At 61.7% G+C, this 101,686-nt stretch carries 96 protein-coding genes and 2 tRNA genes (1 of these 98 running past the window's edge); 57 read left to right on the top strand and 41 right to left on the bottom strand.

Annotated features, from left to right (window positions below; translation table 11 throughout):
• Positions 1 to 31 precede the first annotated feature (31 nt).
• Both ACB032_RS06600 and ACB032_RS06595 read left to right on the top strand, forming a co-directional pair.
• Positions 32 to 108 (top strand) — tRNA-Met (locus ACB032_RS06600).
• A 96-nt stretch (positions 109 to 204) separates the two neighbouring features.
• Positions 205 to 281: transfer RNA gene (locus tag ACB032_RS06595), tRNA-Met, on the top strand.
• Positions 282 to 307: 26 nt separating this feature from the next.
• Here ACB032_RS06595 and ACB032_RS06590 read toward each other — a convergent pair.
• Positions 308 to 466 (bottom strand): hypothetical protein, encoded by a 159-nt coding sequence (locus tag ACB032_RS06590; protein WP_155396425.1) that lies wholly within the window; start codon positions 464 to 466, stop codon positions 308 to 310.
• Here ACB032_RS06590 and ACB032_RS06585 point away from each other — a divergent pair.
• The gene (locus ACB032_RS06585; RefSeq protein WP_371137601.1) at positions 454 to 1,950 is read left to right on the top strand and encodes a leucyl aminopeptidase family protein; all 1,497 of its coding nucleotides are present in this window, start codon (positions 454 to 456) and stop codon (positions 1,948 to 1,950) included. The two genes, ACB032_RS06590 and ACB032_RS06585, sit on opposite strands and share 13 nt — an antisense overlap.
• Positions 1,951 to 1,958: 8 nt before the next feature.
• Entirely contained in the window at positions 1,959 to 2,639 is a 681-nt protein-coding gene (gene yjjG / locus ACB032_RS06580; protein ID WP_190284249.1) for a pyrimidine 5'-nucleotidase, read from the top strand.
• A gap of 82 nt (positions 2,640 to 2,721) precedes the next feature.
• Here the strand turns inward: yjjG and ACB032_RS06575 are convergent, their stop codons facing one another.
• The 4 genes from ACB032_RS06575 to elyC all read right to left on the bottom strand — a co-directional run bounded on the left by ACB032_RS06575 (position 2,722) and on the right by elyC (position 7,962).
• The gene (locus ACB032_RS06575; RefSeq protein WP_102988848.1) at positions 2,722 to 3,978 is read right to left on the bottom strand and encodes a M20 family metallo-hydrolase; all 1,257 of its coding nucleotides are present in this window, start codon (positions 3,976 to 3,978) and stop codon (positions 2,722 to 2,724) included.
• A gap of 1,203 nt (positions 3,979 to 5,181) precedes the next feature.
• On the bottom strand, positions 5,182 to 6,153 hold the full coding sequence (pfkA, locus tag ACB032_RS06570; RefSeq protein WP_011706225.1) for a 6-phosphofructokinase: 972 nt from the start codon (positions 6,151 to 6,153) through the stop codon (positions 5,182 to 5,184).
• Positions 6,154 to 6,300: 147 nt separating this feature from the next.
• Complete coding sequence (gene tpiA / locus ACB032_RS06565) at positions 6,301 to 7,056, bottom strand: triose-phosphate isomerase (RefSeq protein ID WP_011706224.1); 756 nt, start codon at positions 7,054 to 7,056, stop codon at positions 6,301 to 6,303.
• A 135-nt stretch (positions 7,057 to 7,191) separates the two neighbouring features.
• Positions 7,192 to 7,962, bottom strand: coding sequence for an envelope biogenesis factor ElyC (elyC, locus tag ACB032_RS06560; RefSeq protein ID WP_371137607.1), 771 nt, complete (start codon positions 7,960 to 7,962; stop codon positions 7,192 to 7,194).
• Positions 7,963 to 8,261: 299 nt separating this feature from the next.
• Between elyC and cmoM the strand changes: the two genes are divergently transcribed.
• From cmoM to ACB032_RS06500, 12 genes are all read left to right on the top strand, one after another.
• Positions 8,262 to 9,038 (top strand): tRNA uridine 5-oxyacetic acid(34) methyltransferase CmoM, encoded by a 777-nt coding sequence (gene cmoM / locus ACB032_RS06555; RefSeq protein ID WP_029303111.1) that lies wholly within the window; start codon positions 8,262 to 8,264, stop codon positions 9,036 to 9,038.
• A 77-nt stretch (positions 9,039 to 9,115) separates the two neighbouring features.
• Positions 9,116 to 10,435, top strand: a complete 1,320-nt coding sequence (mukF, locus tag ACB032_RS06550; RefSeq protein ID WP_017410171.1) for a chromosome partition protein MukF — start codon at positions 9,116 to 9,118, stop codon at positions 10,433 to 10,435.
• Positions 10,416 to 11,153, top strand: coding sequence for a chromosome partition protein MukE (gene mukE, locus ACB032_RS06545; RefSeq protein ID WP_011706220.1), 738 nt, complete (start codon positions 10,416 to 10,418; stop codon positions 11,151 to 11,153). Before mukF ends, mukE begins: the two co-directional genes overlap by 20 nt.
• Positions 11,154 to 11,180: 27 nt before the next feature.
• Entirely contained in the window at positions 11,181 to 15,608 is a 4,428-nt protein-coding gene (gene mukB / locus ACB032_RS06540; RefSeq protein ID WP_371137600.1) for a chromosome partition protein MukB, read from the top strand.
• 171 nt (positions 15,609 to 15,779) lie between these two features.
• Complete coding sequence (locus tag ACB032_RS06535; protein WP_017410169.1) at positions 15,780 to 16,178, top strand: septal ring lytic transglycosylase RlpA family protein; 399 nt, start codon at positions 15,780 to 15,782, stop codon at positions 16,176 to 16,178.
• A gap of 149 nt (positions 16,179 to 16,327) precedes the next feature.
• A complete protein-coding gene (locus ACB032_RS06530) occupies positions 16,328 to 16,633 on the top strand; it encodes a putative quinol monooxygenase (protein ID WP_371137599.1) in 306 nt (101 codons plus the stop codon).
• 323 nt (positions 16,634 to 16,956) lie between these two features.
• A complete protein-coding gene (locus ACB032_RS06525) occupies positions 16,957 to 17,451 on the top strand; it encodes a GNAT family N-acetyltransferase (RefSeq protein ID WP_371137598.1) in 495 nt (164 codons plus the stop codon).
• The gene (gene def / locus ACB032_RS06520) at positions 17,439 to 17,936 is read left to right on the top strand and encodes a peptide deformylase (protein ID WP_371137597.1); all 498 of its coding nucleotides are present in this window, start codon (positions 17,439 to 17,441) and stop codon (positions 17,934 to 17,936) included. The genes ACB032_RS06525 and def overlap by 13 nt, the downstream gene beginning before the upstream one ends.
• Before the next feature lie 84 nt (positions 17,937 to 18,020).
• Positions 18,021 to 18,497, top strand: a complete 477-nt coding sequence (locus ACB032_RS06515; protein WP_371137596.1) for a GNAT family N-acetyltransferase — start codon at positions 18,021 to 18,023, stop codon at positions 18,495 to 18,497.
• Between the two features lie 108 nt (positions 18,498 to 18,605).
• A complete protein-coding gene (locus ACB032_RS06510; RefSeq protein WP_371137595.1) occupies positions 18,606 to 19,091 on the top strand; it encodes a GNAT family N-acetyltransferase in 486 nt (161 codons plus the stop codon).
• A gap of 52 nt (positions 19,092 to 19,143) precedes the next feature.
• Positions 19,144 to 19,653, top strand: coding sequence for an N-acetyltransferase family protein (locus ACB032_RS06505; RefSeq protein ID WP_371137594.1), 510 nt, complete (start codon positions 19,144 to 19,146; stop codon positions 19,651 to 19,653).
• A complete protein-coding gene (locus ACB032_RS06500) occupies positions 19,650 to 20,480 on the top strand; it encodes a hypothetical protein (protein ID WP_371137593.1) in 831 nt (276 codons plus the stop codon). Before ACB032_RS06505 ends, ACB032_RS06500 begins: the two co-directional genes overlap by 4 nt.
• A 92-nt stretch (positions 20,481 to 20,572) precedes the next feature.
• On the opposite strand, the gene ACB032_RS06495 is transcribed toward ACB032_RS06500, so the two are convergent.
• On the bottom strand, positions 20,573 to 20,776 hold the full coding sequence (locus tag ACB032_RS06495) for a hypothetical protein (protein ID WP_024946319.1): 204 nt from the start codon (positions 20,774 to 20,776) through the stop codon (positions 20,573 to 20,575).
• A gap of 186 nt (positions 20,777 to 20,962) precedes the next feature.
• On the opposite strand from ACB032_RS06495, the gene ACB032_RS06490 reads away from it, so the two are divergent.
• Positions 20,963 to 21,850 (top strand): PhzF family phenazine biosynthesis protein, encoded by an 888-nt coding sequence (locus ACB032_RS06490; RefSeq protein ID WP_371137592.1) that lies wholly within the window; start codon positions 20,963 to 20,965, stop codon positions 21,848 to 21,850.
• Between the two features lie 75 nt (positions 21,851 to 21,925).
• Here the strand turns inward: ACB032_RS06490 and ACB032_RS06485 are convergent, their stop codons facing one another.
• Positions 21,926 to 23,203, bottom strand: coding sequence for an esterase/lipase family protein (locus ACB032_RS06485; RefSeq protein ID WP_371137591.1), 1,278 nt, complete (start codon positions 23,201 to 23,203; stop codon positions 21,926 to 21,928).
• A 676-nt stretch (positions 23,204 to 23,879) separates the two neighbouring features.
• A complete protein-coding gene (locus ACB032_RS06480; protein WP_043122718.1) occupies positions 23,880 to 24,458 on the bottom strand; it encodes an alkylphosphonate utilization protein in 579 nt (192 codons plus the stop codon).
• 225 nt (positions 24,459 to 24,683) lie between these two features.
• Here ACB032_RS06480 and ACB032_RS06475 point away from each other — a divergent pair, with 225 nt between their 5' ends.
• The 5 genes from ACB032_RS06475 (at position 24,684) to ACB032_RS06455 (ending at position 29,720) form a co-directional block, all read left to right on the top strand.
• Positions 24,684 to 25,913: a methyltransferase gene (locus ACB032_RS06475; protein WP_371137590.1), complete on the top strand. Its 1,230-nt coding sequence runs from the start codon at positions 24,684 to 24,686 to the stop codon at positions 25,911 to 25,913.
• Between the two features lie 316 nt (positions 25,914 to 26,229).
• A complete protein-coding gene (locus ACB032_RS06470) occupies positions 26,230 to 27,678 on the top strand; it encodes a chitinase (protein WP_371137589.1) in 1,449 nt (482 codons plus the stop codon).
• Positions 27,679 to 28,131: 453 nt separating this feature from the next.
• Positions 28,132 to 28,512 (top strand): VOC family protein, encoded by a 381-nt coding sequence (locus tag ACB032_RS06465; protein ID WP_139393719.1) that lies wholly within the window; start codon positions 28,132 to 28,134, stop codon positions 28,510 to 28,512.
• Between the two features lie 136 nt (positions 28,513 to 28,648).
• Positions 28,649 to 29,047 carry a GFA family protein gene (locus tag ACB032_RS06460; RefSeq protein WP_039215002.1) on the top strand — a complete coding sequence of 133 codons (399 nt, stop codon included), beginning with the start codon at positions 28,649 to 28,651 and terminating at the stop codon, positions 29,045 to 29,047.
• Between the two features lie 43 nt (positions 29,048 to 29,090).
• Entirely contained in the window at positions 29,091 to 29,720 is a 630-nt protein-coding gene (locus ACB032_RS06455; RefSeq protein WP_223949862.1) for a histidine phosphatase family protein, read from the top strand.
• Positions 29,721 to 29,773: 53 nt separating this feature from the next.
• Here the strand turns inward: ACB032_RS06455 and ACB032_RS06450 are convergent, their stop codons facing one another.
• The gene (locus ACB032_RS06450; protein WP_043161635.1) at positions 29,774 to 31,069 is read right to left on the bottom strand and encodes a diguanylate cyclase; all 1,296 of its coding nucleotides are present in this window, start codon (positions 31,067 to 31,069) and stop codon (positions 29,774 to 29,776) included.
• A 221-nt stretch (positions 31,070 to 31,290) separates the two neighbouring features.
• On the opposite strand from ACB032_RS06450, the gene ACB032_RS06445 reads away from it, so the two are divergent.
• On the top strand, positions 31,291 to 31,701 hold the full coding sequence (locus ACB032_RS06445) for an SRPBCC family protein (protein WP_011706200.1): 411 nt from the start codon (positions 31,291 to 31,293) through the stop codon (positions 31,699 to 31,701).
• A 95-nt stretch (positions 31,702 to 31,796) separates the two neighbouring features.
• Here ACB032_RS06445 and smrB read toward each other — a convergent pair whose 3' ends face one another.
• A complete protein-coding gene (gene smrB, locus ACB032_RS06440; RefSeq protein ID WP_011706199.1) occupies positions 31,797 to 32,321 on the bottom strand; it encodes an endonuclease SmrB in 525 nt (174 codons plus the stop codon).
• 65 nt (positions 32,322 to 32,386) lie between these two features.
• Here smrB and prmB point away from each other — a divergent pair, with 65 nt between their 5' ends.
• A complete protein-coding gene (gene prmB, locus ACB032_RS06435) occupies positions 32,387 to 33,322 on the top strand; it encodes a 50S ribosomal protein L3 N(5)-glutamine methyltransferase (protein WP_024945276.1) in 936 nt (311 codons plus the stop codon).
• 12 nt (positions 33,323 to 33,334) lie between these two features.
• Positions 33,335 to 34,423 (top strand): chorismate synthase, encoded by a 1,089-nt coding sequence (gene aroC, locus ACB032_RS06430; protein ID WP_371137588.1) that lies wholly within the window; start codon positions 33,335 to 33,337, stop codon positions 34,421 to 34,423.
• Positions 34,424 to 34,523: 100 nt separating this feature from the next.
• Here aroC and ACB032_RS06425 read toward each other — a convergent pair whose 3' ends face one another.
• Positions 34,524 to 35,339 carry a substrate-binding periplasmic protein gene (locus tag ACB032_RS06425; RefSeq protein ID WP_371137587.1) on the bottom strand — a complete coding sequence of 272 codons (816 nt, stop codon included), beginning with the start codon at positions 35,337 to 35,339 and terminating at the stop codon, positions 34,524 to 34,526.
• Between the two features lie 323 nt (positions 35,340 to 35,662).
• Between ACB032_RS06425 and ACB032_RS06420 the strand changes: the two genes are divergently transcribed.
• On the top strand, positions 35,663 to 37,063 hold the full coding sequence (locus ACB032_RS06420; protein ID WP_371137586.1) for a DEAD/DEAH box helicase: 1,401 nt from the start codon (positions 35,663 to 35,665) through the stop codon (positions 37,061 to 37,063).
• Between the two features lie 106 nt (positions 37,064 to 37,169).
• On the opposite strand, the gene ACB032_RS06415 is transcribed toward ACB032_RS06420, so the two are convergent.
• The 4 genes from ACB032_RS06415 to cra form a co-directional block, all read right to left on the bottom strand.
• Positions 37,170 to 37,859, bottom strand: coding sequence for an RES family NAD+ phosphorylase (locus ACB032_RS06415; RefSeq protein WP_371137585.1), 690 nt, complete (start codon positions 37,857 to 37,859; stop codon positions 37,170 to 37,172).
• On the bottom strand, positions 37,859 to 38,263 hold the full coding sequence (locus ACB032_RS06410; protein WP_016350639.1) for an antitoxin Xre-like helix-turn-helix domain-containing protein: 405 nt from the start codon (positions 38,261 to 38,263) through the stop codon (positions 37,859 to 37,861). Before ACB032_RS06410 ends, ACB032_RS06415 begins: the two co-directional genes overlap by 1 nt.
• Positions 38,264 to 38,524: 261 nt before the next feature.
• Positions 38,525 to 39,718, bottom strand: coding sequence for an aromatic amino acid transport family protein (locus ACB032_RS06405; protein ID WP_371137584.1), 1,194 nt, complete (start codon positions 39,716 to 39,718; stop codon positions 38,525 to 38,527).
• A 306-nt stretch (positions 39,719 to 40,024) separates the two neighbouring features.
• Positions 40,025 to 41,011 carry a catabolite repressor/activator gene (gene cra / locus ACB032_RS06400; RefSeq protein ID WP_029300974.1) on the bottom strand — a complete coding sequence of 329 codons (987 nt, stop codon included), beginning with the start codon at positions 41,009 to 41,011 and terminating at the stop codon, positions 40,025 to 40,027.
• Between the two features lie 305 nt (positions 41,012 to 41,316).
• Between cra and fruB the strand changes: the two genes are divergently transcribed.
• The 4 genes from fruB (at position 41,317) to ACB032_RS06380 (ending at position 45,896) form a co-directional block, all read left to right on the top strand.
• The gene (gene fruB / locus ACB032_RS06395) at positions 41,317 to 42,417 is read left to right on the top strand and encodes a fused PTS fructose transporter subunit IIA/HPr protein (RefSeq protein ID WP_371137583.1); all 1,101 of its coding nucleotides are present in this window, start codon (positions 41,317 to 41,319) and stop codon (positions 42,415 to 42,417) included.
• Positions 42,417 to 43,406 carry a 1-phosphofructokinase gene (pfkB, locus tag ACB032_RS06390; RefSeq protein ID WP_371137582.1) on the top strand — a complete coding sequence of 330 codons (990 nt, stop codon included), beginning with the start codon at positions 42,417 to 42,419 and terminating at the stop codon, positions 43,404 to 43,406. The genes fruB and pfkB overlap by 1 nt, the downstream gene beginning before the upstream one ends.
• The gene (locus ACB032_RS06385) at positions 43,403 to 45,139 is read left to right on the top strand and encodes a PTS fructose-like transporter subunit IIB (RefSeq protein ID WP_371137581.1); all 1,737 of its coding nucleotides are present in this window, start codon (positions 43,403 to 43,405) and stop codon (positions 45,137 to 45,139) included. The genes pfkB and ACB032_RS06385 overlap by 4 nt, the downstream gene beginning before the upstream one ends.
• 187 nt (positions 45,140 to 45,326) lie before the next feature.
• A complete protein-coding gene (locus tag ACB032_RS06380; RefSeq protein ID WP_371137580.1) occupies positions 45,327 to 45,896 on the top strand; it encodes a glucose-6-phosphate isomerase family protein in 570 nt (189 codons plus the stop codon).
• Between the two features lie 21 nt (positions 45,897 to 45,917).
• Here the strand turns inward: ACB032_RS06380 and ACB032_RS06375 are convergent, their stop codons facing one another.
• Positions 45,918 to 46,925 carry a LacI family DNA-binding transcriptional regulator gene (locus tag ACB032_RS06375; RefSeq protein ID WP_016350646.1) on the bottom strand — a complete coding sequence of 336 codons (1,008 nt, stop codon included), beginning with the start codon at positions 46,923 to 46,925 and terminating at the stop codon, positions 45,918 to 45,920.
• Positions 46,926 to 47,137: 212 nt separating this feature from the next.
• Between ACB032_RS06375 and ACB032_RS06370 the strand changes: the two genes are divergently transcribed.
• The 6 genes from ACB032_RS06370 (at position 47,138) to ACB032_RS06345 (ending at position 52,753) form a co-directional block, all read left to right on the top strand.
• Positions 47,138 to 48,904: a class I mannose-6-phosphate isomerase gene (locus ACB032_RS06370; protein ID WP_371137579.1), complete on the top strand. Its 1,767-nt coding sequence runs from the start codon at positions 47,138 to 47,140 to the stop codon at positions 48,902 to 48,904.
• 5 nt (positions 48,905 to 48,909) lie between these two features.
• On the top strand, positions 48,910 to 49,341 hold the full coding sequence (locus tag ACB032_RS06365) for a PTS sugar transporter subunit IIA (RefSeq protein ID WP_371137578.1): 432 nt from the start codon (positions 48,910 to 48,912) through the stop codon (positions 49,339 to 49,341).
• Between the two features lie 9 nt (positions 49,342 to 49,350).
• A complete protein-coding gene (locus ACB032_RS06360; protein ID WP_016350649.1) occupies positions 49,351 to 49,845 on the top strand; it encodes a PTS sugar transporter subunit IIB in 495 nt (164 codons plus the stop codon).
• A gap of 12 nt (positions 49,846 to 49,857) precedes the next feature.
• A complete protein-coding gene (locus ACB032_RS06355) occupies positions 49,858 to 50,661 on the top strand; it encodes a PTS mannose/fructose/sorbose/N-acetylgalactosamine transporter subunit IIC (protein WP_371137577.1) in 804 nt (267 codons plus the stop codon).
• Positions 50,661 to 51,509 (top strand): PTS system mannose/fructose/sorbose family transporter subunit IID, encoded by an 849-nt coding sequence (locus tag ACB032_RS06350; RefSeq protein WP_052143503.1) that lies wholly within the window; start codon positions 50,661 to 50,663, stop codon positions 51,507 to 51,509. Before ACB032_RS06355 ends, ACB032_RS06350 begins: the two co-directional genes overlap by 1 nt.
• Positions 51,510 to 51,595: 86 nt before the next feature.
• A complete protein-coding gene (locus ACB032_RS06345; RefSeq protein ID WP_371137576.1) occupies positions 51,596 to 52,753 on the top strand; it encodes an AGE family epimerase/isomerase in 1,158 nt (385 codons plus the stop codon).
• Positions 52,754 to 52,778: 25 nt separating this feature from the next.
• Here the strand turns inward: ACB032_RS06345 and ACB032_RS06340 are convergent, their stop codons facing one another.
• Entirely contained in the window at positions 52,779 to 53,030 is a 252-nt protein-coding gene (locus ACB032_RS06340; protein WP_017410134.1) for a DUF1289 domain-containing protein, read from the bottom strand.
• Between the two features lie 150 nt (positions 53,031 to 53,180).
• On the opposite strand from ACB032_RS06340, the gene mltA reads away from it, so the two are divergent.
• The gene (mltA, locus tag ACB032_RS06335) at positions 53,181 to 54,332 is read left to right on the top strand and encodes a murein transglycosylase A (protein ID WP_011706178.1); all 1,152 of its coding nucleotides are present in this window, start codon (positions 53,181 to 53,183) and stop codon (positions 54,330 to 54,332) included.
• A gap of 119 nt (positions 54,333 to 54,451) precedes the next feature.
• Here mltA and yfaE read toward each other — a convergent pair whose 3' ends face one another.
• The 5 genes from yfaE to ubiG form a co-directional block, all read right to left on the bottom strand.
• The gene (gene yfaE / locus ACB032_RS06330) at positions 54,452 to 54,772 is read right to left on the bottom strand and encodes a class I ribonucleotide reductase maintenance protein YfaE (RefSeq protein WP_206819934.1); all 321 of its coding nucleotides are present in this window, start codon (positions 54,770 to 54,772) and stop codon (positions 54,452 to 54,454) included.
• Positions 54,769 to 55,902, bottom strand: coding sequence for a class Ia ribonucleoside-diphosphate reductase subunit beta (nrdB, locus tag ACB032_RS06325; RefSeq protein ID WP_011706176.1), 1,134 nt, complete (start codon positions 55,900 to 55,902; stop codon positions 54,769 to 54,771). Before nrdB ends, yfaE begins: the two co-directional genes overlap by 4 nt.
• 66 nt (positions 55,903 to 55,968) lie before the next feature.
• Positions 55,969 to 58,236 carry a class 1a ribonucleoside-diphosphate reductase subunit alpha gene (nrdA, locus tag ACB032_RS06320; RefSeq protein WP_371137575.1) on the bottom strand — a complete coding sequence of 756 codons (2,268 nt, stop codon included), beginning with the start codon at positions 58,234 to 58,236 and terminating at the stop codon, positions 55,969 to 55,971.
• A 578-nt stretch (positions 58,237 to 58,814) separates the two neighbouring features.
• Positions 58,815 to 59,501, bottom strand: coding sequence for an HAD family hydrolase (locus tag ACB032_RS06315; protein WP_017410131.1), 687 nt, complete (start codon positions 59,499 to 59,501; stop codon positions 58,815 to 58,817).
• The gene (gene ubiG / locus ACB032_RS06310; RefSeq protein WP_016350657.1) at positions 59,501 to 60,217 is read right to left on the bottom strand and encodes a bifunctional 2-polyprenyl-6-hydroxyphenol methylase/3-demethylubiquinol 3-O-methyltransferase UbiG; all 717 of its coding nucleotides are present in this window, start codon (positions 60,215 to 60,217) and stop codon (positions 59,501 to 59,503) included. Before ubiG ends, ACB032_RS06315 begins: the two co-directional genes overlap by 1 nt.
• 201 nt (positions 60,218 to 60,418) lie before the next feature.
• Between ubiG and gyrA the strand changes: the two genes are divergently transcribed.
• Together gyrA and ACB032_RS06300 are read left to right on the top strand one after the other, a co-directional pair.
• Positions 60,419 to 63,166: a DNA topoisomerase (ATP-hydrolyzing) subunit A gene (gene gyrA, locus ACB032_RS06305; protein ID WP_101149086.1), complete on the top strand. Its 2,748-nt coding sequence runs from the start codon at positions 60,419 to 60,421 to the stop codon at positions 63,164 to 63,166.
• Positions 63,167 to 63,464: 298 nt separating this feature from the next.
• Positions 63,465 to 63,629, top strand: a complete 165-nt coding sequence (locus ACB032_RS06300) for a hypothetical protein (RefSeq protein ID WP_162852175.1) — start codon at positions 63,465 to 63,467, stop codon at positions 63,627 to 63,629.
• 30 nt (positions 63,630 to 63,659) lie between these two features.
• On the opposite strand, the gene ACB032_RS06295 is transcribed toward ACB032_RS06300, so the two are convergent.
• Entirely contained in the window at positions 63,660 to 64,715 is a 1,056-nt protein-coding gene (locus tag ACB032_RS06295; RefSeq protein ID WP_101149087.1) for a PA0069 family radical SAM protein, read from the bottom strand.
• Positions 64,716 to 64,889: 174 nt separating this feature from the next.
• Here ACB032_RS06295 and ACB032_RS06290 point away from each other — a divergent pair, with 174 nt between their 5' ends.
• The 14 genes from ACB032_RS06290 to ACB032_RS06225 all read left to right on the top strand — a co-directional run bounded on the left by ACB032_RS06290 (position 64,890) and on the right by ACB032_RS06225 (position 81,801).
• The gene (locus tag ACB032_RS06290; RefSeq protein ID WP_026080375.1) at positions 64,890 to 65,477 is read left to right on the top strand and encodes a tetratricopeptide repeat protein; all 588 of its coding nucleotides are present in this window, start codon (positions 64,890 to 64,892) and stop codon (positions 65,475 to 65,477) included.
• Positions 65,478 to 65,713: 236 nt separating this feature from the next.
• Positions 65,714 to 67,642, top strand: a complete 1,929-nt coding sequence (thrS, locus tag ACB032_RS06285; RefSeq protein ID WP_039213599.1) for a threonine--tRNA ligase — start codon at positions 65,714 to 65,716, stop codon at positions 67,640 to 67,642.
• Positions 67,643 to 67,663: 21 nt separating this feature from the next.
• On the top strand, positions 67,664 to 68,194 hold the full coding sequence (gene infC, locus ACB032_RS06280) for a translation initiation factor IF-3 (protein WP_208021905.1): 531 nt from the start codon (positions 67,664 to 67,666) through the stop codon (positions 68,192 to 68,194).
• An 86-nt stretch (positions 68,195 to 68,280) separates the two neighbouring features.
• Positions 68,281 to 68,478: a 50S ribosomal protein L35 gene (gene rpmI, locus ACB032_RS06275; protein ID WP_005300673.1), complete on the top strand. Its 198-nt coding sequence runs from the start codon at positions 68,281 to 68,283 to the stop codon at positions 68,476 to 68,478.
• 15 nt (positions 68,479 to 68,493) lie between these two features.
• Positions 68,494 to 68,850 carry a 50S ribosomal protein L20 gene (gene rplT, locus ACB032_RS06270; protein WP_005300683.1) on the top strand — a complete coding sequence of 119 codons (357 nt, stop codon included), beginning with the start codon at positions 68,494 to 68,496 and terminating at the stop codon, positions 68,848 to 68,850.
• A 316-nt stretch (positions 68,851 to 69,166) separates the two neighbouring features.
• Entirely contained in the window at positions 69,167 to 70,150 is a 984-nt protein-coding gene (pheS, locus tag ACB032_RS06265) for a phenylalanine--tRNA ligase subunit alpha (RefSeq protein ID WP_011706167.1), read from the top strand.
• 12 nt (positions 70,151 to 70,162) lie between these two features.
• Complete coding sequence (pheT, locus tag ACB032_RS06260; RefSeq protein ID WP_101149088.1) at positions 70,163 to 72,562, top strand: phenylalanine--tRNA ligase subunit beta; 2,400 nt, start codon at positions 70,163 to 70,165, stop codon at positions 72,560 to 72,562.
• 3 nt (positions 72,563 to 72,565) lie between these two features.
• Entirely contained in the window at positions 72,566 to 72,862 is a 297-nt protein-coding gene (ihfA, locus tag ACB032_RS06255) for an integration host factor subunit alpha (protein ID WP_005300715.1), read from the top strand.
• A 54-nt stretch (positions 72,863 to 72,916) separates the two neighbouring features.
• The gene (locus ACB032_RS06250) at positions 72,917 to 76,876 is read left to right on the top strand and encodes an ATP-binding protein (RefSeq protein ID WP_371137606.1); all 3,960 of its coding nucleotides are present in this window, start codon (positions 72,917 to 72,919) and stop codon (positions 76,874 to 76,876) included.
• A 1-nt stretch (position 76,877) separates the two neighbouring features.
• Positions 76,878 to 78,125, top strand: a complete 1,248-nt coding sequence (locus ACB032_RS06245) for a response regulator (protein WP_219253051.1) — start codon at positions 76,878 to 76,880, stop codon at positions 78,123 to 78,125.
• Between the two features lie 3 nt (positions 78,126 to 78,128).
• Entirely contained in the window at positions 78,129 to 78,728 is a 600-nt protein-coding gene (locus tag ACB032_RS06240; protein WP_166464570.1) for a GNAT family N-acetyltransferase, read from the top strand.
• A gap of 84 nt (positions 78,729 to 78,812) precedes the next feature.
• Positions 78,813 to 79,586: a Sir2 family NAD+-dependent deacetylase gene (cobB, locus tag ACB032_RS06235; RefSeq protein ID WP_270812386.1), complete on the top strand. Its 774-nt coding sequence runs from the start codon at positions 78,813 to 78,815 to the stop codon at positions 79,584 to 79,586.
• A gap of 89 nt (positions 79,587 to 79,675) precedes the next feature.
• The gene (locus tag ACB032_RS06230) at positions 79,676 to 80,152 is read left to right on the top strand and encodes a hypothetical protein (protein WP_043119653.1); all 477 of its coding nucleotides are present in this window, start codon (positions 79,676 to 79,678) and stop codon (positions 80,150 to 80,152) included.
• A complete protein-coding gene (locus ACB032_RS06225) occupies positions 80,152 to 81,801 on the top strand; it encodes a diguanylate cyclase domain-containing protein (RefSeq protein ID WP_371137574.1) in 1,650 nt (549 codons plus the stop codon). The genes ACB032_RS06230 and ACB032_RS06225 overlap by 1 nt, the downstream gene beginning before the upstream one ends.
• A gap of 113 nt (positions 81,802 to 81,914) precedes the next feature.
• On the opposite strand, the gene ACB032_RS06220 is transcribed toward ACB032_RS06225, so the two are convergent.
• The 7 genes from ACB032_RS06220 to ACB032_RS06190 form a co-directional block, all read right to left on the bottom strand.
• Positions 81,915 to 82,919: a substrate-binding domain-containing protein gene (locus ACB032_RS06220; protein WP_371137573.1), complete on the bottom strand. Its 1,005-nt coding sequence runs from the start codon at positions 82,917 to 82,919 to the stop codon at positions 81,915 to 81,917.
• Positions 82,919 to 83,851, bottom strand: a complete 933-nt coding sequence (gene rbsK / locus ACB032_RS06215; RefSeq protein WP_336752886.1) for a ribokinase — start codon at positions 83,849 to 83,851, stop codon at positions 82,919 to 82,921. The genes ACB032_RS06220 and rbsK overlap by 1 nt, the downstream gene beginning before the upstream one ends.
• 106 nt (positions 83,852 to 83,957) lie before the next feature.
• The gene (rbsB, locus tag ACB032_RS06210; protein WP_010634030.1) at positions 83,958 to 84,833 is read right to left on the bottom strand and encodes a ribose ABC transporter substrate-binding protein RbsB; all 876 of its coding nucleotides are present in this window, start codon (positions 84,831 to 84,833) and stop codon (positions 83,958 to 83,960) included.
• 21 nt (positions 84,834 to 84,854) lie between these two features.
• Positions 84,855 to 85,820: a ribose ABC transporter permease gene (gene rbsC, locus ACB032_RS06205; RefSeq protein ID WP_011706157.1), complete on the bottom strand. Its 966-nt coding sequence runs from the start codon at positions 85,818 to 85,820 to the stop codon at positions 84,855 to 84,857.
• A complete protein-coding gene (rbsA, locus tag ACB032_RS06200; RefSeq protein ID WP_371137572.1) occupies positions 85,817 to 87,349 on the bottom strand; it encodes a ribose ABC transporter ATP-binding protein RbsA in 1,533 nt (510 codons plus the stop codon). Before rbsA ends, rbsC begins: the two co-directional genes overlap by 4 nt.
• An 18-nt stretch (positions 87,350 to 87,367) precedes the next feature.
• A complete protein-coding gene (gene rbsD / locus ACB032_RS06195; protein WP_065477537.1) occupies positions 87,368 to 87,787 on the bottom strand; it encodes a D-ribose pyranase in 420 nt (139 codons plus the stop codon).
• Between the two features lie 205 nt (positions 87,788 to 87,992).
• Positions 87,993 to 88,610 (bottom strand): glutathione S-transferase family protein, encoded by a 618-nt coding sequence (locus tag ACB032_RS06190; RefSeq protein WP_371137571.1) that lies wholly within the window; start codon positions 88,608 to 88,610, stop codon positions 87,993 to 87,995.
• A gap of 268 nt (positions 88,611 to 88,878) precedes the next feature.
• Here ACB032_RS06190 and ACB032_RS06185 point away from each other — a divergent pair, with 268 nt between their 5' ends.
• Positions 88,879 to 89,616 carry a hypothetical protein gene (locus ACB032_RS06185; protein ID WP_219281452.1) on the top strand — a complete coding sequence of 246 codons (738 nt, stop codon included), beginning with the start codon at positions 88,879 to 88,881 and terminating at the stop codon, positions 89,614 to 89,616.
• Positions 89,617 to 89,687: 71 nt separating this feature from the next.
• Positions 89,688 to 90,365 (top strand): DUF2987 domain-containing protein, encoded by a 678-nt coding sequence (locus ACB032_RS06180; RefSeq protein WP_371137570.1) that lies wholly within the window; start codon positions 89,688 to 89,690, stop codon positions 90,363 to 90,365.
• Positions 90,366 to 90,449: 84 nt separating this feature from the next.
• Here the strand turns inward: ACB032_RS06180 and ttcA are convergent, their stop codons facing one another.
• From ttcA to ccoN, 11 genes are all read right to left on the bottom strand, one after another.
• On the bottom strand, positions 90,450 to 91,358 hold the full coding sequence (ttcA, locus tag ACB032_RS06175) for a tRNA 2-thiocytidine(32) synthetase TtcA (RefSeq protein ID WP_011706151.1): 909 nt from the start codon (positions 91,356 to 91,358) through the stop codon (positions 90,450 to 90,452).
• A 67-nt stretch (positions 91,359 to 91,425) separates the two neighbouring features.
• Complete coding sequence (gene uspE, locus ACB032_RS06170; protein ID WP_005300766.1) at positions 91,426 to 92,370, bottom strand: universal stress protein UspE; 945 nt, start codon at positions 92,368 to 92,370, stop codon at positions 91,426 to 91,428.
• A 134-nt stretch (positions 92,371 to 92,504) separates the two neighbouring features.
• Positions 92,505 to 93,260, bottom strand: a complete 756-nt coding sequence (locus ACB032_RS06165) for an FNR family transcription factor (RefSeq protein WP_005300768.1) — start codon at positions 93,258 to 93,260, stop codon at positions 92,505 to 92,507.
• 68 nt (positions 93,261 to 93,328) lie between these two features.
• Positions 93,329 to 94,015 carry a sulfite exporter TauE/SafE family protein gene (locus ACB032_RS06160; RefSeq protein ID WP_371137569.1) on the bottom strand — a complete coding sequence of 229 codons (687 nt, stop codon included), beginning with the start codon at positions 94,013 to 94,015 and terminating at the stop codon, positions 93,329 to 93,331.
• Positions 93,999 to 94,190, bottom strand: coding sequence for a cbb3-type cytochrome oxidase assembly protein CcoS (gene ccoS, locus ACB032_RS06155; RefSeq protein ID WP_024945238.1), 192 nt, complete (start codon positions 94,188 to 94,190; stop codon positions 93,999 to 94,001). Before ccoS ends, ACB032_RS06160 begins: the two co-directional genes overlap by 17 nt.
• Before the next feature lie 128 nt (positions 94,191 to 94,318).
• Positions 94,319 to 96,718, bottom strand: coding sequence for a heavy metal translocating P-type ATPase (locus tag ACB032_RS06150; RefSeq protein WP_371137568.1), 2,400 nt, complete (start codon positions 96,716 to 96,718; stop codon positions 94,319 to 94,321).
• Between the two features lie 92 nt (positions 96,719 to 96,810).
• The gene (locus ACB032_RS06145; protein ID WP_011706148.1) at positions 96,811 to 97,299 is read right to left on the bottom strand and encodes a FixH family protein; all 489 of its coding nucleotides are present in this window, start codon (positions 97,297 to 97,299) and stop codon (positions 96,811 to 96,813) included.
• A 118-nt stretch (positions 97,300 to 97,417) separates the two neighbouring features.
• Positions 97,418 to 98,407, bottom strand: a complete 990-nt coding sequence (gene ccoP, locus ACB032_RS06140) for a cytochrome-c oxidase, cbb3-type subunit III (protein WP_024945236.1) — start codon at positions 98,405 to 98,407, stop codon at positions 97,418 to 97,420.
• Complete coding sequence (locus tag ACB032_RS06135) at positions 98,407 to 98,586, bottom strand: CcoQ/FixQ family Cbb3-type cytochrome c oxidase assembly chaperone (protein ID WP_005300779.1); 180 nt, start codon at positions 98,584 to 98,586, stop codon at positions 98,407 to 98,409. Before ACB032_RS06135 ends, ccoP begins: the two co-directional genes overlap by 1 nt.
• Positions 98,587 to 98,598: 12 nt before the next feature.
• Positions 98,599 to 99,213, bottom strand: coding sequence for a cytochrome-c oxidase, cbb3-type subunit II (gene ccoO, locus ACB032_RS06130; protein ID WP_005300783.1), 615 nt, complete (start codon positions 99,211 to 99,213; stop codon positions 98,599 to 98,601).
• Positions 99,214 to 99,229: 16 nt separating this feature from the next.
• A complete protein-coding gene (ccoN, locus tag ACB032_RS06125; RefSeq protein WP_016350679.1) occupies positions 99,230 to 100,654 on the bottom strand; it encodes a cytochrome-c oxidase, cbb3-type subunit I in 1,425 nt (474 codons plus the stop codon).
• 283 nt (positions 100,655 to 100,937) lie between these two features.
• On the opposite strand from ccoN, the gene ACB032_RS06120 reads away from it, so the two are divergent.
• Both ACB032_RS06120 and ACB032_RS06115 read left to right on the top strand, forming a co-directional pair.
• Positions 100,938 to 101,396, top strand: a complete 459-nt coding sequence (locus ACB032_RS06120) for a hypothetical protein (RefSeq protein ID WP_371137567.1) — start codon at positions 100,938 to 100,940, stop codon at positions 101,394 to 101,396.
• A 110-nt stretch (positions 101,397 to 101,506) separates the two neighbouring features.
• Positions 101,507 to 101,686: the start of a GAF domain-containing protein gene (locus ACB032_RS06115; protein ID WP_257702670.1), read on the top strand. Its footprint extends 279 nt past the window's final position; only the first 180 of its 459 coding nucleotides appear in the window; it begins with the start codon at positions 101,507 to 101,509; the stop codon falls past the right edge of the window.

Raw genomic sequence — 101,686 nt, 5'->3', positions numbered from 1 at the left:
TCTGTCTCTTGTGGTGGCAGTACAATTCGGACGCGGGGTGGAGCAGCTCGGTAGCTCGTCGGGCTCATAACCCGAAGGTCGTCGGTTCAAATCCGGCCCCCGCAACCAACTATTTGTATCCATGGCAAGCGCTAGCGCCTGCGGTGGAAACGAAGACAGCAAGGGGCAACTGCTCTGTCTCTTGTGGTGGCAGTACAATTCGGACGCGGGGTGGAGCAGCTCGGTAGCTCGTCGGGCTCATAACCCGAAGGTCGTCGGTTCAAATCCGGCCCCCGCAACCAACTTCCTATCTCTATTACGCTAATCCTCAGCTTGTCATCCAGCCGCCTTCGCGGTTTTTCTGCTTTGTGCCGCCTTCACGCTTGATATTGATTTTCAAGTGCAAATCTGGCTGTGACCCCGCTTTGTTGGGTATCATCACTGGTATCTCTTCATGGATGAGGGCCTTGCCCAATGATGCAACCATTTACCTATCTGCCGCCGCAGATCGACATTCACGACGCCGGCCTCGCTGCCGTCCTCACCAACGGCCTGGCCGCCAATCTGCTGATCTGCGCCGAAGAGCGCCGTGAAAGCCTGCTGGCCCTGCCCGAGTTTACTGCCGTCGGCGCCCAGATCGCGCTGGGGCAGAAAGCACCCTACAGCCTGGTGCTGCACAATACCCTGCAACTGCTGATCTTCCTGCCGGCACACCCGGCGCGCGATCACTCCCTCTACAAGCAGGTGCGCAGCTGGGTTGCGCCGCTGGCCGGGCTCAAGATCGAGCGGTTGGGGCTGCACCTGGAAGGCTTTGACGAGGCCGATACCACGCTGTTGGCCGAACTGGTGCTGGCCACCTTGCTGGCGGCCAACGTGCCGCTGCCCAGTCACAAGCATCGCAGCGAAGATCCCTGGCGCTACCAGCAGATTGCGGTGTCCCCCAATTGCGTGCTGGATCTGGCGCGGATCTATGCCGAGGCGGAAGGCAACGGTCTGGCGCGCCATCTGGCGGTGTCGCCGGCTTCCGATCTGACCGCCCGCAGCTACCGGGAGTGGGTGCGTCAGCTCGCCCAGAGCGAGGGGTGGCAGTGGCATGAATACGATCAGGCCCAACTCGCCGAGCGGGGGGCTGGCGCCTTCATCGCGGTGGCGCGCGGCTCGGAAGACAACCAGGCCGCCATGGTCAAGCTGAGCTACTGTCCGCCCAATGCGGTGCGGCGGCTGGCGCTGGTGGGCAAGGGGATCTGCCACGATTCGGGCGGCTACAACCTCAAGATCTCCGGCAGCATGTATGGCATGCACCTGGACATGGGGGGCAGCGCGGTGGCGCTGGGGACGCTCCACGCCATCAGTCGGGCCAGGTTGCCCTATGAGGTGCACTGCTGGCTTGCCATCGCCGAGAACCACATAGGCCCGCTGGCCTATCGGCCGGGGGAGGTGGTGACTGCCCTCAACGGTACCACCATCGAGGTGGTGGACACCGATGCCGAAGGGCGCATGGTGCTGGCGGATACCCTCTGCATGGCGGTGCAGGACAACCCGGATCTGCTGATCGACTACGCCACCCTGACCGGGGCTTGCAAGCGGGCACTCGGCAGCCGCTACAGCGGCGCCTTCACCAACCGCCCCCAGTGGCTGGGGGAGCTGATCAATCTTGGCCAGCGCAGCGGCGAGCGGATCTGGCCCTTCCCGCTGGATGAGGACTACGACGACAACCTCGATAGCGAGTGGGCCGATCTGTTACAGTGTGCGCCGGGCTCGTCGCCGGATCACATCGATGCGGCCCGCTTCCTCAGCCGCTTCGTCCCCGCCCAGACCCCCTGGCTGCACCTCGATTTGAGCGGTTTTCGCAACAAGGGCGGCAATGGCGTGGTCAGCAGCGAGGTGACCGGATTCGGGGTCAGATTGACACTGGATCTGCTGGCCGGCCCGCTGGGGCGGCGCAATGAATTTGATCAACCAGAACAGTAAGGGATCCCGTGAAAGTACCAAGTTATGACTGGGTGTTGTTCGATCTGGACGAAACACTGCTCGATTTCCCGGTCGCCCAGGCGCTGGAACAGACGCTGCACATTTACGGCGTGACGCCGACCCCGCCCAAGATGGCGGAGTACCATGCTCTCAACCACCGGCTCTGGCAGCAGTACAACTCCGGCGAGATTGATGCCACCCACCTGCAGCAGACCCGCTTCTCCCTGTTTGCCGAACAGGTGGACGTGGCGCCGATGGCGATGAACGATACCTTCCTGCAGCAGATCATCGCCCTGAGCATGCCATTGGAGGGGGTGGTGGAGACCCTGCAGGTGTTGAAGAGCAAGGTGAAGATGGGGATCATCACCAACGGTTTCAGCCTGCCGCAGCGCGGTCGCCTCGACAAGCTGGGCTGGAACGAGTGGTTCGAGCCGCTGGTGATCTCGGACGAGGTACAGGTGACCAAGCCGGCGGCGGCCATTTTCCAGCATGCCCTCGAGTTGATGCAGCGCCCGGATCCGGCGCGGGTGCTGATGGTGGGGGACAACCCCAAGACCGATATCGCCGGCGCCGCGGCGCAGGGGCTGGCAACCTGCTGGTACAACCCGGCTCGCCAGGATGGTCCGTGCGAGGCGACCCACGAGATCCACCACTTCGCCCACCTCTCGGCCATCGTGCTGGGACAGTAGGTGCAACAGACCCCCTTGCCACACAAGGAGTGAAAAAAAACAAGGCAGCCCACGGGCTGCCTTGTTTGTATCCGGCTGTTTGCTAGCGGCCGAGGCGGGTCAGCAGCCAGGACTCCAGCAGTGCCACGCCGGGGGCCAGCACGGCCTCGTCGAAGTCGAACTCCGGGTGATGATGGGGCGCCGCCAGATTGGCCCCCAGGATCAGGTAGGCCGCCTCGCCACCGCTTCGCTGCACCCGCTCGATGAGAAAGCCCGCGTCCTCGCTGGCGCCGAAACGGCGGGTATGGATGGTCTCCAGCTTGAGCGCCTGGGCGAGCGGGATGATCTCTTCGAGCAGGGCCGGACTGTTGTCGATGCCGATGGCTTCACCCTGCTTGCGAATGAGATAGGTGGCGCCCTGCATCATGGCTGCCCCTTCCACCATCTGCTGCACCTGGCTGAACATGTAGTCGTTGAGGGCCGGCGTGGCGCCCCGGGTTTCTCCCTGCAACAGGGCGTGACCCGGGATCACGTTGCGGCCGCTGCCGCCATGGAGCTGGCCCACGTTGATGCGGGTCATGCCATCGCGGTGACGGGCGATGCCGAGCATGGCGGTGGTGGCCATGCAGGCCGCCGCCAGCGCATTGCTGCCAGCGTTGGGCTCAAGCCCCGCGTGGGCGGCACGCCCCATGAATTCCACGTCGAACTTGGTGGAGCAGAGAAACTCGGTGGGATTGACCACCAGCTCGCCGCTGTTGGCATGAATGCCGATGTGCAGCGCCAGCAGGGCATCCACGTCGTCGAGTTGACCACCGGCGGCCAGCGCCTTGCCGCCGCGACAGCCCTCTTCGGCGGGCTGGAAGAACAGCTTGATGCGGCCGTTCAACCGATCGGCGAGGGCGGCGATCCGCTCGGCCAGCACCAGCCCGATGGCGGTATGGCCGTCATGGGCGCAGGCGTGCATCCAGCCGGCGTTGCGCGAGTGCCACCCCTCCTGGCTGGGGGGATGCAGCTCATCCTGGCTCTCTTCGACCTCCACCGCATCGATGTCGAAGCGAAAGGCCAGGGTCGGACCGGGACGGCCGCTGTCCCACAGCCCCATCACGCCCGTTATCTCTTCGATCCTGCCCAGCCAGTCCGGATGGGCACCCTGGCGCAGGGCTCGCTCCTTCTGGGCCTGCACGTCGATGTTGCGGCCCATGATGAGGTTGCTGGCCAGCAGCTTGTCGCCCAGCATGATGGAGAAACCGAGTTCGCTGAGGTGGTGGGCGATGAGGGAGCTGGTACGAAATTCACACCAGGCCGCTTCGGGCAGACGATGAAGATCACGACGCCAATGGCTTAGCGCATCTTGTGTCATGGTAATTCCTGCATGGCGAATCCAGCGGAGATTGTGACGGGCAGGGGGACAAGAGTAAATCCCGCAGATGCAAATGCAACAGGGGGAGCCACTGGCTCCCCCTGTTGACGCGCTACCTCTGGCAGGCAGCTGTAATTATGTTCGCTTGGTCGTACTAATGGCCGTATTTGTCGCTGTTTTCGATGAACCACCAAAAAATGACATTAAGCGGTGAATTAACCAGCGTGGCGATGCCTGTCGTTGCCCATCAGGATCATTGAGTGGGCAACTAACCGCCTCAAAGCTGTGACAGTGACGGCAGAGAGACGGCAACCAGAGTGAAAAACACAGTAAAAACTGCAGTAACCACAAACTCTTTCATATTTTTGTCTCCCTTGGCTGACTGTTGATGGAACCAAGATACCACAATTGTGCGGTAAAACAATAGTAGATTGCACTTATTGGCTTGAATCTATCTAGCACGCGTCGAAAGCTTCATTTTTGCATTTTTAAGCTCATTTTATCGTCTTGATGGTCATGTTATGCGGTGCAGAGACGTGATCTATTGAGTTATTTCAATTAAAACAATGTATTAGTTCATTATGTTGCGATATCAATGAGGGGTTTTATATGAGGCTTTTTGTTTTTTTTTTAAATTATGTCGGCAAAAAAAGACGTTTTTTAGGGGGGAGTGATGACCCCGCTATGGTTTGGGCTGTTGTCAGCGCCATTTTCCGTCTCTAACATGTTTTTGTCGCAGTCGAATGGTTTTTCCCTGTCCTGACGCTACCTTCTGACATGTCTCTTCCCGTCTTTTTGCAAAATCCCCTCTGCTGATGGTGTTCTGTTGGCCCACTTTTCGTCTCTGTTCGGATCTTTTCCAGGCATGTTGGCGGCCCGATGGGGCGCCTGCGGTCGGCAACGCCAAGGTGCAGAGCAAGAAGAGTGTGCAGAGAGGTTGTGCTGTTCTTGGCAGAAGCCGGACTGCAGAGGGCCGTGTACCGCGTTGTTTAAGCCCTTAACCGAAGTAATGTCGGTTGAACCGGTTAACGGCGCAAGGAGCCCCGAAGAAAAGGGTGGGCAGGCGATAAACAGAGGAAGAGCTGCGAGGAGCGCAGGGAGGGTTGCAACGAGATGGCGTCATGGCACCGGGCGTGGCGAGCAGGGCCCAATGAAAAAGCCCTCCAGTGGAGGGCTTTTGTCACAGCAACCTGAAAGCGGAGCTTAGAACAGGGTGGTGGAGAGATCGTAGAGCTCCTGATCGAACGGGCGCTTGAGGTTCTCGATGCAGTCGATGATGTCGTGGTGCACCATCTCGTTGCGCTGGATGCCGACGCAGCGGCCACCGTGGCCGGCCAGCAGCTGCTCAACGGCGTAGGCGCCCATCCGGCTGGACATGATGCGGTCACGCGCGGTGGGGGTACCGCCACGCTGGATGTGGCCCAGGATGGTGGCGCGGGTTTCGCGGCCGGTCAGGGCTTCGATGTCCTTGGCCAGGGCGTTCACGTCGGTGACGTGCTCACAGATGGTGATGATGGCGTGCTTCTTGCCCTTGGCTTCGCCTTCCTTGATCTGTTGCAGCAGCTTGTCCTTGTCGAACGCCACTTCCGGCACGATCACGTACTCGGCACCGCCGGCAACGGCGGCGGACATGGCCAGATCACCGCAGTGACGGCCCATGATCTCGACCACGGAGATGCGATGGTGGGAGCTGCAGGTGTCGCGCAGACGGTCGATGGCGTCTACCACCACGTTCAGCGCGGTATCAAAGCCGATGGTGAAGTCGGTACCGGCGATATCGTTGTCGATGGTGCCCGGCAGGCCGATGCAGGGGAAACCCTCTTCGGTCAGCTTCTTGGCACCCATGTAGGAACCGTCACCACCGATCACCACCAGGGCGTCGATGCCGTGCTTTTTCAGATTTTCGATCGCTTCGGCGCGCACTTTCGGATCTTTGAAGGCGGGGAAACGGGCGGAGCCGAGGAAAGTACCACCACGGTTGACCACGTCGGAGACGCTGTGACGCTCCAGCTTGACGATACGGTCCTGGTGCAGACCGAGGTAGCCATCATAGATGCCGTAGACTTCCAGGCCATGATGCAGACCGGCGCGCACCACGGCGCGGATGGCTGCGTTCATACCCGGTGCGTCACCACCACTGGTCAAAACACCAATACGTTTGATTTGTTTGGTCATGAGTGCCTCTGGATCTGAGTTGTCGAATACGAAATGGTTGAATGAGACAAGCCACTTTTACTATATCGGCTTTCCTATGGGATGCGGCGGCGGCCATAGGAAAAGCGATATGCAGGAGGGGGCAAGCGCCCCCTCCATGGCAGCCGATTACTTGGCCGCGCCAGCGATGATCTGGGAGAAGTCGTCCACTTTCAGGGACGCACCACCTACCAGGCCGCCGTCGATGTCCGGCTGACCGAACAGGTCGGCAGCGGTGGCACCGGTGACGGAACCACCGTACAGGATCTGTACCTTGGCAGCCACGGCAGCGTCGAAGCCGGCCAGGTACTGACGGATGTGAGCGTGAACGGCCTGAGCGATCTCCGGGGTGGCGGTTTTGCCGGTACCGATGGCCCATACCGGCTCGTAAGCCACGACGGCGTTCTCGAAGGAGGCGATACCGCAACGGTCGATCACGGCTTTGAGCTGGGTTTCGACCACGGAGTTGGTGGTGCCGGCTTCGAACTGAGCCAGAGTCTCACCGATGCACAGCACGGGGATCAGGCCGCCTTTCTGGATGGCTTCGTACTTGGCAGCAACCACGTCGTCGGTCTCTGCGTGCAGGGTACGACGCTCGCTGTGGCCGACCAGGGAGTAGGTGCAACCGAAGGCTTTGAGCATGGACGGAGCGTTCTCGCCGGTGAAGGCGCCGGACTCGTGAACGTCGGCGTTCTGGGCACCGTAGGCAATCTTGCTGCCGGCGGTCAGTTGCTCAACCAGACCCAAAAAGATAACCGGCGGGCAGACGGCGACTTGCACAGAAGGATGAGCGGCAGCAGCCGGGGTCAGTCCTTTGATCAGAGCTTCGACGGAAGCTTTGGTGCCGTTCAGTTTCCAGTTACCCATTACCAGGTGCTGTCTCATCTTGTATATCTCCTAGGCATTTGATTGCGCGACATTATATGAATTGAACCGAGCCCAAGATAGCTGACCCGGCGGCAAATGACGTAATTTTTTTTCGCTTTCCTGATCCAAATCAGGAATGAAAGGCTCGATTGCTCAATCGTTAACCTGCCCTCGCAAACGGGCCCACCATACCCCAATCCATTCGTGAATGGCAGCCTCGGAATACATCAGATAGCGCCCTTTTGGCAGGTAGCTGTAGAGGGGCTGGGCCACCTGACTCTGCTTGGCGGTGTAGTCGGTGGGTGCGGGCACGGCGTTCAGTCCCTGACCCTGATAGAGCGCCATGGCCCGCGGTAGATGGGTTGCCGAGCTCACCAGCGCCACCCGTTTGCCCTTGAGATGACGGCTGATACTGACCGCCTCGTCGTGGGTGTCTTTGTTGTTTTCAAACAACGTCATCCGCGAGCGGGGAATGCCGAGGCTCACCGACATGCGGGCGTTGACCTCGGCGTTGGAGAGGGGATCTCCCGATACATAGCCTGAAAAAATCAGCTCCGCTTGCGGATAAGCCAGGGCCAGGCGTACCCCCTCGAGGGTGCGGGCCAGCGCAATATTGTTCTGCCAGGATCGCTCGGGCACCGCCGGATCGCTGACATGGCCGTTACCGAGCACTACTATGGCCTCGATGTCCGGATGCTGGCTTGTCTCGAAGGGGGGAAAGGTCTGCTCCAGCCCGCGGGCCAGCTCGTAGCTCACCGGTCGCATTCCCATCAGGGTGACCAGCAGCAGCGAGAGGGTGGCCAGCAGCTTGCCGGTCTTCTGGAAACGGGTGAACCAGAGCAGCAAGAGCGCCAGCAGCAGCAGGCTGAGGGAGAAGGGGAGCGGCATCAGCAGCTGGCCCAGCCACTTTTTGAGATCAAACAGGGCGTCCACTTGTTATTCCTTATATAACAATGCATTAAAAAATTATTAAGGATTTTGGCGCCCTTGTATAGGCGCCTGTTCCCAAGGCAGCATGGCGCCATCAAGATGCACAGGGTGTGCAGTGACTGCCTGCACAACCCCGAAAAGCGCGAAACGGGGGCAAAGTGGGCGCCAAACGATGTTTTTTCCATCACCTGGGGGAGGGAGCTGCGCCTTGAGTTTTCAGCAAATTCGGGATGTGACAGAATACCCTCTTTTTCGTCAGGCCCGTTTCCCGTGGCCACAGAGTTGAGTTCGTCTTGAAGCAAGATCAGAGTTTTGACGGGCGCGCCGACAAGTTCGCCCGCAACATTTATGACTCCACCAAGGGGCGCATCCGCACCACAGTGGTGTGGAGCGACATCGAAGCCTGCCTGGCCCGTCTTGGCAACCGGCCGCTGCGCATCCTGGATGCGGGGGGCGGCTTTGGCTATTTTGCCCAGAAGCTGGCGGCCATGGGCCATCAGGTGGAGCTGTGCGATCTGTCGGCGGAAATGCTGGCGCTGGCCCGCAGCCAGATCGCCGAGAAGGGGCTGGAAGACAGAATTCGTCTCATCCATTGCCCCATTCAGGATCTTAAAGCACACGTGACCGGCACCTTCGATCTGGTGCTCTGTCACGCGGTGCTGGAGTGGCTCGCCGAGCCGCGCCAGACCTTGCTCGGTCTGTTCCCTTTCGTCAATGCCGGGGGCATACTGTCGCTGCTTTTTTACAACCGTCACGGTCTGCTGTTCCAGAGCCTGGTGGTGGGCAATTTTGACTACGTGCGCCAGGGGCTCAACAAGAAGCGCCAGACTGCGCTGACCCCCACCAATCCCCAGCTGCCGGAGCAGGTCTACGACTGGATTGGCCGGGGCGGGCTCAAGATCATCGGCAAGACCGGGGTGCGGGTGATCCACGACTACATGCGCCACAAGCAGGATCAGCGGGAAAAGTTCGATGATCTGCTGGCCATGGAGCTGCAATATTGCCGGCAGGAGCCGTTTATCTCCCTGGGGCGCTATATCCACGTGATGGCGCAAAAACCTACCGGCTGAGGCCCCCTTTTTTGATGCTACCGGATGTAGCCGCGCGCAAGGCTTTGCGCTCAATACAACAACGAGATGACAACATCATGATGAGTACATCCCGTACCCTGCCCGAAATGGTGGGATGGGTCAGGCAGGAGGGGTTGGCGTTGAACCTGCCTACCGATCGGCTGGCCTTTCTGATTGCAATCAAGACGCTGTCCGAAGATGAATCGGATCTGTCTGAAGCGGCGCTGCACGATGCCTTCGGCTACGTCAGCAACGCCTTCGGCCAGATGGACGAGACCCTCACCGGTCGCGCCAACAACGCCATCAACGATCTCATTCGTCAGCAACTGCTGTCGCGCTTCAACACCGACATGGTGGCGGGGGAGAGCCTCTATCGCCTGTCGCGCCTTGGCATGAGCATCGTCGATTTCTTCATGGATCAGCGCCAGGTTGACTCCATCAAGCTCTCCATCCTGCTCGAACACCTGGCGGCCGAACTCGACACCGCCCGCAAGGCGGCGCTCGAGACCAACACCCGCGAGCAGTGGGATGCCGAGGTGCTGCCACGGCTCACCTTCTCGCTGGAAGAGACGCTGGGCCGCATCGATCTCACCCAGCGCGCCATGGACGAGCAGCAGAATCAGGTCAAAAACGAGATTGCAGCCCTGCTGACCCAGAACTGGGTCGATGCCATTCACAGCTGCGAAAAACTGCTGCACGAGACCGGCCAGACCCTGCGCGAACTGCAAGATACCCTGGACGCCGCCGGCCACCGCCTGCAGGCGGGGCTGCTCAACATTCAGGAAGCGGCGCAGGGGCGCGAGGATCTGTTCCACGTCGAGGAGCTGACCCACGCCCTGCAGGGGCGGCTGGATGTCATCACCAGCTGGGGCCAGCAGTGCATCGAGCTGTGGGCCCGCTATGACAGGCACGTCCACAAGTTCATCCGCAACGCCATCGACATGGACAAGAACCGCGCCTTCAGCCAGCGGCTGCGCGACTCCATCCGCAATTTCGAGCAACACAACTGGTTGCTGCGCGTGGCCGAAGAGCCGCGCCTGCTGGAGCTGCGCGACGAGACGATCGCCATCCATGACGAGGAGGTAACCGGCGAGGTGCCGCTCGAGATGGAGTACATGGAGATGGTGGACATCAACCAGGAGCTGGCCGAGCGCATCGAGCGCTACCTGGCCCGCTACCCGGAGCAGGGCCAGCAACTGGATCTCGCCGACGTGCTGCGCGAATACCTGCTGGACTACCCGGCCCATGCCCATTTCGACGTGGCGCGTCTTCTGATCGACCAGGCCGTGCGCCTGGGCCATGCCAGCGGCGAGCACCAGCTGCATCGTCAGCCCGCATGGAAACCCATTAACCAAGCTGGATCCAAGGTTCAGGCCTATGTCATTGATCAATACTGAATTTCCCTTGCCGCTGCGGCTCGCAGAGGCGATTGCCAACCCCTTGTTTCCGCGCATCGACACCGCCTTGCGCTCCGGCCGCCACATCAGTGCCGACGAGTTCGAACAGCACTCGGCGCTGGTGGAGTACCACCAGGAGCTGGAGATCTTCTACGGCCGCTATCAGGTTGAACTGATCAAGGCGCCGGAAGGTTTCTTCTATCTGCGCCCGCGCCCGAGCGCCGACATCGGCACCACAGTCCTCTCCGAGCTCGACATGCTGGTGGGCAAGGTACTCTGTTACCTCTACCTGAGCCCGGATCGGCTCGCCTCGGAAGGGGTGTTCGCCATGGGCGAACTGCAAGAAGAGGTGCTGAGCCTGGCCGACGAGAAGCAGCTGCTGCGGATGGTCAACAGCCGCTCCGGCGGCACCGATCTCGACAAAAAGAAGCTGCTCGAGAAGATCCGTACCTCCATGCGCCGCCTGCGCCGCCTTGGCATGATCACCGCCCTTGGCAACAGCGACAAATTCCGGGTCAACGAATCGGTGTTCCGCTTTGCCGCCGACGTGCGCTCCGATGAGGATCCGCGCGCCGTCCAGCTGCGGATGATCCAAGAGGGCGAGGCCATCTTCCACGACGACGAGATGCCGAGCAGCGACTCGCTGTTTGAGGATATCGAGGCGGATCTCGATGAAGAGCAGCTTGAACTGGAGGTGGAAGATGACCTGCAGCGTTAAACACAAGGCCCAGATGGAGGCAAAGTCGTGAGAGGCAAATTCAAATCCCTGACCATGGTCAACTGGAACGGCTTCTTCGCCCGCACCTTCGATCTCGACCAGCTGGTCACTACCCTGTCCGGCGGCAACGGCGCAGGCAAGTCCACCACCATGGCGGCCTTTATTGCGGCGCTCATTCCCGACCAGTCGCTGCTTCACTTCCGTAATACCACGGAGGCAGGTTCCTCCAGCGCTTCTCGCGACAAGGGGCTCTACGGCAAGCTGCAGCGCGGCCACTGCTACTCCCTTTTGGAAGTGATGAACAGCCGCGAGCAGCGGATCTGGGTCGGCGTTCACCTGGAGCAGGTGGCCAACCGTGACAACAAGGTCAACATCACCCCGTTCGCGCTGGTGGACGTGCCGGAGCAGTTGCAACCCACCGATCTGCTGCTGGAGAAGCTCGATGACGGCAAAGGGCGGGTACGTGCCTTCGCCGATCTGAAAGGGGCCGCCGCCGAGCTGGGGGCGCTGAAAGTCGCCAAGTTCAATACGGTGACCGACTATCACAACTTCATGTTCGAGTTCGGCATCACCCCGAAGAAGCTGCGTGATCAAAAGGATCGCGGCAAGTTCTATCGCCTGATCGAAGCCTCCCTCTACGGCGGCATCTCTTCCTCTATCAGCCGCTCCTTGCGTGAATACCTGCTGCCGGAGAACTCCGGGGTGCGCAAGGCGTTCCAGGACATGGAGGCGGCCATCTACGAGAACCGCCGTACCCTGGAGGCGATCAAGGAGACGCAAGGTCAGCGGGATCTGTTCAAGAACCTCATTACCGAGACCACCCACTATGTGGCGGCCGACTATGTGCGCAACGCCGCCGAGAAGAACCGTCTCTCCGAGCTGGCCCTCAAGGCGCGCCAGGAGCTGGCAGGCAAGCGTCGCCTGCTGGCCGAGGAGAAGCAGCGCGCCATCTATCTGGCCGACGAGGTGGAGCAGCTCACCAACCGCGAGAAACTGCTGACCGACGAGCTGGAGTCTGCCGCCGAGCACCTGGCCAAGGTGATGGCTGCCGTCAGCTTGCAGAAGAAGATCGAGATGTACCGCGCTGATCTGGCGGAGCTGATGGACAAGCTGGAGCAGCAGCAGGCGATCGTGGAGGAGATCCACGGCCAGCTGCTGGAGGTAGAAGAGCGCAAGGAACTGGCGCAGGCAGAAGTCGACAGTCTCAAGACCCAGCTGGCCGATTACCAGCAGGCGCTGGATATTCAGCAGACCCGCGCCATCCAGTACCGTCAGGCGGTGCAGGCGCTGGAGACTGCCCGCGAGCAGTGCGAGCTGCCGGGGCTCGGCGCCGAACAGGCGAGCGACACCCTGCATCAGTTCCGCAGCGCCGAGCAGAGCCTCACCAGCCGGGTGCTGGGGGCCGAACAGCAGCTGGCGCTGGCCAAGGCGGCGGTGGCCGAGCATGAAGCGGCGCTGGCGCTGCTTTTGAGCATCGCCCCCGAGACAGTGCGCGAGGCCGCCTGGCCCACCGCGCAGGCGCTGCTCAAGCGTCACATCGAAGACAAGGCCCGCATCGCCCAGGGGCAGGGGCTGCGCACCGCGCTGACTCGCCTCGAGAAAGAGAGCGAAAGCCAGCAGACGCTGCTGCGCTTGCGTGACGAGCTGCATCAAGCCTCTGGCCAGCTTATCGCGAGCCAGGACGAGCTGGAGATCTTCCTCGAAGCCCAGCGCACCCGCCAGGAGGAGCTCTCAGAGCTGCAGGCGGAGGTGAACCAGCGCCGCGCCAGCCTCGAGCATCAGGGCACCCAGCTCGGCCGCGATATCGCGGAGCTCACCAAGCTGGCTCCGCGCTGGCTCAAATCCTTTGAAAAACTCGAGCAGTTGCGCGAGCAGAGCGGTCTGCCGCTCGCCACCGCCGAAGAACTTTCTTCCGGCATGCAGAGCGTGCTCGACAAGGAGCGCGAGTTCGAGCAGGAGAGCAACCGCATCGCGGCGCAGAAACAGGCGCTGGAGCTGCAAATTCGCAACCTGCAGCTGGGGGCCGGCGAGGCGGATCCGCGCCTGGCCCGCATCGCCGAGCAGGTGGGGGGCGTGCTGCTCTCCGATGTCTATGACGACATCTCCATCGACGATGCCCCTTACTACTCCGCGCTCTACGGCCCGGCTCGCAGCGCTCTGGTGGTGCTCGACCTGGAAGGTGCCATCGAGCGGCTGAAAAAGCTGGAAGATTGCCCGGAAGATATCTACCTGATTCAGGGCAACCCCGACTCTTTTGACGAGGATCTGGTGGAAGCGGACGAGCTGGGGGACGCCGTGCTGGTGCGCACCAGCAAGCGTCAGGTGCGCTTCTCCCGCTACCCCGAGCTGCCGCTGTTTGGTCGCGCCGCCCGGGAAAAACGGATCGAGCAGCTTGACCTTGAACGCGAGGGCCTCATCGAGGGTTACGCCAAGGCCGCCTTCGAGCAGCAGAAGTACCACCGTCTCTACGGTCACTTCCGCGACTTTATCGGTCAGCATCTGGACATCGCCTTCCGCCCCGATCCCGAAGCCGAAGTGCAGGCCAAACAGGCCGAGCTGCGCGCGCTGCAAGGGGCCATCGGTGAGTGCGACAAGCAGCTGGCCGAGGCCAAAGCGGCCGCCGCCCAGCTGACCCGCCATATCCAGCTGGTGCAGGGCATGCTGCCCTTTGCCCATCTGTTTGCCGAGACAGATCTGGCAGCCCGCCTTGAGGCGGCTCACGCTGACGTTGAAGCCCTGAAACAGGCCGAAGCCTTTATCGCCAAGCACGGCAAGGCGCTGGAAAAACTGGAAACCATGGTGCAGGTGCTGCGTCAGGATCCGCAGGATCTTGCCGCGCTGCAGGCGGCTTACGATGAGGTGAGCGACTTGCTGGCCGAGCAGAAGCGCCGTTGCTACGCCCTCGATCAGCTGGTGGCCCGTCTGCCGCACTTTGCCTATCAGGATGCGCAAGACCTGCTGGGCAAGGCCTCCGAGATGAGCGAGCGGCTCAAAGAGAAGCTGAAAGCGGCCGAGCTGGCGGCCCGCACCGCTGGCGAGCAGCACAAGCAGATTGCCCAGCGCCACACCGAGGCGTTGCAACTGCGTACCGCCCTCAACTCCAGCGTCGAGGCCAAACGCCAGACCCTGACCGAGTTCGAGCAGGAGCTGGCGGCCATGGGGCTGACCCTCTCCGACGACATGGAAGAGAAGGCGCGCGCCCACAAGAAAGAGATTGAAGAGCTGCTGATCCGCACCCGTTCCCGTCGCACCAGCGCCGAGGCCCAGCTGCAGGTCACCAAGCGGGAGATCGAATCCTTGGGCGGTCGTCTCAAGCTCGAAGGCAAGGATTACTACAGCGCCCGTAAATCCCTGGTGGGTCACAAGGCGAGCTGGTCGCGGGTGGTGCGGTTGGCGCGGGAGACCGACGTCGAGAAGCGCCTCAACAAGCGTGAACTGGCGTACCTCGACAGCGACGAGCTGCGCTCCATGTCGGACAAGGCGCTTGGCGCCCTGCGGGTTGCGGTGGCCCATGACGAGGCCCTGCGCGATGCGCTGCGTCTCTCCGAGGGTAATCGCAGCACCGAGCAGAAGGTCGCCTTCTACGTGCAGGTTTACCGTTACCTCAAGGATCGCATCCGCAACGACATTATCCGCTCCGATGATCCGGTCGAAGCGATCGAGGAGATGGAGATCGAGCTGGCCCGCCTGGCTGACGAGCTCAAGCAGCGGGAAACCCACCTGTCGCTCTCCTCTCACGAGGTGGCGGCCAAGATCACCAACATCATCCGCCGCGAGCAGAACCGCATCCGGGTGCTCAACCAGGGCTTGCAGAACATCGCCTTCGGTCTGGTGCGCGGGGTGCGCCTCAACGTCAATATCCGCGAGGCCCACACCCGTCTGCTGACGGCGCTGGCCGATCAGACCGCCATGCACAACGATCTGTTCGCCGACAAGGAGCTCAGCTTCTCCGAGGCGATGGCCAAGCTGTTCCAGCGCCTGAACCCGCAAGTGGAGCAGGGAGATCGCAGCTATCAGGTGATGGGCGACGTGCTGCTCGACTATCGCAACTACCTGGAGCTGGAGATCGAGGTGCAGCGTGGGGCCGATGGCTGGCTGCGTGCCGAGAGCGGCGCGCTCTCCACCGGTGAGGCGATCGGTACCGGTCAGGCCATCCTCTTGATGGTGTTGATCAGTTGGGAGGAGGAGTCCCGCCGTCTGCGCGGCAAGGATATCGCCCCCTGCCGTCTGTTGTTCCTCGACGAAGCGGCCCGTCTGGATGGCAAGTCCATCGCCACCCTGTTCGAGCTGTGCGAGCGGCAGGACATGCAGCTGCTTATCGCGGCGCCCGAGAACATCAGCCCCGAGAAGGGCACCACCTACAAGCTCATCCGCAAGGTGCAGGGCAAGCACGAGCATGTGCATGTGGTGGGGCTGCGCGGCTTTGGCTTCGCCGACGACAAGCTCATCGCCTGACAGAGGCTGACGGACGAGGTATGAAAACGGGAGGCTTGGCCTCCCGTTGTGTTTGGAAACTGTGGCAAAGTAGCGGCGCGGCCATGGCTGGCCGGCACCACGCCGGTTCGCTCATGCCCGCTACCGCTTCATTGGCATCGACAACCCCGCAGGGGAGCAAGGACAAGGCACATGGTTGAAAAGGGGCAATTTTTGCGAAAGGGGCTGCTGCTGTCGCTCACCGTGCTGCTGGCGGCCTGCAGCAGCCGCTATGACGAGAGCCACGGCGGCAGCTGGCGCGGCTATAGCGAGACGGGGCTCGCTTCCTACTACGCCGATCGCTACCACAACAAGCGCACCGCCAGCGGCGAGCCGTATCAGCGCCACGCCAACACCGCCGCCCACATGGAGTTGCCCTTCGGCGCCATGGTACGGGTCACCAACCTCGCCAACGGCAAGAGCGTGGTGGTCAGGGTCAACGACAGGGGCAATTTCCCGCGCGGGCGCATCATCGACCTCTCCAAAGCGGCCTTCAGCGCCATCGGCAATCCTCGCGCCGGGCTTATCAAGGTGAAAATAGAGGCGCTCTAGGCGCCGACTCGTTCAGTGGCTTGAACAGAGTGTCCATCCTGCCCGGCTATATCCCGCCTGGCCGCTCCTCTTACACTGCAGCTCGACGCAAAGGCAGCGCCCGGATCTGGGCCCCTTTGCTTACCCTCGAGAACATGGAGCAGACCGAAATGAATGAACAGAAACGGGTGTCCATCGCCGTGCTGAAAGCCCGCGCCGGCATGAGAGAGGCGCTGCGCCGCGAGCTGCTCAAGCTCATTGCGCCGACGCGGCGCGAGCCGGGCAACCTGGATTACGTGCTGTTTGAATTGCAGGACGAGCCGGGTACCTTCTACATGCGCGAGGCGTTCGTCAATCAGGCAGCGCTGGACAGTCACTGCCAGACGGACTATTTCCAGGTCTTTGCTGCCGAGGCGGAGGCGCTGCTGGCAGAGCCGCTGCGGCTGATTTTTATGAAGGAGGTGAGCCCCCCTTAAACTCATCGGGCTCAAGGTTGGCCCGATTTCTGTTCATGCTCCGACACTCATGCTTCGATGTCGCCCCGGGCGCTATCCCATCCCATCCCATCATGGAGCACCCCTGGTCTGCTTCTCTGTATCCTCTACCGAGAGGTTGAGCGGGGGCTTATTGCTCTTGTCCCGCCTGTTTATGCCTGCCGTCTTTTCATCTCCAGATTGTCCGGTAAGATACCCAAATGAAAATCAAAGTTGGGGTCAAGCGACATGAACGCCATGGCGGGTGGGCGCTCTGACGAGAGGTGGTCATCAGGTCGGCAAGGTGGTTAAGCCGAGGAGAAAGGATGGAGATTGAACGGGCGGGGATAGCGCCAAGTGAGTTTGAACAGTGCTTTGCGGCCGTCAAGGAGGGGATCTTTCCCTATGTCGAGGCGGTCTTTGGCTGGGATGACGAGATGCAGCGTGAGCGGTTGATAAACGAATATGAGCCGTACTGGTTTTCGTGGATCCTGGCAGAGGGGGAGCGAGTCGGCCTGCTCTGCTGCAAGCCATACGACGATTCGCTGCACGTTCATCTGTTGATTATCTTCCCGCAGTATCAGGGGAAGCAGCTTGGCTCGGCCGTCATGGACCGGCTGCATCGCGAAGCGGCATTTGAGGGGAGACATCGGGTGACCCTGTCGAGCTTTAGCGCCAATCAGAGGGCGATAGAATTTTATCGGCGCCTCGGTTATCAGGTGGTAGCGGAAGAGCCGGCGTTCGTCTCCTTGTCCCGGCCGGTGACGAAAGAAGAGTCGTCGTTACTAATGGTTGACGGAGAGCCCTCATGGCAATGCTGAAGATTTTAACGGTTCCTGACCCCCGATTGGGCATCAAGGCCGAGCCGGTTGAGGATATTGCGGCCGTGCAAGGCCTGATTGATGACATGCTGGAGACCCTCTATGCCACCGACAATGGTATTGGTCTGGCGGCCACGCAAGTGGGGCGCCAGGAGGCCATCGTCATCATCGACCTGTCGGAAAAACGGGATCAGCCGCTGGTGTTGATCAATCCGCAAGTGACAAGCGGTACTGACCTTGCGCTTGGGCAAGAGGGGTGTCTGTCCGTGCCGGATTATTATGCCGATGTTGAGCGTTACGGCTCGGTGGTGGTGTCGGCACTGGATCGCCATGGTGTGCCTATCACGGTAAAGAGCTGCGATTTCCTGGCCATCGTGATGCAGCATGAGATCGATCACCTGCAGGGCAAGGTGTTTATCGATTATCTCTCGCCGTTAAAGCGCAAGATGGCGTTGAAGAAGGTGAAAAAACTGCGAGGGCAATGATGTGGATGGTCATGGTCTATGTGATGTCGAAAAGGCCTGCGCTGAATCCTGTTTCTCGAGAGTAATCAAGGCTGAGGCTGATATATGACAGTGCAATTCAAGCATTTTGACGATGTGCTGGCTCCGGATTTTCTGCCGTTGCTCAACGACGCAACGATCAGAAAACACCTGATTGATCACCCACGTTTCGATCTGCAAGGGGTTGGGCGCTGGATGGACGACAAAATGCGGATCAACCAGCAGCCGGGGTGTCGTGTTCGAGCCGTGTTGATTCATGGGCTGCTGGTTGGGTGGTGCGGTATACAACCGGATGAGGATGGCGTCGAGTTGGCCATCGTCATCGGTCAGGCCCACTGGGGGGCCGGTATCGCCATCTTCAGGGAGATGATGTGCTGGGCACGGGAGATGGGGCATACCGAGGTTCGTTTTCATCTGCTGGACAGTCGTCCCGCTTATGCGGCGCTGGCCAGCAAGGCAAGCCGGGTAGAGCAGACGTTTCTCTCAGGGCGGGTGTTCACCACCTATTTTCTGTCGGTTGATAGCTGGTTTGCAGTTTGCTGACGCCATATGTGATTGGTCTGTTTGCCAATGCGCTGAATAACGTGTTTTGACATATCGACACGGCTTGAGCACCTGTCGTTTGGCCACCGCAAAGTGGCAAGGATGGCGATGAATCTTGAATTCAAAAAAATAAACCTGGCGTGTGACTATGGGTTTTGTGTGGCAGCCCGTCGGGACGCTTATGTTTGCAGCTTCCACCGCGACGAGGGATTTGACGAGTTTCTGGCGGGCTATCGGGAGCGGATGGCGACGAGGCTGACCAACCAAGAGTGGCATTATCTGCATGTATGGCAAGGGGGCGAGATAGTGGGGCAGCTGGAGTTTTGCACTGTCTCAGCCGAACCGGAAACCGGCTACATATACCTGATCTATTTGACGCCACAGGCGCGTGGTCAAGGCATGGCCGATCTGCTGCTGCAATATATCGGTCACACCTTGTGGCAGGCTGGCTGCCGGCGAGTGGTGTTGTCGGTCAGCCGTCTCAACCCGCGGGCGTTGCGTTTCTATCGGCGCAGCGGGTGGCAATATCGGGGGCCCAACCCCAAGCATGCCGAGACAGATTTCTATGAATATTGGTTGCCGGATCCGGCGTGATCAGTAGCCGTATTTGAACGGAAAAAACAAAGTCCCATGGAGGGGAAGATACATGGAAGTGAGACAAGTCCGGGTATCGGATGCAGATAACCTACTGGCCCTGATGAACAGACTCGACAATGAAACAACTTTTATGCTCTATGAGCCGGGTGAGCGCACCACGACTGAGGTCGAGCAAGCTCAAATATTGGCCTCGTTTGTCGATGCAAACAACAGAGTCATGCTGGTACTGTCGGAGCATGACGAGATTGCTGGTTTTATTGTCGGCATCGGTCAACCGGCAAATCGCAACAAACATGTACTGTATTGCGTTATCGGTATTCAACTCTCTGCAACTGGACAGGGTTTTGGCAGAAAAATGATGTCTGCGCTGGAGGCGTGGGCCAGGGCGCACGGCTTTACCCGTATGGAGTTGAGCGTCATGTGTCACAATGCCCGGGCTTGTGCGCTATACCGCGCCTGCGGATTCGAGGTGGAAGGGGTCAAACGCAATACGATGAGGGTCGATGGTGCATATGTCGATGAATATGTGATGGCCAAGCTGATTGAGGAGGTGGCATGAGCAAGATGCAGTGGCAGGTTTCTTTGAACGCTGCTCGGTCGTCAAGGCGTGCGTGCAGTGGGGCGTTGCTTGTGCTGGTGTCGCTGCTGAGTTGGCTGCTGACTATGGCGCCAGCTTATGCCGAGGAGTCGCAGCTTGGCGCCGAGTATCGCCCTCTGGTACAGAAGGTGATCGATGCCGCCAAGGCGCGGGATCCACAGGCCCTTGCCCGTCAGTTCAAATACCCCTTCAAGCAGGAGTATCCCATCCCGGTCATCAAGAATCCGTCCGAGATGGTGGCCCGTTTCGACGAGGTGTTTGATGAGGCTCTTTTAAACAGCATCGCCAGCTCCCAGGTCGGGCAGGATTGGCAGGCCATGGGCTGGCGCGGCATCATGCTGGGCAGTGGCGAGGTGTGGCTGGATTTTTATGGCAAGGTGATTGGCATCAATCATCAGACGGCGCAGGCTGCAAAACGCAAGGCCGAGCTTGTCGCCAAACAGAAAAGCGATCTTTGTCCCGGTCTGCGGGAGTACCAGCGCCCCGAGCTGATGTGGCAGACCGAGAAATTTACCATTCGCATCGACGAGTTGCACGATGGCCACTATCGCTATGCCTCCTGGGCCAAGGGCAAGGCGCTCAGCGACAAGCCGGACTTGGTGCTCAGCAATGGCACCGTCAGGGTGGAGGGGACGGGGGGCAACCACACCTATCTATTCACCAGCGGCCCTTACCGCTACGAGTGCGCCGTGACCGTTTTGGGTGAGCGGGGCATGCCGCCGGGCGAGTTGGTGGTCTATCAGAACGAGGTTGCCATCATGCACCAACCGGTGATCAAGGTGCTCTGATATCCCATGATCTGCCCGGAACGTTCAACGCGCGGCCAAGGGCTGCGCTTTTGTTGTCTGCGACAGTCATCTGCAACGGCTGATGGCTTTCGCTAGCCCTGCGGCACTCGTACCCCCTTGTCGAGATAGAGGCTGCTGTAGTGGGCACGGTGGGTGACAAACATCACCTGATGACGGCTGCCATCGGAGAGGATGATGAAATCACCGGCCTGGGCGGGAGTGTGCAGGCTGATTTCATGTTCGGGGGCGGTCAGCTTGTCGACCTCCTCCTTGAAGGTGAGGGTGTAAGAATACATAGGGTGCTCCACAACAAGACCTTATACAGACACGCATCAAACGTAGCTGCTGTGGTCCGGATCTGCGGCGCCCAAGCGGCACCCGCGCACCATTTAATTTACCGGCCGCGGCGGGCTCGCTATCTTATGGAAAACGGTCTGCGGCAAGTGCAGGCCAATCATTTCGGCGACAGTCAGGAGCGAGCCATGACAGAGCGTGAGTGGGAATCCGAGTTGGTGCGCATTGCCGCCTTCTCCACCGGTGCCAAGGGCGGCAATCCGGCCGGGGTCTGGCTGGGGCCGCAGCTGCCCGGTGTCGAAGAGATGCAGCGCATCGCCGCCGAAGTGGGCTTTTCGGAGACCGCGTTCGCCGCGCCCTTGCCCACGCCCGCAACGCCGGTGGATGAGCAGGCTGGCCCGCGGCAGTGGCGAGTTCGCTATTTCTCTCCTGCCGCCGAGGTGCCGTTTTGTGGGCACGCCACCATTGCCCTCGGGGTGGCGCTGGCCCGCCGGGTTGGCGCCGGCGAGTATCAACTGCAACTCAATCAGGCCACCATCTCGGTATCGAGCTGGCTGGATGGGGAAGGGGAGTGGCAGGCGGCGCTGCAATCGCCCCCCACCCACAGCAAACCAGCCCCGGCCAAACTGGTGAGCGCCGCGCTGGCGCTGTTTGGTTATACCCAGGCAGATCTGGATCCCCGCATTCCACCGGCCCTCATTCATGGCGGCGCCGATCATCTGGTGCTGGCGCTCAACAGTCGCGCCGCCCTGGCGGCCATGCACTACCAGATGGCCGAGGGGCGGATCCTGATGCAGCAAGAGGGGCTGGTGACCATCTTGCTGGCGTATGCCGCCCGCGAGCAGCTGTTTCATACCCGCAACCCCTTTGCCTATGGCGGCGTGTATGAAGATCCCGCCACCGGCGCCGCCACTGCGGCCTTTGCCGGTTACCTGCGGGATCTGCACTGGCCTCACGGCGGCATCATCGATCTCTTTCAAGGGGAGGATATGGGGATGGCGTCGCACCTGCATGCCGAGATCCCCCCCGAACCCGGCAGCTCAATCCGGGTATTTGGCCGCGCCCGCCTGATGTGATCACCAGACAATGAAAAAACCGCCAGCTGGCGGTTTTTACTTTATGTCGAGGCAAACTTAAATGGTCGTTTTGGCCTATTGTGGGTCGTGCTCCCCAGCCGGGCTCTGCTCCTGGCGATCGCTCTGTAGCCAGTGCAGCAGCTGACGAGCCACCTGCGGGCTGCCGAGCAGCGCCATGTGGCTGGTGCGATAGGCAATCATGGTATGGGCGGGGAGAAAGGCCAGCTGGTGGCGCGCCTCGTCATGCAGGCCAAGGGCACTGCGCAGGGGCACCAGACCATCACCAATCAACCGATCTGCCAACACGCTGCGTTTGGCCGCCGTGGTGGCCGCAATGGCAAAACAGCGGACTCCGACGGGCAGGGGCAAGGGGGCGCGAGGATCGGCCAAGGGGGAAGAAGGGGAATTCCGGGCAGGGGATGAGTCCATCACCTTGCCGTGGCGCAGATCCTTGATGCCGACGCTGCGCAACTGCGCCAGCCTGATGAACGGCTCGCTGTAGGCAGTCGCCGGCAGCAGTTGCTCCAGCCAGTGGCCAGCAGATTCGAGCGGTGCGCCATGATGGGGCGTGCCGAGAAACAGCAGGTTTTTAAGGTGAGCCGGCCAGGCATGGGCGGCCAGGTCGGCGCTGTGACAGGCGCTGCGGATCACCAGCCCGCCCATGCTGTAGGCCAGCACGCTGATCTCGCCAAGGCCGCCGGGCCAGTGGGTCGCCAGTTGTTCAAGCTGACGGGCCAGTGCGTGACCGTTCTGCACGATGGAGAGGCCCGAGTTGTAGCGCACATAGATGGGGACGTAACCCAGTGCCTCGGCCAGCATCTCCCCGTGATTGACCGGCGCATCCTGATGCCGGGTCTGCCACTGCAGATCGTTCATGCACAGCCCGTGCACCATCAGCAGCACCCGCCCGCGAGGGGGCAGTGGCGCCGGCAGGGTCTGCCAGCTCAAGGGCTTGCCGAGATAACGCAGGGTCATGGGGGTGGCCAGGGCATTGTGACTCTCGACCAGCTTGTCCCCCATCACGCCATTGAGGGTGGCGAGCAGGGCGGCGCGGCTGGGCGTGTCGGGTATTTGCTGCAAAGGCGGGGCTGGCGGCAGACGGGCAAGCAAGGCATGGATGCCGCTGCCCAGTGCGCTGGCCGCGCCATATATTCCCTTGTAAACCAGCCCGGTGATCCCCGCCGTCTTTCCTTCCTCCCGCCCCTTGAAGCCCATGCCGCTCAATACCGCCTGATGGACGGCTTCGGTGAGCTGTATCGTCGCAGGTAGGACCTGAATGAACAGCCGGGTCAGCTCGCGAATATCCGCAAGATGCCAGGAGGAGGCGGGTTGCGGTGCTGTTGGTTGCGTCATGAAAGCCCCTCTGAAGGTATCGCCGGCCGGCTCCCACCCGGCAGCGGGGCGGCTGTATGACAACCAGCTTGCGCCGTTTGCCCCGAGTTTGCCAGTGACGCGCCGACGGTTCTTGGCGAGAAGGCTAGTGGGTAGCCTCGCTGCCCGGCGGGCATGGCAATCCGCTGGCAGAGACGCTTATGCATCTGATCAGGCAGGGTTGGTGGCTGGAGCAGGAGGTATTGGTACTGGCGAGGGGATGGCAAGCATGGCCACTGGATGGGGTTTACGACTGATATCGCCATAAAAAAACCGCCATCAGGCGGTTTTTTTATGCTGCCGGCCCTTATTTCAGGGCTTTCTTCAGCTTCTTGATCTTGCTCTCGTGCTTGGCAATTTTCTCAAGGCGGGCGGCAATCTTCTGCTTGATCTCTTTCTTGCTGACTTTGGCCATCTGGCGTGCTCCTTTTGCAGTGATGACACTTGCGGTGTTGGGGGTAGGTCAGTCCATGAAACGCCAGTGTGCCACAGGGTTGCTGATGACACCAACTTTTCGCTCAAAATAACGGCAGGCAGTATGCCGGCGTAGAGCCTTGTGTCGCGACGGTTCTAAGCCAGAACAGGGGGGAGGTAGTGTTATCGGCAGGCACAAAAAAAGCGCCCCGCGGGGCGCTCTTGCTAGCAGGGCTGAGGGCGATCAGGCCTTTTTCAGGTAGGCGGCGACCAGCACGATCTGCACGCCGTTGACCTTGCCTTCGATGTGCAGCGGGTTGTTGGTGAGGCGGATGCCCTTCACCAGGGTGCCGCGCTTGGCGGTGAAGCCCGCGCCCTTGACGTCCAGATCCTTGATCAGGGTCACCGAGTCACCTTCGACCAATACGGCGCCGTTGGAGTCAACGGTGGGCACGCTGTCGTCATCATCGCTGGCCATGCCCGCTTCGGCCCAGGCCTTGGTCTCGTCTTCCATGTACATCATGTCCAGCATGTCCTGGGCCCAGACCTCGCCTTGAGTGGAGAGGTTCTTCAACTGGCGCCACGCCATGACCTGTACCGCAGGTACCTGGCTCCACATGCTGTCGCCCAGGCAACGCCAGTGGTTGACCACTGTGGTTGCCGGCTGCTCCAGCTGGCCACGGCAGGTGTCGCACAGGGCAACGCTGTGATCATCATCGCTGGCCGGAGAGTGGGGGACCGCGAAGGCAGTCAGCGCCTGTTCGGCACCGCACAGTTCACACTTGGCGCCCGCGCGCGCTTGCAGGATGGCATTGATGGTCATGTTTTGGTTCCATTCACGTTGGTAAAATGGCCCGCGATGGGCAGGCCAAGATAATGAAGGGGCGGAATATACCACAAAACCCCGCTCTTTGTCAGGCTAAGCCCGGTCGCTGGCCCGCTGCCGACCATCGGGAACATCAAGGGGACCTGTTGGCGCAGGAGGACTGCGGGACAGCTGTGATGGAGCAGCATAGATGAGAGTGCTTTTTGAAGCGGGATCGCTAGAATGAGCCTCCATTTTGACGGCAGAACAGGGGCGCGCGTGCTGGCTCAACGTTTTCAACAACTGGATCGACTGCTGAGCGAAGCCCGGCACTGGTGGCAATACCAACCCTACCACCACCTGGACCTGGCCTTTGCCAAGGCGGCGCCGGCACTGGCTGAGCGGCTCAATGCCCTGTCGCTGGCCGAGATTGAACGGCTCGATGGCGACATGCCTGCCCTGTGCGAGCTGCTGGCCCCCTGGATCCCGCAGGGCTCAGCGCTGCATGCCCTGAGCGCGCTGCCGACCCTGACGGCCGAGCCCATCCCGTGCGAGCGGACCATGGCGATGTACATGCCGGGGCGCAAGCAGGCCCAGATTGAAGCCTTCACTGCCTGTCTGCCCGTGCATCGCGGCCCCTATCTGGAGTGGTGTGCGGGCAAGGGACACCTGGGGCGGCTGGTCTCCCTGCACCGTCAAGCCGAGGTGCTGAGCCTGGAGCTACAGGCGCCACTGTGCGAAGAGGGGCGCCAGCTGGCCGCTCGCGACGGTGCCCGGATGGCATTTGTCTGTGCCGATGCTTTCGCCGATGAGACCGCCCAGCTGATCGCACCGGCCCATCACGCCATGGCGCTGCACGCCTGCGGCGAGCTGCACACCCATCTGATTGAACAGGTGGCGGCGCGCGGTGCCGAGGGGGTGACCCTCTCCCCCTGCTGTTATCACCTGATCCGCACCAGCCACTACCGCCCGCTTTCCGGCCCGGCCAAGGCCAGTGTGCTGCAGCTTGCCAAGAGCGATCTGAAGTTGCCGCTGCAGGAGACGGTCACCGGCGGCGCCCGCATCGCCCGCCTGCGTGAGCAGGAGGTGGCCTGGCGGCTGGCCTTTGACTGCCTGCAGCGCCAGGTGCGCGGGGTGGATGAGTATCTGCCGGTGCCCAACATGCAAAAGAGCCTGCTGACCGGCACCTTCGAGGATTTCTGTGGCTGGGCCGCCGAACGAAAGGGGCTGGTGTTGCCGGCTGGCCTCGACTACGCCGGGTTTCTGGCAAAAGGGGAGGCGCGCTATGGCGATGTCGCCCGCATGGAGCTGGTGCGTCACCTGTTTCGTCGCCCGCTGGAACTCTGGCTGGTGCTGGATCGCGCCCTCTTCCTGCAAGAGCAGGGCTACCGGGTGGAGGTGGGCGAGTTTTGCGACAAGCCCATGACCCCCCGCAATATCCTGATCCGCGCGGTGCGAGCACGGTACGGATAAGTGGCGGGCCTCGTCGCGGCGGGGCCTGTTACAGCGCAGTGCGGTTTGTCCTTTGGTGCTTCCCGTTGATGGGAGCGTGTCGTTGAAAGAGCGGCGTGACCGCTCTTTTCTCATTTTTCTTCGGTTTATTTTCATATAGCCGAAAGGCTCGTCATCACATCGATTCACAATCCATTTTATGCCCGCCAACCGGCAGAGTGAATTGGCTCACAGTTCCGGCAATATTCTTAATTTTCATCGTGAATTTAGTGGCCGGGAGGATTATTCTCGAGGCGACTCTTATCCCGACGTTATTCTGACACAAGGACTGTCTGTTATGTTCAAGCCTACACATTGTGCCTGGCTGGTTGCGGCTGCCTGCGCATTGCCAAGTTATGCCATGAATATTCAACCCGACCCGCAAAATGCCGGTGGATATGTCATTGCCGCCCCGGATCTGGCTGCGGTTGAAAAAACCAAGACGGCCAATCCCATGTACGGGATTTGGGCAAAGGCATTGGCGACACGTTCCAATACCATTGTCGATGCCATCAAGCCAAGGGCGGCCAGCAATCCGGATAACGTCAAACGGGTCGAGCGGGTATTCACCGAATCGGATTGGGATTATTTAACCCAGATGGCGGCGCCGGAATATACCTATGAGCGCTTCTTGCGGGCGGTCGGGAAATTCCCGGCTTTTTGCGGCGAATATACCGATGGCCGCGATGCCGATGCCATCTGCAAAAAATCCATCATCACCGCCTTTGCCCATTTCGCCCAGGAGACCGGTGGCCACATCGCCAAGGAGAATATTTCCGACAACCCGCAGGCGCTGGAGGAGTGGCAGCAGGCGCTGGTGCACGTGCGCGAGATGGGCTGGTCGGAGGGGCAGACCGGCTACACCACCGGCTGTGGCCAGAACGACTGGCAGAACAAGAAGTGGCCCTGCAGCACAGGCCAGGGTTATTTCGGCCGCGGCGCCAAGCAGCTCTCCTATCACTTCAACTACGGCGCTTTCTCCGAGGCGATGTTTGACGGCGATGCGTCCGTGCTGCTGAACAACCCCGGGCTGGTGGCCGACTCCTGGCTCAACCTCGCCTCCGCCATCTGGTTCTTCCTGACCCCGCAGGCACCCAAACCCGCCATGCTGCACGTGATTGATCGCACCTGGGTGCCCTCCCAGCGCGAGATCGCCGCCGGTATCGGCTACGGCTTTGGTACCACCATCAACGTTATCAATGGCGGCATCGAGTGCGGCGAGCAGAACAAGAACAAGGGACAGCCGGTCAACCGCATCCGCTACTGGGAAGGGCTCGCCCAGCACTATCAGATCCCCGTCAAGGCCGACGAGAAGAACACCTGCTGGCAACAGACCCCCTATGGCAGCCTCAACCTCAACGGTGCCACCGACGTGCTCTACACCAACTGGGATGGTAACTGGAAATATTATCCGGATCGGCCGGGCGGCTACTCGTTCGAATGTGAGCTGGTGGGGTTCCAGACCGCCTACTCGGCACTGGTGCCGGGGGATTACGAGAAGTGCGTGACCAACTTCTACGGCTCCCACGCCAACTGGCCCAAGGTGCGGGTAGTGGCCAAACTGGATCCTGCGCCGGTTGACCCGACCGATCCCCCCGTGGGCGATGTGGCCGCCTGGAGCGCCAGCAAGGTCTATACGGCGGGCAACAAGGTGAGCTATAAGGGCGCCATCTATCAGGCCAAGTGGTGGACCCAGGGCAATGAACCGGGCAAGGGCGATCCCTGGGTGCTGGTGCCGGCGAAATAGCGTAAAGCGGCTTAATCAATAAACTCGGCAATGGTTCACACCTCTCTTGCCAAGTCGGGGGGACATATTGTCCCCCTTTTCGATATCCTGCCTTGTGAAATAAAACCAGTGTCTAATTGGATGGGGTAGGGTGCGGTGCTGGATGTTTATCGGCGTATAAGAGTGCTCGGTGATAAAAATATCCAGCAACAATGGATGAGGGTGGCATGGTTAGTCAAAAATATCGCTCCGGCCCTGTTTTTGATCTGGGCTGTGTGCCATCAGACAGTATTTGTTATGGCCGGCATTGGTGACTGTCAGGTGTTATTGCTCTGCCTCCTTTTTTTCGCCAGGCACCCATCGTCAGAATATTCATTTTTATCGAAGCAGGCATATCCAGCGGTTAAAAAGCATTGGCCGTCACCCCGCAATGAGGTATCACTGTGCCGATGAGTGAAAATCAGAGGAGACTTCATGTTCAATATTGCCATGCATTTTGAAATCCCGGTGACGGATATGGCGCGTGCCACGGCGTTTTACCGCCGTGTGTTTGGCATCGAGTTTGAATTGACCCAGATTGATGGCAACGAGATGGCGCTGTTCCCGCTGATGGAAGAGGTGGAGGGTTGCTCCGGCGCCTTGGCCAAAGGGGAGAGCTATGTGCCCAGTATCGACGGCACGCGGATCTATCTCGCGGTCAGCGAGATTGAGCGGGTGATGGCGACGGCCCAGGCGGCCGGAGCCAGACTGCTCTACCCGGTGACACAGGTCGGGGAGGGCATCAAGGTGGCCGAGTTTCAGGACTTGGAAGGCAACCGGATTGCATTGCAGGAGCGCTGGCTGCCGGCCTCGTGAGTCATCTAGCAGCCGGTTTTGTGATGGGGGCGGTGGCCGACGAGGATACAACATGGTACTCATCGGATCCGGCAGTGGCTGCAATGGCGCGGTCACGTCAGCGACGGCAAGCGACAACAAGGCGCAAGGAGGAGTGATGAAGGGACATTGTCTGTGCGGCGGGATTGAGGTCTCGGCCGGCGATCACCAGGAGGTGGGGCTGTGTCACTGCAGCACCTGTCGGCGCTGGTCAGGCGGCCCCCTGTTTGCGGTGCACTGTGGCAAAGAGGTGCGCTTTCGCGGGCTGACCCCGGTGGCCTATCGCTCCTCGGAGTGGGCTGAGCGAGGATTTTGCCCCACCTGCGGTACCCACCTTTTCTATCACCTGTTGCCGACGGATGAGTACATAGTGCCGGCCGGCCTGTTTCAGAGCGAATCCTTCCAGCTGGCGAGCCAGATCTTCATCGATGAAAAGCCGGACTTCTACGAGCTGAAAAACGAGACACCGACCCTGACCGGTCAGCAGGTGTTCGAGCAGTTTGCCCCCAAGCCGTGAGAACGGGCAGTGCGAGCATCGGCCGCAATCAAAGGAACAGACAATGCAACTGGTGGTGATGCGCCACGGGCACACCCCGGCCAATGCCGAGGGGCGCTATCAGGGGGCGCTGGATATCGGTCTGAGTGACACCGGGGTGGCCCAGATCAGATCGCAGGCAAGGGCGCTGGCCTTGGCGCAGGCTCCGTTTCAGCGGCTGCTGAGCTCCCCCTTGCTGCGGGCACGGCAAAGCGCGGCCCTGGTGGCGGACGAGCTGGGGTTGCCGGTGACGCTCGTCCCCGCTTTTCGTGAGCGCCATGTCGGGGTGTTCGAGGGACTGACCCAGCAAGAGGCGAGGCAGCGTTACCCTGCGCTGTGGGCACGCAACATCACCCGGCGCTGGGCCGAGGCGCCACCTGGCGGCGAGTCGCTGGACGCAGTCATTGCCCGGGTCGGGCAGGGACTGGCGGAACTGGCGCAGAGCGGCCGTCAGGAACGGGTGTTGCTGGTGGCGCACGGCGTGGTGGCCAAGGTGATCCGAGCGCTGACCGTGGCGGGATTTGACGACTTCTTCGAGTGGCAGCTGGCCAACGGGGCCGTGCTGGAGGTGTCGCTGGCATGTGGCGACGCTGGCGGGCCTCTGGGTTTCTTTGCCCGGCCGGGCAGTGAACATGGCGTCGCGGCCTTGAATTGAGCCAGAAGCGCCAGGCCTGATAAGTGTTTCTCAGGCCTGACGCGTATTGCCTGTCAGGGGGAGTCTGGCAGTGCCTTCCTTGAGCAGTTGCGCCCCTGTTTCTTGGCCAGATAAAGAGCGGTATCGGCCCGGCGCACCATGCGTTCCACCGTATCCTGCGGGCCCAGGCTGGCACTGATGCCGATGCTGATGGTGAGCGGCACCTCGGTGCCTGCGCCCAGCTGATGCAACTGCGACTCGACGGCGAGGCGGATCCGCTCCGCACTGGCCCAGGCCAGCTCCAGCGAGGTTTCCGGCAGCAGCACGATGAACTCCTCGCCGCCCCAGCGGCCCAACATGTCCACCTCCCGCAGCTGTTTGGCGACCCGTCTGACCAGGCTGAGAATGGCCTGATCCCCTTGCTGGTGGCCATAGGTGTCGTTGATCTGCTTGAAGTGATCGATGTCGATCAGCAGCAGGCTCATGGTGTGACCGAAGCGCTGACAGCGCTGCATCTCCAGCTTGACCAGCTCGTCGAAGCGGCGCCGGTTGGCGATCCCGGTGAGGGGATCCGTGGTGGCCGCCACCTTGAGCTCCTCCACCAGCCGGGCCCGCTCCGAGATATCTCGCAGGATGGCGGTCATCTCGGTGGTCTGACCCAGGTTGATCTTGGCAATGGTAACTTCCAGCGGAAATTCGCTGCCGTCGCGGCGCAGCCCCATCACGGAGGCGCGGGCATGCATGGGGCGCGAGTTGATGGGGGAGTTGCTGAAGGCCTTGAAGTAGCCGTCGTGGTTGGCCCGAAAGCGCTGGGGCAGCAGGGTCTCCAGCCGTTTGCCGAGGTAGCTTTCGTCCACCCCGAACATCTCGCAGGCGGCGGTGTTGATAAGTTCGATGCGCGACTCGCTGTTGACACTGATGATGCCGTCGTAGGCGGAGTTGACCACCGCCTCGAAGCGCTTGCGGCTCATCTTGAGCGCCTCCTCCAGCTGCTTTTTGGCGGTGATGTCGATGGCGGTGACCATGATGCGGGTGATGCGGGACTGCTCGGGAATGATGGGGGAGATGACAAAGCGCCACCAACTGGTGCGCGACAGGGTGTCGATGGGCAGCTCGCTCTCGAGCCCCGTCTGCTGGCTCACGCACTCGTGCATCGGCTGCTCGATGCTGCCGGTGATGTAGCGGGGAAACATTTCGTTCAGGCGCTTGCCGATGCTGCCGAGCACGTCCAGCTCGAAGGCCTGGGCAAAGGTGTCGTTGGCGGAGACCAGGGTAAAGCGATCGTCGTCGTCGAGGGAAAACACCGCAACGGCGGCACCGATGGCATCGAGAGACGACTTGATGTCGGCATGGGAACCCTGTGTGAACATGCAACCTCCATGGCGAATAACGTATTGATATTCAGTATAGTGCGGCCGTTTTTGATCCTTGCCCCGCAGGCAGAAGGAACGCCTTGCCACTGGGTTGGCGGTGATGAGCCCCGCCAGATGGACTGGCTCGGCGCCATCGGCTGGACTTTACTTGCTGGCATCCGCAAGCGAGCTGGCCGGCATGGCCAGTCATATCACAGCAAACTAGCACGGAGCGCGTCATGAAGATCAGCATCGAGGCACATATCGAGCAGGAGATAGAGGCCGTCTGGTGGGCCTGGAACGATCCGGACTGCATCGCCAGATGGAATGCGGCCTCCAGCGACTGGCACACCACCGGTAGCCGGGTCGACTTGGTGGTGGGCGGGCGTTTCTGCCATCACATGGCCGCCAAGGATGGCAGCGCCGGTTTTGATTTCACCGGCACCTTTACCCGGGTGGAGGCGCCGACCCGCCTCTCGTTCGTGATGGATGACGGGCGCGAGGTGGATGTGCAGTTTGCGAGCGAGCCGGGCGGCACCTGGGTGCAGGAAACCTTCGATGCCGAGACGAGTCACACCCCGGCCCAGCAGCAGGCGGGCTGGCAGGGGATCCTCGACAACTTCAAGCGTTATGTGGAAGCGGCGGGTTAGGGGAGGTGCCTGCGTCCATAAAAAAACCACCGCCAGGTCGCGGTGGTTTTTTTTATGCTGCTCTGCTCGTCAGAGCATGCCAGAAGGCGGGAGCGTTACTCCTCGATATCCAGCAGCACCAGGATGGCGCTGTCGCCGCCCCACTCGCGGGGGGCCTGATGGAACGCTTGCACGTTGGGGTGCTGGGCCAGCCAGCTCGGAATGCGCTGCTTGAGGATATGTTTGCCGATGCCGTGCATCACCGAGGCGACGTGGATGTTCTCTTTTTGGCAGAGGGTCAGCAGGGCTGCCAGCTCCTGTTTGGCCTGCTGCTGGTTCATGCCGTGCAGGTCCAGGTAGATCTCCGGCGGATAGCTGCCGCGCTTGAGCTTTTTCAGCTCGAATTTTGACACATCTTCGCGCACGTAACGGGTCGGTCCATCGGCCTCGAGATGGGGTTGGTACTCATCGCTGAAATAGTGGTCAACCCCAAGCTTTTCGCGGCTCTCACGCAGTTCGCGTTTCTGCTTGACCGGGCGCAGGTCGGCCCTTATGGTATCTTGCTTGATTTTCCGGGTACCTTTTATCGCATCGCGGAACAGCTGGGTTTCCTCGTCTGTCGGTGAGGGCGTTTTTTTCATCAGGTACTCGTCTTGCTCGCTGTATAGAATTCTCGGGCCGGATATTACTCGACTTGGAGGTGGATTTGGACAAGATATTTATCGATGAGGTGGTTGCCGAGATGCACACCATCCAGGACATGTTGCGCTGGGCCATGAGTCGTTTCAACGACGCCGGGATCTTCTACGGACATGGTACCGACAACGCCTGGGATGAAGCCGTGCAGCTGGTACTGCCCGCGCTACATCTGCCGCCGGACGTGGATCCGGGCATGCGCCACTCCCGTCTGACCACCAGCGAACGGCACCGCATCGCCGAGCTCATCATCCGCCGCGTGCAGGAGCGGGTACCGGCCGCCTACCTGACCAACAAGGCCTGGTATGCCGGTTGGGAGTTCTACGTGGACGAGCGGGTGCTCATTCCCCGTTCCCCCATCGCCGAGATGGTGGCCAACCGCTTCGCTCCCTTCCTCAAGCATGAACCGACCCGGATCATGGACCTGTGCACCGGCTCCGGCTGCATCGCCATCATCATGGCCCACGAGTTCCCACAAGCCGAAGTGGATGCCATCGACATCAGCGTCGATGCCCTCAACGTGGCCGAGCGCAACATCAACGATCACGGGCTGGAGCAGCAGGTCATCCCGATCCGCTCCGATCTGTTCCGCGATCTGCCGGTGGGCGACAAGTACGATCTCATCGTCTCCAACCCACCCTACGTGGATTCCGAAGACATGTCGGATCTGCCGGACGAGTTTCGTCACGAACCCGAGTTGGCGCTGGCCTCCGGCTCTGACGGCCTCAAACTCACCAAGCGTCTGCTGGCCAATGCCGCCGACTTCCTCAAAGAGGATGGCGTGCTGGTGGTCGAGGTGGGCAACAGCATGATCCATCTGGAAGCCCAGTTCCCGGACGTGCCCTTTACTTGGGTCGAGTTCGAGAACGGTGGTCACGGCGTGTTCGTGATGAGCCGTGCCGATCTGGTGCAGTACCAGGACTATTTCGCGATTTACAAGAGCTAAGCAGGAGCACTCATGGCAGGGAACAGTTTCGGCCAACTCTTTCGTGTGACGACCTTCGGCGAGAGTCACGGCCTGGCGCTGGGCGCCGTGGTCGACGGCTGCCCGCCGGGACTGGAGATCAGCGAAGCGGATCTGCAGGGGGATCTGGACCGGCGCAAGCCCGGTACCTCCCGTTACACCACGCCGCGCCGCGAGCCGGACGAGGTGAAGATCCTCTCCGGGGTGTTCGAGGGCCAGACCACCGGCACCTCCATCGGGCTCTTGATCGAGAACACCGATCAGCGCTCCAAGGACTACTCCGACATCAAGGACTTGTTCCGTCCGGGCCACGCCGATTACACCTATCACCAGAAGTACGGCCAGCGCGACTATCGCGGCGGCGGTCGCTCCTCCGCCCGTGAAACCGCGATGCGGGTGGCGGCGGGGGCCATTGCCAAGAAGTACCTGAAACAGGTGCACGGCATCGAGATCACCGGTTTTCTCTCCCAGCTCGGCCCCATCAAGGCAGAAGCCTTCGACGCGGCACAGATCGAGCAGAATCCCTTCTTCTTCCCCGATGCGGGCAAGCTGGAAGCGCTCGATCAATACATGCGCGACCTGAAGAAAGAGGGCAACAGTATCGGTGCCAAGGTGCAAGTCATCGCCAGCAATGTGCCGGTGGGCCTCGGTGAGCCGGTGTTCGATCGCCTCGACGCCGACATCGCCCACGCCATGATGGGCATCAATGCGGTGAAAGGGGTGGAGATCGGTGACGGGTTCGCGGTGGTGGAGCAAAAAGGCTCTGAGCACCGCGACGAGATGACCCCGGCCGGCTTTGCCAGCAACCATGCGGGCGGCATTCTGGGCGGCATCTCATCGGGTCAGGATATCGTGGTGAGTATGGCGCTCAAGCCCACCTCCAGCATCACGGTACCTGGCAAGACCATCACCACCGAGGGTGAGGCCACCGAGATGATCACCAAGGGTCGTCACGATCCTTGCGTCGGCATCCGCGCCGTGCCCATCGCCGAGGCGATGCTGGCACTGGTGCTGATGGATCACCTGCTGCGCCACCGTGCCCAGAACCAGGGCGTGCTGACGCATACCCCGCAACTGCGCTGATCGGCCTGCTCACCGCTCGGTTGATCGAGTGGTACAGACGCAGCCACAGTCAAAAGGCGACCTCAGGGTCGCCTTTTTCATGGGCCTTCATCGTGCTGGGTTATTGGTTGGGTGTCACCTGCTCAGCCGCCGGGTTGTCGAGCCGGCAGGGGGGCGGTGCCACGTCACGGCCGGGTGGGGGCAGGCTGGCAATCACCTCATTGACTCGGGCGAGCTGCGCATCGGTGACGGCCGAGCTGGCAAACATCAGGCTGACCGGTTGGTGGTGGAGCAGCAACTGACAGCGGATAAAGCCGTCGGCCCCCAGCTGTTGCAGCCGGTAGCGGGCGTATTGCCACTCCATGATGACGCCGTCCAGCCGGCGGGCCAGCAGCAGATCGACCAGCCGGTCATCGGCGTTGTATTCGCTCGCGTTCTTGAGCGCGGGACACGCTTCCATCAGCTGAATGGGGCGGGTGCCGCGCAGCTTGCCAAGGCGCAACTGGCTTTGTTGGCAAAGCTGCGACAGGTCTGACACCGCCAGCCAGGGATCACGCTGGCCCGGGATGGGGTTGTTGCTCAGCAGCACGAAGGTACTGCGCCGATAGGGCGCCGAGAAGCGGGCAAAGGCGCGCCGCTCCGGCGTATCGAGCGCCCCCATGGCCACGTCCAGCTGCTGCTGTTCGAGCAGATGGATGGCCCTGGCCCAGGGCAGGTTGCGAAAGTGGGATTCCAGCCCCGCCTGACTCAAGATCTGGCGGGTCAGGGTGACATCCAACCCATCCAGCGTCCCCTGGGGATTGATGTAACTGAACGGGGGCCAGTGGCTCCAGGCCACCGACAGCCTGGGCTTGGCCTGCAGCGGCAGAGAGAGCCCAACTGCCAGCAGGGAGAGCAAGAGCCAGCCTGGGGCGGCCGACAGAAGATGAACACGCATGAACCTGAACCTCCTTGTACAGGACGGATGCGGCGGTATCGCCGTTATCTGGCATCAAGCATAGCCTGATTCGAATGAGTTCTTGAGCGGCTTTTCCGGGCGGGACGGTGACCTGCTTTTGGCAAACATGCTGGGAGGAACGTCACATTTTTCTCGTTTCTCCTCAATAACTCCGTTAGACTGCGCCCCTATTCTTTCCCCTTTGCTCTGCTCCCCGGGGAAATCGTTGTGTTCTCAACAGGCCCGAGTCTGGCGAGATGGCATCGGCTCAGCAGAGGAGCCCCATCCCGGATTGTCGGCGCCCCTATCCCTAGCAGGTAACTATGAGTTTTACTTCCCTCGGTCTGGCCGAACCCTTGTTGCGTGCCGTTGCCGAGCAAGGCTACGACACCCCGTCTCCCATTCAGCAACAAGCGATCCCGGCGGTACTGGCTGGCCGTGATCTGATGGCCGCCGCCCAGACCGGGACCGGCAAGACCGCAGGTTTTACCCTGCCGATGCTGCAGCGTCTGACTGAAAGCAAGCGCAAGGTCTCCCCGAATCGCATCCGTGCCCTGGTGCTGACCCCGACCCGCGAGCTGGCCGCCCAGGTGGGCGAGAGCGTGCGCAACTACGGCAAACACCTGCCGATCCGCAGCCACGTGGTATTTGGCGGCGTGAGCATCAACCCGCAGATGATGGCCACCCGCCGTGGTCTGGACGTGCTGGTGGCCTGCCCGGGCCGCCTGATGGATCTCTACAACCAGAATGCCGTCAAGTTTGATGAAGTGGAAATCCTGGTGCTGGACGAAGCGGATCGCATGCTCGACATGGGCTTTATCCGCGACATCCGCCGCATCCTGACCCTGCTGCCGAAGAAGCGCCAGAACCTGCTGTTCTCCGCTACCTTCGCCGACGAGATCCGCGAGCTGGCTACCGGCCTGCTGGACAACCCGGCGGTGATCGAAGTCGCTCCGCGCAACAGCACCGCCGAGCGTATCGAGCAGCTGGTGCACCCCTGTGACAAGGCCAACAAGATTGCGCTGCTGAGCCATCTGGTGACCAGCAACAACTGGCAGCAGGTACTGGTGTTCACCCGTACCAAGCACATGGCCAACCGCGTTGCCGAGACCCTCGACAAGAACGGCGTCAGCGCCGCCGCCATCCATGGCAACAAGAGCCAGGGGGCCCGTACTCGCGCCCTGGCCGGTTTCAAGGATGGCAGCGTCAAGGTGCTGGTGGCGACCGACATCGCCGCCCGTGGCCTGGACATCGACAAGCTGCCGCAGGTAGTCAACTTCGAGTTGCCGAACGTGGCGGAAGACTACGTGCACCGCATCGGCCGTACCGGCCGTGCTGGCGCCGCCGGTCATGCCATCTCCCTGGTCGCTGCCGATGAAGGCAAGCTCATCAAGGCCATCGAGCGGCTGACCAAGCAGAACATCCCATGCGAGCAGGTGGCCGGTTTTGAAGCCTCCCGCGAGACGCTCGACAACATCGCCCGTGGCATCGGCGCGCCGCTTCGCAAAGAGCCGCGCGATCCGAGCGAGCAGCGCCGTGCGCCGCGCCCGCAAGGTCAAGGTCAGCGTCAGGGCGCCGGTCGCTCTGCCAACGGTGGCAATGGCGGCGGTAACCGCTCCGGCAACGGTGGCAAGCCCAAGCCCCAGGGCGGTCAGCGCCCGGAAGGCGGCGCCGGCAAACCGGCTCAGGCTCGTCGTCCTCGTCGCGCTACCCACAACCAGTAAGCGGCCAGGGAGCCTGCTCCCTCGCTCGGTTGATGTAAAAAGCCCCGCCACTCTGGCGGGGCTTTTCTATATCCGGGAATCGGCCGAGTGAGGCGGGCAGTGCCCGTCACTCGCCATAGAGGGTGATTTGCAGCACGTTGGCGATGGCGCTGCCGTTCCAGTGGTACTCCAGATGACGGGGCTGATGAACGCGACTGACCAGGCGCGGGCGATAGAGCAGGTAGCAATCGTGGCCGCTGTGGCGCACCGAGCGGTAACAGATGCCGTCCACATCCAGGGCTTTCTGCTCGCGGGCGAAGGCCTGGGAATACCCGTAGTCGGTCGCATGGTAGAGCGGTGTGGCGAGAAAGGCCTCGCCGGTAATGTCGATAAGGCTGGCGCTGAACTCGGCATGGATCACCCGCATCTGCACCTTCTGGGCGGGTTCACGGGTGTAGCCGAAGACGCACTCCTGGTGGTAGACCGTCTCCTTGATGGCGGTGTCGAGGCTGGGGGCGCAGTAATAACCGCCAAAATCGCCGGTAGTGAAGCGGGCACCTTCCGGATTGAGGTGGGTGAAGGCGGCCATCACATGGCTGCCGCCAGCCAAGCCCACCAGCCAGTCTGCTTTCGGTACTCGCGTCAGCTCGCCGGCCTCTTCCCTCAGCCTGTCGTTGGTGAGTGCCTCGATGGCCCAGACCGCCTCCAGTTCGTCGGCGTTGGCCACATCCTCATAGAGGCAGATGGTGGGGTAGCGGCTCGGGATGATCCGGTAGGCTGATTCGTCCTTGAATGCGCGCTGTGGGGGCGTCTGCATCAGGCCATGCCTCCGCGCCAGGCGTGCAGGCGGGTAGCGACCTCATAGAGATCGGCCACACGGCCACCCTGCATCACCTCCATGGCGCTGCGGCCGGCGAAAAAGGGGTGACTGTTGGACTTGCGCACCCAGCCATAGATGCTCTCGTCCGCGCTGAACAGTACCCGCAGGCTCTTGTGAATGTTGAGCAGGTAGCTCATTCGCTCCTGCAGATCCGCACTCAGTCTGATCCCGCCGTGGGACTCTTTGTACTTGTTCAAGGTTGAACGCGAAGAGATGCCGAGCAGTCGCAACTGTTCATCTGTGTTGCACTGCCATTTGTCCAGGATGCGAAACACCACTGGCAGCGCCTTGCTGGGATCAACGGCGCCATCTTGCCGTTGCACGTGTGCGGTTGCGACCATGTCAGGCTCCTTGCGGGATTGAGCGTGTGTTCTGTTGCCAAAAAGGCGATCTGCTATCAGTGTACAAGAATTATTCATATATATACAGGGTGTCGATGCATGGTGCATATATGAACGTTTGATGCATCAGGGAGATGATCACCGCGCAGGCGGACCCCTTTATATCGATGGCATATACCGATGGCATAGAAAAAGCCCCGCCAACTGGGTTGGCGGGGCTTTTTCTTTTTTGCTATCGGGGCATGCAATACCGGCTCTGGCTTAGAGCGCGGGCAGCAGCCCCATGCTGACGCTTATCTGCACCCCGACGATCAGCACGCCCATGGCGCCGGCAAGGCCCAGCGCGATCACGCCGCCCGGGGCGCGGTAGTGGTGCGCCTCGGCCCGCTTGCGGCTCTGCCACACCAGGGCCACCGGCAGCAGCACCGCCAGCACCGCCAGCGCGATGGCGGCGTAGCCGAGCGCCATGATGAAGCCCTGCGGGAAGTAGAGGGCAAACAGCAACGGCGGCACGAAGGTGATCATGCCGGTCTGGGTGCGGCCCTGCCAGTTGTCCTTTCGGCGGGTCACCTTGGCCATGAAGTCGAACAGTCCCAGCGTCACCCCGAGGAAGGAGGTGGCCAGCGCCAGATCGGCGAACAGGTGCATCGCCTGGTTGAAAGCGGGCCAGCTCACCAGATTGCCGACGTTGGCCAGCAGGCTGTCCAGCGCCCCGCCGGTCTGGATCAGGGATTGCTGACCGAGCAGCCCCAGGATGGCGATTTGCCACAGCACGTAGAGGATGAGCGGCAGGGCGGAGCCCCACACGAAGACCCGGCGCAGCTGCTTGGGGCAGTCCCCCAGGTAGAGCATCACGCTCGGGATGGAGCCGTGAAAACCGAACGAGGTGAAGATGACCGGCAGGCCTGCCAGCAACAAGCCCTGACCGAGCGGCATGGAGAGCAGGTGCTGCCCCTCGGCGCGCGGCAGCAGCAGCCCGAGGACGGCCACCATGATCACCAGCTTGACGGTGAACATCAGTCGGTTGAGGTAATCCACCTGTTTGGTGCCGACGCAGACCATGCCGCCAAACAGCAGGGTGAAGGCCCAGGCCGCCTGCTCCTGGCTGAGGGGTAGGCCGGCATCGGCCAGCGCCTGGGCCAGCAGGCTGCTGCCGCCGCTGATGTAGGCGGAGGCCAGCGAGTAGAACAGCATCAGGATGCAGAAGGAGGCAATGCGCTTGCCCCAGGGGCCGAGCAGGTGATCCGCCAGCTGGTGCAGGTACCACTTGCCGGTGTTGAGGCTGGCTTCCACCTGCAGCATGGCGGTAAAGGCCATCAGGCCCCAGAGACCGATCATCAGCAGCAGGGTGGCGGGCCCGCCAAGAGAGGAGGAAGCCAGCGGCAGGGCCAGCATGCCGGCGCCTATGGTGGTGCCGGCAATCAACAGGGTACATCCCAGGGTTTTGGTATTCATGGTGTCCATCCGAATCGAGAAACTGCGCCGTGCGCAGCAGGCATATGAGGTGTTGGCAAGGCGCCTCCGGGGTCGAGACCGGAGGCTAGCAATATCGGAGTGAACCCATCGTTACGAAAAATCCGCTGGTTGTAAAAGATGGTTGCCAACTTAGCGAATTAAAATGTTGGATACAAGCGTGTAAAGGCGGATTTTGTACTGGGTGGACAGAATGAGTGGAAATAAAAGATGACAGGAGTGCGCTTTGACGGGTGAAAAAACGCGCCGCTGCTAACCGGGTCGCAGCGGCGCGCGATGTAGAGAGTATCAGCGGCGGCGTTTGAGGGTACGGCTCACATAGTGCAACCCGCACTGATATTCACCGCCAATCGCCTTGAGGGCCAGATCCAGCGCCTGGCTGGCGAGGGCATCGTGCTGCTGGGGCAGGGAGTTGATGCCGAAGGGGAGAAAATCGAGCAGGCGATCGTCGCCGAAGGTGGCCATGGCCAGCCGGCTCATGTCGGTCTCCTGTTCCAGCAGATAGTCGAGCACCCCCTCCATCAGGATGTAGGAGGTGGCTACCAGTGCCTGGGGCAGCTGGCCGAGCTGTTGATGCAGCGTCTTGATCAGGCGGTAGCCCTCGGCGCGGGAGAAGTGGGCCCCTTCACACAGATGGCAAGCCGTGCTGTGGCTGGCGACGGCCTGCTCGAAGCCTGCCTTGCGTTCACGGCTGATCGTGAGTGCCGGCAGCGCGGTGATCAGGGCGATGTGCTTGATGGCCGGCGAGAGCAGGGAGGCGGTGAGATCGCAGCTTGCCTTCTGGTTTTCGCTGGCCACGGTGACGAACTTGTCGGCCGCCATGGCCCGGTCGATGGCGAGCACCTGGATGCCGCGCGTCTGCAGGCCGAGGTAGAAGGGATCTTCGGGTGGCAGGCAACTGGCCACCAGCAGCGCATCCACGTGGCGGCTGGCCAGCATCTCGGCCAGTTCTTTTTCGGTGGCGGGGTCATCTTCCGAGCAGACGATCAGCAGCTGATAACCCTGTACTCGCGCCCCTTGCTCCAGCCGTTTGGCGAGCTTGGCGTAACTGGCGTTCTCCAGGTCGGGCAGGATGAAGCCCAGGGTCTTGGTCTGGCCACCACGCAGGGAGGCGGCGCGGCTGTCCGGCTGGTAGTTGTGGGCGGTGACCACCGCCATCACCTTGTCGCGGGTGGCCTGGCTGATGCGGTATTGGTCGGCCTTGCCATTGATCACATAGCTGGCCGTGGTGCGCGAGACACCGGCGAGGGCGGCGATTTCATCCAGTTTCATCATGTTGGCTCTGTTTGAGTTGCAAGGCCCACGGGCACTGCCTGGTGAGGGCACCGAAAAGTGTGCGCGGGATCATATCATTGAAAAGCACTCTTTGTGGGTACTTGATCAATTCGCTGAAACGATTCAGTCTGAGTGTAAGTGAAACGATTCAGCTTGTCAGCAGACAATCGATGGCCGGGCATAAAAACCGGGTATGACCCGCGAAGGGATGCAATCCGGTCTATTGTCAGCAGGCGAGTGGTACGAATGGTTATGTTTGATGAGCCGGTACGGTCAGGCCGCCCGGCACCTGATGGAGAATCTCTATGTTGAAGTTGGCGCGACAGCAGATCCTGCTGGGGCAGTCGGTGGCGACCAAGGCCGAAGCCATTGCCCTGTTGGCAGGCAAACTGACCGAAGCCGGTCTGGTGGAAGCGGGATATGTAGATGGCATGCTGGCGCGTGAAGCGCAGCACGCCACCTATCTTGGCAGCGGCATCGCCATTCCCCACGGCACCACCGACACCCGGCATCTGGTGAAGAACACCGGCGTCATAGTGGCCCAGTTCCCGCAGGGGATCGAGTGGGACGAGGGGCAGATCGCCTACGTCGCCATCGGCATCGCCGCCAAGTCCGACGAGCATCTGGGCATTTTGCGCCAGCTCACCCACGTGCTGGGTGACGAGCAGGCGGCGGCGCAATTGAAAGAGGCCACCGATGCCGACACCATCATCAATATCCTGACCGGTGCGACGGCGGCCAAAGAGGTGCAGTTTCTGGCTCTGGCCGACTTCCCGACCGACGATCGCGACCAGTTGCTGCTGGGCGCCGCCGCCCGCGCCAAATCCGCCGGCTGGGGCGATGCCGCCATGGTGAGCGCCCTGCTGGCAAGTGAACCCGCCTACCTGGGCGGGGGCATCTGGCTGGCCCGCGCACAAGCGGCTCAGACCGGCTGGGTGCTGGCCACCCCGAGCAGTGTGCTGAGCGCAGGGGAACAACCGGTCAGTGCCCTGCTGCTGCTGTGCGCCGCAGATAGCGGCCATCTGGCGCAGCTCGACAACCTGGCCAAACTGGCCGCTGCCGGTCAGCTGGCTACGCTGGCAGGGGGCGAGGGGTTGGCCATGCTGCAAGCGGGGCCGGCCAGCGGTCTTTCCGACACCTTCACCATCATCAACCCCCATGGGTTGCACGCCCGTCCGGGCGCCATGCTGGTCAAGGTGGCCAAAGAGTTTGAATCAGATATCCGGGTAGCGAATCTGGATGGCAGCGGCGAGGCGGTCTCCGCCAAGAGCCTGATGAAGGTCATCGGCCTTGGCGTCAAGTGCGGGCACCGTCTGGCGTTTCGCGTCGAAGGCCCGGATGCCGAAGCGGCGCTCAAGGGCATAGGCGCCGCCATTGCGGCCGGGCTGGGTGAGGGGGCGCACTGATGGACATAGTGACCATCACCCTCAATCCGGCGCTCGATCTCACCACCCGTCTCGAGGCGATGAGTCTGGGCGAGGTGAACCTGGTGAGCGAGGCCAACCTGCGCGCGGCGGGCAAGGGGATCAACGTCGCCATGGTGCTCAAGGACTTGGGCCGCGAGGTGGGTGTCACCGGCTGGCTTGGCGCCGATAACCAGCAGAGCTTTGCCTCCCTGTTTACGGAGCGTGCCCTGGCCGATCACTTTGTGCGCGTGGCAGGCAGCACCCGCATCAACGTCAAGATTTCCGAGCAATCCGGCCGGGTCACCGATCTCAATCTACCGGGGCTCACCATCCACCAAGAGGAAGTTAGCTCTCTCGAGCAGGCCATCGACGAACTGGCAGCGCGCGCCGACTGGTTCGTGCTGGCGGGCAGCCTGCCCAAAGGGGTGACCCCCGATTACTGCGCCCATCTGATCCGCCTGCTCAAGGCCAGAGGCAAGCAGGTGATCTTCGATTGCAGCGGCGCGGCGTTAAGCGAAGGGATCAAGGCGGCACCGACCCTGGTCAAACCCAATCTGGAAGAGCTGAGCCAGTGGGCGGGCCGCCCCATCAAGACTTTGAGCGAGCAGGCCGAGTGTGCCCGCGCGCTGCAGACCAGCGGGATCCCCAACGTGGTGATCTCCAACGGCGCCGATGGCCTGATCTGGTTTGCTCCGGATGCCGTCTGGCAGGCGATTCCGCCGCGCATGCAGGTGGTCAGCACGGTCGGAGCCGGCGATTCCCTGGTGGCAGGCCTCGCCCATGGTCTCAGCCTTGGCTGGGCGCCGGAGCAGACCCTGCGGCTGGCCACCGCCGTCTCGGCGCTGGCGGTCAGCCAAGTGGCGGTCGGCTTTAGCGATATCAGTGTGCTCAACCCCTTGCTTGAACAGGTGCGCGTACAGCGTCTGGATGCGCTGGCACCGGTTCAATGCCATACCCCCTCAATGGAAAACTCAGGAGATGCCCAATGAAAGCAATCTTGGTTACGGCTTGCCCGGCGGGCATTGCCACCAGCTTTCTCGCTGCAAAACGGATAGAACAGCAGGCCAAACTGGCTGGCTGGGAGCTCACCCTCGACGTCGGCTCCAGCGTGCAGCCCCGCCAGGTACCGAGCAAGGAGCAGATTGCCGCGGCCGACCTGGTGCTGGTTGTCGCCAGCGCTTCGGTGGATCTCGCCGCCTATGATGGCAAGCGGGTCTATCAGGGCAGCATGGATCTCGCCTTGCAGGATCCGGCCGCCTTGCTGGACGCCGCCGCCAGCGGCGCCAGCGTCTATCGCCATCAAGCCGCCTCCGCCGTTGCCAATGCTGCCGCCAAACCGGCCGCCGCTGGCAAGCGCATCGTCGCGGTGACTGCCTGTCCGACCGGGGTGGCCCACACCTTCATGTCGGCAGAAGCGCTGGAGACCATGGCCAAACAGCTGGGTCATCAGATCCGCGTCGAGACTCAAGGCTCGGTCGGTGCCCAGAATGCCCTGACTGCCGAGGAGATTGCATCCGCCGATCTGGTGTTCCTCGCCACCGACATCGAGGTGGACATGGCCCGTTTCGACGGCAAGCCGGTCTATCGCACCAGCACGGGCGCGGCGCTCAAGAAAACCCGTGCCGAGCTCGACAAGGCCTGGACCGAGGCGAAAACCTATCGCCACAGCGGTGCCAGCCAACCCAAGAAAGAAGAGAAGGCTGGCCCCTACAAGCACCTGCTGACCGGGGTCTCCTTCATGCTGCCCATGGTGGTGGCGGGCGGCCTCATCATCGCGCTCTCGTTCGTGTTCGGGATCGAGGCGTTCAAGGTGGAAGGTACCCTGGCCGCGGCCCTGATGAAGATCGGTGGTGGCTCCGCCTTTGCCCTGATGATCCCGGTGCTGGCCGGCTACATTGCCTACTCCATCGCTGACCGTCCGGGCCTCGCCCCCGGCATGATCGGTGGCATGCTGGCAAGTTCCTTGGGCGCCGGTTTCCTTGGCGGCATCGTGGCCGGTTTCCTGGCCGGTTACAGCGCCAAGTACCTGAGCGACAAGGTGCGCCTGCCGGTGACCCTGGAAGCGCTCAAGCCTATCCTGATCATTCCGCTGTTTGCCAGCCTGTTTACCGGCCTGGTGATGATCTACGTGGTGGGTGGCCCGGTGGCCGGCATCATGAATGCCATGACCACCTTCCTCAACAACATGGGCTCCGCCAACGCCGTGCTGCTGGGTGTCATCATCGGTGCCATGATGTGCTTCGACATGGGCGGCCCGGTCAACAAGGCGGCCTACGCCTTCGGGGTCGGTCTGCTGGCCTCCAAAACCTACGCCCCCATGGCAGCGGTAATGGCCGCCGGTATGGTGCCGGCACTGGGGATGGGGATCGCCACCTTCCTGGCCCGCACCAAGTTCATCAAAGCGGAGCAGGAAGCAGGCAAGGCCTCCTTCGTGCTGGGTCTGTGCTTCATCTCCGAGGGGGCCATTCCGTTTGCCGCCAAGGATCCGATGCGGGTCATCCCGGCCTGCATGGTGGGTGGCGCTCTGACCGGTGCGCTCTCCATGCTGTTCGGCTGCGAACTGATGGCGCCCCACGGCGGTCTGTTCGTGCTGTTCATCCCCCACGCCATCAGCAACGTCATGATGTATATCGTGGCGATTGCGGCGGGCTCGCTGCTGACCGGTGTCTCCTACGCCATGCTCAAGCGCGGTGAAGAGCAGGCCAAACTGGCCACGGCATAAGCCACCAGCCAGCAACACGCCATACAAGAGAGCGGCCTTTGGGCCGCTTTTTTATTGCCCAAATTTATTGTCCAAAAAGTGACGAGGATAGGGCAACCTGGCTTGTGGTTAATAGATTAACCCTCTAGCGTGGAACCCCGAAGGGCGCCGCTGCGCCTGCCGATAACCCGATCCCCAGGAGCAGATGATGATCCCCATGATCCCCCCCATTCTCGACTTTGCGACCGGCAAGTTAGGTGGTGCCGAGCTGGTGGAAAAGAGCACCACCCTGGCCGACCTGCAGGACCTCTTTGCCGACTCGTACGCCGAGGCGGCGCTGCCGCCCGAGACACGGCTCTATCGGGTCGCCATGCTGCCCGGCCATGGCGGCGAGGGGGATCTCAACATGGGGGTCACCTATCTGGAGGCGGGCCGGGTCGGCCAGGAGTTCTTCATGACCCGCGGTCATCTCCATGCGCGCGCCGAGCAGGCGGAATATTACTTCGGGTTGTGCGGGCAGGGGTTGTTGCTGCTGCAGGATATGGCCGGTGCCTGCCGGCTGGAGCAGGTCTTTGCCGGCAGCGTTCACCATATCCCAGGCCATGTGGCCCATCGACTCATCAATACCGGCGAGACGCAGCTCTCGGCGCTGGCGGTCTGGCCCGCCGTCGCCGGCCACGATTACGAAGCGCTGGGAGCGCGCGGCTTTGGCCTGCGGGTGCTGGCCGGGGAGGATGGCACGCCCCGCATTGTCACTTCTGCTGGGCAAGCCACTTGAAACAGCGCTTGCGGCGGCCCGCTAGGGGCTGCCGCAGGATTGGCGCACCACCAGGGTGGGGGGCAGTATGATGCTCTTGGCCGGTTCGTCGTTGCCGGCCATCCGCTCGAGCAGCAGCTCGCCGGCTTTTCGGCCGATCTCTCGCGACGCCACCGAGACGGTGGTGAGGGGCGGGTCCACCAGCGCGGTTTCCGGCAGATCGTCAAAGCCCACCAGTGCAAAGTCCTGACCGATGACCCGCCCCAGCTTGCGCAGCGCCAGAATGGCGCCGAGCGCTACCACGTCCTGATAGCAGACCGCCGCCGTCACCTCGGGATGCTGTTCCAGCAGCGCCGTGATGGCACGGGTGCCTTCCACCCGGCTGGCGCCGCAGCCGATGATCCACTCCGGCCTTGGGGAGATGCCGTGTTCGAGCAACTTGCTCATGTAGCCGCCGAGGCGCTGGGAGCGACTGATGGAGGCAGGATTGCCCCCGACAAAGGCGATGTGGCGGTGACCCAGCTTCAGCAGGTGTTCGGTCGCCAGCTGGCAGCCCAGGAAATTGTCGGTGCCGACGAAGTCGATCGCCACGTCCGGCACCGGCCGTACGATCAGAATGGTGGGCATGCGGCGGCGTTGCAGGCTCTCGAAGAAGCTGCGGGGGGTGGTCTGGGTGGCGCAGATCACCATGCCGGCGGCGTTGTTGCGCTGCAGCGAGTCGGTGAACTGCTGCTGCCGGGTGGCCGACTCCTCGCTGTTGGCCAGAAACAGCATCAGATCGTGATGCTCCATCTCCCGGCTCAGGCCTGCCGTCATCTCCGCATAGAAGGGGTTGGTGATGTCGTGCAGCAACAGACCGACCTGGTTGCTGCTCTTGTTGCGCAGGTTGGCGGCGGTCTGGTTGTAGACATAGCCGAGCTCGTCGATGGCCCTGAGTACCCGCTGGCGGGTGTGCTCGGAGATGCGCCCCTTGTTGCGCAGGGTCATGGAGACGGTGGCAGTCGACACCCCCAGATGGCGGGCGATGTCGGCAACGGTCACATTGCTCATGGGATGGATCCTGTCAGGGAGTAGGTCTCAAAGGTATATCGATTAACCTTTTATTGTTAACTTGCCATGATGAAATTGCCGTCATGATCACATATTTCGCCCATATTTGCGATCAAATACACCATTTTATGAGGTTAATCTTGTTTATCAGGTTGTGGTTAACAGGTTAATCGATTTATCTCTTTCGTAGATGTCAACGAGAGAGCAAGCCAATGATTCATTCGAGTTACGTCTCCAACTACGACAAATTCCCGGAAGTGGTGGTCGCCGGCCATGAGGGCGCCGCCTGTGCCGGCTGGCACGAGATAGCCCGGCGACTGCAGGCCGCGGCAGACCGGCAAGGTGGGGCAAGGGTGGTGCTGGTGATCGACTGCTATCACGGCGTGGATCAGGGCGAGCTCCATAGCCAGCTGCTGACAAGGCTTGGGCCCCACACGCTCATCGATGTGGAGCAGGCCCGCCTGCCCGAATCAAAAGTGCTGGCGATGCTGGAGCGCTTCATCACCGAGGACCGGGTGTTTGGCGTGCTGGCCCCCCACAAGATGGTGGAATTTTTTGACCCGGCCGCGCTGGCTAGCCTGCAGCGGCAGGTCGCAGAGATAACCGGTGGCCTGGTGGTGGTGATGGGCAGTGGCGCCTCACTGGTGGCGAGAGGGGATGTGCGGGTCTATGCCGATCTCGCCCGCTGGGAGATCCAGCAGCGACTGCGGCGCAAGGAGCTGGGCAACTGGGGGGCTGGCAACGAGGAGGAGGACATACTGCGCCGCTACAAGCGCGCCTTCTTCATCGAGTGGCGGGTGTTTGACCGCCATAAACTGGCCCAGCTGCCCACCATCGATTTCCTGCTCGATACCAACACCCGAGGCAAGCCGACCCTGGTGACGGGGCAGGCGCTGCTGGCGGGGTTGCATCAGGCGGCGCGCCAGCCGTTTCGGGTAGTGCCCTTCTTCGACCCCGGGGTCTGGGGCGGGCAGTGGATGAAGCAGGTGTGCGATCTGGACCCGGCTCAACCCAACTATGCCTGGTGCTTTGATTGCGTACCGGAAGAGAACAGCCTCTACCTGCGCATTGGCGAGGTGCGGGTGGAGATCCCGTCGCAAAACCTGGTGCTGTGCCAGCCCAGCGCCCTGCTCGGGGAGCGGGTACATGCCCGCTTTGGCGCCGAGTTCCCGATCCGGTTCGATTTTCTCGACACGGTGGGGGGGCAGCCGCTCAGCCTGCAGGTGCATCCGCTGACCGAATACATCCAACAGGAGTTCGGCATGCACTACACCCAGGACGAGAGCTACTACCTGCTCGATGCCAAACCGGGCTCTTGCGTCTACCTCGGCACCCGCACCGGTATCGACCCGCAGGCGATGCTGGCGGAGTTGGCCGCCGCCCAGCGCGGCGAGAAGCCTTTCGATGACGAGCGCTTCATCAACCGCTTCCCGGCCCGCAAGCACGATCACTTCCTGATCCCGGCCGGGACCGTCCACTGCTCGGGAGAGGGGGCCATGGTGCTCGAGATCAGCGCCACCCCCTACATCTTCACCTTCAAGCTGTGGGACTGGGGCCGGGTCGGGCTCGATGGCATCCCGCGCCCCATCCATCTGGCGCATGGCAGCAAGGTGATCCAGTGGGAGCGCGACAGCGACTGGACCCGCGAGCACCTGGTCAATCGCATCGAGCCCATTGCCGAGGGGCCGGGCTGGCGCGAGGAGCGCACCGGGCTGCACGAGCGGGAATTCATCGAGACCCGTCGCCACTGGTTCAGCGTGCCGGTGGAGCACGACACCGGCGGCACAGTGCAGGTACTCAATCTGATCGAGGGGCGAGAGGCGACGGTGGAGAGCCCCGACCATGCGTTCGCACCGTTTGTGGTGCACTACGCCGAGACCTTCATCGTCCCGGCCTCGGTGGGGCGCTATCGCATCCGCCCGAGCGGCGAGAGTGAAGGGGCGACCATCGCCACCATCAAGGCCTATGTGAGGGGGTAACCAAGATGCTGAGGATCCTTATCGCAACCCATGGTTCACTGGCGCCGGCCCTGCTGGCCAGCGCCAGCATGGTTTACGGCGAACTGCCGGCGGTGGCGACCGTCTCCCTCACCGAAGAGGGGGGGATCGAGGCCTTTCGCAGCGAGTTTGAACAGACCCTGCGCCGCCATGGCGCGGGGGCTGACGGGGTGTTGGTGCTGTGCGACATGGAGTGCGGCACTCCCTACAACGTGGCGTGCCGCTTTGCATTTGACCCCGAATGGCCGCAGCCGGTAGCCGTGGTGACCGGGGTGAATTTTCCCATGCTGCTGATTAGTGCCGACTGGCTGGCGGCAACCGATGTGCACGAGGCGGCCCGCCAGTTGCTGGCCCAGGCGCTGGAATCCATGGTGATCGCGGCCCCGGCGGTTGCGCACCAGCAAGACGACAACTTCTAGGAGAGCGAGATGGCCATTTCATTTGTACGCATTGACGATCGGGTGATCCACGGTCAGCTGGTGACGCGCTGGGCCAGGGAGCTGCCTTGTGACGGCATCGTCGCGATCGATGACGAGGTGGCGGCCGATCCGCTGCTCTCCCAGGTGATGATCGGTGCCGTGCCTGACACCCGGGTGTGGCTGTTCGACGTGGCGACGGCGATTGCCAAGCTGCCCAAGGTGATCGCCAGCGACAAGCGCTACTTCGTGATCGGCAAGTCGCCGGTCACCCTGCAGCGGCTCTGCGCCGCCGGCATCTCCCTTGAGAACCACAACGGCAAGATCAACGTAGGGCCCATGAGTGCCCGCGAACAGACCACCACCATAGGCCCCAACCAGTCGGTGACGGCGCAGGAGATCGCCGCCTTTGACTACCTGGCCGGCCTTGGCCACGACATTGACTTTCGGCTGGTGCCGGACGCCAGCCACTACAGCTGGGCGGATGCCCAGAAAAAGCTGAAATAGGGAGCAGACATCATGTTTCTGGAAGCAACACTCATCGGGATACTCTGTTATCTCGGTGCCCTCAGCAGCCCCTGGCTGCTGGGATTGACCGGGGGCTGGTACACCATCACCCGTCCGCTGGTCTCGGGCATGCTGGTGGGGGCCATCCTCGGTGATATCCAGACCGGGATCCTCATCGGGGTGGCGGTGCAGGCGGTCTATATCGCCATGGTGACGCCGGGCGGTTCCATGCCGGCGGATCTCAACTTCGTTGCCTTTCCGGCCATTGCGCTGGGCATACTGTCGGGCAAGGAGCCGTCGGTGGCGGTGGCCATTGCCGCCACCATCGGCATCGCCGGCACCATCCTCTTCAACTTCATGATGGTGCTCAACTCCTACTGGAACCACAGGGCCGACGTGGCGCTGGAGCAGGGGGACGAGAAGGGGGTCTACCTCAACAGCGCCATCTTCCCGCAGGCCAGCAACTTCGTGCTGCGCTTCGTGCCCACCTTCATCGCCGTCTATTTTGGCAACCAGTACATCGAAGGCTTCATGAACAGCCTGCCGGAGCTGGTGATCCGCACCATGACGGTGGTGGGCGGCATACTGCCGGCGGTCGGCATCGCCATCCTGCTCAAGCAGATCATCAAGCAGAGCAGCATGCTGATCTACTTCCTGGTGGGCTTTGTCGGCATCGTTTTTCTCAAGCTCAACATGGTGGGGCTGGTGATGATCGGCGCCCTGCTCGCGCTCATCCACTACAACTACAAGCCGGAGCCGCGCCCTGCGCCGGCTGCCCGCTCTGCCACCCAGACCGACGATGAGGATGAATTTTGATGGACGCAAAGCTGCAAGCGGGTCAGCCGGTGAACAAGGCGCCGGTGGCCCTCACTCTCAAGGATCTGCGTGCCTGCTGGCGCGCCTGGATGATGTACAACCTCTCCTCCATGAGCTTCGAGCGACTCGAATCCTTCGGCTTCTGCCTTGGCATGATGCCGGCGCTGAAAAAACTCTATCCCGGCAAGGCGGAGCGGACGGAGGCGATGAAACGCCACGCCTCCTTCTACAACACCGAGCCTCAGCTTGGCGCCATCATCAACGGGCTGGCGGTGGGGCTGGAGGAGAAACGGGCCAACGGCGAGCGGATCGATGGCGAGACCATCAACACCCTGAAAGTGGGGTTGATGGGGCCCATCGCCGGGATCGGGGACTCCATGATCCCGGGCATGCTGGTACCCATTCTGCTTAGTATCGGCATGGCGCTGGCCGCCGGCGGCAGCGTGCTGGGGCCGCTCTTTTACATCATCAGCTTCAACGCCATCGTCATCACCGGCTCCTACATGCTGTTCATGAAGGGCTACCGGATGGGAACCGGCTCGGTGGAGGCACTGGTGAGCTCGGAGTCGGTCAAGCTGCGCGAGGCGCTCTCCCTGCTCGGGGTCTTCGTGATGGGCGGGGTGGCGGCCAGTTACGTCAATCTCTCCACCGGGCTCGATTTCGTCACCTCCGATGGGGTCAACATCCAGCTGCAGGCCATGCTGGACGGCATCTTTCCCAAACTGATGCCGCTGCTGGTGGTGCTGGGTACCTGGTATCTGATGGCCAGACGCAACGTCTCGCCGGTCAAGGCCATGCTGGGGCTGCTGGTCGTGGCCTTTGTCGGGGTCGCCGTCGGACTCTTCTAGGCCGATCGAGGATGAGCACAGACAGGGGAGAGCAGGGCTCTCCCTTTTTACGGGTTGGATGATGGGTTGGCTGGAGAGGTGCTGAGATGCATGACGGGATAAGAGAGGCGGCGCAGCGCTGCCGACGCTGGCTGGTGGAGGAGGCGCTGCCTCACTGGGGGGCAAGGGGTTTTGATTGGGTGCGGGGGCTGTTTGCCGAGGGGCTGGATGGCGCAGGCGCGCCGCTCTGGCAGCCCATTCGCTTTCGGGTGCAGAGCCGCCAGATCTATGTGTTCAGTCACGCCGCCCTGCTCGGCTGGTATGAGGGGGGCGAGCTGGCAGAGCGCTGCGCCATGTTCGGCATGAGGCACTTTGATGATGGTGCCGGCAACCAGCTGTTTTCCCTCAATGCCGATGGCTCGCCTGCCGACGGTGCGGTGTGCTGCTACGAATATGCCTTTGCCCTGCTGGCCGAGTGCTGGCTCTACCGCTTGAGCGGCGAGCCGCGCTGGCAGCAGCAGGCCGAGTCGCGCTATCAGGCCATCGAACTGCTGTTTGCCGATCCCCTGTACGGCGGGTTTCACTCCAGCTGGCCAGCCGGTTTGCTGCGCAGTCAAAACCCTCATATGCATCTGTTCGAAGCGCTGCTGGTGGTGGCGGGGAGCTTTGATGAGCCGCGCTGGCAGGGGCGTGTACATCGACTTTACCAGCTGTTTCGCCAGCGTTTTCTGGAGCCCGCCTTGCTGCGGGAGTTCTTCGATGAGCGGCTTCTCCCGACCCATCCCGATTCGCACCTGATCGACCCGGGTCATCACTACGAGTGGTGCTGGCTGCTGGCCCGTTACCGGGCATTGGCGCAAGGGTGGGAATATGGACCGAGTGCCCGTGAGATAGACGAGGGGATCGCCATCCTGACCCGCTTTGCCACCGTTCACGGCCACGGACCGACCGGGCTGGTGCTGGATGAGCTCACCGATGACGGGCGGCCCCATCGGACGACCAGCCGGCTCTGGTGCCAGACCGAGCAGCTCAAGGCGCTGCTGGCAGCCTACGAGCGGCGAGGGGAGGCTGAGATAGCCCGCCAGATTGGCGAGGTGGTGGGGCGGATCTTTGACTATTACCTGATGCCGGCCCTGCCGGGTCAGTGGCTAGATCAGGTGGATGTGACGGGGGCGCCGTTGGCCGACCATGCACCGGCCAGTACCTTCTATCACCTGTTCGTGGCGTTCAGCGAGCTGGTGCGGGTGGCGCAAAGGGAGGGGTGAAGAGGGATAAGAGAGGGGGCGGGATTTAAAAATCCCAGCCAGGTTGCTCTGGCTGCTCGGGTTGGGCTCCCTCCTGCGCCTTGCGGCGGGCGGCTTCCACCCGTGCCTTGCGACCCCGGCACAGGCGCATCACCTCTTGCTGCTGGGCATGGCTCATGGTGAGCCAGTTGAAGCGCTCCTCGCGGCTGCGCAGGCACCCCTTGCAGTAGCCCTTGTTGTTCACTTCGCAGACCCCGATGCAGGGGCTCTGCAGCGGGAAGATTTCGAGCTGTTCCATCCATGGCCTCTCACACCCTGTTACCTTGTTATAACCCAGAAGATCCCCTTTGGAGAAATCCGCCGTCACAGGCCTGAAGGCGTTTGCTTTCCCCCTGCAAATTTGGCATCTTCCCCGCCGAACATAACCCTTGGTGTTATATGAGGACATATGAATAAACACGCTTACTGGCTGACCGCCGCAGTGCTGGGGTTGGCCGGTTGTGCGGGCAACTCTGAACAAGCCCAGGTGCCCAAAAACAAACCCGATGCCAGATGTTTTCTCAACTGCGAGGTGCCGGAAAATCTGGGCAAGCAGTATCTGGACGGTCCCCTGCCTGATGATCTGGTGCGAGTGGAGCGCGTCAACAGCCGACAGCGCGCCGACTACAGCAAGTTCGGCCCCCAGAGCCGGCTGGTGCTGGAGCGCTCCGGCAAGATGACCCGCCGCTATGGCGAGCTTTACCATCAACTCTCCCGCTGGGTGGCCAATGGCGGCGATCCCGCTCAGATCACCCGTTACGGCATCAGTCTGGCCCAGCTGGGCGGCTCGGATCGGATGGGCAACGTGCTGTTCACCGGTTACTACTCGCCGGTGCTGGAGGTGCGTCACCGCCCGGATGCCAAGTACAAGTACCCCATCTATGCCATGCCCAAATGCGGCGGGCGCTGCCCGAGCCGGGCCCAGATCCACCAGGGGGCTCTGGCTAACCGCGGGCTGGAGCTGGGCTACAGCAAATCCCTCATCGACAATTTTCTGATGGACGTACAGGGCTCGGGTTTCGTTCACTATGGTGACGACGATCGGCTGCAATATCTGGGTTACAGCGGCAAAAACGGTCACGGTTATGTCAGCATCGGCCGGGTACTGATCGACCGTGGCGAAGTGCCCAAGGAGCAGATGTCCATGAAGGCCATCAAGGAGTGGGCCAACCGTCAGCCGGAGGAGAGCGTCAAGGAGCTGGTGGAGCAGAACCCCTCCTATGTCTTCTTCGAGCGTCGCCCCACCAACGACGTGATCGGGGCCGCCGGCATTCCGCTGCTGCCGATGGCGGCGGTGGCTGCCGACAAGACCCTGCTGCCGATGGGCACGCCAATCCTGGCGGAAGTACCGCTGCTGGACAAAGAGGGCAACTGGACTGGCAAGCATCAGCTGCGGCTGTTGATCGCGCTGGATGTGGGCGGTGCGGTGAAGAAGGGCCACCTCGATCTTTACCACGGCATGGGCGAGAAGGCCGGTGTCGCGGCCGGTCACTACAAGCACTTCGGCCGGGTCTGGAAGCTGGGTCTGCACCATGGGCCGACCGCCGCGCCCTGGCTGTAAGGCCCTGTGGGGGCGGGTGGTGCATCAGCCGCCCGCCTACAAGGCATAGAGATGGATGTAAAAAAGCCGCCGGATTGCTCCGGCGGCTTTTTGTTTGCTGACGTGAACCTGAAGGGGGCTCAGCGCTTCTTGATGTCCAGCCGGATGGCACCCACCGGTTTGCAGCAGCAGGGTAGGCACTCACCCTGCGAGACAAAGGCGAGCGGCACGGCGGCATAGTGCACCTTGCCTGCCAGCAGCGGGGTGCGGCAGGCGCCGCAATAGCCGCTGCGGCACTGGAACTCCACGTGATGACCGTGGCGCTCCAGGGTTTCCAGCACGCTCTCGCCGGGATGGGCGTGCAGCACGCCATCCTGGGTATGCACCCGTGGCGAGCCTGCGTCGCTCTGGGCGGGGGCCGCGTGCGGGGCAGTGGTCAGCGTGCCGGTGGCGTCACTCACAGCTCGAAATCACCCAGGTCTTCGGCATTCACTTCGCTGTCGATCTGACCTACCAGATATGAGCTCACTTCCACTTCCTGCGGGGCGACCTGCACGTTGTCGGACGACAGCCAGGTGTTGATCCAGGGGATCGGGTTCTGCTTGGCCCCGGCAAAGGCTGGCTGCAGACCCACCGCATTCATGCGCAGGTTGGTGATGTACTCCACGTACTGGCAGAGGATGTCCTTGTTCAGGCCGATCATGGAGCCGTCCTGGAACAGGTACTCGGCCCACTCCTTCTCCTGGATGGCGGCTTCCTTGAACAGCTCGAAGCAGGCCTGCTCGCACTCGGCGGCAATCTCGGCCATCTCGGGGTCGTCCTGACCGCTGCGCATCAGGTTCAGCATGTGCTGGGTCCCGGTCAGGTGCAGCGCTTCGTCGCGGGCGATCATCTTGATGATCTTGGCGTTGCCCTCCATCAGCTCGCGCTCGGCGAAGGCGAAGGAGCAGGCGAAGCTGACGTAGAAGCGGATCGCTTCCAGCGCGTTGACGCTCATCAGGCACAGGTAGAGTTTCTTTTTCAGCTCGCGCAAGGTGATGGTCACATCACGACCAGCCACCCGGTGGGTGCCTTCACCGTGCAGGTTGTAGAGCGCGGTCGCCTCGATCAGATCGTCGTAGAAATGGCTGATGGAGCCGGCGCGCTTCAAGATCTGCTCGTTGGTGACGATGTCGTCGAACACCTGGGCGGGGGTGTTGACGATGTTGCGGATGATGTGGGTGTAGGAGCGAGAGTGAATGGTCTCCGAGAAGGCCCAGGTCTCGATCCAGGTTTCCAGCTCCGGAATGGAGACCAGCGGCAGCAGCGCCACGTTGGGGCTGCGACCCTGGATGGAATCCAGCAGGGTCTGGTATTTCAGGTTGGAGATGAAGATGTGCTGCTCATGGGGCGGCAGAGCCTGGAAGTCGATGCGGTCGTGGGAGACGTCCACCTCTTCCGGGCGCCAGAAGAAGGAGAGCTGCTTTTCGATCAGCCGTTCGAACACTTCGTGTTTTTGTTGGTCATAACGGGCCACGTTGACCGATTGGCCGAAAAACATCGGCTCCTTGAGCTGGTCGTTTTGGGTCTGGCAGAACGTTGAATAGGCCATGGTGATTTGAATGTCTTGAATAAGGGGAAACAGGAGGGCGGGAGCTTCATGCTCCCGCCCGGTTCATCAGATCTTGCAGGCGCCGCCGGCACAACCGTCATCTTGCAGATCGGTCTGGGCATCGTCCGCACCATCACGGGTGTTGTGATAGTAGAGGGTCTTGAGGCCGTATTTATAGGCGGTCAGCAAGTCCTTCAGCAGCTGCTTCATCGGTACCTTGTTGCCTTCGAAACGGGCGGGGTCATAGTTGGTGTTGGCGGAGATCGCCTGATCCACAAACTTCTGCATGATACCGACCAACTGCAGGTAACCATCGACGCTCGGTTGCTTCCAGAGCAGTTCGTATTGATCCTTCAGGCGGTCATACTCGGGCACCACCTGCTTGAGGATGCCGTCCTTGGAAGCCTTGACCGACACCAGGCCGCGCGGCGGCTCGATGCCGTTGGTGGCGTTGGAGATCTGGCTGGAGGTCTCGCTTGGCATCAGGGCGGTCAGGGTGGAGTTGCGCAGACCCACGGTGCGGATCTCTTCGCGCAAGGCTTCCCAGTCCAGGTGCAGCGGCTCGTTGCACAGGTTGTCCAGATCCTTTTTATAGGTATCGATGGGCAGGATCCCCTGGGCATAGGTGGTCTCGTTGAAGGCCGGGCAGGGGCCGAACTCGCGGGCCAGCTGCACGGAAGCCTTCAACAGATAGTACTGGATCGCCTCGAAGGTGCGGTGGGTCAGTGCCAGACCGGAACCGTCGGAGTAGCGGGCACCGTTCTTCGCCAGGTAGTAGGCGTAGTTGATGACACCGATCCCCAGGGTACGGCGGTTCATGCTGCCCTTCATCGCGGCCTTGAGCGGGTAGTCCTGATAGTCGAGCAGGGCATCCAGGGCGCGCACGGCGAGATCCGCCATCTCTTCCAGATCTTTCAGCTTCTCGATGGCACCCAGGTTGAAAGCAGACAGGGTGCAGAGCGCGATCTCGCCCTCTTCGTCATCCACGTTGTTGAGCGGCTTGGTGGGCAGCGCAATCTCGAGGCAGAGGTTGGACTGGCGTACCGGCGCCACGCTCGGATCGAACGGGCTGTGGGTGTTGCAGTGGTCCACGTTCTGGATGTAGATGCGACCGGTACCGGCGCGCTCCTGCATCATCAGGGAGAAGAGATCCACTGCCTTGAGGGTCTTCTTGCGAATGCTCGGATCCTGCTCGTACTTGACGTAGAGCGCTTCGAACTTGTCCTGATCCGCGAAGAAGGCATCGTACAGGCCAGGTGCATCGGACGGGGAGAACAATGTGATGTCGCCGCCCTTGATGAGGCGCTGATACATCAGCTTGTTGATCTGCACGCCGTAGTCCATGTGACGGACCCGGTTCTCCTCCACGCCGCGGTTGTTCTTCAGAACCAGCAGGCTCTCCACTTCGGTGTGCCACAGCGGGTAGAACAAGGTGGCCGCACCGCCGCGCACGCCGCCCTGGGAGCAGCACTTCACGGCAGTCTGGAAGTACTTGTAGAAGGGGATGCAACCGGTGTGGAACGCTTCGCCGCCACGGATGGGGCTGCCCAGACCACGGATGCGGCCGGCGTTGATGCCGATACCGGCGCGCTGGGATACGTAACGCACGATGGCGCTGGCGGTGGCATTGATGGAATCCAGGCTATCGTCGCACTCGATCAGCACGCAGGAGCTGAACTGACGGGTCGGGGTGCGCACGCCGCTCATGATCGGGGTCGGCAGCGAGATCTTGAAGGTCGAGACCGCATCATAGAAGCGCTTGATGTAGTCCAGACGGGTATCTTTCGGATACTTGGAGAAGAGGCAGGCCGCTACCAGGATGTAGAGGAACTGCGGGCTCTCATAGATTTCGCCGGTGACGCGGTTCTGGACCAGGTACTTGCCTTCCAGCTGCTTGACCGCCGCGTAGGAGAAGTCCATGTCGCGCCAGTGATCCAGGTGCTGGTTCAGCTCCTCGAATTCGGCCTGGCTGTAGTCTTCCAGCAGGTGCTTGTCGTACTTGCCCATGTCCACCAGCTTGGCGACATGCTGATAGAGGTGGGGCGGCTCGAACTGGCCGTAGGCCTTCTTGCGCAGGTGGAAGATGGCCAGGCGGGCGGCCATGTACTGGTAGTCCGGGCTTTGCTCGGAGATCAGGTCAGCAGCGGCCTTGATGACAGTTTCGTGGATATCGGCGGTACGGATGCCGTCATAGAACTGGATGTGGGACTTGAGTTCCACCTGGGAGACCGACACGTTGTCGAGACCCTCGGCAGCCCAGTCGAGCACGCGGTGAATTTTATCCAGATCGATGGGTTCTTTGTGGCCGTTACGCTTCGTCACAAACAAGTTCATTGGCTGATGACCTTTAGTTGATTCCCGAAAAACCATCGCACGGCGTCCGCCTCCAGACCTGTGAGAGGCGTGGGAGGTGGGGACCTATTGTGCGATGAATCACAAGATATAGTGTTATTTTGATTTCGAGCTACAAGATAGTGAGGTCGGCCCGGCTTTGCAATCTGTGGATAAGGGATTAGCTGTGGATAAATTGTGGGTGTTCCGCTCTTTGTTAGTGGACGCTCACAGCGAGTGGGTTTTCATCCGTCCGATCCGGTAAATGCAAGTCTGATGATCTAACATGGAAAATTTAAATAACTTTTTTTGCTTGCGAAAAGGGGGTGTTTTTACTAGCAAATTCAGCCTGATTATCCCTTGTGCAGCAAGGGTCAAAAGGTGTCCGATCTCGCCGCTTCCCTGCTTGTCAAACCGCCAAAACGGGGGATCGCCAAGGATCCCCCGTCGGTACTGCCAAGGCACTGCTGCGATCAATCAACAGTGCTCATCTGACCACCCTTTGGCGGCAAAGCTGCCTTTGTGATCCATCTCTGTTGCCTGCTTCCTGTACCAGGGGGGCCCGGCACGGGTTGGCAATCTCAGCCCAACTCGTAGCGCAGCCAGTGGTGCAGGGCCTGCACGGTGTCAAAGTGCAGATCGGCGCCCCACTGGGCCGGATCCTCGTCGTCATTGAGATAACCCCAGCCGGCGACGGCGGTGCGCATGCCGGCGTTGCGGCCGGCCTCGATGTCGCGCACGTGATCCCCCACATATAGGCAGTGGCTCGCCTCGACGCCAAGCTGGTCGCAGGCAAAGTACATGGGAGCGGGGTCGGGCTTGCGCACCGGCAGGGTGTCGGCGCTGACGGTGACACCGCAACTGGCGAGCTCGGGCAGGGCCGCCAGCAGCGGCTCGGTGAGAAAGCCCGGCTTGTTGGTGACGATGCCCCAGGGCAGTTGCTTCTCGTCGAGCCACTCGATGAGATCCACCATCCCCTCATAGGGGCGGGTGCCAACGCAGAGGTTGGCGGCGTAGTAGTCGAGCAGGGCGGTGCGAAGGCGGGTGGCGCCCAGCTCTTCGAGCAGCTCGTCGCCAAGACCGGCCCTGAGCAGCCCGAGCGCCCCGTGGGAGGTGGTCTGACGGATGATGTCGTCAGAGAGGGGGGCAAAGCCTTCGCTTATCAGTACGTGGTTGACGGCGGCCCCCAGATCGGGGGCGGTGTCGAGCAGGGTGCCGTCCAGATCGAACAGCACGCAGCCAAGGGGCGCAGCAGAGTGAGTCGTCATCAGCCTTGCTCCGGGCGCTCGAACGCCACCATGTAGTTGACGTCGACGTTGCGACCGAGCTTGAAGCTGTTGGAGAGCGGTGCGTAGTGCACCCCGCTCATGTCCCGTACCAGCAGGCCTGCCGCCTCACCCATGCGACACAGTTCGGCGGGGGTGATGAACTTCTTGTGGTCGTGGGTACCCTTGGGCACCATCTTCATCAGGTACTCGGCGCCGAGGATCATCATCAGATAGGCTTTCGGGTTGCGGTTGATGGTGGAGACGAACACCTTGCCGCCCGGGCGCACCAGGGTGGCGATGGCGCGCAGTACGGAGGCGGGATCCGGCACGTGCTCCAGCATCTCCATGCAGGTGACCACGTCGTACTGGCCGGGGGCCTCATCGGCGTGGGCCTCGGCGGTGATCTGGCGATACTCGAGCTCCACGCCCGCCTCGAGGGCATGGAGGCGGGCGACCCCGAGGGGCTCCTTGCCCATGTCGATGCCGGTGACCTTGGCACCCCGGCGGGCCATGCTCTCGGCGAGAATGCCGCCGCCGCAGCCGATGTCGAGGATGCGCTTGCCGAACAGGCCGCCACTCTTGTCGGTGATCCAGTCAAGGCGCACCGGGTTTATCTGGTGCAGCGGCTTGAACTCTCCCTCCATGTCCCACCAGCGGGAGGCGATGGCTTCGAATTTGGCAATTTCTGTCAGATCGACATTGGCATCACTGTGCATTTTTTGATGATCCTGTGGCAAGGGCGCGCAGGCTGGGTGGGGCGCGCGCAATCTGTTGTCCTGGCGGGCATTATAACGGACGGACTTTGTCACACCAGCCCGACTTGTTACCGGATTTGTGGCTTAAGGTATTTGGCTCAGTGTGTTACCATGTCGCGCTGTTTAAGCCAAAGAACAACTAATTAGGGATTAAGGCTTTCTATGAGCGATCTGGCCAGAGAGATCACGCCGGTCAACATCGAAGAAGAGCTCAAGAGTTCCTATCTTGATTACGCCATGAGCGTGATCGTAGGACGAGCTCTGCCGGATGTGCGTGATGGCTTGAAACCGGTTCACCGCCGCGTTCTGTATGCAATGAACGAGCTGGGGAACGACTGGAACAAGCCCTATAAAAAATCGGCCCGTGTGGTCGGTGACGTAATCGGTAAATATCACCCGCACGGCGACATTGCCGTGTATGACACCATTGTCCGCATGGCGCAGGATTTCTCCATGCGTTACATGCTGGTCGATGGTCAGGGCAACTTCGGTTCGGTCGACGGCGACAGCGCCGCCGCCATGCGTTACACCGAAGTGCGGATGGCCCGCATCTCCCACGAGCTGCTGGCCGATCTGGACAAAGAGACCGTGGACTGGGTGCCGAACTATGATGGCACCGAGATGATCCCGGCTGTCATGCCCACCAAGGTTCCCAACCTGCTGGTCAACGGCTCCTCCGGTATTGCGGTGGGCATGGCGACCAACATTCCGCCTCACAACCTCACCGAGATAGTCAACGGCTGTCTGGCGTTGATCGAGAACGGCGACCTCACCATAGACGAGCTGATGACCTACATCACCGGCCCGGATTTCCCCACTGGTGGCATCATCAACGGTCGTTCCGGCATCGTGCAGGCGTACCGTACCGGTCGTGGCTCCGTCTATGTGCGTGCCAAGGCCGAAGTGGAGGTGGACGAGAAGACCAGTCGCGAGACCATCATCGTTCACGAGATCCCCTATCAGGTGAACAAGGCGCGGCTGATCGAGAAAATCGCCGAGCTGGTCAAAGAGAAGAAGATCGAAGGCATCAGTGCCCTGCGCGATGAGTCCGACAAGGACGGCATGCGCATCGTTATCGAGATCAAGCGCGGCGAGTCCGGCGAGATTGTGCTGAACAATCTCTACAAGCACACCCAGATGCAGACCACGTTCGGCATCAACATGGTGGCGCTCGATAACAACCAGCCCAAGGTGATGAACCTCAAAGAGATTCTGGATGCGTTCCTGCTGCACCGCCGTGAAGTGGTGACCCGCCGGACCGTGTTCGAACTGCGCAAGGCGCGGGATCGGGCTCACATCCTGGAAGGTCTGGCGGTGGCGCTGGCCAACATCGACCCGGTCATCGAACTCATTCGCCACAGCGCGACCCCGGCCGATGCGAAAGCGGGCCTGGTTGCCCGCGGCTGGGAGCTCGGCAACGTGGCCTCCATGCTGGAGAAAGCCGGTGACGATGCGGCCCGCCCCGAGTGGCTGGAACCCGAGTTCGGCATCCGCGAAGGTCACTACTACCTGACCGAGCAGCAGGCCCAAGCCATCCTTGACCTGCGTCTGCACAAGCTGACCGGCCTCGAGCACGAGAAGATCCTGGAAGAGTACCAATCTCTGCTGGATCTCATCGCCGAGCTGCTGTTCATCTTGGCGAGCCCGGTGCGGTTGATGGAAGTGATCCGTGACGAACTGCTGGCCGTGCGCGAGCAGTACGGCGACGAGCGTCGTACCGAGATCAGCATGTCCAGTGCCGAGATCAACATCGAAGATCTGATCACCCCGGAAGACGTGGTCGTGACCTTGTCTCACCAGGGTTACGTGAAGTATCAGCCGCTCTCCGACTACGAAGCCCAGCGCCGCGGTGGTCGTGGCAAGTCGGCCACCCGGATCAAGGAAGAGGACTTTGTGGAGCGTCTGCTGGTGGCCAACACCCACGACACCATTCTGTGCTTCTCCACCCGTGGCAAGGTCTACTGGCTCAAGGTGTATCAGCTGCCGGAGGCGTCCCGTGGCGCCCGCGGTCGTCCGATCATCAACCTGCTGCCGCTGGATGAGGGTGAGCGCATCACCGCCATCTTGCCGGTTAAAGAATATGACGCCGACAAGTATGTGTTCTTCGCCACCGCCAACGGTACCGTGAAGAAGACCAGCCTGTCCGACTTCAGCCGTCCGCTCTCCTCCGGCATCCGCGCCATCAACCTCAAAGAGGGTGATGAGCTGATCGGGGTGGATATCACCGATGGCAGCAACGAGATCATGCTGTTCTCCGATGCGGGCAAGGTGGTTCGCTTTGCGGAAGGCAGTGGTCGCGCCGATGCCGATGCCACTGACGAAGTCGACACCGACGACGATGCCGGCAACGACGATGATGGCAGCGACAACGGCGAAGGCACCGAAAGCAAGGGCACCTTCAAGGGCGTACGTCCCATGGGTCGTACCGCTGCCGGTGTGCGCGGCATCAAGCTGGGCGCCGGTGACAAGGTGGTGTCCCTCATCGTGCCGCGTGGCGACGGGGCCATCCTCACCGCTACCGAGAACGGTTACGGCAAGCGTACCGCGCTGGACGAGTACCCGACCAAGAGCCGTGGTACCCAGGGCGTCATCTCCATCAAGGTGGACGAGCGCAACGGCAAGGTGATCGATGCGATCCAGGTCGAAGATACCGACCAGATCATGCTGATCACCAACGGCGGTACTCTGGTACGTACCCGGGTGTCCGAGGTGAGCGTCATTGGCCGCAACACCGGCGGTGTGCGTCTGATCCGTACCGGTGAAGACGAGACCGTGGTCGGTCTGCAGCGGGTTGCCGAGAGCGACGAAGACGAAAACGAAGTGCTGGCCGTTGAAGGGGAGGTGTCTGAAGGCACCGATACCGCAGCGGACACAGATGCTGTCGATGCAGGTGAAGCGGGCGACGAATAATCGCTCCCCTTTACCCGATACCAAAGAGCGGCCTCATGGCCGCTCTTTTCATTGGCTCGTTTGTCGCTGGCGTCCCCCGCTATCCTCCTTTCTTCTCTTCCTTTTTTCCCTTTCCAGTCTTGCCTGTCATGACAGGAAGAACGGGCACTACCCGCTTGCCAAGGCTGCCCTGATGGGAGCATGGCCTCGACACGGCTCCTTCATGTGAATGTCATCGCTCTGTCATGGCGGCCAGCCCTGCTGCTCCCGTTGGAGAGAAACCACCATAGACGCAGGTAACGCCTGCCAGGAGCATGTCATGACCAGCTGGGTAATGTGGGAGATCTGGTGGAGCCGGGTATGGGGCGAGGCCGAGATGGATGCGCGCACAGGCGAACATGAGGTGGCACACGAGCCAGCCCGTTTGCCCGCCGAGTTGATTGCCCACCGCAGCAAGGCCAGTGCGTCGCGACCAAGGGGCTGAGACCTTGTCCGTGGCGGGCTTGACGGGCGCTTAGAACAGCCGCAACTGCTCGCCAGGGCGAATGAAGGCATCCTGGCGCAGCTGAAAATGGCGCTTGCCGAGCCCGAGCCGCTTGGCGATCAACCGAAAACGCTGGGCCAGCAGATCGGCAAACTGGCCCTCTCCCCGCATCCGGCTGCCGAAGGCGGGACTGTTGAGGGCGCCGTCCCGGCTGTCCCGTAGCTGGTTGAGGATCGCCTCCTTCTGGCCTGGATAGTGCTCATCCAGCCAGTCACTGAACAGCGGTGCCAGCTCGTGGGGCAGTCGCAGCAGGATATAGTCGGCGCAGTGGGCGCCAGCCTCGGCAGCGCCTTTGATGATCTGCTCGAGCTCGGGCTCGTTGAGGCGCGGGATCATGGGGGCCGCCAGCACGCCGACCGGCACACCGGCGCCGGCTAGTTTCTCCACCACCTTGAGCCGGCCGGCCCCGGTGCTGGCTCTTGGCTCCAGCTGTCGCCGCAATGTCTCATTCAAGGTGGTGACCGACACCATCACCTGGCAGAGCCCCTCCCGGGCCAGCTCCGTCAGCAGATCGAGGTCGCGCAATATCATGGCGCTCTTGGTGATGATCCCGACCGGATGGCGGTGGGCCAGCATCACCGTCAAGAGCTCGCGGGTGAGGCGATAGTGATGCTCGATGGGCTGATAGGGGTCGGTATTGGCTCCCAGCACTATGGTCTGCGGCTGATAGGCGGGTCTGGCAAACTCCCGGCGCAGCAGCTCGGCGGCATTGAGTTTGGCGAACAAGCGGGTCTCGAAGTCGAGGCCGGGGGAGAGCTCGAGATAGGCGTGGCTCGGTCTGGCGTAGCAATAGATGCAGCCGTGTTCACAGCCCTGATAGGGGTTGATGGAGCGGCTGAAAGGGACGTCGGGGGAGCTGTTGTAACTGATGATGCTGCGAGCGCTGATCTCCGTCACCTCGGTGCGGGGATCGCTGGCGGCAAATGCCGCTTCCCACTCGGGTTGGGACCAGCCGTCATCGACCGCATCGACCCGCTGGCCGCTGAAACGGTGATCAACATTGTGGGAACTGCCTCGACCTGCCATCGCACCTTACCAGCACTGTTTATATATACAGGCATCATGCTGACCCTCATTGCCGAATGCAAGCCCTGCCGACCCAGCCGTCCATAAAAAGCATGTCAAAGGGATCTCTTGCTTGATCGCGGCGCTACATTTCGTTTACATAGACGAAATGCGAACTGGATCACGGAAATCATCATGGCACCCATCACCTCCCGCTGGCTCTTCATCGCTGTCATTGCGCTGGTTATCTGGCGTCTGATCCCGCTCTCCACCGAGCAGGAGCTGGCCTCGGCCAATCGCGCCTGGCGCACTGGTCACTTCGATGAGGCGACCCGGATCTGGTCGCCGCTGGCCGAGCAGGGCCAGCCACGGGCCCAGGCGCTGATGGGCTGGAGCCATGAAGTGGGGCAGGGGAGCGAGCAGGATATCAGCCGGGCCATCACGCTCTATCGTCAGGCGGCGCAGGCGGGGGATGCTTTCGGCCAATACCGGCTGGGGGAGGTTTACCTGCGGGGGGCCGGGGTGAAACGGGATCTGCGCGAGGCGTTTCACTGGATGGAGCTGGCGGCCAAGAACGGCGATGTCCCCGCCATGTTGAAGGTGGGGGTGCTGCATCTGATGGGGGTCAGCGGGCGGGTCGATCTGCCCCGTGCCAAGGAGTGGCTCTATCAGGCTGCCAAGCAGGGCAACCAGCTGGCGCTCAAGGTGCTGCAGGAGCTGGAACTGGCGCAGGAGGGGAGCTCCACGTTTGATTTCAACTGGCAGCCCCTGCTGGGGGAATAGCTGCCAAGCACTTCATCTGACTGTAGAAAATCTCAGCAAACCCGATACAGCCCCGTCTACTTCTGGTAGCATGGTCCGGTTTTTGGTTTGTCTTGCGACGTTGAACGGGTTGTTTGCGTCGCGGGGCGCCTTCGCAAAGTGCTGTGGAGAGCCAGAACATCACCCATTTTTGAATGAATCTTTCCATCCCGCATGTGCCCTTTGGTAGGGGGCACCACTGTATAAGGAAACACACAATGCCAATCATTACTCTGCCTGATGGCAGCCAACGTCAATTTGCCCACGCCGTTTCCGTCATGGATGTGGCCGCGGACATCGGTCCCGGTCTCGCCAAGGCGTGCATTGCCGGTCGGGTAAACGGTGAACTGGTGGATGCCTGCGAGCTGATCGAAGCCGATGCCTCCCTGGCCATCATCACCGCCAAAGACGAAGAAGGTCTGGACATCCTGCGCCACTCCTGTGCTCACCTGCTGGGTCATGCCATCAAGCAACTCTGGCCCCAGACCAAGATGGCCATCGGTCCCGTCATCGACAACGGTTTCTACTACGACATCGATCTCGATCGTACCCTGACCGACGAAGATCTGGCGGCGCTGGAGGAGCGCATGCTGGCGCTGGCCGCCAAGGATTACGACGTCATCAAGAAGAAGGTCTCCTGGCAGGAAGCACGCGACGTGTTCGAAGCCCGTGGCGAGACCTACAAGGTCGAGATCCTGGATCAGAACATTGCCCGTGATGACCAGCCTGGTCTGTATCATCACGAAGAGTACATCGACATGTGTCGCGGCCCGCATGTGCCCAACATGCGTCACTGCCACCACTTCAAGTTGCAGAAGATGTCCGGTGCCTACTGGCGCGGCGACTCCAACAACAAGATGCTGCAGCGCATCTACGGCACCGCCTGGGCCGACAAGAAGCAGCTCAAGGCTTACCTGCAGCGCCTGGAAGAGGCCGCCAAACGCGACCACCGCAAGATCGGCAAGCAGCTCGACCTGTACCACATGCAGGAAGAAGCGCCCGGCATGGTGTTCTGGCACAACGATGGCTGGACCATCTTCCGTGAGCTGGAAACCTTCATCCGCGGCAAGCTCAAAGAGTACGACTATCAGGAGGTGAAAGGCCCCTTCATGATGGATCGCGTGCTGTGGGAGCGTTCAGGTCACTGGGAGAAATACGCCCAGGCCATGTTCACCACCCAGTCCGAGAACCGTGAGTACGCCATCAAGCCGATGAACTGCCCGGGTCACGTGCAGATCTTCAACCAGGGTCTGAAATCCTACCGCGATCTGCCGCTGCGCATGGCCGAGTTCGGCTCCTGCCACCGCAATGAGCCGTCCGGCTCCCTGCACGGCCTGATGCGGGTACGTGGTTTTACCCAGGATGACGCGCACATCTTCTGTACCGAAGAGCAGATCATGGAAGAGGTGTCGGCCTGTATCCGCATGGTCTACGACGTCTATGGCACCTTCGGCTTCGAGAACATCGTGGTCAAGCTCTCCACTCGTCCGGAACAGCGTATCGGCTCCGATGAAGCCTGGGATCGCGCCGAGGCTGCGCTGGCCGAGGCCCTGGTGCTGAACGGCCTGAAGTACGATCTGCAGCCGGGTGAGGGGGCCTTCTACGGTCCCAAGATCGAATTTACCCTGCACGATTGCCTTGATCGTGCGTGGCAATGTGGTACCGTGCAGCTCGATTTTGCCCTGCCGGGCCGTCTGGGCGCCACCTACGTGGGTGAAGACAACGAACGTCATGTTCCCGTGATGATCCACCGTGCCATTCTGGGCTCGCTGGAGCGTTTCATCGGGATCCTGACCGAAGAGTACGCCGGACTGTTCCCGACCTGGCTGGCACCGACCCAAGCCGTGGTCATGAATATCACCGACAATCAGGCCGATTATGCAGTGAAAGTAGCCAAAGCATTGAATGATGCGGGCCTTCGCGCAAAAGCGGACTTGAGAAATGAGAAGATTGGCTTTAAAATCCGCGAGCATACTTTGAAGCGAGTACCCTTCATGCTGGTCTGCGGCGATAAAGAAGTAGAAGCCGGCAAGATTGCAGTGCGTACTCGTAAAGGGGCTGACCTGGGCACTTATCCTGTTGAAGAGCTGATTGCTCTGTTGACCCAGGAAGTTCAGACCCGCGGACAAAAGAAAGTGGAGGAATAAGCTATAAAAGGCGGAAAAAAACTGGGCAAGCAACCGCAAGCCCGCGCTCACCGGATCAACGAAGAGATCCGTCTGAAAGAAGTTCGTCTGACTGGTCTGGATGGTGAAGCCATTGGCATCACCTCCATCCAGGATGCCTTGAACTTGGCCCTTGAGGCCGGAGTGGATCTGGTCGAGATCAGTCCGAACGCTGAGCCGCCCGTTTGCCGGATCATGGATTACGGCAAATTCCTCTACGAAAAGAGCAAGACCACCAAAGAACAGAAGAAAAAGCAGAAAGTCGTCCAGGTCAAGGAAATCAAATTCCGTCCTGGCACCGACGAAGGCGACTATCAGGTAAAACTACGCAACCTGGTTCGCTTTCTGGAAGACGGGGACAAGGCAAAGGTCACCCTGCGCTTCCGTGGTCGTGAAATGGCCCACCAGGAACTTGGTATCAAGGTTCTGGAGCGCGTCAAGAACGATCTGGAAGAGCTGGCCGTAGTCGAATCGTTCCCGAAAGTCGAAGGCCGTCAAGCTGTGATGGTCCTCGCACCTAAGAAGAAATCTTAAGGCCCACAAGAAATTGACTCATGGGGTCAGCCCCATGAGTCGGTTCGCCTTGCGATTTTGTTGTCACTCACAATGCGGAGTATGAAATGCCGAAGATGAAAACCAACCGGGGCGCCGCAAAGCGCTTCAAGAAGACTGGCTCAGGTCGCTTCAAGTGCAAGCACAACCACCTGCGTCACATCCTGACCAAGAAGAGCAGTAAGCGTAAGCGTCAGCTGGGACCGAAGTTCTTTGTTTCCGCTGCCGACCACAAACGTGTTGTCGCTTGTCTGCCGTACGCATAAGGGGGGATGTGAAAAATGCCAAGAGTTAAACGTGGTGTGACCGCTCGCGCTCGTCACAAGAAAGTAATGAAAGCCGCCAAGGGTTACTACGGCGCCCGTTCTCGTGTTTACCGCGTAGCGGTACAAGCGGTAACCAAAGCTGGTCAGTATGCCTACCGTGACCGTCGCCAGAAAAAGCGTCAGTTCCGTCAACTGTGGATTGCTCGTATCAACGCAGCAGCCCGTCAGAACGGTCTGTCCTACAGCCGTCTGATCAACGGTCTGAAGAAGGCTTCCATCGAGATCGATCGCAAGATCCTGTCCGATATCGCCGTTCACGACAAGCTGGCTTTCACCGCCCTGGTTGAAAAGGCCAAAGCAGCTCTGGTCTAATCCGGTTCTGTTATAAATGCTAAAAGGAGGCTCAGGCCTCCTTTTTTGTTGTCTGTCATTTGTCGCTTGCAGACGGTGACGACTCGACCATCATGATAGCTAGGCATATGGTTCCATATGCCATCAAACTAAAGTTGTATAGCCAATCACGAACAAGAAGCCGGTCCGGCTCGAAGCCCTACTTGATAACAAAATGATTTCTAGGGAGAAAAGGGCACCTTAACTATGGTCAGTGAAGGGGCTTTTTTTGTATTATTCCCCTCTTGACCTTATTTAGCCTAAAGGCTCCTGTACCGGGAGTGGTGACGAGGAAGACATGCAACAGCTTGAAGAAGTAGTCGGCCAAGCCAGGGCCGAAATTGAGGGCGTAAGCGACATCGCCGCCCTTGACGAAATCCGGGTCAAATATCTGGGTAAAAAGGGCTTTTTTACCGAGCAGATGAAGGGCCTGGGCGCCCTGTCCGCTGAAGAGCGTCCCGCCGCGGGCGCCGTGATCAACCAGGCCAAACAGCAGGTTCAGGATGCCCTGAACGAGCGTCGTGAAGCCCTCGAAATCGCCGTGCTGAACCAGAAGCTGGCCGCCGAGACCATCGACGTCAGCCTGCCGGGCCGCCGCATCGAGAATGGCGGTCTGCACCCGGTGACCCGCACCATCGAGCGCATCGAGCGCCTGTTTGGCGAGATGGGCTTCAAGGTTGCCCGTGGTCCCGAGATTGAAGATGGCTTCCACAACTTCGATGCGCTGAACATCCCGGCTCACCACCCGGCGCGTACCGATCACGATACCTTCTACTTCAATCCTGATTTGATGTTGCGTACCCACACCTCCGGTGTGCAGATCCGCACCATGGAACATCAGCAGCCACCGATCCGCATCATCGCACCGGGCCGTGTCTATCGTAACGACTACGACATGACCCATACCCCGATGTTCCACCAGGTCGAAGGCCTGCTGGTTGACGAGCATGCCAGCTTTACCGAGCTGAAAGGGATCCTGCACGACTTCCTGCGCAACTACTTCGAGGAAGACCTGACCATTCGCTTCCGTCCTTCCTACTTCCCGTTCACCGAGCCGAGCGCTGAAGTGGACGTGATGGGCAAGAACGGCAAGTGGCTGGAGGTGCTGGGCTGCGGCATGGTGCACCCGAACGTGCTGCGTTCGGTCGGCATCGATCCGGAAAAATACTCCGGTTTTGCCTTCGGCATGGGCGTTGAGCGCCTGACCATGCTGCGTTACGGGGTCAACGACCTGCGTGCCTTCTTCGAAAACGATCTGCGCTTCCTCAAGCAGTTCAAGTAAGGGCGAGAGAACATGAAATTCAGTAAATCCTGGGTGATGGAGTGGGTCCGCACCGAGTTGAGTGACAACGCACTGGCCGAGCAGATCACCATGGCCGGTCTGGAAGTGGACGCCGTGGAAGCGGTGGCCGGCCAGTTCAACAACGTGGTGGTGGGTGAAGTGGTCGAGTGCGCCCAGCATCCGGACGCCGACAAGCTGCAGGTGACCAAGGTCAACGTGGGCGAAGCCGAGCTGCTGGACATCGTCTGCGGCGCGCCGAACTGCCGCGCTGGCCTGAAAGTCTGTGTGGCCAAAGTAGGGGCGACCCTGCCGGGTGATTTCACCATCAAGAAAGCCAAGCTGCGCGGCCAGCCGTCTCACGGCATGCTTTGCTCCTTCAGCGAGCTGGGGATCGACGTCGAAGCCAATGGCATCATCGAGCTGCCGCTGGATGCGCCCATCGGCACCGATATCCGCGAATACCTCGCACTCAATGACGTCAGCATTGACGTGGATCTGACCCCGAACCGTGCCGATTGCCTCGGCATCGCGGGTCTGGCCCGTGAAATCGGCGTGCTCAACAGCGTTGACGTGGTCGAGCCGACCTGGGCGCCGGCGGTTGCCACCATCGATGCGACCTTCCCGATCCGGGTTGAAGCGCCGGCTGATTGCCCCCGTTATCTGGGCCGCGTCATCAAGGGGCTGAACCTGCACGCCCAGAGCCCGCTCTGGATGCAGGAGAAGCTGCGCCGTGGTGGCATCCGTTCCATCGACGCCATCGTCGACATCACCAACTATCTGCTGCTGGAATACGGTCAGCCGATGCACGCCTTCGATCTGGCCAAGCTTGAAGGGGAACTGGTGGTGCGCCGCGCCCACGCCGATGAGCCGATGACGCTGCTCGATGGCAACGAAGTGAAGCTTAAAGAGACGACTTTGGTGATTGCCGATGCTAAAGGTCCTGCCTGCATGGCCGGTATCTTCGGCGGCGATCGCACCGGCGTTTCCGAGACCACTACCGACATCCTGCTGGAGTGCGCCTTCTTCGCGCCGCTCTCCATCACCGGCCGTGCCCGTACCTACGGTCTGCACACTGACTCCTCCCATCGCTTCGAGCGCGGGGTGGATCCGCAGCTGCAGGCCAAGGTGATGGATAGAGCCACCCGTCTGCTGCTGGACATTTGTGGCGGAGAGTGCGGCGGTGAAGCGGGCCCGGTCATCGAGGTCAAATCCGATACCCATCTGCCCAAGGCTGCCCCCATCAAGCTGCGTCGCGCCAAGCTCGACAAGGTGATCGGCATCAGCGTGGCGGATGCGCAGGTGGTCGAGATCCTGACCCGTCTGGGTATGCAGGTAACCGTTGAAGCCGACGGCTGGACCGCGCTGGCCCCCTCCTGGCGTTTCGACATCGCCATCGAGGAAGACCTCATCGAGGAAGTGGCCCGCATCTACGGCTACAACAACATCCCGAACCTCAAACCCGCCGCCTCTCTGGCGATGGTGGAGCAGGCAGAAGGGCAGGTGACCTTGAAGCGCGTGCGCGACCTGCTGGTTGATCGCGGCTTCCAAGAAGCGATCACCTACAGCTTCGTCGATCCCAAGGCTCAGCAGACCCTATTCCCGCAGAGCGATGCCATCGTGCTGCCGAACCCGATCTCGGTCGAGATGTCCGCCATGCGCGTCTCTCTGTTCCCGGGTCTGGTACAGGCCGTGGTTTACAACCAGAACCGCCAGCAGCCGCGGGTGCGCCTGTTCGAGCAGGGCCTGCGCTTCATCAAGGACGAGAATGCCGAGAACGGCATCCGTCAGGAGCCCATGCTGGCCGGCATCATCACCGGCAACCAGAGCGACGAGCACTGGGACATCAAGAGCCGCGCTGCCGACTTCTTTGATTTGAAAGGGGATCTGGAAGCGGTGCTGGATCTGACTGCCGAAGGAGCCACCTTCAGCTTCGAGCGTGCCGAGCACAGTGCCCTGCACCCGGGCCAGAGCGCCGCCATCCTGCGCAATGGCGTGGTGATCGGCCACATCGGCGTGATCCACCCGAGCCTCGAGAAGAAGCTGGGTCTGAAGAGTCGCGCCGTCATGTTCGAACTGGAGCTGGACAAGCTGACCCCGGCCAAGGTGCCGGTTGCTGCCGAGGTTTCCAAGTTCCCTGCCAACCGTCGTGACATCGCCGTGGTGGTTGATCGTCATGTCCTGGCCGGTGATGTCCTCGCAGTAATTAAAAAAGTTGGCGGAAATCAGGTAGTTGGAATAAACTTGTTTGACGTATACCAGGGTGCTGGCATGGCAGAGGACAAGAAGAGCCTGGCCATCAGTCTTGTTCTGCAAGACACCCAGCGCACTCTGGAGGAGAAAGAGATTGCCGAGACCGTAGACAATGTCGTGCGGGCCCTTGGTGAAGAGTTGAATGCATCCTTGAGGGATTGATCTATGGCGCTTACCAAAGCCGACATTGCAGAGCACCTGTTCACCCAGCTCGGGATGAGCAAGCGTGAAGCCAAAGATATGGTGGAAGCCTTCTTTGAAGAGATCAGACAAGCGCTTGAGCGTGGTGAACAAGTCAAGATTTCAGGCTTCGGTAACTTTGATCTTCGTGAGAAGAACCAGCGTCCTGGACGTAACCCGAAAACCGGCGAAGATATTCCTATCAGCGCCCGGCGGGTGGTCACCTTCCGCCCTGGTCAGAAGCTCAAGGCCAGGGTCGAAAATGTTGAGCCCAACGAGTGACAAAAAGCCAGGCAGCTGCCTGGCTTTTATTTTTTCATGAGAAAAACCAGCCTATTGTTAGGCCTGCTGCTGGCTGCGCCACTGCAGGCGATGGATCTTCCCCTCTCTCCGGCGGCCAAGGCGTATGCCGATGCCACCAAGTCGCTGACCATCTGTTATCCGGCGCTGATCCGGCCGCCTTATCTCGAGGAGTCGGGAGGCTTGCTGATCGATCAGATGGAGCGGTTGGCAGAGCAGCTCCCTTTTCCGCTCCTGCATGAGAAGCTGCCCAACTGGTCGGCGGTGCAGCGTGGCTTGCTGGAGGGGCGCTGCGATCTCATTCCCAATGTCGGTCCTTCATTGCAGGCCCTGCCGGGCATGGCGCTCAGTCGTGCCATGCTGGAGGCCGAGTCCGCCATCCTCTATCGCGGTGATCTGGAACGGGCGATCTTCCTGGTGTCCCCCATCTGGCAGGCGAACGAGGTGCTCAAGGCACTTTATCCCCGCTCAACCCAGCTGCCCCTGACCGAGGCGGACAACTGGTATGCGGCGCTGGCGGCCGGCAAGGGGACCGCCTACCTCGGTGACTATCTGCAACTGCGCTACCTGATGCGCGAATACCCGGATCAGGGGCTGCGGCTGCGCCGCCTGCGCAGCGATGAACTGGTGGTGAGCTACCGGCTGATGATGCGCGACCAGCCGGAACTGCGCGAGCTCATCGATACCGCCATCCGCTATCTGCCGCCCGGTGCCCTTTACAAGGATCTGGACCGTTATCTGGCGCAGGGGGAGCAGGACATCAACCCGCTTCACTTCACTGACAAGGAGCAGGCCTGGCTGGTCGGTACCTCCCGTGCCATCAAGCTGGTCGTCAACCCGGATTTCATGCCCTACAGCGGTCTCGATGAGCAGGGGGAACTCAAGGGGTGGAGCGCCGACGTACTGCGGCAGGTGAGCCAGCAGACCGGCCTCAACTTCCACGTGATCCCCACCGCCAGCAAGGAAGAAGCGCTGGCCAAGCTGCGCAGCGGCGAGGCAGACATGATGGCCGGCCTGCTGGAGACGCCGGCGCTGACCGATGCCTTCGACTTCACCCGCATCATGGCGCTCAATCGCTATGCCCTGGTCAGTCGCAAGGCGAAGTCGTTCGACACGCTGGCGGCGGTGAAGGGCGACATCGTGGTGCCTGCCACCCTCTATGACGAAGGGATGCTGGCCCGGCTGGGTGGCGAACATCATTGGCGCAAAAGCGACACCCTGGCGCAGGGGCTTGCGGCGGTGCAAAGCGGCGAGGCCGACGCCATGCTGGCCGAGCTCTACCAGCTGCAATACCCGCTTCGCAACAATCAGCTGGACGGACTGGATATCAGGGAGCTACCTCAGCGCTTCGGGCTGGGCTTTGCCATCAGCCATCACAGCCCACGGCTCGCCGGGGTGATGGAGCAGAGCCTGATGGCCTTCACCAGCAGGCAGAACGACGATCTCAATCAGCGCTGGCGCCGGCTGGTGCTGACCCAGCAAGCTGGGGTCAGCTACGGGATCTGGCTGGGATCGGTGTCGCTGGCGCTGTTGATCAGTGCCGGCGTCATCTGGCTGATCTGGCGCTCCCGCCAGCAGCTGGCCCGGGAAGTGAGCCAGCGTCAGGAGATGGAGCAGACCCTGGCGCTGGAGAGCCAATTCAGGGAGTCCCTGTTCCAGGCGCTGCCGGTGCCGGTGTTTCTGCGGGACAACCAGGGCGAGATCATCAAGCGCAACAAGCAGGCCAAGCGGCTGGAAGCGCGCTACCTGGCCGAACTACACCTGCCAGAGGCCCAGTTGCAGGGGGGCGAGGGTGAGATGGCCCTGGGCGATCAGGTCTACTCCTATGCCCAGATCCCGCTTCAGCTTGGCAAGCAGTCGCCGGCGGGAGATCTCATCGCGCTTTCCAACATCAGCGCCCTGCGTGAGCGCACCCGCTTGCTGCGTCAGGCCGAGCGCCGCCTGCGGGCATTGACCAATACGGTGCCCGGGGTGGTGATCCAGTTCCTGCTGCAGCGGGAAGGCATCGCCCAGGTAGAGTTCATCAGCCGTGGCAGCTACGAGCTACTGGGGCTGGCCAGCCAGCAGATCCGCCGCAATCCCGGTCAGGCGCTGGGCCGGCTGGATCAACATGATAGGCGCAAGATGAAGGCCCCCATGCTGGAGATGCTGCAGGCCGGTCAGCCTTTTTCCTACGCGCTGCGCTATGAGCACCCGGGCAAGGGCACCCGCTGGCTGCAGTTCTACGGCCGGGGGCGCAGCCAGTCCGAACAGGGCTGGCGGGTGTACGGGGTGGTGCAGGATGTGACGACCCGGGTCGAGCAAGAGCAGGCGCTGCAGGCCTCCCACGAGCGGGCCGAGCAGGCGGTGCTGGCCAAGGGGCGTTTCCTCGCGGCGGTAAGCCACGAAATTCGTACCCCCATGAACGCCATTCTGGGGCTGCTGGAGTGGCTCAGCCACACCTCCCTCAATGCCGAGCAGCGCTCGGCACTGGCCCACGTTCGCCAGGCGGGGGACGAGCTGCTGGGCCTGCTCAACGACGTGCTGGACTTCAGCCGCAACGAGAACCGGCAGCTGGCGCTCTCGCTGCAACCCACCGATCTGGTGGACTTATGCGAGCACGTGGCGGCCGTGCACTGGTCCAAGGCCCGCTCCAAGCGACTGCAACTGCGGCTGGATCTCGATCATCGACTGCCCGCCCAGGTAGAGCTGGATCCGCACCGCGTGCAGCAGGTGCTGCACAACCTGCTGGCCAATGCCATCAAGTTCAGCTCCCGTGGCGAGGTGGTGCTGTGGGCCCGCCGCGCTGGCTCCCAGCTGTTGTGCGGAGTGGACGACGAGGGGCCGGGTATCAGTGCCGAGCTGCTGCCGCGTCTGTTCCTGCCCTTTGAGCAGGGCGGGGAAGCGGGTCAGCCGCGGGCCCAGGGCACCGGGCTCGGACTTGCCATCTGTCGCCAGCTGATGGAGCAGATGGGGGGCGAGATCCGGGTCGAGCCGCGGCCGACCGGTGGCAGCCGTTTCCTCTGTGCGCTGCCCCTGGTGCTGCTGCAGGAGATGCCGCGCTGGCGGCCAAGGGTGGCCAACGTGCATGTGCAACTCGGCGAGGCGGAGCGGGACTATCTGCTGCCCTGGCTGGGCGAGCTGGATTTGCAGGATGATCCGGCCGGCCCGGTATTGAGCGTCCGGCTGGATGAGCAGGGGCTGCGCTACTGGGACTGGCAGGGGGAACCCTGGGTGCCGGGTTCGGTAGTGAGCCTGATGCAGCCAAGGCTGGTGCCCTCTAGCCAGGGCATGATCACGCTGCCGGGGCAGGGGATGCGGGTGCTGCTGGTCGAAGATCACGAGGTGAACCGGGTGTTGATCAGCATGCAGCTGACCCAGCTGGGGGCCCGGGTGATCAGCGCGGCCAACGGCCAGCTGGCGCTCGATATCCTGCAGCATGAGACGGTCGATCTGGTGTTGACCGACCTGCAGATGCCGGTGATGGACGGCGCCGAACTCTGCCGCCAGCTGCGCGACTCGCCGCGCTGGCAGCATCTGCCCACCTATGTCATCACCGCCGATCTCAGCGAGCAGGCGGCGGCGCAACTGGCCAGCTGTGGTTGTCGCGGGCATCTGGACAAGCCGCTGCTGCTCAAAGACTTGGCCAATCTGCTGCGCGGCCTGGGTGAGCCCGACTTGGTGCCCGCACCCGAGTCACCCCCTCAAAGCGATCTGCCGGCTGAAGGGGAGATCTGGGCAGCGCGGGAGGTGTCGCTGCTGGCGCCGGAGCTTATCCCGCTCTATCTGGACGCAACCGGGCAGGATCTGGCCGACATTGAGCGCTGCGTCACACAAGGGGACGAGATGGCACTTGAAGCCGCTTTACACAAGATGAAGGGGGCCGCCAAAATGGTGGGAGCCACCCCGCTTGTTCAGGTGATCGAGCAGTGGAAACGGGAGCCACGGCAACCCCTGCTACCCCCGCTGCGGCAAGCTCTGGATGAGGTGTGCCGGCGACTACGTGAGAGGCTCTGACATGATCATCACAGATGAAGAGTTACTGGCGTTGCTGAACTCGGAAGAGACGGACGAGCGCCTGTTCCACCCCGTGACCATCTACGCCCTGGATGGGGTCGCCTATCGGACGGCAAAGGCCGTCGAGCTGCCCGAGTTCGCCACCTTGCGCCGTACCCGCCCCGATGCCTGCTGGCAGTGGGAAGGGCTGTTTGCCGCCGGTGCCATCGCCCTGTTCGATCCCGACTCCCATGTGGGGGCTGACTATCTGCCGCAGCTGACGGCGCAGGCCGAGGGTGTCTATCGCCTCACTGACGACTGGCTGGCGGGGGTCAATGGCCGCTACCTGGCGTGGCAGGAGTGGCTGGCCCAGACCCAGGTGCTGCTGCTGGAGGATCACCCGTTTCAGGGGGCCCACATCCAGCAGGAGATCAAGGGGCTGGGGGTGCCCTGTCAGTGGGTGCAGGATGGCAACGCCTGCATCAAGGCGCTGGCCAGCGGCGAGGTCAAGCTGCTGGTGAGCGATCTCAGTCTGGTGGAGCAGGATGCCATCAGCCTGCTGATGAGCCAGCCCCAATACCAGCACAGTGGCTTGCCCATCGTGTTGCTCTCGGCCCACGATCAGACTCTGATCGACGGCGCTCGTCGCCTGCTGCACGACGCCGGTTTCAACGTGCTGGCCGCCCTGGCCAAGCCGCTGCTGGCCGACGATCTGCTGCGGCTGCTCAAGACGCTCTACCTGGGGCCGCAGCGTCAGCGTCGCTTGAGCGGCCTACGCCGCACCATCCGTACTTGGCAGGGGGAAGAGAAAGGGCTGCTCGGGCTCTTGTCCGATCCCCCGTCGCCCTTGCCCATCTGGCTGGCGGTGACCGGCTTGCCGCCGCGCTGGGAGCGGGTACGCGAGTGGCTGCTCCAGCAGGGCCGGGAGCCTGGCGAGCTCACCCTGCTCATCCACCGGCGCGACCACCTGCTGAGCCAGGCGGAGCGTTTTGCCCTGGTGCTGCAGGCCAGTCTGGCGGGGGCCAAGCTGGCACTGCTGCTGGACAACGATCAGCACATTCCGTTCGACTTGCTGGAGCGGATGCCGCTGCAGCACCTGCTGCTGGGACAGAGTCTGCTGCCCGGACTGGAAGCCATGACCCCGGACTCCCTGCTGGGGCGCTTCATCAACCGGGCCAGGGAGCTCGGGATTGCCCTCTATCTGGACGATCCCTTCAACCTGCTGGACAGCAATCTGTGGCGCGATCAGGGCGTGGCGGGGCGCTGGTAGAAGGTGGCCCGCTACCTCTGCTGGCCACCGGACGAGGCCCGGCTGCGACGCGCCCTGGCTGGCTGGCTGCATCCTCATTCGCGGGCAGCCCTGCCGCTGATGATGGAAGTGGGGGGCATTCCCTGCCGCTTGCAGGAGCTGGCGGGGGCCGATCCCGAGCGGATCAGGGCCGCCTATGGCGAGCTCAGTGAACAGAGTGTCTACCTGCGTTTCATGCGCGCCAAGCAGATCCCGAGTGACGAGCAGCTCGCCTTCTTCCTCGATTATCCCAAGGAGCACCAGATCGGGCTGCTGCTGACCGATGGTCAGGGGCGACCACTGGCCCAGGCCCAGTCCATCCGGCGGCGGCTGCACCCGGATCGGGCCGAGTTCTCCTGCATCGTCGCCGATCACTTCCAGCACCGGGGGGCGGGGCGGCGCATCCTGCTGGCGCTGGCCTTGCTGGCGCGCGCCGAAGGCATTCGCGAGTGGATGGCGGAGGTGCTGCCCCAGAATCGCCCCATGCTGGCGCTGCTGCGCGGGCTGGGCTTGCCGCTCACCCTGGTGACGGGACGGGAGCTGGTGTTCGTGCGACTCGATCTGAGCGTGCTCGACACCCTGTAACCGCGTCATAAGACCAAGGGCGAATAGGCCGGTTTTTCACCCTGTGCTAAGGTCAGCCAGAGAGGTCGTCAGAGGGAGTCAGTCATGGTGCAGTCAGCGAAACACATCGTCATTCTTACCGGTGCCGGGATCTCGGCCGAGTCGGGCATCAAGACCTTTCGCGCCTGTGACGGTCTGTGGGAAGAACACAGGGTCGAAGACGTGGCGACGCCTGAGGGCTACGCACGGGATCCCGCCCTGGTGCAGGGCTTTTACAACTCCCGCCGCCACCAGCTGCAGCAACCCCACATCCACCCCAATCCGGCTCACTATGCGCTGGCCCGGCTCGAGCGCCTGCTGCCGGGCTGCGTCACCCTGGTGACCCAGAATATCGACAATCTGCACGAGAGCGCCGGCAGCAAGAACCTCATTCACATGCACGGGGAGCTGCTCAAGGCGCGCTGCCCGGGCTCGGGCCAGGTGATCGAGTGGCGCGGCGATCTGCAGCAGGAGGAGTTGTGCACCTGCTGCCAGTTTCCCCAGCCGCTGCGCCCGCACGTGGTCTGGTTCGGCGAGATGCCGCTCGGGCTGGATCGCATCTACAGCGCGCTGGCCCAGTGCGATCTGTTCATCTCCATCGGCACCTCGGGCGCCGTCTATCCGGCAGCCGGTTTCGTGCACGAGGCGGGATTGAACGGGGCCCACACCATCGAGCTCAATCTCGAACCGAGCGAAGTGGGCAGCCAGTTTGACGAGAAGCGCTACGGTCCAGCCTCGCTGCTGGTACCGGCCTACGTGGATGAGCTGCTGCAAAGCTGCGGCGTCCACCAGCCGGCGCAGATCGAGGGCCATAACTGGATGGAGATGCGCGGTTCCTGAGCTATTGTGCGACTGGACAGTTGCAATGAATCGGTGAAATCGCCACACTGGCAGCCACAAAAAATGGGACGCAGTTGGCGCAAATTACCATGACCGCAGTAAAGCAATGGATCGCTTTTTTCCTCCTGATGCTGGCCAGTGCCGGCGCATCGGCCTCGATCCCCCTGATGACCCTGGTGCTGCCAGGCGGCCAGCAAGTGACCCTCGATGAGGCGGCCCTGTCCGCCCTGCCGCAGACCGAATTCACCACCACTACCCCTTGGACCCAGGGCGCCCACCACTATCGCGGGCCGACCCTGGCGGCCGTGCTGGCGGCGCAAGGGATCCTGGATGCCCGCAAGATCGCCGTCTCGGCCCTCAACGGCTATCAGCAGGTGGTGGATCTGGCTCTGTTCGACGGCGTGCCGCTGACCCTGGTGCGCCAGGAGGACGGCAAGCCGCTGACCCGGCGCAACAAGGGCCCGCTCTGGCTGCTCATTCCGTTTACCACCTACCCCAAGCTGGACGTGCCTGCCATCCACAACTGCATGGTGTGGCAGGTAACCCGCATCGAGATCGTCGATTGATGGGGCTATCCCGCCACAAACTGCTGTTGGTTGCGGTGTCGCTGCTGTTTCTGCTCTCCTCGGGCAGCAGCCTCTATCTGCAGCATCGCCAGGAGCAGCTGGTCGATACCTTCTACCGCAATATCCACTGGAACATCAGCCAGGTGATGCTGGAATCCCAGCGTTTCCTCTACGACCTGCAGCTCTACCGGGCCGGCCGGCTGACGATGGAGACCCTGAGCCTCGATTACGATCTGCTGTGGAACCGGCTCGATATCTTTCTCATCAGCAGCGAAACCGCCGAGGCGCGCCAGCGGCACGGGCTCGGCAAGGCGCTGGCCGGACTGTTCGAGCAGATCAAGCAGCTCGAACCCCAGATGGAGGCCGGCGCGCTGCGCGAGGGGGCCGAGCTTGCCCGCTTGCAGGAGGCGATCGCCAGCCAGACCCACCTCATCGAGCAGATTGGGGATCAGATCCTCTCCGGCCAGGAGCGAGAGCATTCGGTCAGCCAGATCCGCAGCAGCCTGTTCTGGCTGCAGATCTGGCAACTGATCCTGCTGCTGACCGGCGGCGCCCTGGTGGCCGCCCTCATTCGCGCCAACCTGGCGAATCGCCGGCTCGCCCTGCTCGATCCCCTGACCCGGCTTGGCAACCGCCGTGCCCTGCAGGAGCAGCTCTCCCGCGCCCTGCATGCCGGCGAGGCGAGCGCCCTGGTGGTGCTCGATCTCAAGCGCTTCAAGCAGGTCAATGATCTGCTCGGCTATCAGGTCGGAGATCGACTGTTGCAGGCGGTGGCCGACAAGCTGCAGCAAGCCCACGGTGGCCATGCCTACCGGCTCGGTGGCGACGAGTTTGCGGTGGTGTTGACCAGCGCGGATGGCGCGCTGGAAACCCGCATTCATGAGCTGGTGAGCCTGCTCCATTTCGAGTTCGTGACCCGGGAGTGCAGCTTCGATCTGGCCTGTCGGCTCGGGGTCGCCAAGGCGCAGCAGCAAGATGCCGGCCGGCTGCTGGATCAGGCCATCCTGGCTCTCAATCAGGCCAAGCGCAGCCAGGAGGGGGACATCTGCTGGTTCGAACCGGCCATGCTGCAGCAGTTGCAGCTGAGCCAGCATCAGCTTCATCAACTGCGGGGCTGGCTGGCCGGGCGCGAGCCTGCGCCGCTGCGAGTGGCGTTGCAGGGGCTGACGGACGGGCAGGACAACGACCTGTGGCAAATGACGCTCTACTGGCGTGAGCAGGGGGCGCCCTGTCCCATGCGCTGGCTGCAGGAGTGCGGCGTGCTGGGTCCCGTGCTGGCCCGGTTGCTGCAAGCGCACGAGGCGCAGCATGCCGATGGGCGGGCGTTGCTGCTCCCGCTCGACAACCAGGCCCAGCTGGCCCATGTCGTGGCCTATCTGCCGGACTCCTCCCGCAGGCCGCTGGTGCTGCTGGTGCCGACGCTGTTGCTGGATGCAGCCTTGCTGGCGGGATTGCGGCAGCAGGGGTGCATCCTGGCGCTCAGAGACATTGGCAGCGCCACCCCGGCCCAGCTGGCGGCCGGCTGGCCTGTCCGCTATTGGTTGCCAGATGACGCGGAGCACAGCGAGCTGTTGCAGCCGCTGGCCCGGCGACTGGGGCTGATGCAACTGCAGGTGCTGGCGGGCGGTGAGGCAAGGCAGCGGGCCTGAGCACAAATGGTGGTATTGAACCGGCCAGAGACAACACGCAGCAAGGCGACCCCAGGGTCGCCTTGCGCTTTTATTGCAGGTATTGCAGGTATTGCAGGTATTGCAGGTGAATGTCAGGGGCGGGGGGCGCAGGAGTCCCTGATCACCAGGTCGGGGTCGACGGTGATCAGATGATCCGCCACCGTCTCGCCATTGATGCGCGCCAGCAGCCGGGTGACAGCGAGGCGGCCCAGCTCCTCTTTCGGCTGATTGACGGTGGTGAGCGGCGGCGACATGAATTCGGCCAGCGCCACGTTGTCATAGCCGACGATGGAGAGATCGCGCGGGATCACCAGCCCAGCCTGATGAGCGGCGCTGATGGCCCCCATCGCCATCATGTCGTTGCAGACGAACAGCGCGCTGGGGCGCTCGGGCAGCGCCAGCAGGCGGGTCATCGCCTGATGACCGCTGGCGCAGTCGAAGTCACCCTCCTGAACCCACTGTGGGTTGACGGTGAGCCCGGCCTCCTGCATCGCCTGCTCGAAGCCTGCCTGACGCTGGTTGGCGGGGGCGCGGCTGTGGGGGCCTGTGATGCAGCCGATGGCGGTGTGACCCAGTCCGAGCAGGTGGCGGGTCGCCAGGTAGCCGCCGCGATGGGAGTTGTCGGCGATGAGGTCCACGTCGGCACTCTCCATCCCCCAGTCCATCACCACCACCGGCAGGCTCTTGAGCCAGTCGAGCTGGTTGAACACCTCCTGCTGCCCCTCGCTGCACATGATGAGCAGGCCGTCGACCCGCTTGCGCAGCATCATCTTGAGGTAGGAGAGCGCCGTCTCGGCCTGGCCCTCGGTGTTGCCCAGCATCAGGTTGTAGCCCTGCTCGAAGCAGTAACGCTCCACCCCGCGCACCACCTCGGCAAAGAAGGGGTTGCTGGAGGTGGTGACCAGCATGCCGATACTGTTGGTCTCCTTCACCTTGAGGCTGCGGGCCACCAGGCTTGGGGCATAGTTGAGCTCGCGCATGGCGGCGAAGACCCGCTCGCGGGTCTCCTCGGCGACGAAGCGGGTCTCGTTGATGACGTGGGAGACGGTGGTGGTCGACACCCCCGCCAGCGCCGCCACCTCCTTGATATTGGCCATCAGTGCCCCTGCGCAGTCTGCTCAAGCAGGAAGGCGTCGACCTCCTGCTTGCTCGGAATGGAGCTCTGGGCACCAAACCGGGTGACGGAGAGCGCCGCGGCACCGTGGGCAAAGCGCACGGCCGCGTCAAAGTCGGCGCCGGCGAGCTCGGCCGCCAGCAGGGCACCGTTGAAGGTATCGCCGGCCGCCGTGGTGTCTACTGCTTTCACCCGAAAACCCGGGATGAGCGCGTGTTGCTGCCCCTTGCTGCAATAGACTCCTTGCGACCCCAAGGTGATCATCACTTCGCCGATGCCCATCTGGTGGAAGCGGGCAGCCGCCTCGGCCGCGCTCGCCTCGTCGGTGACCTTGACGCCGGTCAGCAGCTCGGCCTCGGTCTGGTTGGGGGTGATGAGGTCGACCAGTGCCAGCAGCTCGCTTGAGAGCGGACGAGCGGGGGCGGGGTTGAGCACCACCCGGGTGCCGTGGGCACGGGCCAGGCGGGCGGCTTCCAGCACGCTCTCGAGCGGTACTTCCAGCTGCAGCAGCAGGGTATGGGCGGCGGCGATCATCGCGTCATGGCTTTTCACCACGGATGGGGTGAGGGCGCCGTTGGCTTCGGCGGAGATGCCGATGCTGTTCTCCCCCTCATCGCTCACATAGATGATGGCAATCCCGGTCGGGAGCTTGGGGTCGAGCTCGACGGCGCTCACGTCGATGCCGTCTTTGGCAAAGCCGGTCTTCATCTGGTGGCCGATGGCGTCATCACCGATGCGGGCGATAAAGGAGACTTCAGCACCTAGCCGAGCGGCGGCCACCGCCTGGTTGGCGCCCTTGCCACCGGGCACCACTTGATAGCTGTGGCCGGTCAGGGTTTCACCCGGGCGAGGAAAGTGGGGAACGCGCAGCACGTGGTCTGCATTGACACTGCCCAGAACGACGAGACGATTCATGTTGAGTACTCCTGATGCATCTTGGCATGGACACGAAAGCCGGATCCAGGCCGGGAGACACCGTCAACCTTGAGTGAAAAGGGGGAGGCGAACCTCCCCCGTCAACTTACTTGCTGACCACTTGCAGCGGAACCGGGATGGATTTTTCCACCGGCTGGCCCTTGAGCACCTTGTCGGCGGTTTCCACGCCGATGGCGCCGATCAGGGCGGGCTGCTGGGCCACTGTGGCGGCCAGTTTACCCTTGGCCACGGCGGCCTTGCCATCGTCGGTGCCGTCGAAGCCGACGATCATCACCTCTTTGCCGGCGGCCTGCACGGCGCGGATGGCACCCAGCGCCATCTCGTCGTTCTGGGCGAACACCGCCTGCACGCTCGGGTGGGCGGCCAGCAGGTTCTCCATGACGTTCAGACCCTTGGTGCGGTCAAAGTCGGCGGGCTGGGAGGCCAGCACTTCCAGCTTGTTGGCGGCCACGGCCAGGGCAAAGCCTTCGCCGCGGTCACGGGCGGCGGAGGTACCGGCGATCCCTTCCAGCTGGATCACCTTGGCACCGGCACCCAGCTTCTGGGTGATGAAATCGCCGGCCAGTTTGCCACCCGCCACGTTGTCGGAGGCGATGTGGGCCTTGACGTCACCCTGCGCCGCGCCGCGGTCCAGGGTCAGCACCGGGATGTTGGCCTTGTTGGCCAGCCGGATGGCGTTGCCCACCGCTTCGGAATCGGTGGGGTTGATCAGGATGGCGTTGACCTTGCGCACGGTGAGATCTTCCATGTTGGAGAGCTCCTTGGCCGGGTCATTCTGGGAGTCCAGCACCACCAGCTCGTAGCCAAGCTCCTTGGCCTTGGCTTCGGCCCCTTCCTTCATGGTGACGAAGAAGGGGTTGTTGAGGGTGGAGACCACCATGGCCAGAGTGTGATCGGCGGCCTGGGCGGTGCCCAGCACGGACATGATGGCGGCAGCGAGCAGGGTATTGAGCTTTTTCATCATTTCATTCCTTGTGTGTGCTTACTTGCTTTTGTTATCGATCATCACGGCGAGCAAAATCACGCTGGCCTTGGCGATCATCTGGTAATAGGACGATACGTCGAGCAGGTTGAGGGCATTGTTGAGGAAGCCGATGATCAAGGCACCGATCAGGGTACCCATGATGCGGCCCTTGCCCCCCATCAGGCTGGTGCCACCCAGCACCACGGCGGCGATGGCATCCAGCTCGTACCCCATGCCGGCGGTCGGCTGGGCGGAGGAGAGGCGGGAAGTGACGATGAGCCCGGCCAGTGCCGACAGCATGCCGCACAGACCATACACCGCGAGCTTCACCCGGTCCACATTGATGCCGGAGAGGCGGGTGGCCGATTCGTTGCCGCCCAGGGCATAGATGTAGCGGCCCAGGCGAGTGTGGTTGAGCATGAACCAGGCCAGCAGGAAGACGATGGCCATCAGCCAGATGGGCACCGGCAGACCGAACAGGTAACCGGTACCCAGCCAGGCGAAGTGATCGGCGCCGTCACTGAAACCGGTGGAGATGGGGCGCCCCTCGGTATAGACCATGGTAACGCCACGCAGGGCGGTCATGGTGACCAGGGTGGCGATGAAGGCCTGTACCTTGCCCTTGGCAATGATGAGGCCGCTGATGCCGCCAAGCAGGGCGCCGGCCCCCAGGGTGAGGGGGATCACCAGGGCGATGGGCAGCTCCATGGCCACCATGGTGGCGGCCAGGGCGCCGCACAGGGCCAGTACCGAGCCGACCGACAGATCGATGCCGGCGGTGAGGATAACCAGCGTCATGCCGACCGCCATGATGGCGTTGACCGAGGTCTGGCGCAGGATGTTGAGCAGGTTGTCGGCGGTGAAGAAGTTGGGGCTCAGGAAGGAGACCACGCCGATCAGCACCAGCAGCGCGACCAGGGATTTGTTCTCGATCCACCAGGCCTTGCTCATGACGCCGCGGCGGGAAAGGGTTTGGGTTGTCATTGTGCTGCCTCTTGCTCTGCTTGCCACTGTTTACCGACTGCCGCTGCCATCAGCTTCTCCTGATTGGCATCGCGGGTGTTGAATTCTGCGCTGATGCGCCCTTCGTGCATCACCATGATGCGATCACTCATGCCGAGCACTTCCGGCATTTCGGAGGAGACCAGGATGATGCTCATCCCCTCCTTCTTGAACTGGTTGATGAGCTGATAGATCTCCTTCTTGGCGCCGACATCGACGCCGCGGGTCGGCTCGTCCAGGATCAGCACCTTGGGCCTTGTCAGCAGTCCCTTGGCGATGGCGACCTTCTGCTGGTTGCCGCCGGAGAGGAGCTTGATCAGCTGATCCTGACTCGGGGTCTTGATGTTGAACAGGCGCACATAGTCGCCCACCGCCTGGCGCTCGGCTTGGCCGTCAATCTTGCCGTGGCTGATGAACTCGCCAAGGGCACACAAGCTCATGTTTTCGCGCACCGACAGCTCCAGCACCAGGCCGTCGCCCTTGCGATCCTCGGAGATGTAGGCGATGCCGGCGGCCAGGCCATCGGCCGGGCTCTTGGGGACCAGTGCATGGCCATCCACGGTAATGTCACCGGCGCTGATGGGGCTGGCACCGTAGATGAGCTTCATCAGCTCGGTACGCCCGGACCCCATCAGGCCGCTGAAGCCCAGAATCTCACCCTGACGCAGGGAGAAGCTCACTCCGCGCACGCCGGGACCGGCCAGATCCTTGACCTGCAGGCTGACCGGACCGAGCTCGCGGGCTAGGCGCGGGTACTGCTCTTCCAGCCGGCGACCCACCATCATCTCGATGATCCTGTCTTCGTCGAGCTCGCTCACCGCCTGCTCGCCGATCCACTTGCCATCGCGCAGCACGGTGACCCGATCACAGATTTCGAAGATCTCCTTCAAGCGATGGGAGATGTAGACGATGCCGCAGCCCTGCTCACGCAGCTCGCGGATAACCACGAACAGCTGCTCGGTCTCGGTGTCGGTGAGAGCATCGGTGGGCTCGTCCATGATGATGACGCTGGCATCGAACGACAGCGCCTTGGCGATCTCCACCATCTGCTGTTCACCGATGGAGAGATCCCCGAGCCGGGTATCCGGGCCGTGTTTGACGCCAAGCCGTGCCAGCAGGGTGCTGGCCCGTTCGCGCAACTGCTTGTGGTCGATGCTGCCAAAACGGGTACGGGGCTCGCGGCCGAGGAAGATGTTGGCGGAGATCGACAATTCCGGCAGCAGGTTCAGCTCCTGGTGGATGATGCTGATACCCTGATCCTGAGAGTCGCGCGGCCCCTTGAAGTGAACCGGCTGGCCGCGATAGCTGATGCTGCCCGCATCGGCCTGGTAGATGCCGGTCAGCACCTTCATCAGGGTCGACTTGCCGGCGCCGTTTTCGCCGAGCAGGGCCATCACCTGACCCGGATAGACCTTGAGGCCCGCCTCATCGAGGGCACGCACCCCGGGGAAGGTCTTGACGATCCCGGAAAGAGCCAGAATGGGCGAGGGGAGCATATTGGCGTTGCTCATAGCTGCTTCCTTGGGAATTTAAAACGCCACGCCGGCGCAGAGAATGAGGTTGGCGTAGGGGGTCACCTCGCCGCTGCGCACGATGGCCTTGCTCTGGTGGGAGCGAGCCTTGAATGCTTCGTGCAGGCAGTACTCGATGGTGATGGGCTTGCCTTGGGCGGCGGCGTGCGCCGCCAGCTGATCCACCAGCGCCTGATGGGCGGCGGGGCTGATCTGCTTGATCTCGCTTGCCATGATCACCTTCTCCACCACCAGGTCGGTGAGCAGGGCGGTCAGCACGGTTTCAAGGCTCGGCGTCCCCGCCATCAGCGCCAGATCGATGCGCTCCGGGCCGGCCGGAATGGGCAGGCCCGCATCGCAGACGGTGATCTCGTCGGTGTGACCCATCCGTGCCACCAGGGCACTCAGGGGAGCATTGAGCAGTACGCCTCGTTTCATACAGCACCTCGGCAGGCTATGCCCGCGTATCTGATGTTAGCTAGGCAACCGGTTACGCAACCGGTTGCGTCATGAGGTGGAAGATAGGCGCTCAGGCGGTTTTGATCCACCAAGAGATGGCAGAAATGTGAAAACGATCTCAATGGCGAGGGGAAAGCGGGGAAAAACAGGTGCCAGAAGAGCACTGGCACCCGTAACGAGAGGACTAGAGGGCGAGCCCTTGCTGCACGCCGGGGCGTGCCAGCATGCGCCGATAGTGATCCGCTACCTTGGGAAATTCGCTGATGGCCACCCCGTCGCCCTCGAGCCAGCTCGCCACCACGAACAGGTAGATGTCGGCCAGGCTGAACTGCTCCCCCAGCACCCAGGGGCCGGCCAGATAATGGCGTTCAATCTCGGCAAAGCCCTCGCGCATGTTGTGCGGCACCTTGGCCTGCATGGCGGCGATGGCCTGCTCGTCATCGGCCCAGCGACTGCCGCGCCGGCCGTGGGCATGGGCGACGTGCACGGTGGCGGCGAGAAAGCCGTGCACCTCCTGCATACGGGCCAGCAGGAAGGGGTCGTCCAGCGGCGCCAGCCCGGCATCGGGAAAACGCTGCGCCACATAGAGCAGCAAGGCCGGCGTCTCGGTGAGCACGCCGCGCTCGGTGACAAGAGCCGGCACTCGGCCTTTGGGGTTGATGGCAAGATAGGCAGGGGAGTGCTGCTCGCCGGCCGCCAGATCCAGTTGCTTGATCCGGTGAGGGGCACCGGCTTCGGTGAGGGCGATGCGCACGGCCATGGCGCAGGTACCGGGCGCAAGATAGAGGGTCAAATCAGACATGAACATCTCCTTGTGAAGCGTGTGCCCCCTGTGATCCCGGGTAGGGTGAGGCGCGCAAAAAAATCCGCACTGTCGCTTGGCATCCTACGCCCCTGGTTGGCGTCGGCCAAGGAGGGGATCCTGGCCTGGACTATGGGGGCTGATGAAATCAAAGGCTTTTTGAGCGCAGCCGCGCGGGAAAAACGGCTACGCATGCCGGGGCAAATCGCTATAATGTGCTCCCTGAATAGCAGTTTTTCGGATGTTGGATAGTCAATTGAGTAACAAAATGCGGATAGGTGGTTCCCTCGAACAGTCCCTGAGCCAGGGATATCGTCTCGACCTCAAGGGGGTATTGCAGGAGAGCTGGCAACAGACGCGGCGCACCGGATTCGGCCTGCTGCTGGCCATCGTCGGGGTGACGGCCATCTGGATGCTGTTGAGCAACACCCTGCTCGCCCCCTACGTCAGTCAGGAAGGGGGGATGGACGTGGCCCTGGTGCTGAGCCTGCTCATCACCATCATCATGTCGCCCATGACCTCCTCCCTCGACATGCTGGGGTTGCAGCAGTCGGTGGGGGTCCGTGCCCGGCCAAGCCAGGTATTCGACTTCTTTCGCCACTTCCTGCGCCTTGGCAGCCTGAGCCTGCTCGGCAGCCTCATCACCAGCCTGTTCGGTCCACTGTTCGAACTGCTGGGTCTGCCGGTGATGCTGGCCTTCATTCCGTCGGCCCTGATCGGCATGGGGCTGGTGTTTACCGTGCCGCTGGTGCTGGAGCGCGGCCTGTCGCCGGTGCAGGCGATCCTGGTCTCCCTGCGTCTGTTTGCCCGCGGCTGGCCCAGCATAGTGCTGCTGCACGGGGTCATGATGGCGCTGTTCTTCCTGGCGCTGATCCCCATGGGGCTGGGACTTATCTGGGTGGCACCGCTCTATTTCAACTGCAAGGGGATCCTCTATCGGGATCTGTGCGGGGTGGCGGTCGAAGTGACCGAGGTGAGCCAGGGCCCCGATCATTTCAACGCCTGACGGTATCCAGGGCGTCAGACAACAGCAACAGATAGCGGCGCGTGCAGATGCGTGATGCAAAAGGATGGCATATGAACAATCGATACGGGATGGCGGCCGCGCTGCTGATGGCGCCCATGCTGGCAGTGGCGCAGCCCTCCCTTGAGCTGCAGTACGGCACCTTTTACAGCCAGATGAAGACCTTCGCCAAAGGGGAGTTTGGTCACTCCAGGCTGGGTTTTTATCTGACCGATCAACAAAATGGCCGGCGCTGCCTGCTCACCTCGGCCCGGGTCTCGACCCTGGATCGGGACGTGGCGGCCGAGGTGACCGTTGACAGCGAATTGCGGCTGCCCTATGACGATGACTTGAATCTCGACAAGGCGACCGTAGTGGTAGGGCTCACCGAGCCCCATGAGGCCTGCGATCTGTCGGTACAGGTGATGGCGGATGTGCCGCCGCCGGCAGACAGTCGGTGGGAGCTCAAGGTGAGTGAGCTGACGGGGCGCCAGCACGACATGCAGAGCCTGCTGGAGAAGCTGGCCGGCATGGTCGGCAAATATTTCCTGCCCGAGATGACGGGGGTGAGGGTCAGTCTGGTGCAGCCAAGCGGTACCGCCTACCTCATCGACGGTGCTCGCCAGCTGCCGCTGCCCTGGCAGGAGGGACAACTGCTGCTGAGCAACGCCCAGCTGGCGGAGTTTGCCGAGGGCAAGCTGCAGCTGCAGGGGGAGATCCTGCGGCTGACGCCCTGGCTGCACAAGGGCTAGCCCATCTTGAGCCGCCACTGAGGGTGGTCGGCATAAAAATAAAAAAGGAGCGCCAGGCGCTCCTTTTTCATGGTTGAGGTGGGCTTAGCGCACCTCAATCACGTCCAGCATGTCCATTTCGTCGATGTCCAGCAGCGGCGCCTTGGGCAGCTCGGGCGGATCAAACGCCTTGTCGCCGCCGTCGATGATGCCGGAGTCGCGGTTGATGCTCTTGAAGTCAAACAGCTTGTGATCGAGCAGGTGGCTCGGGATCACGTCCTGAATGGCGGTGAACATGGTCTCGAGACGACCCGGGAAGCGGCGATCCCACTCCTGCATCATCTGCTTGATCGCCTGGCGCTGCAGGTTCTCCTGGGAGCCGCACAGGTTGCACGGGATGATGGGGAATGCCTTGACCTCGGCATAGCGCACCAGGTCCTTCTCCTTGCAGTAGGCGAGCGGGCGGATCACCACATTCTTGCCATCGTCGCTCACCAGCTTGGGCGGCATGGACTTGAGCTTGCCGCCGTAGAACATGTTGAGGAACAGGGTCTCGAGGATGTCATCGCGGTGGTGGCCAAGGGCAATCTTGGTGCAGCCCAGCTCCTGGGCGGTGCGGTAGAGAATGCCGCGGCGCAGGCGGGAGCAGAGTGCGCAGGTGGTCTTGCCCTCCGGCACCTTCTCCTTGACGATGGCGTAGGTATCCTCTTCGACGATCTTGAAATCGATGCCGAGGGTGGTCAGGTATTCGGGCAGCACGTGCTCGGGGAAGCCGGGCTGCTTCTGATCCAGGTTGACAGCCACCAGATCGAAGTGGATGGGGGCGCTGGCCTTCAGGCTCATCAGAATGTCGAGCATGGCGAAGCTGTCCTTGCCGCCGGACAGGCACACCATGACCTTGTCACCCTCTTCAATCATATTGAAGTCGGCGATGGCCTGACCTACGTTGCGCCGCAGGCGCTTCTGCAGTTTGTTGAAACTGTATTTTTCTTTGGCGTTAAGCTCTTCTAGCATGACCTGAAACCCGGGACAAAAATAAGCGGCTTATTATAGCCATGTCCCGGGGGAGGGCAAGAAAGGCTTATGCGGGACGGCGGCTATCGACCGGGCAGCTGTAATCGGCGGGCTTTAGGATCAGCATGTCGCAGGCGAGGCGATCCACCACGTGCTCGGCGGTGTTGCCGAGCAGGGCGGCGGAGAGCCCGGTGCGACCGACGCACCCCATGATCATCAGGGTGGCCTGCAGCTCGCCGGCGAGATCGGGCAGCACCTCTTCGGGCAGGCCTTCTGCCACCCGGGTCCAGAGATGGCCGATGCCGTATTTGTCGGCGTGGCTCAGCAGCAGGCTCTCATGGTGTTTGCGAATGGCGTCGTTGTAGGCGTTGGGGTCAAACTCCGGCAGCTCGATGGCCACATTGACCGGGGTGCCCGGGTAGGTGTTGACCAGATACAGGTTGGAGCCGAGCAGCTCGGCGATGGCGATCCCCTCTTCGGTGATCCGCTCGTTGAGCAGCTTCTGATCCTGATCGTCGCTGGAGCAATTGATGGCGGCGATGATGTTGCCGCCCCGCTGCCAATGTCCCTCTTTCACCAGTAGCACGGGGCAGGGGCACTTGCGCAGCAGATGCCAGTCGGTGGGGGTGAAGATGAAGGTTTGCAGGAAGGAGTGGTGGTGGGTGGCCTTGACCACCAGATCGTGGCGCTGCTCCAGCACTTCCTGAATGATGCATTCGAAGGGACGGTTGTGCCAGACCACCTTGATCTCGCAATCCAGCCCTCGGGCGCGGTAGGGTTTGAGAATGTCGTCGAGCCATTCGCGGCGCTGGGCAATCACCCCGTGGCGCATCTCTTCCCGCTCATCCACCGACAGCATGGCGGTCATTTCATACGAGAAGTCGTAAATGGTGAGCAACAGGGTCAGTTGGGCGCCTTCATCCAGCTCGGCTACCTTGACCGCACGTTCGAGGGCGATTTGCCGCTCTTCTTCCGGGTTGATGACCACCAGAATTTTTCGGTACTTGACCATGTTCTCCTCCTCCTTGGCAAAAATACCAATGATGGCAGACCTTTAGCCATTACAGCTTAGCTCAGGAGGAGAAGGGGGGACGTGTGCCGGATCAAATTTCGGGGTAAACCGATCCGGCACCAGAGAGAGGAAGCTTAACCGCAGGGGGGACGGGTTGCACCGGCCATGACGCCGAGGGCGACGTGATCCAGTACGGTAATGTATTTGCCCTTGACGCTGATGAGACCGGACTTCTGGAAGCGGCCTAGCAGACGGCTGATGGTCTCGACGGTGAGGCCGAGGTAGTTGCCGATGTCGCCACGGGTCATGGAGAGGCGGAACTCCTTGGCGGAGAAGCCACGCTCGGAGAAGCGTACTGACAGGTTGTGCAGGAAGGCAGCGAGGCGCTCTTCGGCATTCTTCTTGGAGAGCAGCAGGATCATCTCCTGGTCGCCCATGATCTCGTTGCTCATCAGCCGCATGATCTGCTGGCGCAGCTTCGGCATCTTGCCGGAGAGATCGTCGAGCACGTCGAACGGGATCTCGCACACCATGGCGGTTTCCAGCGCCTGGGCGAAGGAGGGGTGCGCCTGCTTGTGGATGGCGTCAAACCCAACCAGATCGCCAGCTAGGTGGAAGGCAGTGATCTGCTCGTCACCCTGCTCGGTGATGGTGTATGACTTGATGGTCCCGGAACGGATGGCGTAGAGCGATTTAAGCTCATCGCCGGCCTTGAACAACTCTTCACCCTTCTGGATCGGCTTTTTGCGCTCGATGATGCTGTCCAGCTGATCAAGCTCGTTGTCGTTCAGAGTGAAGGGAATGCAGAGCTGGCTGATGCTGCAATCCTGGCAATGAATTGCACAGCCACCGCTCTGAATACGTCTGCCAGGTTTCTTTTCCGGGATCATAGGCTCATACGAATAATTGATTTATATCAAACAAGTTTACCATCAACTCATCCGTTTTGGATAGGGTTTCAAAAGGACGCAATCCCGATCCAGAGGGTATGCAGCCCGTATGCCATGAGCAGCAGGGCGCCACCAAGGCGCAAACTGCGCAGGGTCAGCCAGTAGCGCAGCCGATCCGCCAGCCCCCCCAGCGCAAACAGGGTCGGCAGGGTGCCGAGGCCGAAAAAGAGCATGACCAGCGCTCCACCGCCGGCGGATCCCGCTGCTGCGCTCCAGGTCAGCATGGAGTAGACCAGCCCGCAGGGGAGCCAGCCCCACACCATGCCAAACGGCAGTGCCTGCCAGGCGGAGGTGAAGGGGATGAACTTGCCCGCCAGTGGCTTGAGGCGGGGCCACAGCTTGGCGCCAATGCGCTCGAGCAGCAACACTCCCTGCCACCAGCCGGCGAGATAGAGCCCGAGAGCAATCATCAAAAAGGCCGCCACCAGCCGCAGGCCGGCGATGGCATGCTTGCCCGCGCCGAGTTCACTGGTGGTGGCCAGCAGCCCCCCGACCAGGGCGCCGGCAATCACATAGCTCAAGATCCGGCCGAGGTTGTAGTTGAGCAGGTAACCGAGCCGACCCCAGAAGTGCTGCTTCTCGGCAGGAATGGCCATGGAGAGGGCGGCGGAGACACCGCCGCACATGCCGATGCAGTGGCCGGCGCCAGCCAGTCCCACCAGCAGGGCGCCCAGCAGATCAAGGGTGGCCGTCATCTTTGTGCTCATGCTCGACGTGTTTGGGGGCGGGTTGCTCTTCATCGAACAGGATATTGGAACCCTGGCGGTCGAGATCTTCAAACTGCTCGGAGCGAATGGCCCAGAAGAAGACGGCGCCGGCGATGATGACGAAGAGGATGGCGATGGGGATGAGGACGAAGATGATGTTCATGCAGCAAGCCTTGCAATGAAAGGGGTCATGGTACACCACGTTGGTGGCCGCAGACCCGTCGATTTGAGGGTGAAGGGAGCCTGACCGAAGCCCGCCCCCTTCACCCTGTCTGTCCCTGTGGCCACGGCTCAGCGGTTGAGCCGCATGGAGTTGGTGACCACGATGAGGGAGCTCAGCGACATGCCCGCCGCCGCCACGTAGGGGGGCAGCCAGCCGCTCGCCGCCAGCGGCAGCACCAGCAGGTTGTAACCGATGGACCAGGCGAAGTTTTCCTTGATGATCTTGCGGGTGCGCAGCGCCAGGGCGCGGGCATCCAGCAGGCGGGAGAGATCGTCGGCCAGCAAGATGGCATCGGCGCTATTCTTGGCCAGATCGGTGCCGCCGGCCATGGCGAAGGAGGCGTGGGCACCGGCCAGCACCGGGGCGTCGTTGATGCCATCACCCACCATGATGTTGATGTCGCCGCGGGCCTCGTGCTCCTTGAGGTAGGCCAGCTTGCCATCCGGCGTGACACCCTTGACCAGCTCGTCTACCCCCAGCTCACGGGCCACCTCGTCGGCCTGGGCCGAGCTGTCGCCGGTGAGGATGGTGGTCTTGAGGCCGGCCGCCTTGAAGGCCTGGATCAATGCCTTCGCATCGGGGCGCAGGGTGTCGGTCAGCAGGAAACGGGCGAGCGCCCGATCCTCGTCGGCCAGATAGATGACCAGCCCGTCCGCTTGCGCTGCGTGGGTATCGTTGATGCCGAGCCAGCGAGCACTGCCGAGGCGATAGTGACGACCGTCGATCACCCCTTCGATACCGTGTCCGATGACGGGGGTCACCTTGCTGGCCGCCAGCAGCACTGCGTCCTCTGCGGCGTTGCTGCGAAAGGCGCGGGCGATGGGGTGTTCGGAATAGGTCTCCAGGGCGCGGGCGATGGCAAGGCAGCGCGCCGCATTGAGGTTACCCAGGGCCTCCGTGCTGGTCAGGCTGATGTTGCCGGTGGTCAGGGTGCCGGTCTTGTCCATCACGATGCGGTTGGCCCGGGTCAGCACGTCCAGCACGTGGCCGCGGCGCAGCAGAATGCCGGCACGGGTCAGGCGAGCGGTGGCCGAGGTGAGCGCGGTGGGGGTGGCCAGCGACAGGGCGCAGGGGCAGTTCGCGACCAGCACCGCCAGGGTGACCCAGAAGGCCTGCTCCGGCTGATGGAAGTGCCAGAAGGTCCAGACGCCTGCGGCGATGAACAGCAGCACCAGAATGAAGTGGCGAGAGAGCACGTCTGCCATCTGGGCGATGGCCGGTTTGTCGTCCAGCGCGTGATCCTGCAGCCGCATGATCTGGGCCAGGCGCGACTCTTCAATGCGATGGCTGACCCGGATCTCGAGGGGGGCGTCGGTGTTGATGGTGCCGGCGTAGACGGCATCCCCCGCCTGTTTGAGCAGTGGCAACTGTTCGCCGGTCAGCATGGATTCGTTGAGGCTGGCCTGCCCAAGCAGTATGGTGCCATCCGCCGGCAGGGTGGCCCCCGCCAGTACCCGCACCCGGTCACCCACCTGCAGCGTCTTGGCGGCCACCTCGTGTTCGCCATCCTCATCGAGCCGGGTGGCCATGATGGGCACCAGCCGCGCCAGGTTGGAGCTCGACTCGGAGGCCTTGCGTCTGGCCCGCAGCTCGAGGAAGCGCCCCAGCAGCAGGAAGAAGACGAACATGGTGATGGAGTCGTAATAGACCTCACCGGTATTGAACACGGTGGCCCACATGGAGGCGACGAAGGCACCGATCAGTGCCAGCGACACCGACACGTCCATGGAGAGGTGTCCCTGCCTGAGGCTGCGCCAGGCGCCCACGTAGAAGGGCTGGGCCGAGTAGATCATGATGGGGGTGGAGAGCAGCAGACTTATCCACTTGAAGTAGACCATGAACTCCTCTTCGACACTGATGAAGAGGTCCATGTAGAGCGCCACCGCGCACATCATCACCTGCATGGAGCCGAGCCCCGCCAGTGCCAGCCGGAACATGTAGCTGCGCACCTCTTTGGCGTAGAGCGCTTCCTGCTGGTGAGTCTGGAAGGGGTAGGCGCGATAGCCGATCTTGGCAAAGCCCTTGAGGATATCGCTCAAAGAGAGCCGGTCCGGATCCCACTTGATGCGGGCCCGGTGGGTGGTGGTGTTGACGTTGATGTAGTGCAGCCCGGCCAGATTGCCCAGATGGCGTTCGATGAGCCAGGCACAGGCGGCGCAGGTCAAGCCTTCCACCGTCAGCTGGATCTCGCGCACCTTGTGGCTGCCGGTGGCGCTGTCGGTGACAAAATCCTGCTGCACTTCGGCCAGATCGTAGTGGGTGAGGGCGGCGAGCTCTGCGGGTACCAGCTCGCCCTTGGTGCCGGGAGCGGTGCGGTGCTCGTAGTAGCTGGCCAGGCCGCACTCCAGAATGGTTTCCGCCACCGCCTGACAACCGGGGCAGCACATGGGCTGGACTATGCCTTTTATCTCGAGGGCATAGCGGCTGCCGGCGGGCACCGGCTCACCACAGTGAAAGCAGCCGCTCATGACAGCTGGCCGCAGGCTACCCGGCCTGTCGGCAGAAACAGTGAAGCGCCGGTTGCTGCCGGCGTGTCATGGTGAACAGGACGGCTCATGACTCAGCGTCCTTTGGGATCGAGTTCGACGGGGGCCTTGGTGGGGAGCTGGACAGTCTCTTGCAGCCGCCATTCGTGGTTGAAGGCATCCACCCGCACGTGCCACTTGCCGGTGAGCGGCTTGTCGAGCAGCAGGCGATAGACGCCGTTGCCGTCGGCGGTCACCATGTGCTCGCTGTCCATGCCGGCGAGGGTGGGGTGAAACAGGGAGAGGTAGAGCGCCTGGCCAGCCGGGATATCGCCCGACAGCGGCTTGAGGGTCAGTTCGTTGCCGTTGACCTCCAGCGCGATGTGGATGTTGAGGGCTTCGGAGCGATCAAACTTGCTGAGATCCTGATTAATCTCTTTGCCTTGCTTGTAATAGTCTTCGGCCACCAGGTTGACGCCATCCTTGCTGGCGATGATCGCCGTGCTGATGCTGCCGATCACGGCTGCGGTCGGGAGGGCGATGATGAACCAGGGCCAGAATTGGCGATACCAGGGTTGGGACATAGTGCTACTACCGTGAAACCAGTGATTAACGAAACAGAGGAATTTCAGTCAACACAAGATAACAAAAAGCCCCGAAGAGTCGAGGCTTTTTGCTGAGTAATCACGTGTTTATCACATGTTACTGCTTATTTTGCTGGTCGTTGTGGGACAAGCTGTAAACGTAGGAGGCGAGCAGGTGCACCTTGTCTTCACCCAGAATATCCTTCCAGGCCGGCATCACGCCGTGACGACCGTGGGTGATGGTTTGCTCGACCACCTGACGGGAACCGCCATAGAGCCAGGTGTTGTTGGTGAGATCCGGCGCCCCGAAGGCGATGCCGCCCTTGGCGTCCGGACCGTGACAGGCGGCGCAGATGGTGAAGCGCGCTTCACCCTTCTTGGCTTCCACCATGTCCACCTTACGACCGGAGAGGCTCAGCACGTAGGAGGCCACTTCCTTGACCCCATCCTTGCCGAGGATCTCGCCCCAGGCTGCCATCACGCCCTGACGACCGCCCATGATGGTGGTCTTGATCTGGTCGGGCGCGCCGCCCCATTGCCATTCGCTGTCGGTCAGGTTCGGGAAACCGCGACCACCGCGGGCATCGGAGCCGTGGCACTGGGAGCAGTTCTGCAGGAACAGACGCTGACCCACCTTGCGGGCTTCCGGATCGGCGGCGATCTCTTCGATGGCACGATAGGTCTTGCCATCGGCCTGATAGGCCAGCTCGCGGAACTTGGCGCCGTAGATCTCGTCGGCCTTGATGAGCTCGCGATCGTATTCCACCGCGCGCCCTTCAGCCTTGGCGGAAGCCGCCGCAGCCTTGGACTCGGCCAGCGAGCGTACGTCCTGGTTGGAGCTCTGCCAGCCCAGTACGCCCTTGAAGTTGCCAAGGCCCGGGAAGGCGACCAGATAGACCAGACCGGTGACGATGAAGAAGAGGAACATGTAGGTCCACCACTTCGGCAGCGGGTTGTTGATCTCTTCGATGCCGTCGAAGGCGTGTCCCATGGACTTGCCCTCTTCCACCCCCATCTTGTCGCGCAGGCACCAGACCAGCAGCAAGAAGCAGCCGAGGATGGTCCCCAGACTGATGACGGTGACAAAAATGCTAAACAAAGTGCTCATTATTGTTTCGCTCCTGCGTTCTTGTTATCAGCACTGGGTTGCTCGTCGTCGGCAAAAACCAGATTGGCAGCCTCGTCGAAGGAGGTCTTGCGGCGCTTGCTGTAGGCCCAGACGATGATGCCGATCATGATGGCCATCAACAGCAGGGTATACAGGCCGCGAAATGTGCCGTAATCCATATCCTGACTCCTTTATTTCAGGGCATGACCCAGTGATTGCAGATAGGCTACCAGCGCATCCAGCTCGGTCTTGCCCTTCACGGCCTCGCCGGCCCCCTGAATGTCGGCATCCGTGTAGGGTACGCCGAAGTGATCGCGGAACAGGGCCAGCTTCTTGCCAGTCAGTTCACCGGTCAGCACGTTGGTATCGAGCCAGGGGAAGGCGGGCATGTTGGACTCGGGCACCACGTCGCGCGGGTTGATCAGGTGGGCACGGTGCCAGTCGTCGGAATAACGACCGCCGACCCGGGCCAGATCCGGACCGGTACGCTTGGAGCCCCACAGGAAGGGGTGCTCCCACACGCTTTCGCCGGCGACCGAGTAGTGGCCGTAACGCTCGGTTTCGGCGCGGAACGGACGGATCATCTGGCTGTGGCAGACGGTGCAGCCTTCGCGGATGAAGATGTCGCGCCCTTCCATCTGCAGAGCGGTATAGGGCTTGAGGCCCTCGACCGGCTCAGTGGTCTGCTTCTGGAAGAACAGCGGGGTGATTTCGACCAAGCCCCCCAGGCTGATGGCAAATATGATGCCGACCACCAGCATGGGAACGCTCTTTTCAAAGATCTCGTGACGGTTATTGTTGCTCATGCTTTGACCTCTTCAATCATGCTGGCTGTGCGACAGGTTCCAGGGAACCTTTGGGCGCAGTGATGGTGCGATAGGCGTTGTAGGCCATCAGCAACATGCCGGTGACAAAGAAGCAGCCACCCAGGAAGCGCACGAAGTAGAAGGGATAAGAGGCCTGCAGCGCTTCTACGAAGCTGTAGGTCAGGGTGCCGTCGTCGTTGACCGCACGCCACATCAGACCCTGCATCACCCCGGAAATCCACATGGCGACGATGTAGAGCACGGTGCCCACGGTAGCCAGCCAGAAGTGGACGTTGATGAGCTTGATGCTGTACATGCGGCCCTGGCCGAACAGGTTCGGGATCAGGTGGTACACGGCACCGATGGAGACCATGGCAACCCAGCCCAGTGCACCGGAGTGGACGTGACCGATGGTCCAGTCGGTGTAGTGGGAGAGGGCGTTGACGGTCTTGATCGCCATCATCGGGCCTTCGAAGGTGGACATGCCGTAGAACGACAGGGACACGATCAGGAAGCGCAGGATGGGGTCGTAACGCAGTTTGTGCCAGGCACCGGAGAGGGTCATGATGCCGTTGATCATGCCGCCCCAGGAGGGTACGAACAGGATCAGGGACATCACCATGCCCAGCGACTGGGCCCAGTCAGGCAGCGCGGTATAGTGCAGGTGGTGCGGACCGGCCCAGATGTAGAGGGAGATCAGCGCCCAGAAGTGAACGATGGAGAGACGGTAGGAGTAGACCGGACGACCCGCCTGCTTGGGCACGAAGTAATACATCATGCCGAGGAAGCCGGCGGTCAGCAGGAAGCCTACCGCGTTGTGGCCATACCACCACTGCACCATGGCATCCATGGCACCGGAGTACATGGAGTAGGACTTCATGCCGGAAAGCGGCACTTCCATGTTGTTGACGATGTGCAGCACGGCCACCGTGATGATGAAGGCACCGAAGAACCAGTTCGCCACATAGATGTGGGAGGTGGTGCGCTTGACCAGGGTGCCGAAGAAGACCACGGCATAGGCGACCCAGACGATGGTGATGGCGATATCAATCGGCCATTCCAGCTCTGCGTACTCCTTGGAGGTGGTGTATCCCAGCGGCAGCGAAATGGCGGCCGAGAGGATGATCGCCTGCCAGCCCCAGAACACGAAGGAGGCAAGCTTGCCGCCGAACAGTCGGGTTTGACAGGTGCGTTGCACCACATAGAAGGAGGTCGCCATCAGGGCGCTACAGCCAAACGCGAAGATGACCGCGTTGGTGTGCAGAGGGCGAAGGCGACTGTAAGTCAGCCAGGGAGTATCAAAGTTGAGGGCAGGCCAGATCAACTGGGCTGCGATCAGTACGCCAACCGACATGCCGACAATTCCCCAGACAATCGTCATGATGGTGAACTGGCGAACAACGGTGTAGTTGTACTCAGGATGGTTAGTTGTATGGCTCATCGTTGTATTCCGCTTCCGATGCTGCTGTTGTTTGATTTTGTGTCCAGTGACGTGGACCGACTTCATTGGCTACTGCCTTTTCTCTTGTTAACAACTGTTAATAAAAGGAAAAGCAAAAAGTAGCTAAATGAAAATTCAATGGGAATGATACTGAACTGACAGGTAAAATAACAGTATAAACAGTGATATATTTGGCTCCGTTGGGTCTCGCCTGTTCAATTATTTACCTTGCGCGAGATCACGAAAATGTCATTTTTCAGACATCTTACAAGGCTGTTTTTTCATGAAAGAGAGACTCACTTCACGCAAAATTGTCCATTTGGCGATCGTCCTGGCCATTTTGCTCGGATTGGTTGCCTATCGAACCTGGTTCGGCAACGCGCAGACGGCAGTGGCGGGATCAGAAAAAGATCAGATTTGTGATCTGTCCCACACCAGCTGCGACACACGGCTGGGCGACAAGCCGTTGACCGTGCGTGTTGCCTCGCTGCCGGTGCAGGCCGAACGTGACTTTGTGATACAGCTTCAGGGCGGCGATCCGGCAGTGACGCCGGTGAAGGCGTGGCTGGAGGGGCGGGACATGTTCATGGGGACCATTCCGGTCAACTTTGAGGCCACCGAGCAGGGCTGGCAGGGGACTACCCTGGTGGGCTCCTGCACCTCGCCGATGATGGTCTGGCTGCTCAATATTGAGTGGAGCAATGGCCAGCGCCAGCAACTGGCGCTCTCCGTCGCCCGCTAAATGCCTCGCCTGATTGAAGAAAGGATGGGGGGTGAGGTGAAAATTGATTTGAATTTTTCAGGCGGGGCGTTACCTTGCACTGATTATCAGGGAGTGAAGTTCATTTAATCATGATTGAAAAACAAGCATTTTATCGCACCCTCAACCAGCAGGCACAGGCCTTGCTGGAAGGGGAGCCGGATCTCATCGCCAACCTGGCCAACTTGTCTGCGCTGCTCAACCAGGAGCTGGCCGACATCAACTGGGTCGGCTTTTACCTGTTGCAGGGCGAGACCCTGGTGCTCGGCCCG

Origin of the sequence: Aeromonas sp. S5(2024) (genome assembly GCF_041403025.1) — a bacterium.
GTDB lineage: Bacteria > Pseudomonadota > Gammaproteobacteria > Enterobacterales > Aeromonadaceae > Aeromonas > Aeromonas hydrophila.
This window is presented reverse-complemented; position numbering and strand designations above follow the sequence as displayed.

Coding starts and splice junctions, on each gene's coding strand:
- rbsC (WP_011706157.1), bottom strand. CDS start 85,820: ATGACAACCCAAACCCTTTCCCGCCGCGGCGTCATGAGCAAGGCCTGG.
- ACB032_RS06385 (WP_371137581.1), top strand. CDS start 43,403: ATGAAAGCAATCTTGGTTACGGCTTGCCCGGCGGGCATTGCCACCAGC.
- cobB (WP_270812386.1), top strand. CDS start 78,813: ATGGTGCAGTCAGCGAAACACATCGTCATTCTTACCGGTGCCGGGATC.
- ACB032_RS06145 (WP_011706148.1), bottom strand. CDS start 97,299: ATGTCCCAACCCTGGTATCGCCAATTCTGGCCCTGGTTCATCATCGCC.
- ACB032_RS06300 (WP_162852175.1), top strand. CDS start 63,465: ATGACCAGCTGGGTAATGTGGGAGATCTGGTGGAGCCGGGTATGGGGC.
- ACB032_RS06180 (WP_371137570.1), top strand. CDS start 89,688: ATGAACAATCGATACGGGATGGCGGCCGCGCTGCTGATGGCGCCCATG.
- ACB032_RS06470 (WP_371137589.1), top strand. CDS start 26,230: ATGTTCAAGCCTACACATTGTGCCTGGCTGGTTGCGGCTGCCTGCGCA.
- ACB032_RS06150 (WP_371137568.1), bottom strand. CDS start 96,718: ATGAGCGGCTGCTTTCACTGTGGTGAGCCGGTGCCCGCCGGCAGCCGC.
- ACB032_RS06445 (WP_011706200.1), top strand. CDS start 31,291: ATGAAGATCAGCATCGAGGCACATATCGAGCAGGAGATAGAGGCCGTC.
- pheT (WP_101149088.1), top strand. CDS start 70,163: ATGAAATTCAGTAAATCCTGGGTGATGGAGTGGGTCCGCACCGAGTTG.
- smrB (WP_011706199.1), bottom strand. CDS start 32,321: ATGAAAAAAACGCCCTCACCGACAGACGAGGAAACCCAGCTGTTCCGC.
- ACB032_RS06510 (WP_371137595.1), top strand. CDS start 18,606: ATGAATCTTGAATTCAAAAAAATAAACCTGGCGTGTGACTATGGGTTT.
- ACB032_RS06465 (WP_139393719.1), top strand. CDS start 28,132: ATGTTCAATATTGCCATGCATTTTGAAATCCCGGTGACGGATATGGCG.
- ACB032_RS06165 (WP_005300768.1), bottom strand. CDS start 93,260: ATGATCCCGGAAAAGAAACCTGGCAGACGTATTCAGAGCGGTGGCTGT.
- ACB032_RS06525 (WP_371137598.1), top strand. CDS start 16,957: ATGGAGATTGAACGGGCGGGGATAGCGCCAAGTGAGTTTGAACAGTGC.
- ACB032_RS06425 (WP_371137587.1), bottom strand. CDS start 35,339: ATGCGTGTTCATCTTCTGTCGGCCGCCCCAGGCTGGCTCTTGCTCTCC.
- mukE (WP_011706220.1), top strand. CDS start 10,416: ATGTCATTGATCAATACTGAATTTCCCTTGCCGCTGCGGCTCGCAGAG.
- ACB032_RS06380 (WP_371137580.1), top strand. CDS start 45,327: ATGATCCCCATGATCCCCCCCATTCTCGACTTTGCGACCGGCAAGTTA.
- ACB032_RS06460 (WP_039215002.1), top strand. CDS start 28,649: ATGAAGGGACATTGTCTGTGCGGCGGGATTGAGGTCTCGGCCGGCGAT.
- rpmI (WP_005300673.1), top strand. CDS start 68,281: ATGCCGAAGATGAAAACCAACCGGGGCGCCGCAAAGCGCTTCAAGAAG.
- pfkA (WP_011706225.1), bottom strand. CDS start 6,153: ATGACCAAACAAATCAAACGTATTGGTGTTTTGACCAGTGGTGGTGAC.
- rbsB (WP_010634030.1), bottom strand. CDS start 84,833: ATGAAAAAGCTCAATACCCTGCTCGCTGCCGCCATCATGTCCGTGCTG.
- ACB032_RS06535 (WP_017410169.1), top strand. CDS start 15,780: ATGGTTGAAAAGGGGCAATTTTTGCGAAAGGGGCTGCTGCTGTCGCTC.
- mukF (WP_017410171.1), top strand. CDS start 9,116: ATGATGAGTACATCCCGTACCCTGCCCGAAATGGTGGGATGGGTCAGG.
- ccoO (WP_005300783.1), bottom strand. CDS start 99,213: ATGAGCAACAATAACCGTCACGAGATCTTTGAAAAGAGCGTTCCCATG.
- ACB032_RS06590 (WP_155396425.1), bottom strand. CDS start 466: ATGGTTGCATCATTGGGCAAGGCCCTCATCCATGAAGAGATACCAGTG.
- ACB032_RS06185 (WP_219281452.1), top strand. CDS start 88,879: ATGCGGATAGGTGGTTCCCTCGAACAGTCCCTGAGCCAGGGATATCGT.
- ACB032_RS06245 (WP_219253051.1), top strand. CDS start 76,878: ATGATCATCACAGATGAAGAGTTACTGGCGTTGCTGAACTCGGAAGAG.
- nrdB (WP_011706176.1), bottom strand. CDS start 55,902: ATGGCCTATTCAACGTTCTGCCAGACCCAAAACGACCAGCTCAAGGAG.
- rplT (WP_005300683.1), top strand. CDS start 68,494: ATGCCAAGAGTTAAACGTGGTGTGACCGCTCGCGCTCGTCACAAGAAA.
- ACB032_RS06220 (WP_371137573.1), bottom strand. CDS start 82,919: ATGGCCAATATCAAGGAGGTGGCGGCGCTGGCGGGGGTGTCGACCACC.
- ACB032_RS06490 (WP_371137592.1), top strand. CDS start 20,963: ATGACAGAGCGTGAGTGGGAATCCGAGTTGGTGCGCATTGCCGCCTTC.
- ACB032_RS06530 (WP_371137599.1), top strand. CDS start 16,328: ATGAATGAACAGAAACGGGTGTCCATCGCCGTGCTGAAAGCCCGCGCC.
- ACB032_RS06360 (WP_016350649.1), top strand. CDS start 49,351: ATGGCCATTTCATTTGTACGCATTGACGATCGGGTGATCCACGGTCAG.
- rbsA (WP_371137572.1), bottom strand. CDS start 87,349: ATGAGCAACGCCAATATGCTCCCCTCGCCCATTCTGGCTCTTTCCGGG.
- ACB032_RS06230 (WP_043119653.1), top strand. CDS start 79,676: ATGACCGCAGTAAAGCAATGGATCGCTTTTTTCCTCCTGATGCTGGCC.
- thrS (WP_039213599.1), top strand. CDS start 65,714: ATGCCAATCATTACTCTGCCTGATGGCAGCCAACGTCAATTTGCCCAC.
- ACB032_RS06225 (WP_371137574.1), top strand. CDS start 80,152: ATGGGGCTATCCCGCCACAAACTGCTGTTGGTTGCGGTGTCGCTGCTG.
- rbsD (WP_065477537.1), bottom strand. CDS start 87,787: ATGAAACGAGGCGTACTGCTCAATGCTCCCCTGAGTGCCCTGGTGGCA.
- ACB032_RS06350 (WP_052143503.1), top strand. CDS start 50,661: ATGGACGCAAAGCTGCAAGCGGGTCAGCCGGTGAACAAGGCGCCGGTG.
- ACB032_RS06420 (WP_371137586.1), top strand. CDS start 35,663: ATGAGTTTTACTTCCCTCGGTCTGGCCGAACCCTTGTTGCGTGCCGTT.
- ccoP (WP_024945236.1), bottom strand. CDS start 98,407: ATGAGCACTTTGTTTAGCATTTTTGTCACCGTCATCAGTCTGGGGACC.
- ACB032_RS06575 (WP_102988848.1), bottom strand. CDS start 3,978: ATGACACAAGATGCGCTAAGCCATTGGCGTCGTGATCTTCATCGTCTG.
- pheS (WP_011706167.1), top strand. CDS start 69,167: ATGCAACAGCTTGAAGAAGTAGTCGGCCAAGCCAGGGCCGAAATTGAG.
- ACB032_RS06450 (WP_043161635.1), bottom strand. CDS start 31,069: ATGTTCACACAGGGTTCCCATGCCGACATCAAGTCGTCTCTCGATGCC.
- cra (WP_029300974.1), bottom strand. CDS start 41,011: ATGATGAAACTGGATGAAATCGCCGCCCTCGCCGGTGTCTCGCGCACC.
- aroC (WP_371137588.1), top strand. CDS start 33,335: ATGGCAGGGAACAGTTTCGGCCAACTCTTTCGTGTGACGACCTTCGGC.
- ACB032_RS06495 (WP_024946319.1), bottom strand. CDS start 20,776: ATGTATTCTTACACCCTCACCTTCAAGGAGGAGGTCGACAAGCTGACC.
- ACB032_RS06505 (WP_371137594.1), top strand. CDS start 19,144: ATGGAAGTGAGACAAGTCCGGGTATCGGATGCAGATAACCTACTGGCC.
- ACB032_RS06345 (WP_371137576.1), top strand. CDS start 51,596: ATGCATGACGGGATAAGAGAGGCGGCGCAGCGCTGCCGACGCTGGCTG.
- ACB032_RS06190 (WP_371137571.1), bottom strand. CDS start 88,610: ATGTCTGATTTGACCCTCTATCTTGCGCCCGGTACCTGCGCCATGGCC.
- pfkB (WP_371137582.1), top strand. CDS start 42,417: ATGGACATAGTGACCATCACCCTCAATCCGGCGCTCGATCTCACCACC.
- nrdA (WP_371137575.1), bottom strand. CDS start 58,236: ATGAACTTGTTTGTGACGAAGCGTAACGGCCACAAAGAACCCATCGAT.
- ACB032_RS06370 (WP_371137579.1), top strand. CDS start 47,138: ATGATTCATTCGAGTTACGTCTCCAACTACGACAAATTCCCGGAAGTG.
- ACB032_RS06485 (WP_371137591.1), bottom strand. CDS start 23,203: ATGACGCAACCAACAGCACCGCAACCCGCCTCCTCCTGGCATCTTGCG.
- ACB032_RS06415 (WP_371137585.1), bottom strand. CDS start 37,859: ATGCAGACGCCCCCACAGCGCGCATTCAAGGACGAATCAGCCTACCGG.
- rbsK (WP_336752886.1), bottom strand. CDS start 83,851: ATGAATCGTCTCGTCGTTCTGGGCAGTGTCAATGCAGACCACGTGCTG.
- ACB032_RS06375 (WP_016350646.1), bottom strand. CDS start 46,925: ATGAGCAATGTGACCGTTGCCGACATCGCCCGCCATCTGGGGGTGTCG.
- def (WP_371137597.1), top strand. CDS start 17,439: ATGGCAATGCTGAAGATTTTAACGGTTCCTGACCCCCGATTGGGCATC.
- ACB032_RS06500 (WP_371137593.1), top strand. CDS start 19,650: ATGAGCAAGATGCAGTGGCAGGTTTCTTTGAACGCTGCTCGGTCGTCA.
- ACB032_RS06455 (WP_223949862.1), top strand. CDS start 29,091: ATGCAACTGGTGGTGATGCGCCACGGGCACACCCCGGCCAATGCCGAG.
- ACB032_RS06120 (WP_371137567.1), top strand. CDS start 100,938: ATGAAAGAGAGACTCACTTCACGCAAAATTGTCCATTTGGCGATCGTC.
- ihfA (WP_005300715.1), top strand. CDS start 72,566: ATGGCGCTTACCAAAGCCGACATTGCAGAGCACCTGTTCACCCAGCTC.
- ccoS (WP_024945238.1), bottom strand. CDS start 94,190: ATGAACATCATCTTCGTCCTCATCCCCATCGCCATCCTCTTCGTCATC.
- tpiA (WP_011706224.1), bottom strand. CDS start 7,056: ATGAGACAGCACCTGGTAATGGGTAACTGGAAACTGAACGGCACCAAA.
- uspE (WP_005300766.1), bottom strand. CDS start 92,370: ATGGTCAAGTACCGAAAAATTCTGGTGGTCATCAACCCGGAAGAAGAG.
- ACB032_RS06480 (WP_043122718.1), bottom strand. CDS start 24,458: ATGACCATCAATGCCATCCTGCAAGCGCGCGCGGGCGCCAAGTGTGAA.
- ACB032_RS06475 (WP_371137590.1), top strand. CDS start 24,684: ATGAGCCTCCATTTTGACGGCAGAACAGGGGCGCGCGTGCTGGCTCAA.
- ubiG (WP_016350657.1), bottom strand. CDS start 60,217: ATGCACAGTGATGCCAATGTCGATCTGACAGAAATTGCCAAATTCGAA.
- ACB032_RS06410 (WP_016350639.1), bottom strand. CDS start 38,263: ATGGTCGCAACCGCACACGTGCAACGGCAAGATGGCGCCGTTGATCCC.
- gyrA (WP_101149086.1), top strand. CDS start 60,419: ATGAGCGATCTGGCCAGAGAGATCACGCCGGTCAACATCGAAGAAGAG.
- ACB032_RS06315 (WP_017410131.1), bottom strand. CDS start 59,501: ATGACGACTCACTCTGCTGCGCCCCTTGGCTGCGTGCTGTTCGATCTG.
- ACB032_RS06585 (WP_371137601.1), top strand. CDS start 454: ATGATGCAACCATTTACCTATCTGCCGCCGCAGATCGACATTCACGAC.
- ttcA (WP_011706151.1), bottom strand. CDS start 91,358: ATGCTAGAAGAGCTTAACGCCAAAGAAAAATACAGTTTCAACAAACTG.
- ACB032_RS06515 (WP_371137596.1), top strand. CDS start 18,021: ATGACAGTGCAATTCAAGCATTTTGACGATGTGCTGGCTCCGGATTTT.
- ACB032_RS06405 (WP_371137584.1), bottom strand. CDS start 39,718: ATGAATACCAAAACCCTGGGATGTACCCTGTTGATTGCCGGCACCACC.
- ACB032_RS06135 (WP_005300779.1), bottom strand. CDS start 98,586: ATGGATTACGGCACATTTCGCGGCCTGTATACCCTGCTGTTGATGGCC.
- ACB032_RS06290 (WP_026080375.1), top strand. CDS start 64,890: ATGGCACCCATCACCTCCCGCTGGCTCTTCATCGCTGTCATTGCGCTG.
- fruB (WP_371137583.1), top strand. CDS start 41,317: ATGTTGAAGTTGGCGCGACAGCAGATCCTGCTGGGGCAGTCGGTGGCG.
- ACB032_RS06340 (WP_017410134.1), bottom strand. CDS start 53,030: ATGGAACAGCTCGAAATCTTCCCGCTGCAGAGCCCCTGCATCGGGGTC.
- ACB032_RS06365 (WP_371137578.1), top strand. CDS start 48,910: ATGCTGAGGATCCTTATCGCAACCCATGGTTCACTGGCGCCGGCCCTG.
- ccoN (WP_016350679.1), bottom strand. CDS start 100,654: ATGAGCCATACAACTAACCATCCTGAGTACAACTACACCGTTGTTCGC.
- mltA (WP_011706178.1), top strand. CDS start 53,181: ATGAATAAACACGCTTACTGGCTGACCGCCGCAGTGCTGGGGTTGGCC.
- ACB032_RS06295 (WP_101149087.1), bottom strand. CDS start 64,715: ATGGCAGGTCGAGGCAGTTCCCACAATGTTGATCACCGTTTCAGCGGC.
- ACB032_RS06355 (WP_371137577.1), top strand. CDS start 49,858: ATGTTTCTGGAAGCAACACTCATCGGGATACTCTGTTATCTCGGTGCC.
- ACB032_RS06160 (WP_371137569.1), bottom strand. CDS start 94,015: ATGACGGCCACCCTTGATCTGCTGGGCGCCCTGCTGGTGGGACTGGCT.